This window comes from Fluctibacter halophilus (genome assembly GCF_020687825.1).
In the GTDB taxonomy this organism is placed as follows: domain Bacteria; phylum Pseudomonadota; class Gammaproteobacteria; order Enterobacterales; family Alteromonadaceae; genus Fluctibacter; species Fluctibacter halophilus.
On sequence record NZ_JAJEWP010000001.1, the window covers coordinates 1 to 115343 of the forward strand.

110 protein-coding genes and 3 tRNA genes (1 of these 113 running past the window's edge) are annotated in these 115343 nt (G+C 54.3%); 64 read left to right on the plus strand and 49 right to left on the minus strand.

The window, feature by feature from the left end; genetic code table 11:
- Positions 1–231 precede the first annotated feature (231 nt).
- Positions 232–795, minus strand: coding sequence for a DUF1415 domain-containing protein (locus tag LJ739_RS00005; protein ID WP_229156548.1), 564 nt, complete (start codon positions 793–795; stop codon positions 232–234).
- Entirely contained in the window at positions 792–1646 is an 855-nt protein-coding gene (gene folD, locus LJ739_RS00010; protein ID WP_229156549.1) for a bifunctional methylenetetrahydrofolate dehydrogenase/methenyltetrahydrofolate cyclohydrolase FolD, read from the minus strand. The genes LJ739_RS00005 and folD overlap by 4 nt, the downstream gene beginning before the upstream one ends.
- 152 nt (positions 1647–1798) lie before the next feature.
- Here folD and LJ739_RS00015 point away from each other — a divergent pair, with 152 nt between their 5' ends.
- The 10 genes from LJ739_RS00015 to LJ739_RS00060 all read left to right on the plus strand — a co-directional run bounded on the left by LJ739_RS00015 (position 1799) and on the right by LJ739_RS00060 (position 12029).
- The gene (locus LJ739_RS00015) at positions 1799–2452 is read left to right on the plus strand and encodes a hypothetical protein (RefSeq protein ID WP_229156550.1); all 654 of its coding nucleotides are present in this window, start codon (positions 1799–1801) and stop codon (positions 2450–2452) included.
- Positions 2453–2608: 156 nt separating this feature from the next.
- Positions 2609–2685: transfer RNA gene (locus LJ739_RS00020), tRNA-Pro, on the plus strand.
- Positions 2686–2710: 25 nt separating this feature from the next.
- Positions 2711–2787 (plus strand) — tRNA-Arg (locus LJ739_RS00025).
- Positions 2788–2922: 135 nt separating this feature from the next.
- Positions 2923–2998, plus strand: a tRNA-His gene (locus LJ739_RS00030).
- Between the two features lie 588 nt (positions 2999–3586).
- Entirely contained in the window at positions 3587–4897 is a 1311-nt protein-coding gene (tig, locus tag LJ739_RS00035; RefSeq protein WP_229156551.1) for a trigger factor, read from the plus strand.
- An 87-nt stretch (positions 4898–4984) separates the two neighbouring features.
- Positions 4985–5614 (plus strand): ATP-dependent Clp endopeptidase proteolytic subunit ClpP, encoded by a 630-nt coding sequence (gene clpP / locus LJ739_RS00040; protein ID WP_229156552.1) that lies wholly within the window; start codon positions 4985–4987, stop codon positions 5612–5614.
- 83 nt (positions 5615–5697) lie between these two features.
- Entirely contained in the window at positions 5698–6975 is a 1278-nt protein-coding gene (gene clpX / locus LJ739_RS00045; RefSeq protein ID WP_229156553.1) for an ATP-dependent protease ATP-binding subunit ClpX, read from the plus strand.
- Positions 6976–7078: 103 nt separating this feature from the next.
- Entirely contained in the window at positions 7079–9445 is a 2367-nt protein-coding gene (lon, locus tag LJ739_RS00050; RefSeq protein ID WP_229156554.1) for an endopeptidase La, read from the plus strand.
- A 238-nt stretch (positions 9446–9683) separates the two neighbouring features.
- A complete protein-coding gene (gene hupB / locus LJ739_RS00055; RefSeq protein WP_229156555.1) occupies positions 9684–9956 on the plus strand; it encodes a nucleoid-associated protein HU-beta in 273 nt (90 codons plus the stop codon).
- Positions 9957–10142: 186 nt separating this feature from the next.
- Positions 10143–12029 carry a SurA N-terminal domain-containing protein gene (locus LJ739_RS00060; RefSeq protein ID WP_229156556.1) on the plus strand — a complete coding sequence of 629 codons (1887 nt, stop codon included), beginning with the start codon at positions 10143–10145 and terminating at the stop codon, positions 12027–12029.
- Positions 12030–12095: 66 nt separating this feature from the next.
- Here LJ739_RS00060 and glpK read toward each other — a convergent pair whose 3' ends face one another.
- Both glpK and LJ739_RS00070 read right to left on the minus strand, forming a co-directional pair.
- On the minus strand, positions 12096–13586 hold the full coding sequence (gene glpK, locus LJ739_RS00065; protein WP_229156557.1) for a glycerol kinase GlpK: 1491 nt from the start codon (positions 13584–13586) through the stop codon (positions 12096–12098).
- Positions 13587–13616: 30 nt separating this feature from the next.
- A complete protein-coding gene (locus tag LJ739_RS00070; RefSeq protein WP_229156558.1) occupies positions 13617–13790 on the minus strand; it encodes a hypothetical protein in 174 nt (57 codons plus the stop codon).
- 169 nt (positions 13791–13959) lie between these two features.
- Between LJ739_RS00070 and dapE the strand changes: the two genes are divergently transcribed.
- Positions 13960–15171, plus strand: coding sequence for a succinyl-diaminopimelate desuccinylase (gene dapE, locus LJ739_RS00075; RefSeq protein WP_229156559.1), 1212 nt, complete (start codon positions 13960–13962; stop codon positions 15169–15171).
- 12 nt (positions 15172–15183) lie between these two features.
- Here dapE and LJ739_RS00080 read toward each other — a convergent pair whose 3' ends face one another.
- The 8 genes from LJ739_RS00080 to rpsT form a co-directional block, all read right to left on the minus strand.
- Positions 15184–17133: a hypothetical protein gene (locus LJ739_RS00080; RefSeq protein ID WP_229156560.1), complete on the minus strand. Its 1950-nt coding sequence runs from the start codon at positions 17131–17133 to the stop codon at positions 15184–15186.
- 95 nt (positions 17134–17228) lie between these two features.
- Positions 17229–17750, minus strand: coding sequence for a hypothetical protein (locus LJ739_RS00085; protein WP_229156561.1), 522 nt, complete (start codon positions 17748–17750; stop codon positions 17229–17231).
- 102 nt (positions 17751–17852) lie between these two features.
- Positions 17853–18275, minus strand: coding sequence for a thioredoxin TrxC (gene trxC, locus LJ739_RS00090; protein WP_229156562.1), 423 nt, complete (start codon positions 18273–18275; stop codon positions 17853–17855).
- Between the two features lie 214 nt (positions 18276–18489).
- Positions 18490–19143 carry a hypothetical protein gene (locus LJ739_RS00095; RefSeq protein ID WP_229156563.1) on the minus strand — a complete coding sequence of 218 codons (654 nt, stop codon included), beginning with the start codon at positions 19141–19143 and terminating at the stop codon, positions 18490–18492.
- Between the two features lie 341 nt (positions 19144–19484).
- On the minus strand, positions 19485–19940 hold the full coding sequence (locus LJ739_RS00100; RefSeq protein ID WP_229156564.1) for a hypothetical protein: 456 nt from the start codon (positions 19938–19940) through the stop codon (positions 19485–19487).
- Positions 19941–20022: 82 nt separating this feature from the next.
- Positions 20023–21753, minus strand: a complete 1731-nt coding sequence (locus LJ739_RS00105) for a GNAT family N-acyltransferase (protein ID WP_229156565.1) — start codon at positions 21751–21753, stop codon at positions 20023–20025.
- Positions 21754–21855: 102 nt separating this feature from the next.
- Positions 21856–22668 carry a UDP-2,3-diacylglucosamine diphosphatase gene (locus LJ739_RS00110; protein WP_267494108.1) on the minus strand — a complete coding sequence of 271 codons (813 nt, stop codon included), beginning with the start codon at positions 22666–22668 and terminating at the stop codon, positions 21856–21858.
- A 149-nt stretch (positions 22669–22817) separates the two neighbouring features.
- Positions 22818–23081, minus strand: coding sequence for a 30S ribosomal protein S20 (rpsT, locus tag LJ739_RS00115; protein ID WP_229156566.1), 264 nt, complete (start codon positions 23079–23081; stop codon positions 22818–22820).
- 243 nt (positions 23082–23324) lie between these two features.
- Here rpsT and LJ739_RS00120 point away from each other — a divergent pair, with 243 nt between their 5' ends.
- From LJ739_RS00120 to ispH, 7 genes are all read left to right on the plus strand, one after another.
- Positions 23325–23786 (plus strand): CBS domain-containing protein, encoded by a 462-nt coding sequence (locus LJ739_RS00120; RefSeq protein ID WP_229156567.1) that lies wholly within the window; start codon positions 23325–23327, stop codon positions 23784–23786.
- A gap of 82 nt (positions 23787–23868) precedes the next feature.
- Entirely contained in the window at positions 23869–25443 is a 1575-nt protein-coding gene (murJ, locus tag LJ739_RS00125) for a murein biosynthesis integral membrane protein MurJ (protein ID WP_229156568.1), read from the plus strand.
- Between the two features lie 108 nt (positions 25444–25551).
- Positions 25552–26478, plus strand: a complete 927-nt coding sequence (gene ribF / locus LJ739_RS00130) for a bifunctional riboflavin kinase/FAD synthetase (protein WP_229156569.1) — start codon at positions 25552–25554, stop codon at positions 26476–26478.
- Positions 26479–26515: 37 nt separating this feature from the next.
- Complete coding sequence (gene ileS / locus LJ739_RS00135; RefSeq protein ID WP_229156570.1) at positions 26516–29341, plus strand: isoleucine--tRNA ligase; 2826 nt, start codon at positions 26516–26518, stop codon at positions 29339–29341.
- Complete coding sequence (lspA, locus tag LJ739_RS00140; RefSeq protein WP_229156571.1) at positions 29334–29843, plus strand: signal peptidase II; 510 nt, start codon at positions 29334–29336, stop codon at positions 29841–29843. Before ileS ends, lspA begins: the two co-directional genes overlap by 8 nt.
- Positions 29836–30285 (plus strand): FKBP-type peptidyl-prolyl cis-trans isomerase, encoded by a 450-nt coding sequence (fkpB, locus tag LJ739_RS00145; RefSeq protein WP_229156572.1) that lies wholly within the window; start codon positions 29836–29838, stop codon positions 30283–30285. Before lspA ends, fkpB begins: the two co-directional genes overlap by 8 nt.
- Position 30286: 1 nt before the next feature.
- Entirely contained in the window at positions 30287–31231 is a 945-nt protein-coding gene (gene ispH, locus LJ739_RS00150) for a 4-hydroxy-3-methylbut-2-enyl diphosphate reductase (protein WP_229156573.1), read from the plus strand.
- Between the two features lie 12 nt (positions 31232–31243).
- Here the strand turns inward: ispH and LJ739_RS00155 are convergent, their stop codons facing one another.
- Positions 31244–31642: a type IV pilin protein gene (locus LJ739_RS00155; protein ID WP_229156574.1), complete on the minus strand. Its 399-nt coding sequence runs from the start codon at positions 31640–31642 to the stop codon at positions 31244–31246.
- Positions 31643–31727: 85 nt separating this feature from the next.
- Here LJ739_RS00155 and LJ739_RS00160 point away from each other — a divergent pair, with 85 nt between their 5' ends.
- The 9 genes from LJ739_RS00160 (at position 31728) to LJ739_RS00200 (ending at position 41260) form a co-directional block, all read left to right on the plus strand.
- Positions 31728–32249, plus strand: coding sequence for a GspH/FimT family pseudopilin (locus LJ739_RS00160; RefSeq protein WP_229156575.1), 522 nt, complete (start codon positions 31728–31730; stop codon positions 32247–32249).
- Positions 32243–32854, plus strand: coding sequence for a hypothetical protein (locus tag LJ739_RS00165; protein WP_229156576.1), 612 nt, complete (start codon positions 32243–32245; stop codon positions 32852–32854). The genes LJ739_RS00160 and LJ739_RS00165 overlap by 7 nt, the downstream gene beginning before the upstream one ends.
- The gene (locus LJ739_RS00170) at positions 32838–33902 is read left to right on the plus strand and encodes a hypothetical protein (protein ID WP_229156577.1); all 1065 of its coding nucleotides are present in this window, start codon (positions 32838–32840) and stop codon (positions 33900–33902) included. The genes LJ739_RS00165 and LJ739_RS00170 overlap by 17 nt, the downstream gene beginning before the upstream one ends.
- Positions 33892–34431 carry a hypothetical protein gene (locus LJ739_RS00175; protein WP_229156578.1) on the plus strand — a complete coding sequence of 180 codons (540 nt, stop codon included), beginning with the start codon at positions 33892–33894 and terminating at the stop codon, positions 34429–34431. Before LJ739_RS00170 ends, LJ739_RS00175 begins: the two co-directional genes overlap by 11 nt.
- A gap of 177 nt (positions 34432–34608) precedes the next feature.
- The gene (locus tag LJ739_RS00180; protein ID WP_229156579.1) at positions 34609–35241 is read left to right on the plus strand and encodes a prepilin-type N-terminal cleavage/methylation domain-containing protein; all 633 of its coding nucleotides are present in this window, start codon (positions 34609–34611) and stop codon (positions 35239–35241) included.
- A complete protein-coding gene (locus LJ739_RS00185; RefSeq protein WP_229156580.1) occupies positions 35238–36113 on the plus strand; it encodes a PilW family protein in 876 nt (291 codons plus the stop codon). Before LJ739_RS00180 ends, LJ739_RS00185 begins: the two co-directional genes overlap by 4 nt.
- Entirely contained in the window at positions 36110–36691 is a 582-nt protein-coding gene (locus LJ739_RS00190) for a PilX N-terminal domain-containing pilus assembly protein (protein WP_229156581.1), read from the plus strand. Before LJ739_RS00185 ends, LJ739_RS00190 begins: the two co-directional genes overlap by 4 nt.
- A gap of 14 nt (positions 36692–36705) precedes the next feature.
- The gene (locus LJ739_RS00195) at positions 36706–40788 is read left to right on the plus strand and encodes a PilC/PilY family type IV pilus protein (protein WP_229156582.1); all 4083 of its coding nucleotides are present in this window, start codon (positions 36706–36708) and stop codon (positions 40786–40788) included.
- Between the two features lie 4 nt (positions 40789–40792).
- The gene (locus LJ739_RS00200) at positions 40793–41260 is read left to right on the plus strand and encodes a type IV pilin protein (protein ID WP_229156583.1); all 468 of its coding nucleotides are present in this window, start codon (positions 40793–40795) and stop codon (positions 41258–41260) included.
- A 37-nt stretch (positions 41261–41297) separates the two neighbouring features.
- Here the strand turns inward: LJ739_RS00200 and LJ739_RS00205 are convergent, their stop codons facing one another.
- The 8 genes from LJ739_RS00205 to LJ739_RS00240 all read right to left on the minus strand — a co-directional run bounded on the left by LJ739_RS00205 (position 41298) and on the right by LJ739_RS00240 (position 47847).
- Positions 41298–42074, minus strand: coding sequence for a hypothetical protein (locus LJ739_RS00205; RefSeq protein ID WP_229156584.1), 777 nt, complete (start codon positions 42072–42074; stop codon positions 41298–41300).
- A 105-nt stretch (positions 42075–42179) separates the two neighbouring features.
- Positions 42180–42521, minus strand: coding sequence for a VOC family protein (locus LJ739_RS00210; protein ID WP_229156585.1), 342 nt, complete (start codon positions 42519–42521; stop codon positions 42180–42182).
- Between the two features lie 12 nt (positions 42522–42533).
- The gene (locus LJ739_RS00215) at positions 42534–43061 is read right to left on the minus strand and encodes a DUF4199 domain-containing protein (RefSeq protein WP_229156586.1); all 528 of its coding nucleotides are present in this window, start codon (positions 43059–43061) and stop codon (positions 42534–42536) included.
- Between the two features lie 127 nt (positions 43062–43188).
- Positions 43189–43914: a substrate-binding periplasmic protein gene (locus LJ739_RS00220; protein WP_229156587.1), complete on the minus strand. Its 726-nt coding sequence runs from the start codon at positions 43912–43914 to the stop codon at positions 43189–43191.
- A gap of 121 nt (positions 43915–44035) precedes the next feature.
- Positions 44036–44344, minus strand: coding sequence for a hypothetical protein (locus LJ739_RS00225; protein WP_229156588.1), 309 nt, complete (start codon positions 44342–44344; stop codon positions 44036–44038).
- Positions 44344–44892 (minus strand): YaeQ family protein, encoded by a 549-nt coding sequence (locus LJ739_RS00230; RefSeq protein WP_229156589.1) that lies wholly within the window; start codon positions 44890–44892, stop codon positions 44344–44346. Before LJ739_RS00230 ends, LJ739_RS00225 begins: the two co-directional genes overlap by 1 nt.
- 155 nt (positions 44893–45047) lie before the next feature.
- On the minus strand, positions 45048–46328 hold the full coding sequence (gene gabT / locus LJ739_RS00235; protein WP_229156590.1) for a 4-aminobutyrate--2-oxoglutarate transaminase: 1281 nt from the start codon (positions 46326–46328) through the stop codon (positions 45048–45050).
- Between the two features lie 37 nt (positions 46329–46365).
- A complete protein-coding gene (locus LJ739_RS00240; RefSeq protein ID WP_324254887.1) occupies positions 46366–47847 on the minus strand; it encodes an NAD-dependent succinate-semialdehyde dehydrogenase in 1482 nt (493 codons plus the stop codon).
- 88 nt (positions 47848–47935) lie between these two features.
- Here LJ739_RS00240 and LJ739_RS00245 point away from each other — a divergent pair, with 88 nt between their 5' ends.
- Positions 47936–48841: a LysR family transcriptional regulator gene (locus tag LJ739_RS00245; protein WP_229156591.1), complete on the plus strand. Its 906-nt coding sequence runs from the start codon at positions 47936–47938 to the stop codon at positions 48839–48841.
- 32 nt (positions 48842–48873) lie between these two features.
- Here the strand turns inward: LJ739_RS00245 and LJ739_RS00250 are convergent, their stop codons facing one another.
- The 6 genes from LJ739_RS00250 to pdxR all read right to left on the minus strand — a co-directional run bounded on the left by LJ739_RS00250 (position 48874) and on the right by pdxR (position 58438).
- Positions 48874–50193 carry an aminotransferase class III-fold pyridoxal phosphate-dependent enzyme gene (locus tag LJ739_RS00250; RefSeq protein WP_229156592.1) on the minus strand — a complete coding sequence of 440 codons (1320 nt, stop codon included), beginning with the start codon at positions 50191–50193 and terminating at the stop codon, positions 48874–48876.
- 9 nt (positions 50194–50202) lie between these two features.
- On the minus strand, positions 50203–51387 hold the full coding sequence (locus LJ739_RS00255) for an MFS transporter (protein ID WP_229156593.1): 1185 nt from the start codon (positions 51385–51387) through the stop codon (positions 50203–50205).
- 31 nt (positions 51388–51418) lie between these two features.
- The gene (locus LJ739_RS00260; RefSeq protein WP_229156594.1) at positions 51419–53023 is read right to left on the minus strand and encodes a tetratricopeptide repeat-containing sulfotransferase family protein; all 1605 of its coding nucleotides are present in this window, start codon (positions 53021–53023) and stop codon (positions 51419–51421) included.
- An 86-nt stretch (positions 53024–53109) separates the two neighbouring features.
- Positions 53110–55542 carry a TonB-dependent receptor gene (locus LJ739_RS00265; RefSeq protein WP_229156595.1) on the minus strand — a complete coding sequence of 811 codons (2433 nt, stop codon included), beginning with the start codon at positions 55540–55542 and terminating at the stop codon, positions 53110–53112.
- A 104-nt stretch (positions 55543–55646) separates the two neighbouring features.
- Positions 55647–56492: a carbon-nitrogen hydrolase family protein gene (locus tag LJ739_RS00270; RefSeq protein ID WP_229156596.1), complete on the minus strand. Its 846-nt coding sequence runs from the start codon at positions 56490–56492 to the stop codon at positions 55647–55649.
- A 128-nt stretch (positions 56493–56620) separates the two neighbouring features.
- Positions 56621–58438, minus strand: coding sequence for a MocR-like pyridoxine biosynthesis transcription factor PdxR (gene pdxR, locus LJ739_RS00275; RefSeq protein ID WP_229156597.1), 1818 nt, complete (start codon positions 58436–58438; stop codon positions 56621–56623).
- 235 nt (positions 58439–58673) lie between these two features.
- Here pdxR and LJ739_RS00280 point away from each other — a divergent pair, with 235 nt between their 5' ends.
- Entirely contained in the window at positions 58674–61178 is a 2505-nt protein-coding gene (locus tag LJ739_RS00280) for a choice-of-anchor D domain-containing protein (RefSeq protein ID WP_229156598.1), read from the plus strand.
- A gap of 286 nt (positions 61179–61464) precedes the next feature.
- On the opposite strand, the gene LJ739_RS00285 is transcribed toward LJ739_RS00280, so the two are convergent.
- A complete protein-coding gene (locus tag LJ739_RS00285) occupies positions 61465–61791 on the minus strand; it encodes a hypothetical protein (RefSeq protein ID WP_229156599.1) in 327 nt (108 codons plus the stop codon).
- A gap of 123 nt (positions 61792–61914) precedes the next feature.
- Positions 61915–62349, minus strand: coding sequence for a hypothetical protein (locus LJ739_RS00290; RefSeq protein WP_229156600.1), 435 nt, complete (start codon positions 62347–62349; stop codon positions 61915–61917).
- Between the two features lie 496 nt (positions 62350–62845).
- On the opposite strand from LJ739_RS00290, the gene LJ739_RS00295 reads away from it, so the two are divergent.
- Together LJ739_RS00295 and LJ739_RS00300 are read left to right on the plus strand one after the other, a co-directional pair.
- Positions 62846–63682, plus strand: coding sequence for an alpha/beta hydrolase (locus tag LJ739_RS00295; protein ID WP_229156601.1), 837 nt, complete (start codon positions 62846–62848; stop codon positions 63680–63682).
- A 147-nt stretch (positions 63683–63829) separates the two neighbouring features.
- Positions 63830–64711 (plus strand): TolB-like translocation protein, encoded by an 882-nt coding sequence (locus LJ739_RS00300; protein ID WP_229156602.1) that lies wholly within the window; start codon positions 63830–63832, stop codon positions 64709–64711.
- A gap of 22 nt (positions 64712–64733) precedes the next feature.
- Here LJ739_RS00300 and LJ739_RS00305 read toward each other — a convergent pair whose 3' ends face one another.
- Together LJ739_RS00305 and LJ739_RS00310 are read right to left on the minus strand one after the other, a co-directional pair.
- Entirely contained in the window at positions 64734–65165 is a 432-nt protein-coding gene (locus LJ739_RS00305; RefSeq protein WP_229156603.1) for a response regulator transcription factor, read from the minus strand.
- A gap of 60 nt (positions 65166–65225) precedes the next feature.
- Positions 65226–67472 carry an acyl-CoA dehydrogenase gene (locus tag LJ739_RS00310; RefSeq protein ID WP_229156604.1) on the minus strand — a complete coding sequence of 749 codons (2247 nt, stop codon included), beginning with the start codon at positions 67470–67472 and terminating at the stop codon, positions 65226–65228.
- A 280-nt stretch (positions 67473–67752) separates the two neighbouring features.
- Here LJ739_RS00310 and LJ739_RS00315 point away from each other — a divergent pair, with 280 nt between their 5' ends.
- From LJ739_RS00315 to LJ739_RS00325, 3 genes are read left to right on the plus strand one after another with little or no spacing between them, the layout of a single operon-like run.
- Positions 67753–70074 carry an efflux RND transporter permease subunit gene (locus tag LJ739_RS00315; protein WP_229156605.1) on the plus strand — a complete coding sequence of 774 codons (2322 nt, stop codon included), beginning with the start codon at positions 67753–67755 and terminating at the stop codon, positions 70072–70074.
- Complete coding sequence (locus LJ739_RS00320; protein ID WP_229156606.1) at positions 70064–70864, plus strand: outer membrane lipoprotein-sorting protein; 801 nt, start codon at positions 70064–70066, stop codon at positions 70862–70864. The genes LJ739_RS00315 and LJ739_RS00320 overlap by 11 nt, the downstream gene beginning before the upstream one ends.
- Before the next feature lie 15 nt (positions 70865–70879).
- Positions 70880–72061 (plus strand): hypothetical protein, encoded by a 1182-nt coding sequence (locus LJ739_RS00325; protein ID WP_324254888.1) that lies wholly within the window; start codon positions 70880–70882, stop codon positions 72059–72061.
- 49 nt (positions 72062–72110) lie between these two features.
- Here LJ739_RS00325 and fghA read toward each other — a convergent pair whose 3' ends face one another.
- Genes fghA through LJ739_RS00340 form a run of 3 tightly spaced genes read right to left on the minus strand, consistent with a single transcriptional unit; the run spans position 72111 to position 74515 of the window.
- Entirely contained in the window at positions 72111–72977 is an 867-nt protein-coding gene (fghA, locus tag LJ739_RS00330) for an S-formylglutathione hydrolase (protein WP_324254889.1), read from the minus strand.
- A complete protein-coding gene (locus LJ739_RS00335) occupies positions 72977–74095 on the minus strand; it encodes an S-(hydroxymethyl)glutathione dehydrogenase/class III alcohol dehydrogenase (RefSeq protein ID WP_267494110.1) in 1119 nt (372 codons plus the stop codon). The genes fghA and LJ739_RS00335 overlap by 1 nt, the downstream gene beginning before the upstream one ends.
- Before the next feature lie 9 nt (positions 74096–74104).
- Complete coding sequence (locus tag LJ739_RS00340; RefSeq protein WP_229156607.1) at positions 74105–74515, minus strand: hypothetical protein; 411 nt, start codon at positions 74513–74515, stop codon at positions 74105–74107.
- Positions 74516–74672: 157 nt separating this feature from the next.
- Here LJ739_RS00340 and LJ739_RS00345 point away from each other — a divergent pair, with 157 nt between their 5' ends.
- Together LJ739_RS00345 and LJ739_RS00350 are read left to right on the plus strand one after the other, a co-directional pair.
- Entirely contained in the window at positions 74673–75266 is a 594-nt protein-coding gene (locus tag LJ739_RS00345; protein WP_229156608.1) for an outer membrane beta-barrel protein, read from the plus strand.
- Positions 75267–75302: 36 nt separating this feature from the next.
- Positions 75303–75560: a DUF3081 domain-containing protein gene (locus tag LJ739_RS00350; protein ID WP_229156609.1), complete on the plus strand. Its 258-nt coding sequence runs from the start codon at positions 75303–75305 to the stop codon at positions 75558–75560.
- Here the strand turns inward: LJ739_RS00350 and LJ739_RS00355 are convergent.
- Positions 75557–76117, minus strand: a complete 561-nt coding sequence (locus LJ739_RS00355) for a GspH/FimT family pseudopilin (RefSeq protein ID WP_229156610.1) — start codon at positions 76115–76117, stop codon at positions 75557–75559. The genes LJ739_RS00350 and LJ739_RS00355 overlap by 4 nt on opposite strands.
- 220 nt (positions 76118–76337) lie before the next feature.
- Between LJ739_RS00355 and nadE the strand changes: the two genes are divergently transcribed.
- The gene (gene nadE, locus LJ739_RS00360) at positions 76338–77183 is read left to right on the plus strand and encodes an ammonia-dependent NAD(+) synthetase (protein WP_229156611.1); all 846 of its coding nucleotides are present in this window, start codon (positions 76338–76340) and stop codon (positions 77181–77183) included.
- Positions 77183–77521, plus strand: coding sequence for a nitrogen regulatory protein P-II (gene glnB, locus LJ739_RS00365; RefSeq protein WP_229156612.1), 339 nt, complete (start codon positions 77183–77185; stop codon positions 77519–77521). The genes nadE and glnB overlap by 1 nt, the downstream gene beginning before the upstream one ends.
- A gap of 51 nt (positions 77522–77572) precedes the next feature.
- On the opposite strand, the gene LJ739_RS00370 is transcribed toward glnB, so the two are convergent.
- Both LJ739_RS00370 and ygfZ read right to left on the minus strand, forming a co-directional pair.
- Positions 77573–78058, minus strand: coding sequence for an FKBP-type peptidyl-prolyl cis-trans isomerase (locus LJ739_RS00370; protein ID WP_229156613.1), 486 nt, complete (start codon positions 78056–78058; stop codon positions 77573–77575).
- Between the two features lie 67 nt (positions 78059–78125).
- Positions 78126–79070: a tRNA-modifying protein YgfZ gene (gene ygfZ / locus LJ739_RS00375; RefSeq protein ID WP_229156614.1), complete on the minus strand. Its 945-nt coding sequence runs from the start codon at positions 79068–79070 to the stop codon at positions 78126–78128.
- Between the two features lie 151 nt (positions 79071–79221).
- Between ygfZ and LJ739_RS00380 the strand changes: the two genes are divergently transcribed.
- Positions 79222–79485 (plus strand): FAD assembly factor SdhE, encoded by a 264-nt coding sequence (locus LJ739_RS00380; RefSeq protein WP_229156615.1) that lies wholly within the window; start codon positions 79222–79224, stop codon positions 79483–79485.
- Positions 79454–79882 (plus strand): protein YgfX, encoded by a 429-nt coding sequence (locus tag LJ739_RS00385; protein ID WP_229156616.1) that lies wholly within the window; start codon positions 79454–79456, stop codon positions 79880–79882. Before LJ739_RS00380 ends, LJ739_RS00385 begins: the two co-directional genes overlap by 32 nt.
- Here the strand turns inward: LJ739_RS00385 and nadB are convergent.
- The gene (nadB, locus tag LJ739_RS00390) at positions 79879–81486 is read right to left on the minus strand and encodes an L-aspartate oxidase (RefSeq protein ID WP_229156617.1); all 1608 of its coding nucleotides are present in this window, start codon (positions 81484–81486) and stop codon (positions 79879–79881) included. The two genes, LJ739_RS00385 and nadB, sit on opposite strands and share 4 nt — an antisense overlap.
- Positions 81487–81809: 323 nt before the next feature.
- Between nadB and rpoE the strand changes: the two genes are divergently transcribed.
- The 10 genes from rpoE (at position 81810) to LJ739_RS00440 (ending at position 90450) form a co-directional block, all read left to right on the plus strand.
- Positions 81810–82388: an RNA polymerase sigma factor RpoE gene (gene rpoE / locus LJ739_RS00395; protein ID WP_229156618.1), complete on the plus strand. Its 579-nt coding sequence runs from the start codon at positions 81810–81812 to the stop codon at positions 82386–82388.
- A gap of 47 nt (positions 82389–82435) precedes the next feature.
- Complete coding sequence (locus LJ739_RS00400) at positions 82436–83035, plus strand: sigma-E factor negative regulatory protein (RefSeq protein ID WP_229156619.1); 600 nt, start codon at positions 82436–82438, stop codon at positions 83033–83035.
- The gene (locus LJ739_RS00405; protein WP_229156620.1) at positions 82980–84044 is read left to right on the plus strand and encodes a MucB/RseB C-terminal domain-containing protein; all 1065 of its coding nucleotides are present in this window, start codon (positions 82980–82982) and stop codon (positions 84042–84044) included. The genes LJ739_RS00400 and LJ739_RS00405 overlap by 56 nt, the downstream gene beginning before the upstream one ends.
- Positions 84041–84532, plus strand: a complete 492-nt coding sequence (locus LJ739_RS00410; protein ID WP_229156621.1) for a SoxR reducing system RseC family protein — start codon at positions 84041–84043, stop codon at positions 84530–84532. The genes LJ739_RS00405 and LJ739_RS00410 overlap by 4 nt, the downstream gene beginning before the upstream one ends.
- A 152-nt stretch (positions 84533–84684) precedes the next feature.
- Entirely contained in the window at positions 84685–86481 is a 1797-nt protein-coding gene (gene lepA / locus LJ739_RS00415; protein WP_229156622.1) for a translation elongation factor 4, read from the plus strand.
- Positions 86481–87389: a signal peptidase I gene (gene lepB / locus LJ739_RS00420; RefSeq protein ID WP_229156623.1), complete on the plus strand. Its 909-nt coding sequence runs from the start codon at positions 86481–86483 to the stop codon at positions 87387–87389. Before lepA ends, lepB begins: the two co-directional genes overlap by 1 nt.
- Positions 87390–88076: a ribonuclease III gene (rnc, locus tag LJ739_RS00425; protein ID WP_229156624.1), complete on the plus strand. Its 687-nt coding sequence runs from the start codon at positions 87390–87392 to the stop codon at positions 88074–88076.
- On the plus strand, positions 88066–88968 hold the full coding sequence (era, locus tag LJ739_RS00430) for a GTPase Era (RefSeq protein ID WP_229156625.1): 903 nt from the start codon (positions 88066–88068) through the stop codon (positions 88966–88968). Before rnc ends, era begins: the two co-directional genes overlap by 11 nt.
- Before the next feature lie 40 nt (positions 88969–89008).
- Positions 89009–89647 (plus strand): pyridoxamine 5'-phosphate oxidase, encoded by a 639-nt coding sequence (pdxH, locus tag LJ739_RS00435; RefSeq protein WP_229156626.1) that lies wholly within the window; start codon positions 89009–89011, stop codon positions 89645–89647.
- On the plus strand, positions 89644–90450 hold the full coding sequence (locus LJ739_RS00440) for a TatD family hydrolase (protein ID WP_229156627.1): 807 nt from the start codon (positions 89644–89646) through the stop codon (positions 90448–90450). Before pdxH ends, LJ739_RS00440 begins: the two co-directional genes overlap by 4 nt.
- Here the strand turns inward: LJ739_RS00440 and LJ739_RS00445 are convergent.
- A complete protein-coding gene (locus tag LJ739_RS00445) occupies positions 90380–91003 on the minus strand; it encodes an AhpA/YtjB family protein (RefSeq protein WP_229156628.1) in 624 nt (207 codons plus the stop codon). The two genes, LJ739_RS00440 and LJ739_RS00445, sit on opposite strands and share 71 nt — an antisense overlap.
- 126 nt (positions 91004–91129) lie before the next feature.
- Here LJ739_RS00445 and serB point away from each other — a divergent pair, with 126 nt between their 5' ends.
- Positions 91130–92164 carry a phosphoserine phosphatase SerB gene (serB, locus tag LJ739_RS00450; protein WP_229156629.1) on the plus strand — a complete coding sequence of 345 codons (1035 nt, stop codon included), beginning with the start codon at positions 91130–91132 and terminating at the stop codon, positions 92162–92164.
- Here the strand turns inward: serB and LJ739_RS00455 are convergent.
- From LJ739_RS00455 to LJ739_RS00465, 3 genes are all read right to left on the minus strand, one after another.
- Entirely contained in the window at positions 92147–94393 is a 2247-nt protein-coding gene (locus LJ739_RS00455; RefSeq protein WP_229156630.1) for an ATP-binding protein, read from the minus strand. The two genes, serB and LJ739_RS00455, sit on opposite strands and share 18 nt — an antisense overlap.
- 1 nt (position 94394) lies before the next feature.
- Positions 94395–95573, minus strand: a complete 1179-nt coding sequence (locus LJ739_RS00460) for a sugar ABC transporter substrate-binding protein (RefSeq protein ID WP_229156631.1) — start codon at positions 95571–95573, stop codon at positions 94395–94397.
- A gap of 78 nt (positions 95574–95651) precedes the next feature.
- A complete protein-coding gene (locus tag LJ739_RS00465) occupies positions 95652–98180 on the minus strand; it encodes a PilZ domain-containing protein (RefSeq protein WP_229156632.1) in 2529 nt (842 codons plus the stop codon).
- Positions 98181–98326: 146 nt separating this feature from the next.
- Between LJ739_RS00465 and radA the strand changes: the two genes are divergently transcribed.
- From radA to LJ739_RS00480, 3 genes are all read left to right on the plus strand, one after another.
- Complete coding sequence (gene radA, locus LJ739_RS00470) at positions 98327–99691, plus strand: DNA repair protein RadA (protein ID WP_229156633.1); 1365 nt, start codon at positions 98327–98329, stop codon at positions 99689–99691.
- A 225-nt stretch (positions 99692–99916) separates the two neighbouring features.
- On the plus strand, positions 99917–100696 hold the full coding sequence (locus tag LJ739_RS00475; RefSeq protein WP_229156634.1) for a substrate-binding periplasmic protein: 780 nt from the start codon (positions 99917–99919) through the stop codon (positions 100694–100696).
- 32 nt (positions 100697–100728) lie between these two features.
- The gene (locus LJ739_RS00480) at positions 100729–101550 is read left to right on the plus strand and encodes a substrate-binding periplasmic protein (RefSeq protein WP_229156635.1); all 822 of its coding nucleotides are present in this window, start codon (positions 100729–100731) and stop codon (positions 101548–101550) included.
- On the opposite strand, the gene LJ739_RS00485 is transcribed toward LJ739_RS00480, so the two are convergent.
- Together LJ739_RS00485 and ettA are read right to left on the minus strand one after the other, a co-directional pair.
- The gene (locus LJ739_RS00485) at positions 101534–101893 is read right to left on the minus strand and encodes a PilZ domain-containing protein (protein ID WP_229156636.1); all 360 of its coding nucleotides are present in this window, start codon (positions 101891–101893) and stop codon (positions 101534–101536) included. The genes LJ739_RS00480 and LJ739_RS00485 overlap by 17 nt on opposite strands.
- Before the next feature lie 72 nt (positions 101894–101965).
- Positions 101966–103636, minus strand: coding sequence for an energy-dependent translational throttle protein EttA (ettA, locus tag LJ739_RS00490; protein ID WP_229156637.1), 1671 nt, complete (start codon positions 103634–103636; stop codon positions 101966–101968).
- 229 nt (positions 103637–103865) lie between these two features.
- Here ettA and glyA point away from each other — a divergent pair, with 229 nt between their 5' ends.
- Positions 103866–105122, plus strand: a complete 1257-nt coding sequence (gene glyA, locus LJ739_RS00495; protein WP_229156638.1) for a serine hydroxymethyltransferase — start codon at positions 103866–103868, stop codon at positions 105120–105122.
- A gap of 58 nt (positions 105123–105180) precedes the next feature.
- Here glyA and LJ739_RS00500 read toward each other — a convergent pair whose 3' ends face one another.
- Positions 105181–105642, minus strand: coding sequence for a DUF6265 family protein (locus LJ739_RS00500; protein WP_229156639.1), 462 nt, complete (start codon positions 105640–105642; stop codon positions 105181–105183).
- Between the two features lie 68 nt (positions 105643–105710).
- Here LJ739_RS00500 and nrdR point away from each other — a divergent pair, with 68 nt between their 5' ends.
- From nrdR to LJ739_RS00540, 8 genes are all read left to right on the plus strand, one after another.
- The gene (gene nrdR / locus LJ739_RS00505; RefSeq protein WP_229156640.1) at positions 105711–106160 is read left to right on the plus strand and encodes a transcriptional regulator NrdR; all 450 of its coding nucleotides are present in this window, start codon (positions 105711–105713) and stop codon (positions 106158–106160) included.
- A gap of 4 nt (positions 106161–106164) precedes the next feature.
- Entirely contained in the window at positions 106165–107259 is a 1095-nt protein-coding gene (gene ribD / locus LJ739_RS00510) for a bifunctional diaminohydroxyphosphoribosylaminopyrimidine deaminase/5-amino-6-(5-phosphoribosylamino)uracil reductase RibD (RefSeq protein WP_229156641.1), read from the plus strand.
- A gap of 19 nt (positions 107260–107278) precedes the next feature.
- Complete coding sequence (locus LJ739_RS00515; RefSeq protein ID WP_229156642.1) at positions 107279–107941, plus strand: riboflavin synthase; 663 nt, start codon at positions 107279–107281, stop codon at positions 107939–107941.
- A 64-nt stretch (positions 107942–108005) separates the two neighbouring features.
- Entirely contained in the window at positions 108006–109112 is a 1107-nt protein-coding gene (gene ribBA, locus LJ739_RS00520; RefSeq protein ID WP_229156643.1) for a bifunctional 3,4-dihydroxy-2-butanone-4-phosphate synthase/GTP cyclohydrolase II, read from the plus strand.
- A 90-nt stretch (positions 109113–109202) separates the two neighbouring features.
- Entirely contained in the window at positions 109203–109676 is a 474-nt protein-coding gene (gene ribH, locus LJ739_RS00525; protein WP_229156644.1) for a 6,7-dimethyl-8-ribityllumazine synthase, read from the plus strand.
- Positions 109677–109678: 2 nt separating this feature from the next.
- On the plus strand, positions 109679–110098 hold the full coding sequence (nusB, locus tag LJ739_RS00530) for a transcription antitermination factor NusB (protein WP_229156645.1): 420 nt from the start codon (positions 109679–109681) through the stop codon (positions 110096–110098).
- Positions 110099–110115: 17 nt separating this feature from the next.
- A complete protein-coding gene (gene thiL / locus LJ739_RS00535; protein WP_229156646.1) occupies positions 110116–111078 on the plus strand; it encodes a thiamine-phosphate kinase in 963 nt (320 codons plus the stop codon).
- Positions 111078–111563, plus strand: coding sequence for a phosphatidylglycerophosphatase A family protein (locus LJ739_RS00540; RefSeq protein WP_229156647.1), 486 nt, complete (start codon positions 111078–111080; stop codon positions 111561–111563). The genes thiL and LJ739_RS00540 overlap by 1 nt, the downstream gene beginning before the upstream one ends.
- Here the strand turns inward: LJ739_RS00540 and LJ739_RS00545 are convergent.
- The 4 genes from LJ739_RS00545 to xseB all read right to left on the minus strand — a co-directional run bounded on the left by LJ739_RS00545 (position 111560) and on the right by xseB (position 114921).
- Positions 111560–111751, minus strand: a complete 192-nt coding sequence (locus LJ739_RS00545; RefSeq protein WP_229156648.1) for a hypothetical protein — start codon at positions 111749–111751, stop codon at positions 111560–111562. The genes LJ739_RS00540 and LJ739_RS00545 overlap by 4 nt on opposite strands.
- A gap of 125 nt (positions 111752–111876) precedes the next feature.
- The gene (gene dxs, locus LJ739_RS00550) at positions 111877–113751 is read right to left on the minus strand and encodes a 1-deoxy-D-xylulose-5-phosphate synthase (RefSeq protein ID WP_229156649.1); all 1875 of its coding nucleotides are present in this window, start codon (positions 113749–113751) and stop codon (positions 111877–111879) included.
- A gap of 34 nt (positions 113752–113785) precedes the next feature.
- Positions 113786–114679 (minus strand): (2E,6E)-farnesyl diphosphate synthase, encoded by an 894-nt coding sequence (ispA, locus tag LJ739_RS00555; protein ID WP_229156650.1) that lies wholly within the window; start codon positions 114677–114679, stop codon positions 113786–113788.
- Positions 114676–114921: an exodeoxyribonuclease VII small subunit gene (gene xseB, locus LJ739_RS00560; RefSeq protein WP_229156651.1), complete on the minus strand. Its 246-nt coding sequence runs from the start codon at positions 114919–114921 to the stop codon at positions 114676–114678. Before xseB ends, ispA begins: the two co-directional genes overlap by 4 nt.
- A 307-nt stretch (positions 114922–115228) precedes the next feature.
- On the opposite strand from xseB, the gene pomA reads away from it, so the two are divergent.
- Positions 115229–115343, plus strand: the 5' end (the start) of a protein-coding gene (gene pomA / locus LJ739_RS00565; protein ID WP_229156652.1) for a flagellar motor protein PomA. The gene runs 650 nt beyond the window's last position; the window shows 115 of its 765 coding nt (coding positions 1–115); the start codon lies at positions 115229–115231; its stop codon lies beyond the right edge, outside the window.

Consider the following 115343-nt stretch of genomic DNA (forward strand, 5'->3'; position numbering starts at 1 on the left):
TAAAAGACCCCAAATGGAAAGTTGTTATGGTAGCAGCTCAAGAAGCACTAGCAAAAATTGGGTAAAGTCACCTAACAAGGCCATTAAAACGCGGACACACTACAGCAGGCTTGTGCTCCTTCGTCGCTAATTTTAGCCAAGAATTTTTGCGCCAATTAGTAAGGCGTTGAGTGTCTACTCATTGTCTTTAGAAGACCGCCGAAACCGAACAAATCAATGTCCACTACTCGCTCATTGCGCCCGGTTCGGATGGCAGGCATCAATGAGCGCCTGCATGGCCTGGTTGCCACGTTCGCGGGTCAGGGTGACGTTGTTGTGTGGAATGCTGTCCGGGTCCGGATAGCGGGCCAGGACCCGTTCGATGCTGGCTTCCCGGATGAGGTGTAAGACCGGATAGGGCGAACGGTTGGTGTAGTTGGACGGGTCATCCGGCGAAGTCTCTGCGAAGCAGTAGTCCGGGTGGAAACTGGCCAACTGGTAGATCCCCCGGTAACCGCCGTAGTCGAGCATGTGATCGGCCATTGCCAGCAGGTCCAGGTAATCATCAAAATCGCCGAAATCGGTCGGGAAGATCAGCAGTGTGGTTTCGATACTGCTGTCGTTATCAAGCTGCTGACAGGCGTTCAGTAATGCTTCAAGAGCCGCCTGAGAGTCACCGTGCACCACCTGATAGGCGATGGTGTCCCGTTGCACTTCGCGCTTGGCAAACGGGCACAGATTAAGCCCAACCACCACCTCGACAACCCAGTGGCGGGTTGCTTCAATGGCGTTCTGGTCAGTTGCGTGTCCGGTCACGAATGGAATTTAACGTACGCTTCGAGGGTGTTTTCAATCAGGCTGGCCACCGTCATCGGGCCTACGCCACCGGGCACCGGCGTGATCCAGCCGGCTCGCTCACTGGCACTGTCGAACGACACGTCGCCCACCAGACGACCGTCGTTCATGCGGTTAATGCCCACATCGATAACAATGGCGCCGGGCTTGATCCATTCACCGGGAATGAACTCCGCTTTACCCACCGCCACGACCAGCAGGTCGGCCTGTTGTACATGGTGGCGCAAATCACGGGTGAATTTATGGCAGGTGGTCACCGTACATCCGGCCAACAGCAATTCCAGGCCCATCGGGCGACCGACGATGTTCGACGCACCGACAATCACCGCATCCATCCCTTTGATGTGTTTTTTGGTCGATTCGATCAGGGTCATGATCCCTTTCGGCGTACACGGACGAAGGGCAGGGATACGCTGGGCCAGACGGCCAATGTTGTATGGATGGAATCCGTCTACGTCTTTGTGTGGATGGATACGTTCCAGCACCTGTTCGGCATTCAGGCCGGCGGGCAGGGGAAGCTGCACTAAAATACCATCGACTTCATTGTCAGCATTCAGGGTGTCGACCAAATCGAGCAATTCTTGCTGGCTGGTGGTGGGCGGCAAATCGTAAGACTTGGACACGAAACCCACTTCATCACAGGCTTTACGTTTGTTGGCGACATAGACCTGTGATGCGGCATCGCTACCGACCATGATCACGGCCAGACCCGGCGCCCGGCGCCCGGAGCTGACGATGGCTTCAACCTGTGAAGCAACGTGTTGGCGAACATGTTTGGCGATGCGTTTTCCGTCGATGTGTTGTGCTGGCATGTGTATTCGGGGACCCTTGCTGAACTGAGCGCGCATTTTCCCACAGAGTCTCGGGTCGGGCAAACCCCAATCATCGCCAAAGGTGCAAGGCACCGCGTTTCCCGCTACTATTCCGGTTCATTTCCTGTTTTCTAATCCTGAGGAGTCGCCTGGTGACATTGTCATTGGTTGAAGTGTTCGGCTATTGTGCGTCCGCACTGATTGCATATTCACTAACCCGCAGTTCAATCCTCAAACTGCGATGGTTCAACCTGTTCGGTTCATCGTCGTTCTGCATCTACGGCATCATCATCGGCGCGTTTCCGGTGGCGTTGCTGAACGGCTTTATTGCCATGACCAACGTGTTTTTCCTGCGCCGTATTCTGTTGCATGTGGAAGACAATTTTGCCGTGTTGTCGGTCAGACGGCCGTCCAACTATGTGGACTTTTTTCTCGACTACCATCAAAAAGAAATCAATGAGCTGTTTCCGCGTTTTCTGCGTCGTTCCCACGACCAGCACCGTGAATATTTCTTTCTGACCGAAGGCACCGACGTAGTTGGTGTAGTGTCTGGCTACCGGACTGCGGATGAAGGGTTTATTATCGATTTTGATTTTGTGGTGCCGGCCTATCGGGATTTCCGTCTGGGGCGTTTTGTGATTGGCGAAGGCCGTGAAATGGTCAACAAGTTCCATTTTGCTTACCTTGGTGCCAAGGCCGACAGTGTGGAACACGAACGCTATTTGCAAACTCTCGGGTTTGTACCCGGTCCTCGCGGGATCTGGGCATTACCGTCTGACAGTGACGCCGCCAACAAAGGGGCATAACTGGCTTGTGGCGCCGCTCGGCGACGGTTTTTTGCGCGACTTGGTGGAATAATCAGCATTCAAACATTTGCCTGAAAAAAGTGTTTGACGAGGGTAGGGCAAGTGGGTAATATGCGCCCCCCGTAGCGGCAGAGAAGTTAGCCACTACGACAGCGTCGGTGAGTAGCGCAGCTTGGTAGCGCACTTGGTTTGGGTCCAAGGGGTCGCAGGTTCAAATCCTGTCTCACCGACCACTTTTTATCCTAGCAGATTCGTAGAGCGCCCGTAGCTCAGCTGGATAGAGCAACGGCCTTCTAAGCCGTGGGTCGCAGGTTCGAGTCCTGCCGGGCGTGCCATTCGCAGTGCCGGCGGAACAGAATCCGATTCAGCAGTTACGCCAACGTCACTGCAGACTGCGAAGATAAAAAGATCAGCTATACTGGCATCCTGTCAGGTTAGCCAAGACACACCAAAGCCGTCAGGCACCTATGGTGGGCGTAGCTCAGTTGGTAGAGCCCCGGATTGTGATTCCGGTTGTCGTGGGTTCAAATCCCATCGTCCACCCCATTTTCTTCCCCTGATACATATTTCACTACTGCTTTAATTATCAGACTATCCGCAGATCTGGGCGTTGAACCGTGGGTTCACAATATCGTACGGACAATGTCAAGAACGATATTGAACAGCCGCAGGCTGGCCCGAAGGGCGAGGTACAGGACGTACTGAGTAAATCCCATCGTCCACCCCATTTTCTCTTCAAAGTGCATTTTTCAAATACTCAATGACTGTCAGGTTGTCAGATGATCTGGGCGTTGAGTCGTGGGTTCACAATATCGTTCGGCGGTGTTTTTTCCTTTCAGAAGGGATTTTTTGACGCCAAATCCAACAGTTAACCGAACCTGTGGTGAAAATTGCAGGGGCTTTATCCACAAATCCCGCTGAAACGCACATTTTTTGTCGCTTTGTGTCTCGACTCGCCGGTTCGGTTCCACTATAATGCTGCGTCTTTTTAACCGGTGCTGGTGACAGAAGTTGGACGTTGAAGGTCAACTTGGTTACGAACGGGATGGCGCTGCTATCGTATTTCATCCCGCAAGAACATAGCCCGTTGAGTAACATAAGAAACGCGCCGTGAGCGCAAGTTGAGGTAGAAGAATGCAAGTTTCAGTAGAGACGACTCAAGGTTTAGAACGCCGTCTTACTATCACCGTTCCAGCAGATTCCATCGATTCTGCAGTTAAATCCCGTTTGCAGCAATTGGCCAAGACCCAGCGCATCAACGGTTTCCGTCCTGGTAAAGTGCCTGTTTCTGTACTGCAGAAGCGTTACGGTCAAGCCGTTCGCCAGGAAGTTGCTGGTGAAGCGATGCAACGCAATTTCTATGAAGCCGTGATGCAGGAAAAACTGAACCCTGCCGGTATGCCGACGTTCGAACTGAAAAACGACAAGCACGGTGAAGATCTGGAATTCGTGGCTTCTTTCGAAGTTTACCCGGAGCCAGAAGTAAAAGATCTGGACAAGATCAAGATTGAAAAGCCAGTGGTAGAAATCCAGGACAAAGATCTGGATGCCATGATGGAAACGTTGCAGAAGCAACACGCCACCTGGAAAGAAGTGAAGCGTAAAGCCAAGAAAGATGACCGCGTAACCATCAGTTTCGTGGGTTCTATCGACGGTGAAGAGTTTGATGGCGGTAAAGCCGATGACTTCCCGCTGGAGCTGGGCAAAGGCCGCATGATCCCTGGTTTTGAAAAGCCGCTGGTAGGCGCTAAAGCCGGTGAAGAAGTGGTTGCTGAAGTGACTTTCCCTGAAGACTATCACGCTGAAGCCCTGAAAGGTAAAGACGCCAAATTCGACATCAAAGTGACCAAGGTTGAAGGCCTGAGCCTGCCGAAGGTTGATGAAGAGTTCGCGAAGCTGTTTGGTATCGAAGACGGCAACGTTGACGCACTGAAAGACGAAGTGCGTAAGAACATGCAGCGCGAATTGGATCAGACCCTGAAAGCCAAGCTGAAAGAAGACGTGATTGCAGGTCTGCTTGAAAAGAATGAGGTTGATCTGCCTCAAGCGCTGATCGACCAGGAAATTGAAGCCCTGCGTCAGCAAGCGAAACAGCGTTTCAGCCAGCAAGCCGGTGGTAACACTGCCAACATGCCTGAGCTGCCGAACGAACTGTTTGCTGATAATGCTAAGCGTCGCGTTTCCGTTGGCGTATTGCTGGGCGAAGTGATCAAGAAGAACGATCTGAAAGTGGAAGACGAGCGTGTAGAAGCCCTGATTGAAAGCATGGCTTCTGCTTACGAAGATCCACAAGAAGTGATCGAGTACTACAAATCCAATGAAGAACTGATGCAACAAATGCGCAATGTAGCGCTGGAAGAGCAGGCGGTTGATTGGATTGCTTCTCAGGCGAAAGTCAAAGAAGTGAAGAAAGCCTTTGATGAGATCATGAACAAACAGGCGTAATTTGCCGACTATGAATTGACTTATCAGGTCATAGACTGATTAAATGCTCGGTACTTACCGAGCATTTTTTTTTGTGGTATCCCGAATATGATGAATTCCGCTTTTTCCCCTCAGAACGCATTGGTCCCCATGGTGGTTGAGCAAACCGCCAAAGGCGAGCGCTCTTATGACATTTATTCCCGCCTGCTGAAAGAAAACGTGATTTTCCTGGTTGGCCAGGTTGAAGATCACATGGCCAACTTGATCGTGGCACAAATGTTGTTTCTTGAGGCTGAGAACCCGGAAAAAGACATCTTCCTGTACATCAACTCGCCGGGTGGCTCGGTGACGGCGGGTATGGCGATCTATGACACCATGCAGTTCATTAAGCCCGATGTCAGCACTGTTTGTGTAGGGCAGGCGGCCAGTATGGGCGCGTTCCTGCTGTCTGGTGGCGCCAAAGGCAAGCGCTATTGCCTGCCGAACTCCCGTGTGATGATCCATCAGCCGTTGGGCGGCTTCCAGGGACAGGCATCCGATTTTGAAATCCATGCCCGTGAAATCCTGTCTATTAAGGAAAAGCTCAACCGTATGTTGGCCGAACACACTGGCCAACCTTATGAAAAAGTCGCCCAAGATACCGACAGAGATAACTTTCTGAGTGCAACAGAAGCCAAAGAATATGGTCTAATCGATCAGGTTCTTGCCAACCGCGCGGATGCTTTGGCGACGAATTAATTTGAGAAGTTGGCCTTTTGGGTTAAAACTGATAATGACCACGGGAACAAAGCCGTGGTCCGGGTTTGAAAGAGGCAAGTTAAATGAGTGATAAGCAAGGCGGCGAAGGCGACAACAAATTACTGTATTGCTCTTTTTGCGGCAAGAGCCAGCATGAAGTGCGTAAGTTGATCGCGGGACCGTCCGTATTTATCTGCGATGAGTGCGTTGACCTGTGTAACGACATCATTCGCGAAGAAGTGAAAGAAATCGCCCCGAAGAAGAAACAGGATGCCCTGCCCAAGCCGCAGGAAATCCATCAGCACCTCGACGATTATGTGATCGGCCAGGAGCATGCCAAGAAAGTTTTGTCGGTGGCGGTGTATAACCACTACAAACGGTTACGCAACGGCGACGTGCACGACGGCGTTGAGCTGGGCAAGAGTAACATCCTGCTGATCGGTCCTACCGGTAGCGGTAAAACCCTGCTGGCCGAAACCCTGGCCCGTTTGCTCGATGTCCCGTTCACCATGGCCGATGCGACCACCCTGACCGAAGCCGGTTATGTGGGTGAAGACGTCGAAAACATCATCCAGAAATTGCTGCAAAAATGCGATTACGATGTTGAGAAGGCCCAGCGTGGTATCGTCTACATTGATGAAATTGACAAGATTTCCCGTAAGTCAGACAACCCATCAATAACCCGTGACGTCTCCGGTGAGGGTGTTCAGCAAGCGTTGCTGAAACTGATTGAAGGAACCATCGCGTCAGTTCCACCACAAGGTGGGCGTAAGCATCCGCAACAGGAATTCCTGCAGGTCGATACCTCCAAGATCCTGTTTATCTGTGGCGGTGCATTTGCCGGTCTCGACAAGGTCATTGAGCAACGCGCACAAACCGGTACCGGTATTGGTTTCGGTGCGCAGGTTAAAGACACCAAGGACAAGCAGGCGATCAGCTCGCTGTTCAAAAAAGTCGAGCCTGAGGATCTGGTCAAATACGGTCTTATCCCTGAGTTTATTGGCCGCTTGCCAGTGGTCACCAGTCTCGAGGAACTGAACGAAGATGCGTTGATCCAAATCCTGCGTGAACCGAAGAACGCGTTAACCAAACAATATGGGGCGTTGTTCGCGATGGAAGATACGGAACTGGAGTTCCGTGATGATGCCCTTCACGCGATCGCTAAAAAGGCCATGGAGCGCAAAACCGGTGCCCGTGGACTGCGCTCGATTGTCGAAGCAGTACTGCTCGACACCATGTATGAGCTGCCTTCATTGACCGATGTCAGCAAAGTGGTGATTGACGAGACTGTGATCAAAGGGGAGTCCAACCCCATTCTGATCTACGACAACAGCACCGATAAAAAAGCAGCATCTGAGTAACACAATGAAAAGGCCCGTCTCGGGCCTTTTTCATTTTTTGTTTGAACTTTGGCTGCCTATCCCCATATACATTATCTATTACACATTGCAGTAGAGAGATAGCATGACAACACAGCATGCCGAGCGCATAGAAATGCCGGTTTTGGCTTTACGGGATGTCGTGGTTTATCCCCACATGGTGATCCCTTTGTTCGTGGGCCGCGAGAAATCCATTCGCTGCCTGGAAGCCGCCATGGAAAAAGACAAACAGATTTTCCTGGTTGCCCAGAAAGATGCGGGGGTGGATGAGCCGGATACCGAAGACATGTATACCGTCGGTACCATAGCCACCATCCTGCAATTGCTAAAGCTGCCAGACGGTACGGTCAAAGTACTGGTTGAAGGTAGCGTCCGTGGCCAGATCCAAACCTACTTGCAAAAAGACGAATTCTTCGTTGCCGAAGTGCTGCGCCAGGAAGACGAGCCGTTGGGTGAAGCGGAGCAGGAAGTCTTGGTACGTTCTGCCATTTCCCAGTTCGAAGGCTACGTCAAACTGAACAAGAAGATCCCGCCGGAAGTACTGACGTCGCTGAACGGTATTGAAGACGCCGCGCGTCTGGCAGACACCATGGCTGCCCACATGCCGTTGAAACTGGCTGAAAAGCAGAAAGTGCTTGAAATGGCCAGTATCAATGAGCGGCTGGAATACCTGATGGCGCTGATGGAAAGCGAAATCGATTTGCTGCAGGTGGAAAAGAAAATCCGTACCCGCGTGAAAAAGCAGATGGAAAAGAGCCAGCGCGAGTACTACCTGAATGAGCAAATGAAAGCGATTCAGAAAGAGCTCGGCGAACTGGACGACGCGCCCGATGAGTTCGAGGCGCTGAGCAAGAAGATCGACGACGCAAAAATGCCGCAGGAAGCCAAGGATAAAGCCACCGCTGAATTGCAGAAGCTGAAGATGATGTCACCGATGTCGGCAGAAGCCACGGTGGTGCGCAGTTACATCGACTGGCTGACCAATGTGCCCTGGCATAAACGCAGCGCGGTGAAAAAAGACCTGGCCAAAGCCGAAGACATTCTGAATGCCGATCATTACGGGCTTGAGAAAGTCAAAGAACGCATTGTTGAATACCTGGCCGTGCAGCAGCGGGTCAGAAAACTCAAAGGCCCGATTTTGTGCCTGGTAGGGCCGCCTGGGGTGGGTAAAACATCCCTGGGTCAGTCCATCGCCAAGGCCACCGGGCGTAAGTATGTCCGTATGGCACTGGGTGGCGTGCGTGATGAAGCTGAGATCCGTGGTCATCGCCGTACCTACATTGGCTCGATGCCCGGTAAGCTGGTGCAGAACATGGCCAAGGTCGGGGTGCGAAACCCACTGTTCCTGCTGGATGAAATCGACAAAATGTCCTCTGATATGCGCGGTGATCCGGCGTCTGCCTTGCTGGAAGTACTGGACCCGGAGCAGAACAGCAGTTTCAGTGACCACTACCTTGAAGTGGACTACGACTTGTCAGATGTGATGTTTGTGGCAACGTCCAACAGCATGAACATTCCCGGACCTTTGCTGGATCGGATGGAAGTGATCCGTCTGTCGGGTTACACCGAAGATGAAAAACTCAACATTGCCACCCGTCACTTGATCAGCAAGCAGATGTCCCGCAATGGTCTCAAAGACGGCGAACTGGTGATTGAAGAGTCTGCCATCATCGGCATTATCCGTTACTACACCCGCGAGGCGGGCGTTCGGAGTCTGGAGCGTGAAATCTCCAAGATTTGTCGTAAAGCGGTTAAAAATATTCTGCTGAGCCCTGATACCAAAAAAGTCACCGTGAATCAGGACAACCTGAAAGATTATCTCGGTGTTCAACGGTTTGATTACGGCAAGGCCGACAAGGACAACCAGATTGGCCAGGTGACCGGTTTGGCATGGACGCAGGTTGGCGGAGACTTGCTGACCATCGAAACCACAGCGGTGGTGGGTAAAGGCAAGACCACCTTTACCGGCTCTCTTGGCGATGTGATGCAGGAGTCGATTCAGACCGCGATGACCGTGGTGCGTAGTCGGGCTGAAAAACTGCGCATCAATGCGGATTTTTATGAGAAGCGCGACATCCACGTGCACGTACCGGAAGGGGCAACCCCGAAAGACGGTCCGAGCGCCGGTATCGCCATGTGTACCGCGCTGGTATCAACCCTGACCGGCAACCCGGTGAAATGTGATGTTGCCATGACCGGTGAAATTACCTTGCGCGGTGAAGTGCTGGCGATTGGCGGACTGAAAGAGAAGTTGCTCGCGGCCCACCGTGGCGGGATCAAAACCGTGGTGATCCCGAAAGACAATGAACGGGACCTGGAAGAGATCCCGGACAATGTTAAACAGGATCTGGCCATCCATCCGGTACAGTGGATTGATGAGGTGCTGGAGATCGCGTTACAGGAAAATCCTGAGGGTTTCGAACCTGTTAGCGTCAAGAAGAAGAAAAAATAGCCGGAAACGGCTATTTTTTTGCGTTTTTTTGGTCGTAGAGGCTTCCCAACGGGAAAAGTTGTGGTAGCCTGTTACACAGATTCGCTTCAGGCCTTGTCACAAAAGGGATGGAGGCGATTCACCAAAGGTTAAATAATTGTAAATAATGGCTTGAAGTTACAATTCAGGCTTGTTATAACGTTTCCGCAACGCAGATTTTGCGGAACTACATATAATAACAATTGAAGGGGATCTTATTGTGAACAAGTCTCAACTCATCGATACCATTGCTGCAGGTGCAGACATTTCTAAAGCGGCTGCAGGCCGTGCACTTGACGCTTTCACCGATGCAGTGACTGATGCACTGAAAAAGGGTGATCAAGTAGCACTGGTTGGTTTCGGTACTTTCGCTGTTCGTGAGCGTTCAGCTCGCAGCGGTCGTAACCCTCAAACCGGTGAGACTATCCAAATCGCAGCGGCTAAAGTGCCTTCATTCAAAGCTGGTAAAGCTCTGAAAGACGCTTGCAACTAAGCAACACCAAGTTTGCAAAAAAAAGGCGATGAGAAATCATCGCCTTTTTGTTATCTGGCGTTAGCGAAACGACGCCGCCGACCGTATCTCAACTGGTATTGTCTTGGGTAACTGGGCTATAATCGCGCCTCTCAAGACACATACTCTGTGTTGTTTTGAACGGTTCTACGGAGTGTAAAGACAAAGATGTTGGAAAGAATTAGAGAAGGGTCCCAGGGCGTTTGGGCCATGGTGATCCTGGGTCTGGTGATCCTGAGCTTCGTGTTCGCAGGGATTGGTGGCTATATCAGTTCGTCTACCGATGCACCGGCGGCAGAAGTCAACGGCGACACTATCAGCAAAGCAACGCTGGAACGTGCCTATGAAAACGAGCGCGCGCGCATGGAAAGCCAATACGGTGAAGCCTTTGTGGCAATGCTGTCTGATGCCGCCTACCTGCGCGATTTTCGGCAGAACATTCTGAATCGTCTGATTGGCGAAAAGCTGATTGATCAGGCCGCGGCAGACATGGGCTTACGTGTCAGCGATGTGCAATTGAAGGATGCCATCCGTAACATGCAGGAATTCCAGGTCGGTGGTCAGTTCAACAATGATCGCTATCAGGCATTGTTGCGTCAGGCCGGCTATCAGCCCAATACCTTCCGCGATTACATGCGCACCCAGATGACCCGCCAGCAATTGACTGCAGCCATGTTTGGCAGTGCGTTCAGCTTGCCGGTTGAAGCGGAACAGATTTTTGCCCTGCAGCAGCAAACCCGTGACGCCCGTTACGCGGTTGTTCCTTCTGCGCAATTTGAAGCCGGTGTGGCATTGAGTGATGAAGACATCAATACCTACTACCAGGCGAACCTGGCTCAATACGATACCGAAGAACAGGTAAAAGTGGCCTACGTGACCCTGGACGCGAAAGATCTGGAAGCAGATATTGCACCGACAGAAGAAGAATTGCAGGCCTATTATCAGCGCACCATCAGCGAGTACCGTACGCCGGAAGAGCGTCGTGCATCGCACATTCTGATTGAGTTCGGTGATGACCAGGATGCGGCCAAAGCTAAAGCAGACGCCCTGTTGGTTCAACTTAACGAAGGTGCTGATTTTGCCGAGCTGGCAGCGGCGGAATCGACCGATGCGTTCTCGGCTGAGAATGGTGGAGATCTGGATTGGTTTGGTCGCGGCATTATGGATCCTGCGTTTGAGGACGCGGCATTCGGTCTGGCCAATGTTGGCGACATGAGCGGTGTGGTGGAAAGCGAGTTTGGTTACCACATCATTCTGTTGACTGACGTCAAACCTGAGCAAACGGAAGCATTTGAGAACGTGCGTGAGGACCTGGTCGTTAAGCTGACGGAAGAGCAGGCGCTGGATAAATTCTACGAAGTTCAGGAGCGCATGGCGCAACTGGCCTTTGAGGTACCAGACACCTTGGTTGACATGGAGTCAGAGCTGGGCCTGACCGTGCAGCAGACCGAACTGTTTACCCGCAATACCGCCCCTGCGCCACTGGATAGTCCGCAGGCGCTGGCAACCGCGTTCAGTGCGGATACCATCGACAGCGGCATGAATACTGATCTGGTGGAATTCGGTGAGCATCAGGTGATGGTAATGCGTGTGGTTGAACATGAGCCTGCCCGCACCCAGTCACTGGACGAAGTGAAACAGGACATCGTTGCTGCCCTGACCCAGCAAAAGGCCCAACAAGCGGCCAAAGACTGGGCCATGAGCGTGTTGGCTGATGTGGTTGCAGGAACTGACGTGACCGCTACCCTGGCTGAGAAAGATGCCGCCTGGGAAGAGAAAGCGGCAGTGCAACGTTTTGATGCGACCCTGGCCCGCAACATTATCGACAAGCTGTTCGCATTGGCGCCTGAAGGCGAAGATAAAGCGGGCGTTGTCAGTCTGGATAATGGTGATGTTGCACTGGTAGAGCTGACCGGTGTGAATCACGGCGAGGCTGCAGAACCCGCAGCGCTGGCTTCCATTCAGGAGCGTATGGCGACGAATGCAGGTCAGCAACAATATGCGGCACTGATTGAAGCATTGCGCAGTGAAGCAGACATCAAGCTGTTTCAATAACTGATCAGTACGAAATAAAAAAGGAGCCTGAGGGCTCCTTTTTTTATGCGCTACATTCATCGGCTGCTAGTCGCTGCCGACCTTGATCCGGTCGATGGCCTGTCGCCAGCCATCATAGGCTTTTTCCCGCGCTTGCTCAGACAGACGGGGTTCAAAGGTTTGTCCTTGTTGCCAGCGCTCAGCAATTTCCTCGAGGGTGTTAAACACACCGGCCTGTAAGGCTGCCAGGTAGGCCACACCCAACGCGGTGGTTTCACTGGTCTGGCTACGCTGTACCTGGATACCCAGTGTATCGGCCAGGTAGGCCATTACCCATTGATTGTTGCTCATGCCGCCATCGACCCGCAGGCAACTGGCCAGCAGGCCGTCAGCGTTCATGGCTTCGAGTAAATCACGGGTTTGATAGCACACCGATTGTAACCCGGCGGCGACGATTTCATTGATGCCGGTATCCCGGGTCAGTCCCAGCAGTGCGCCACGGGCGTCGGGATCCCAGTAAGGCGCACCAAGCCCGGTAAAAGCCGGCACCAGATACACGTTGCTTTCGGTATTGGCCGCTTTGGCCAATGCTTCGCTTTGTTCCGCCGAGGCGATCAGCTTCAGGCCATCACGCAGCCATTGCACTGTCGCACCCGCCATAAAGATACTGCCTTCCAGCGCGTAGGTGGGCTTGCCGTTCAGACGGTATCCCAACGTGGTGAGCAGACGGTGCTGGGACTGCACCGGTTGATCGCCGGTGTTGGCAATCATAAAGCAGCCTGTGCCGTAGGTGCTCTTGACCATGCCGGGAGAAAAACATGCCTGGCCGACCAGTGCTGCTTGTTGATCACCGGCCATTGCCTGTACCGGAATGGCCGCACCGAACCAGTGCGGCGCAATCTGTCCAAATTCGGCGGCGTTGTCGAGGACGTCAGGCAGCAGGCTGGCGGGAATATCAAATTCAGACAGAATGCGTGGATCCCAGCATTGTTGGTGCAGGTTAAACAACATGGTCCGGGAGGCATTGGTGGCATCTGTGGCGTGGCGTTTGCCGTCGGTCAGGCGCCACAACAGGTAGGTATCCACCGTACCAAAGGCCAGTTCACCCCGTTCGGCGCGAGTCCGTGCGCCGTCGACATTGTCCAGGATCCAGCGAATTTTGGTGGCTGAAAAGTAAGGGTCCAACAACAGACCGGTGGCCTGTTGTACATAGTGAACAAATTCCTCATCGGTGCTGTAGGCATGACACATGTCACTGGTGCGTCGGTCCTGCCACACGATGGCGGGATAAACAGCCTCGCCGGTGGCGCGGTCCCAGATCAGGGTGGTTTCCCGCTGATTGGTGATGCCTGTACTGATGATGCGGGTTGCATCAATGCCGGTTTGCTCAATGACCTGTTTGACCGTGTTGTACACACTGTCCCAAATCTGCTCAGGCTGATGTTCTACCCAGCCATCATGGGGAAAGTGTTGGGGGAATTCCTGCTGGGCTGAACCCAGGCACTCTCCGGTGGTTGAAAACAGGATGGCACGGGAACTGGTGGTGCCCTGGTCAATGGCGAGGATACAATCAGACACGCTGCGCTCCCGTGTTTAATGCGTGATGGTTCATAGTCGGGTCAGCCACAGCATGATTGTGTAAAACGCGGCAATCACCGCCGAAAAAATCAGAATATAGGTGTAGCCTTGTTTGCCCTGGGACAGGGAATATCCATTGGCTTTCAGATAGCCGGTCCACAGCAGACACAAGGCCAGTGGCAACATGAACAGCAGTTTAATCATGGCCGTTGGCACTCCTTGGTATTTTTCTTTAGGCTAGCCAATTTTACCCCATATGTCATGACGTTCCGTATCAAAATAAGTGCACGATGTCTTTGATTTGTCGTTGTTTTGACATTGTTTTGTCATTCTCGGTGTGTGCAATAGCACAAACCACCGCTGGGGATAAATCATGACCACAACCCTTGCTTCGCACCACGGAATCCTTTATTCACCCAACCCTGCAGGGCAGCATATCCCGATCCACGGGCGCAGTGTGGCCTATACCCAGGCGTTGATCCGCAAGCCGTCGGTGACGCCCGAGGATGGAGGCTGTCAGGTCTGGCTGGCGGAAAAGCTGTCTGCGCTGGGGTTTGAGTGTCACGCCTTCGTTGACAATGGCGTACGAAACCTGATTGCCAGTATTGGTCAGGGCGGTCGGGCATTCGGGTTTGCCGGACATACGGACGTGGTTCCCCCTGGCCCTGAGAACCGCTGGATGGCACCGCCGTTTGCGGCAACGATGATCAATGATGAGATTATCGGACGGGGCGCGTCGGACATGAAATCCGGGCTGGCCTGCATGCTGGCAGCCACCGAGCGGTTTATTCAACAGCACGGCGTACCCAAGCAGCGCTTCCTGTGGCTGGTAACCAGTGATGAAGAGGGGGAAGCAGAGTACGGTAGTCAGTCTATCGTCCGTTACCTGCAACAACAGGGGATCAGGTTGGACAGTTGTCTGGTCGGGGAGCCCACCGCCAGCTCAGAAACCGGTGACACCATTAAAGTGGGTCGCCGAGGTGCCCTGACCGGGCGTATTCAGTTGCGCGGCAAAGCCGGTCATGTGGCGTATCCGAAGCAAACCGTGAATGCGATTCACCGCGCCTCGGCGGTGATTGACGGGATCCTCGCCTTACCCTGGGACGAGGGCAGTGATGATTTTCCCGGTACTACCGTGCAGATCACCCATGTAGATTCTGGCAGCTATACCGACAATATCGTTCCCGCCGGCTGCGACGTCGCATTCAACGTGCGCTACAGTGACCGCTTCAGTGGCGAACAGGTGGTCGCCATGATTGAAACCGTGATTGCGCACGTCGCGCCCGACAGTACCCTGCACTGGGAACGCCCTTGTGAGCCATACATCAACAACGACAACAGCGCCGGGGGCCTGATCAGCGCGGTTGAGCGGGCGGTTCACGCCAACACCGGACGCTATCCGCTGCTGTCGACATCCGGTGGCACGTCTGACGGACGTTTCTTTGCCGGGATGGGGGCCAAAGTGGTGGAACTGGGCGTGCCCAACGCCACCATTCATCAGCTCAATGAGCGGGTGCACGTATCGGATTTGGTCACGCTGGAAAATATCTATACCGATCTGTTGTGTGAGCAGTTGGGCAGTTAATTCTTATTGTTTTTATTGTGGTAGGCCAAACAAGACATCCGTCGGTTTACGACGCTTTTCTTGCGGGTCTGGTTCAAGGTGAATTGGCCGCTCTACCACCGGCGCGCAATGCTGGATGCTCGCCGGATCAGGGTGTTGGTTTTTATCATCGGAAATCTGCCAGGTGACCGGTAACCAGTAGTTCAACGCGCCAAAATCGCCGTGCTTTCTCGGCAGTGACGGCTCAACTCCGTTTGGCCATTGTTCGATGTCATGAAAGGCTTTCAGAGTGACATTGCCATTAACGCCGTCGAAGGCCTGCAAAATGGCAGGCAATGAAGATTGAACATTGATTTCTGCACCGAACGTACGCTTAAGGTGGTGTTCGGGTTCGTCATGGTATTTGTCAATCGACACCAGCAGCGAACCTGACGGCGCAAGGCCAAACGCGTAAAACTCTGCCACTTCGGACACCCGGTTCAGGGTCAGGTTGTAGAAGTTGATGCGGTGTTTGGCACGCAGGATATCCGGGACTATGGCCAGGGTTTCCTGGGTACTGGCTGCGGCGGCCATAAACACAATGTCTTTGAGCATGTCGGACTGACGCCATTGCTGTTGGTATTTTTCCAGCAGATTGTTGATGGCGATAGTGCCCATACTGTGACCCACCAGGGTGATTTGCAAATCCAGTTCTGGCATGGCCTGCTTGAGGGCAAACAGGCTTTCAAAGAATGAGCCGAGTGAACTGCCGATACCGTCTTTGTAGCCTTTTCCGAACCGTTCTTCCAGGCGTGTGTCGGAATCACCGGTCGGGTCGAACATGTTTCTGGCCCGTCGCTTCATCACCTTCCAGGCGTTGCCGGCAATGGTGCCGTTCCACAAACTGCCAATCACATACCGCAGCGGCGAGACCACGGTAAACACCGAGGTTTTGGCATAATGTCCCAAAGAGCCGTAACGATAGACCGAACGGTTGATGTCGATGTGGGCCGGGGGCTTATCGGTGCTATCACCTTTCAGGTCAATACGCTTGTACGCGAACCTGTTTGGGAGGGCTTCTGTATGATCCTCAGTATTGTCACGATGGCATTGCAGGCTGTCGAACTGGTTGTAGGCCTCTGTCCACGAGCTCGATAACAGCAGCCCGCCTCGGGAGGCAAAGCGATCTTTGTCATTGGTGAACTGGTAGTAAACATTGGAGGGAAACTCGCCAATGGATGTGATCAAATCTTCCAGCAGTACTACCGGCGAAGACAGCCAGCCAAATACCGGGCGGGGGCGGCGCCCTTCGCGCAACCCGGTCAGGTGCTCCCAGTAAGTGCCGGATGGATTTGACGGCCAGGATACGTAGACGGGGTATTGCCAGTCGTCTGTGACGGCGTGCTGTTCGAGGAGCGGTGAACCAAGGGGCAGCCCTGCTTTGATGTATTCCAGTTGGGTTTCCATGCGCTGATCGGTGGCGGCATAGGTGTTCAGTCCGCCGTGGAAGTAAATCATAAACTTGACCGGTCGCTTGCCGTCAATAAAGGCGGTTTTCATCGCCTCGTGAGCCTGTTCTAAACCGTTGTTGGTCGAGGTATTGCCCTGCGCGTCTGGCGTTTTTACAACGGCATCCATGTACATCTGGGCCGCGGTCATGCATTGCTGTGTCGATGTTTCGTCGTGTGCATCATCGGCAGCGCTGCTGTCACCCTTGCTCTCCGTGTTTTTGCAGGACAGCTTAAAGGCTTGCAAAAAGATGGTTTTGTAGCGCGCTTGCACCTCTTCTAGTGTCAGGTGCTTGTGTATGTCTCTGAACAGCGGTGACTCTCTGACAATCTCATTCTCGACCAGATAACCGTGGCGGGATACCCGTAATATGTGCTGTCTGGATTTTTCAGCGTAGTTGTCGTAGTGGGGAGATTGACCTTTAACCGGGGTATAAGCGCAGCCGCTGAGCCAGGCTGTCGTCGCCAGTAGCACGAACATGATCCCTGTTTTCACTGCGAACATCCTGTTTTGTGGTTTTAGTAACCATAGAGCAGGATGTTCGCCTTGGCAAACCGGCACCGTCCGGGACAAACCGGTGCCGAATGTGTTTACTCGTCGTCGACCATTTCGCTGCGAGGGATCACGATCCAGCCGTCGATAAACAGGGTTTTTGGACGTCGGGCGTTGTAGATGATGCCACTGTCAAAGTGTTCGCGCACAGCCTGGTGGGTCAGGAACAGGGGATCTTTGCGGTAATAGTTGCGCAGGGTGATGGCCTTGTCGAATTTGGCATGTTCGCGCGGCGACACCGCCGTGGAGTGGGCAATATTGCCGACTTTCAGCCATACGCCAGCGTCAGTGACCTTAGTGACCTTCATCGGGATAAAGCGATGTTTGGCATCAGAGTCAGGGTTGAGGGCAAAGTAATCGGCGTAGAAAAAGTCACTTTGGCGTGGATTATCGATGATATTCGCCACCATGGCGTCTTCCCGCTGGGCATAAAACGGGTAGGCGATCAGGAAGGTCAGTAACAGGATGACTTCAATGTGTTCCCACAGCACCGTGCGTACCTGATCAAAAGAAACAAACCCGGCATTCTGGCCCGGAAACGAAGCATGTGCGATGGTCATTGAAGTTCCTTTATTTTATCCAGTTCAACATGATTCACCCTAGTGTCCGCCGATCAACCACGCAACCGTACAGGTGCGAACGGCGGGTGTCATGGGGTGGTTTTACAGGTGCTGCGATAGCCACTGCTGAAACTGAGCGCCCGGCAGAGCGCCTGCCACACGGTCGACTTCCCGACCTTGTTTAAACACCATCAGCGTGGGGATGGAGCGGATCCCAAACCGGGCCGCAGTCTGCTGGCACGCTTCGGTGTCGACCTTGAGAAACCGAGCGCGGGTATGCATGGCCCGGGCAGTGGCTTCATAGGTTGGCGCAAACTGCACACAGGGACCACACCAGGACGCCCAGAAATCCACCACCACCGGCAAGTCGGAACGCTCAATGTGGCGGGCAAAGCTGTCATCACTGGCACTGATGGGCGCTGCGGGCAACAGTGCCTGTTTGCATTTACCACACACCGGCGCGTCATTCAGACGTTGCTCTGGCACACGGTTGGTGGCTAGGCATTGGGGGCAGACAATGTTCATGGCGATTCCTTATTGAAGGCCTATTGCCACTATCCTAGGGGGAATTGTGGGTGGAGGCAATGTGCCAGTAGTGGACGCTGATTGGCTCAGTATCGAACGGTTGCCTTGATTGAACAGCTGGTTTTTAATGCCGCAATGAGCGACAAGAATGTCCAACGGAGGCACCGAAAGAGCCGGAGTGATGCACGATTGCCTTGTTATGCGATTTCAATTGTTAAGCTTGCTCATCGAATCTAATAGTTTCTAAGATGCTTTTATCTTTGGCAATGTAGTTCAAAACATTACTCGATTCCCACCGAATTCGACCGATTCTACCATTAAAAAAGAATTCATCTGGCTCTTCAGAAAGAACTGTATTTTTATAGATTTCTTTGCCTGACTTATCAGTGACGATGATGTCTAGTCTAAATGCTTCCGCAGTATGCTCTGCATTTAGGCTTGCAACCATACTGCGGTTTGGATTGTTTTTCCGACTTACTTCATATGAGTTTAAAAACCTTTCTTCTATGACACTAGATCTTGCCTTTTCAAATGGCTCTTTCGCCCAGCCATTAGCCTCACACAAACTCAATAGGGAGTTATAAAGCTTAGATAATAGCAGCTCCTTTTTTTCAATGGGATTGAGTTTCCTGAAGGAGTCAAAATCAAATGACTGGTAGTATTTAAGGACAGAGCTACTTGTTTCGAGCGTCCCATCTCTAGGGTCTCCTTCACTCAGCTTAACAACTACCCTATAAACACTTTCCGTTTCTAAGCCTTTAAAATGCCTTTCAAAATGTGCGCAAACACACCTACTTTCGAGTGTGAAAGCTCTCGAATCATCTAACTCTAACTTATATGCCCAAAGATCAAATTCTTTAAGTTTCAAGATTTCCTCTCAATAGCACAATGCATGATTTCGCATAACAATTTAATAGTGCGCAATTTGCGCGTTTTTCTACCACAAGCTTGCGCGTATATGTCCTCTGACCATTGATATCAGGTCTCTGGAAAGCTTGTCAGTGCAGCGATGCAACAAGCAGTACAGATGACGCCCTGAACGAAAACGACCTGTTTGCTCGTTTTCCTGAATATGGGAGCAATGTCCGTTTCAACGCAAGACAAATGGCCAGGTTGATAACGGTTTAAGGTCCACTAATCGCTCTAAGCCCCCCTAACACCTGGGAGTGGAAATCAGGCGTAAAAAAAAGCGGCGTAGGGCCGCTTTTTCTATTTTTCGTCATCGTCGTCTTTTTTGTCTTTACGCTTGTCTTTGTCTTTATTTTTATCTTTATATTTGTGTTTGTCTTTCTTGTGCTCTGCCTTGCGAGCTTCACGGTTCATTTCCCGCTCGGCTTTATCCCGTTCCCGATCTGCTTTGCGGGCTTCGCGGTTCATTTCCCGTTCGGCTTTGTCCCGTTCCTGGTCGGCTTTACGGGCTTCGCGGTCCATTTCCCGTTCGGCTTTGTCCCGTTCCTGGTCCGCCTTGCGGGCTTCGCGGTTCATTTCCCGCTCGGCTTTGTCCCGTTCCAGATCCACTTTACGGGCTTCACGGGCCATTTCCCGCTCTTTTTTGAGCGCTTCCCGTTCTGCTTCGGTGCGTTCTTCATTGGTGACCTGCGCCTGTGCAGTGAAGACGGCACTGATCAGCAGGCCCAGTAACATCGTTCGGCGTGTATTTTTCATTATGTGTCCCTTTGTGTTTACCGATTAACGTTTACTAGCATAGCAGGCAATCTGGAAAATTCGGTAAATCAATCGGGGCGCGTCAGGCGCGCTGGCGCTGTTGGTTGTCTGTCGGCTCTGGCATGTAACGGGCTCGCTTCTTGGCTTTGAGGCGCGTCACGTCTGCCAGGATCAGGCCATCCACACAATGGCTGAAATCCGGGTCAATGTTAAAACTCAGGAATTGCACCCCATCGGGTTCGAGGGTTTCGGTGTACTGCTTGTACAGCGTCGGTACCGCCACACCCATGTTGGCAAGCAAGTGTTTGAGCTTGCTGAAATCGGCTTTGTAATCGTCGCCACAGAAGGCGTCGGCCAGACCGGCAGGGAGATCGTAGGGAAGCTTGGCCTTGACCCACTGTTCATCGTTGCCAAAGTAGGTGCTGTAGAACAGCACCAGCAAATCTTTGGCCGCCTTGGGGTAGGCATCACTGAGACTGACGGCGCCGAACAAATAACGGTAGTGGGGGTGGCGTTGTAAGAAGGCACCAATCCCATACCACAGGTAATCCAGGCTGCGTTTGCCCCAATAGCGGGGTTGCACAAAACTGCGTCCCAATTCGAGGCCCTGCGACAGGTATTCATCCATCTCAGGGCCATAGTCAAACAGGGTGGCGGAATACAGGCCATCCAGCCCCTTGGTTTTGATCAACTGATCGGCCGCACCGAACCGGTAGGCGCCGGCAATTTCCAGGTCGTCCCGATCCCACAGGATCAGGTGGATATAATCATTGTCGTATTTATCGATATCGCGGCGCTGGTTGCTGCCTTCGCCCACCGCCCGGAAGGCCACTTCACGCAGACGGCCAATCTCTCGCATGATCGGCGAGCTGCCCCGGTGGTGATACAAATAAATCTGTTTACCGTCGCCGGTTTCACCGAGCAATTCGCAATGTTGTTTGATGGCACGGGACAGTTCTTTGCGATCTTCGGGCAGGGCAATGGCGCTCTGGGTTTTGAAGATGCCGGTTTTGCCCGCACCGACCATGTACAAATGGCGTTTGAATAACTTCAGTAGCTGCTTGGGCGCCACTTTGGTTTGGTTATAGGCGGTAAAAGGGATCAACTCACCGATGCGCATCGGCAGATGCTTGCGTCGTTGTTTGAACATTTCCTTGACCAGCAACAGGGTCGCCAGGGGTTTGTACAGCATCGACACGCCGTAGAACAGCGGCGAGTTTTTGGCATCGATAAACACCGGCAAAATCGGTGCCTGGCTTTGCCGGGCAATGCGCAGAAAGCCACTGCGCCAGGCGGTATCGCGTACACCCTGAGGACGCAACCGGGACACTTCGCCGGCGGGGAAAATCAGTACCGCTCCTTCGTTGTCGAGGTGCTTCTGAATGTTCAGCAGGTGTTCTTTGGGGGTGCCACCCTGCATGTTATTCACCGGTAACAACAACTCGTGCAGCGGCGTCAGGGTCATCAGCATCTGATTGGCCACTACCTTGATGTCATGACGCACTTCACTGACCAGCTTTATCAGGGCCAGCGCATCCAGTGAACCAATCGGATGGTTGGCAATGATCACCACCCGACCTTCGCTGGGAATGCGTTCCTTCTCGACGTCCCGTACCGAATAACTGATGTTGAAGTAGGCAAGGACCTGCTCAATAAAATCCAACCCGGTGTGGTGGGGGTAGTTCTCGCCGAATTCGACAATCTCCCGCTCATGCAACAGGTGCCTGAGAACAAAACTTAAAGGACGGTGCAGCCAGGGATGGGTTTCGATGTGCGGGTAATGCTTCGCGAGGACGTCATTCACGGTAAACATAGGCGCTCTTTTTATCGTTGCTGTTATCCCCGTCAGGTTAGGTGGAGTATGTGACACTTTGGTGTGGGCGGGATGTCACTTTCATGACACCCGCACGGGTTATCAGGCCGCCTGAGGTTTTCCGACGTTGCACCCTGAAGACGGTTCGGTATGCAGATCAATCACTTCACCGCGGCCCTGCTGGGAGGTCCAGCGCAACAATTGCAGGTTGCCCTGATGGTCTTCGGTTAATGCCGAGCAATTCTCAATCCAGTCGCCATCGTTGAAATAGGTCAGGCCATCGATGTGGAGGATTTCCGGGTGGTGTATGTGACCACACACTACGCCGTCAAGCCCCAGTGTACGTGCTCTGTCAATGCAAGCCTGGCGGTAACGGGCAATCGCCTTCGCGGCCCCTTTGATATGTCCCTTAATGTAGCCAGCCAATGACCAGTAGGGGCGGCCGCGGGCCGTTTGCAGGCGATTGTACCAGCGGTTCAGGAACAGCAGCAGGTCATAGCCCTTGTCGCCAATCCAGGCGTGTATCCGGCCAAAGCACACTTCCTCATCAAACTGATCACCGTGCAGCACCAGCAGGCGTTTGCCCTGGGCCGTGACGTGAATGTGTTCGCGCTTGACGGTTACGTTGCTGAAGGCCATGCCGTCGTATTTCTGCAGCGGCGCGTCGTGGTTGCCCGGCAGGTAAACGATTCGGGTGCCCTGTTGCGACAGGGTCATCAATCGGTGCAATACCTGATTGTGGCTGTCTGGCCAATGCATGCGGTTCTGCATCGCCCACATATCGATGATGTCACCGACCAAATACAGGGTGTCGATATGGGTATGGCTGAGGAAGTTGAGCAGGTAATCGGCTTTGCAGTCTTTATTGCCCAGATGGATGTCCGACAACCAGACGGTTTTGTAGTGTGTGCCCATAATGTGTCCATTGCATTGTTGCTGGCTTATGGGCTTACAAGGTTAGGTTGTCAGTTTGACGAGGAGATGACGGTCCATTGACCGTGAGATGACAAATCGCAGGCACAAAAAAAGCGCCAGCGGCGCTTTTCTTTTAAAGCAAGCAGCGATTAAGCGATTGCTTTAATTTGAGCTGACAGGCGGCTCTTATGGCGTGCTGCTTTGTTCTTGTGGATCAGGCCACGAGTAGCCATACGATCCAGAACAGGAGTAGCAACGCTAAACGCTTCCTGAGCTGCTTCTTTGTCGCCAGCCTTGATCGCAGCGTTTACCTTTTTCAGGTAAGTACGCATCATCGAACGACGGCTCGCATTGTGCTGACGGCGCTTTTCAGCCTGGATAGCACGTTTCTTAGCAGACTTAATGTTAGCCAAGGTAAACTCCCAAAAAAATTTACGTCAAAATTCAAGGGTGCGGATTGTGCCTAGTTACAGGCCAATTGTCAAACAGTTTTGGGCGATAATTACCCGTTTTTTGAAAATAAACCCTGCACGCGGAATCAGGCTTTGCAGTGGATCAAAGCCGGGTCGTTTATCCTTTGCGTGTCGGCGGCCTGGGGTTAAAGTATATACTGAATAGGCTATGCTTAGCGATGTAAACGAAGGGAGAGATTGTGTATGGCGCAAGCGCGGACTGACGTACCGACCCAGGTGTCGGACATCATGACTCGACGATTGGTAAAACTGACCGCTCAGGCCAGCCTGGCGGATGCGCACCAGATTACCCGAGAGAAAGGCATTCGCCATTTGCCGGTGGTGGACCCGCTGACCGGCAAGGTGTTGGCCATCGTCACCCAGAAAAGCCTGGTGGCGAAAGTGATCAGCCTGTTGTCCTTATACGGCAGCGAAGCGCTGGCCGAGCATGAACAGGACACCAGTATCCTGGAAGTGGCGGTGAAAGACTTCGACACTGCCCAGGCCGATGATCCGCTGATTGAAGTGGCGCCGTTTTTTCTGCGCAACAAGCACGGCTGTCTGCCGGTGGTCGATGACAAAGGCAGTTTGATTGGGATGGTGACGTCGTCAGACTTTGTCAAATTGTCAGCCCAGTTACTGGAGCATATCGGCGACCAGAATTAGCGCCTATTTTTACCCTCAGGCGTAGACGCCGACCAGAGGCGTCGCGCATAATGGAACCCTTTGTGGTTAAAGGGTCTTTAGGGTGTCAGGGAAACTCCTAAAATCAGGCATCATTGTCAGCACCATGACATTGTTGTCGCGTGTGCTGGGCTTGCTGCGTGATGTGGTGGTGGCCAATTTGATGGGCGCCGGTGCGGCGGCCGATGTGTTCTTTTTTGCCAACAAGATCCCCAATTTTCTGCGCCGCCTGTTTGCCGAGGGCGCGTTCGCCCAGGCGTTTATTCCTGTTTTAAGTGAAGTCAAACACCAGGGCGAGTTCAGTGATTTGCGCCTGTTTATCGCCCGCGTGGCGGGTAGCCTTGGGGTAATTGTCACACTGGTGACCCTGGTCGGCGTGATTGGCTCGCCGTTGCTGGCGGCCTTGTTCGGTACCGGTTGGTTTGTGGAATATCTCAACGACGGACCAGGGGCGGACAAATACCTGCTGGCCAGCAGCATGCTCAAAATCACTTTTCCGTACCTGTTGTTTGTATCCCTGACCGGCTTGTCCGGCGCTATCCTCAATACCTTAAACCGCTTCGCCGTCGCGGCATTCACGCCGGTATTGCTGAACGTGGCCATTATCGGCTGCGCCATCTGGCTGGCACCGCAGTTCGAGCAGCCTGCCTTTGCACTGGCGTGGGGCGTGTTTCTGGGCGGCGTGCTGCAGTTGGTGTTCCAGTTACCGTTTCTGTACCGGGCAGGTGTGCTGGTTAAGCCCCAGTGGGGCTGGCGCGACCCGCAGGTGCAAAAAGTTCGCAAGCTGATGATCCCGGCGCTGTTCGGTGTCTCCGTTGGTCAGCTTAACCTGCTGTTTGACACCCTGATCGCAAGCTTTCTGATGACCGGCTCAATCAGCTGGTTGTATTATTCTGACCGCCTGCTGGAGTTTCCGCTGGGATTGTTCGGCATTGCCATCGCCACGGTGATCCTGCCCACCTTGTCCAGCAACCATGTGACCAAGGACGACGCCGCGTTTGCCGGCAATATGGATTGGGCGGTTAAAATGGTCTGCATCTTAGGCATTCCTGCCGCCACCGGGTTGGCGGTGTTGGCCGAACCCATGCTGTTAACCATTTTCCAGCGTGGTGCATTCACACCACAGGATGCAACGATGGCTTCTTACAGCCTGATTGCGTATTCCACCGGTTTGCTCAGCTTCATGCTGGTGAAAGTGTTGGCGCCGGGCTTTTTCTCACGTCAGGACACCAAAACGCCGGTCAAATTTGGGATCTGGTGTATGGCCGCCAATATGGTGTTTAACCTGGTACTGGCGATCCCGTTTGGTTACGTGGGGCTGGCCACTGCAACGGCGATGTCTTCCAGCCTCAATGCCTTATTGCTGTACATTACCCTGCATCGCCAGGGCGTCTACCGGGTGTCGAATCACACCCTGAGTCTGGTACTTCGTATCGTGCTGGCCAGCGTTGCCATGGCGGCGACGCTGTTGTATCTGACCCCGCCCATTGCCGATTGGCTGAGCCGCTCGCTGGCGGACAAAGCGCTGCTGTTGGGCGGGCTGATTGGCGTTGGTGGACTCACCTTTTTTGTTGTACTGCTGATCCTGGGTGTCAGGCCTCGCGACTATCGGGGTCATGTAGACGTGCGCGGGGCTTAAAAATCGGGGCATTGAAGGGGGGGCGTCCCTTTCTTTCAGCCGCCAATTGGTTATAATCCCCGCTTTTGGATCTGTCCAATAATCTGTTCGGCCATTTCGGGGAAAGCAGTGGAGTTAGTTCGCGGCCTGCACAACATCCGTGAAAGACATCGCGGTTGCGTGTTGACCATTGGAAAATTTGATGGTGTGCATCTTGGTCACCAGGCGGTGCTGGGCAATCTGGTCAAGCAGGCCAGGGCGATGGGATTGCCGGCAACGGTGATGGTGTTTGAACCCCAGCCCGAAGAAGTGTTTTCCCCGGCGCAGGCGCCTGCGCGGTTGAGTCGCCTGCGTGACAAGTATGAGTTACTGCGGGCGCAGGGGGTCGATCGATTATTGTGTATCCGCTTTGATCAGGCGTTTGCCGGGCAAAGCGCGGACTTTTTTATCCAGGACCTGCTGGTCAAGCAACTGGGTGTACGGTTTCTGGTCGTTGGCGATGACTTTCGCTTCGGCAAAGGCCGTCAGGGCGATTTTGCGATGCTGGAAGCGGCTGGTCGTCAGAGTGATTTTACCGTGGTCAGTACCGACAGCTTTCGCCTCGCCGATTGTCGCATCAGCTCAACAGCCATCCGCGGCGCGTTGGCCCGGGATCAATTCAGCGTGGCGGAAGACATGCTGGGACGCCCGTTTTCAATCAATGGCAAAGTGGTACATGGCGATAAGAAGGGACGAACCATCGGTTTTCCCACAGCCAATGTGTTGCTGAAACGGTGTAAAACCCCGGTGCATGGGGTGTTTGCCGTCAATGTCCATTTGGATGGACAGCGCTGGCCGGGCGTGGCCAATATAGGCACCCGACCGACTGTGCATGGGCAACGGGCACAGCTAGAGGTCCATGTGTTTGGGTATCAAGGCGATTTGTACGGCCGCCGAATAGCCGTCACGTTCAGCGCAAAGTTGCGCGATGAACAATCCTTTGCCTCGTTTGAGGCACTGCGTGAGCAAATTGAGAAGGATGCCACGCAAGCCCGTCAGATTTTGGGCATAGCATAATTTTTTACGAATAAGTCAACGTTGGATTTTACCGTCAATGAGCGATTACAAACACACGTTAAACCTGCCGGAAACCGCATTTCCTATGCGTGGAAATCTGGCACAGCGCGAACCGGACATGCTGCAAGCCTGGACTGATGCCGATTTGTATCATCAGATCCGCCAGGCCAAAGCGGGCAAAACGCCCTTTGTCCTGCATGATGGCCCTCCTTACGCCAATGGTGATATTCACATTGGTCACGCGGTGAACAAAATCCTCAAAGACGTGATTGTTAAGGCCAAGACCCTGTCTGATTACGACGCGCCTTATGTGCCAGGCTGGGACTGTCATGGTCTGCCGATCGAATTACAGGTGGAAAAGAAGGTCGGCAAGCCGGGCAAGAAAGTGACGGCGGCCGAGTTCCGTCAGAAGTGTCGCGAGTATGCGGAAAAGCAGATCGCCGGTCAGAAAAAAGATTTCATTCGCCTGGGTGTGTTGGGCGAATGGGACAAGCCATACAAAACCATGGACTTCAGCTCCGAGGCCGACATCATTCGCGCCCTGGGCGGCATCATTCGTGCGGGTCACCTGGAGAAGGGCTTCAAGCCTGTGCACTGGTGTACCGATTGCGGCTCTGCGCTGGCTGAAGCGGAAGTGGAATATAAAGACAAGCAATCGCCGTCAATTGATGTGCGCTTTGCGGCTGTGGATGCCGATGCCATGGTCGAGGCGTTTAAACACCCTGAAGGCCATGTGGGCGAGGGACCGGTATCCGTTGTGATCTGGACCACCACGCCATGGACCCTGCCGGCCAACCAGGCGGTGTGTGTCAGCCCGAAGCTGGAGTACACCCTGGTACAGGCCGAGACTGAAAGTGGTAAACAACGCCTGATCCTGGCCTCTGAGCTGGTCACCGAATGTATGGATCGGTTCGGCATCGAACATTACCACGCATTGGGTTATTGCCACGGTGACGCACTGGACAAGATGTTGCTACAGCACCCGTTTTACGACCGTCAGGTACCTGTCGTGTTGGGCGACCATGTGACGACCGATTCCGGTACCGGTTGTGTGCACACCGCACCCGGTCACGGTGTTGACGATTTTAACGTTGGTCGTCGTTACGATCTGCCGGTGGTAAATCCGGTGGGTGCCAACGGTGTGTATCTGGATGACACTCCGTTGTTTGCCGGTCAGCATGTGTTCAAAGCCAATGACAGCATCGTTGAATTGCTGAAAGAAAAACATGCCCTGGTGCATCATCATGCGTACGAGCACAGCTATCCCCATTGCTGGCGCCACAAAACACCGATCATCTTCCGTGCCACGCCGCAGTGGTTTATCAGCATGGACAAGAACGGTCTGCGTAAAGCTTCCATCGAAGAAATTCATAAGACGCAGTGGATCCCTGAGTGGGGTGAAAGCCGCATTGAAAGCATGGTGGAAGGCCGTCCGGATTGGTGTATCAGCCGTCAGCGCACCTGGGGTGTGCCGATCGCATTGTTTGTGCACAAAGACACCGGCGATCTGCACCCCAATACCGATGTGTTGATTGAACGTGTAGCCTGCGAAGTCGAAAAACAGGGCATTCAGGCGTGGTGGGATATCGACTCGGAAGCGTTTTTGGGCAGCGATGCCGACAGTTACGTGAAGGTCATGGACACCCTGGATGTGTGGTTTGATTCGGGGGTAACCCACCACTTTGTGGTTGACTCACGGGATGATATTCCAGCGTCCGCAGACCTGTATCTGGAAGGTTCAGACCAGCATCGTGGTTGGTTCATGTCGTCCCTGATGACCAGCGTGGCAGAGAAAGGCCATGCGCCGTATAAGCAGGTGTTGACCCACGGCTTCACTGTCGACGGTGAAGGACGCAAGATGTCCAAATCCATCGGTAATACGGTTGCGCCGCAACAGGTGATCAACAAGCTGGGCGCAGATATCCTGCGTCTGTGGGTAGCGTCAACCGACTACCGCAGTGAAATCGCTGTGTCGGATGAAATTCTCAAGCGTAGCGCCGATGCTTATCGCCGTATCCGTAACACTGCACGTTTCCTGCTGGCTAACCTGAACGGTTTTGATCCGGCGACTGATGTGGTGCCACACGATCAGATGGTCGAACTGGACCGCTGGGTGGTGTCCCGTGCTGCTGCACTGCAGCAGGAAATCATCGATGCCTACGACCGTTATGATTTGCTGGTGGTAACCCAGAAACTGATGCACTTCTGCTCTATCGAGCTGGGCAGTTTCTATCTGGACGTGATCAAAGATCGCCAGTACACCGCCAAAGCAGACAGCCACGCCCGACGTTCCTGTCAGTCTGCGCTCTATCACATCGCTGAAGCGCTGGTGCGCTGGATGGCACCGGTGACCAGTTTCACCGCGCAGGAAATCTGGCAGGAAATGCCCGGTAAGCGCGACCCATATGTGTTTACCCAAACCTGGTACACTGGCTTTGAAGGTGCAGGGGAAGGGGCGATGGACCACGCTTTCTGGCAACAGGTCCTGACGGTAAAAGATGCGGTTAACCATGCCATTGAACAAGCCCGTAAGCAGGGCACGATCGGTGGTTCGTTGCAAGCCGAAGTGACGCTGTATGCGACACCGGCGTTGGCTGAGACATTGTCCCGCCTTGAAGACGAGTTGCGTTTCGTACTGATCACGTCTGCCGCTACGGTGCAAGCCGTAGATGCAGCACCGACCGACGCCAGTGAGACCGATGTTGACGGCCTATGGCTGTCGATTGCCACCTCAGATGGCGAGAAATGTGTGCGCTGCTGGCACTACCGCAAAGACGTCGGCGCCAATCCGGCCCATCCTGAACTGTGCGGCCGTTGTGTCGACAACGTTGATGGCGAGGGAGAGCAAAGAGCTTATGCGTAGCGCGTTTACCCAGACTGGATTACGCTTTTTGTGGATCAGCGTGCTGGTGGTGCTGCTGGATCAGTGGACCAAGCAACTGGTACTTGCCAACATCGATTTGTATCAGGCGATTGAAATCACCGGTTTTTTCAACCTGACCTACGTGCGTAATTACGGCGCTGCATTTAGCTTTTTGCATGATGCCGGTGGCTGGCAACGGTGGTTCTTTACCGCCATTGCCGCGGTAGTCAGTGTGTTGATCCTGCGCTGGTTAAAGCAATCGCCCCGCGAGCATGTGTTGTTGCCGGTATCCTTTTCGCTGATCCTCGGTGGCGCACTGGGCAATGTATACGATCGCCTTATCCACGGTTTTGTGGTCGACTTCATTGATGTCTACTATCAGCAGTGGCACTGGCCTGCGTTTAATTTGGCCGACAGCGCCATTTGTGTCGGTGCGGTATTGTTGGTGTGGGATATGTTCCGTCCCGAGGCGCAGCAAAATCAGGAGAAGGCCCATGACTGATTGCATCAATCAGCACAGCGAAGTGGTGCTGCATTTTGACCTGAAACTGCCTGATGGTTCTGCCGCAGACAGTACCCGGGTGCACAACAAACCTGCCAAGCTGGTAATGGGCGATGGCAGCCTGACGGCAAATTTTGAAGCCTGCTTGCTGGGTCTGCACGAAGGGCAGAAAAAGTCGTTCGAGCTCGCCCCTGAAGATGCTTTTGGTATGCCCAACCCAGACAATATCCACCACATGGATCGGAGCCGGTTTGGCCCCGATACGCCGGTTGAAGTGGGCGCGATCATCGCTTTTTCAGGCCCTGACGGGAACCAGGTTCCCGGCATCATCCGCGATGTGCAGGGTGATTCGGTGACGGTTGACTTCAACCACCCGCTGGCAGGACAAACCGTAATTTTTGACGTGGAAATCGTCCAGATCACTCAACGAGACGAGGCGTAATATGCAGATCCATCTGGCCAACCCCCGTGGTTTTTGTGCCGGCGTAGACCGGGCCATCACCATTGTTGAACGTGCGCTGGAGATGTTTGCGCCGCCGATTTATGTGCGTCACGAAGTGGTGCACAACAAGTTTGTGGTCGACGGGTTGCGCGAGCGTGGCGCCGTGTTTGTTGACGAACTGCACGAAGTGCCGGACGACAGTATTGTTATTTTTTCTGCCCATGGCGTGTCCCAGGCAGTGCGCAATGAAGCCTCGTCACGGGGATTAAAGGTGTTTGACGCAACGTGCCCGCTGGTTACCAAAGTGCACATGGAAGTCATGCGTGCGAGCAAAAAGGGTACCGAGTGTATTCTCATCGGCCACCAGGGGCACCCTGAGGTTGAAGGTACAATGGGCCAGTATGACAACCCCAACGGTGGCATCTATCTGGTGGAATCGGTGCAGGACGTTGACTCGCTGACCGTTAAAAACCCTGAGAGCCTGTATTATTGCAGCCAAACCACATTGTCGGTGGATGACACTGCCGATGTGATTGACGCGCTGCGGTTAAAGTTTCCCGCCATAGAAGGCCCCCGTAAAGACGATATCTGCTATGCCACCCAAAACCGTCAGGATGCGGTACGCGGCCTGGCCAGTGAATGTGATGTGCTGTTGGTGGTGGGGGCTCAGAACAGCTCCAACTCCAACCGTTTGCGCGAATTGGCCGAAAAAATCGGCGCCCGAGCCTACCTGATTGCCAGCGCGGATTGCATCCAGAAAGACTGGCTGGACGGTGTACAGCATGTAGGTATCACCGCTGGTGCTTCCGCACCCGAAGTGTTGGTGAAAGGCTGTATTGAACGGCTCAAAGCCTGGGGAGCAACCGACGCGGTGGAGCGTCCCGGACGGGAAGAAAGCATCGAGTTCGCCGTGCCCAAAGAGCTTCGTATTAAGCAGGTCAGTTAGTCATACACCCGCTTACCAACAATCGGCCGGTGTTTTGTTGAGCGACTGATCCATACTCAGTCGCTGACACGCCCGGTCTTCCTGCTGTTGACCGACAGCCGTCGCAATCAAACGGTAGGTGCCGTTCCCCACATTCTCAGCACTGAAGTCATAGTGCTCGTTTGGTTCAACCTCCAGATCACCCAATTCACCATAGGTTCCATGTTGCAGGTGGTAAGCCTCCTGTCGCAGTCCCAGCACCTGCATGTGCAAGAGTGTCGCCTGTCGTCGGGCTTTGAGCACTTGTTGCTGATAGCTCGGAACGGCAATGGAAAGCAGTATGGCGACAATCGCCATGGTCAACAGCACATCCATGATCTGAAAGCCCGTCTGTCGGGGATTGGGTACTAGGATAGTCCTGTTTTGTGCCATTTCTGTCTCTCCGTGCAGGGCGAAATGCGTTCCTGGCGCTTAGTCTTTTCAGTGTAGAAAGCAGGCATACAGGGAACGTACAGAAATGCTTAAAACTGGACGTGGGCTCACACTGATTGAGTTATTGATGGTCATTGCCGTGACAGTGCTGCTGGCGGTCCTGGGAGCAGCTCCCATCGGTCATCTGGTTTCCCATTGGCAGGTACGCAGTACATTGGACAAGAGTCAGACCTTGGTTCGCTACGCCCGTGAACAGGCGCTGGCCAGTGGGCAACCTGTGTGGGTGGCTTTTCGTCCGGGGCGGCCGTGGTGTCTTGCTGTCACCCAACAGTGGCCCTGTGATTGCCTGCAGGCCAACGATTGTCAATTTAATCAACGCAGCGTCAATCTGCTGGGGCAAGCAAACGGCGCGGTCAGCCTGTCAGCACATACCTTCGCCCCCGGTCAGGCCTTGCGTTTTGATGGCTTACGTGGCTTCAGCGTTGGCCACGCAGGACGTTGGCAGTTCAGTCGGGACGGCGTAGCAGGGGAGCTGGTTATCAGCAATCATGGCCGTGTACGGCGCTGTGGTGTCGATGGTGCAATCATTGGACTGGCATCATGCTGACGCCGCACCAAGTTCAGGGACTGACCTGGTTGGGCATGCTGCTGGGATTGGCCTTGTCCTCGGTGGTGATCCTGTGCGCGGGCGTGCTGGCGCGTCAGGTCATGATGGTGTACCAGTTGCAGCGTGAACACATCAATGTATTGCGTACCGCGCAGTTGTGGATGTTCGTTATGCAACGGGAAGTCCAGCGAGCCGGAGGGGGTCAGTATTCACTGCAGGCGTTAACCGGGCAGGTGCCCGATGTCGATACGGGCAACATTGCGTTGACAATCGGACAGGACCAGGCGTGTGTGTTGTTCGCCTATGATCGCAACCACAATGGGCGGATCGATGCCGTAGAAGACGATGAAAGCTATGGCTATCGCTTGCATGATGGCGCGTTGGAAGTGCGGGTTGGTGGTGGTGATTGTCAGGCGTCTGGCTGGCATGATGTCACCCATGTGCAGGATGTGCTTGTCACCGAGCTACGTTTTGTGCCGGTCCCGCTTGGCTCGTCGGATAGCACCGCAATTCAGGTCTCACTGGCACTGCGGTCAGCCGCAAATTCGTCCCAGCAGGTGACCCTGCAACAAACCTGGATGCTGGACAATGTCCGGGTCCGGTAGTCGCTTTATGGCCGTGCAGGGCGGGATGATTGTCAGCGGCGTGGCCCTGACATTGGTTGTGATTAGCCTGTTGTTGTTGGCAAGTGCCATGTTTACTGCAAACCGGAATGTACAGGCATTCTCTGAATATTGGCAAGGGCGACAAGCCTGGTATCACACCAGAACGGCGCTGCAATACAGTGTGTCGGGTCTTCGCATTCCTCAGCCAGCAATGGCGCAATTGCCCGCCCAGATTGCCGCTATGCCGGTCGAATCGCAGACGGCGTTTGTGCCGGTTTCCGGGGGAATCATTGACGGGTTGTGGACATTGTCGGCTTCCCATCAGCAGCGTCACATGCGTCACGGTGCGCAACTGGCGTTGTTTGCATTGCTGAAACGGCTTCCGGAGGCGGGGTTAACCCTGGCGGCCATACCGGGAGAGCAATTGCAGATAGCGCTTGCAACTGATGTCGCCATGCCGCTGGTATGGCTGCCGCAAAATCCGTCCCACGTCGTGAATGTGCAGCGCTGCGCTGCAGTGACGTTCTGGCAGCAGGGGTGTGCATCATTGCAGCCGTTGTCAGCGCAGGAGCGGGTTGCTCAGGCAATGCCGGATTCGTTGCTGGCACACCACTTTGCCCCCTTCGTGGCGACCCCAATCGCACTGCGCAACACCGCAAATGCCATTCTGGCCAACTGTGATAACTGGTCTGCTTCTCTCTCGGGGTTGGTGTGGGTGGACGGCGATTGCTCCCTATCATACCACCAACACATTGGCTCTGAGGAACACCCGCTGTTACTGATTGTGCGGGGCGACGTGCGGTTTGCTGCGGACGCCCGCCTGGTGGGCATGTTGATCAGTCTACACGACCCGTTGGCCGAGCGATTACCCCGAATTGAGGTGGCCGACACGTCAGGCATTGTAGGGGCTGCGGTGTTTTCCCACAGTGCTGATGGGTTGCCTGGAAGGGTTCGGGTGCAGTTTGCCCCCGCCATATTGGCTACCTTGTCGCGCCTGGCCGTATTGCAGCGTAGCGCCGTTATCGAGGGGAGCTTGATTGAACAATAGACCGGTTGCCGGTGGCTTTGTTATCTATGAAGCCCTTTGTCTGACGGTGCTGCTCGGCATTGTCAGCGCTGCCGTGTTGTCGGCAGTGGCCGCGTTACATCACCATCATCGTGTGCTTAAGCAGCACTACATCGCCAGCAATGTGTTGCAAAACACTGCGGCGCAAGCACGACTCGGCACTGCTCAGCATTCCCAAGGCGCACTGGCCGGTTTTATGTACTTGCAAGACGACCAAGCCCTCGGTATTGCTGCGGGGGACATCATGGCTGGTACCGAACAGGGAGCGCCTGCTCTGGCGCTGACGCTACATTGGCAGGTGACGGACTGGTTCCGGGCGGACAGGGACGGTGATGGTGTGGGCGACGTGTGGCAGTCTTCATCACCTTATCGGGGGGCCGTTGCCGATGTAAAGTACCTGCAATTGCGGATCCACTGGTGGTATCGCGGTGAACGCTATGAACTTTTCCTAAACCAAGCCCTTTCACGGCCCTTGCCGAGTATCGCGCCAGAGGACATTTCTGGCCCCTGACGCTGTGGCTGAAATTCGCAAACAACTTAATTAACAACCACTTGAGTACTGCCGATACTCAGTAATGGGCGGATATACCCAACCCTTGCGAAAAAACACGTACACTGCTTAGTAGGCAAGTCTCACTGACTGTGTCCTACACTAGATAAGTGAATTGATAGACGGTAACAGAAACCTATGCGAATTCAACGTTCAAATACGCTGCAACAGCGACAAACCGGGGTCGGCATGATTGAAGTGCTGGTGACCCTGTTCATTTTGTCAGTTGGCCTGCTCGGCGTCGCGTCACTGCAATTTATCAGTTCGCTGAGTAACTCGGATGCTCTGAGCCGCTCCCAGTCGGTGATGGTTGCTCAGCAACTGAGTGAGCGACTGCGTGCCAGCGCCGTGATGTCCCAGGTGGGTGACGGCATGGTGGTCGACAATGCCTATTTCAATGCGGATATCTATAACTTCAATGGTTTGTCCTGTTCCGGTGGCGGTTTACCGTTTGCCTGTTTTTGTTTGCAAATCCCTGCGGGTGTGCCCGATTGTCGCGGCAACAGTTGTTCAGCGGCTGAGTTGGCTGCCTTTGATGCCTATGAGGCCAGTTGCGCCGCCGTTGCGGTGAATCCGGGCATCGAGGTGGTGCTGACCTGTGATGACAATGACGGCGGCGATACCGATTTGTGCAGCGCCGGTTCCCGGCACAGGGTGATGTTGGCCTGGCCAGTAGAGAGCTGGCAGGACAATGAGCGGGTGCTGAATGCCGAATGCAATGAGGGGCGCTCAACGCCCCATGACTGTGTGGTGGTGGAAATTACATTATGAGTATGTCGAACCATCGCAACAGCGGCTTCAGTCTTATCGAAATCATGATCGCTCTGACACTGGGGCTGGTCATTTCAGGTGCCATTATTCAGGTGATGGTCAGTAACAGTGTCACTGAACGGCTGAACCGGGCAATGGCATCTGCCCAGGAAGGCGGACGGTTCATCATGTCGCGGATGCGCCAGGAACTGCTGATGACCGGACGCTATGATCTGCTGTCAGCGGATCTCAATCGCGATGTCGATGTGGTTGATGAAGCGAATTTTGTCTGGAATCACCCGATCCCCTTGCCGGGGGATTTTGATGCCGCCGCGGCCATTGGTGCGACACAAGGTGCCGGCGGGGGCAATGACACTCTGGTGGTCAGCTTATTGACCAACGCCGATTGCCGTGGCGTCACCCATGGTTACGATGCGGCAGCAGGCGAAGAGTTTTATGTGGTTAATCAATATTTTGTTGAAGGTACTGAATTGAAGTGCCGGGGTTACGATGGACGCGTACTCAGAGGCCAGAAGGCGCCCGAAGGGAATGATGGCGATGCGGCCTATACCTTGTTGGACGAAGTGCACAGTTTTCAGGTGCTGTATGGGATCACCAACAGCGCTGTGACCAATGATAACTCTGCCCGTCCGGTGCAGTTTGTCAGGGCCGATCAACTGGCCGCGGAACTGGCGGTTAACAGTCAGGTCGTCGCGATCCGGATTGCGCTACTGATCAAGGGTGAGGGGAACGTAGAAATTGCCCCGCTGCCGCAGTTTAAGTTGCTCAATGAAGATGCGATGAATGCACCCAGCAATCACCTGTACAAGCAGTTTGAAACGACCGTCACACTGCGCAACGTGAAGAATTTTATGCGGAATCGAAAAGTATGATGCAGTCTAATCTTACCCAACAACGTGGCCTGGTCATGGTCTTTGCATTACTGGTGCTGATGAGCCTAACGATTCTTGGTGTGGCGTCGGTGTCGAGCAGTTTGATGCAGAGCAAGATGGCCCAGTCGATGGAAAAAAGCTCCCTGGCGTTTGACGCTGCAGAGGCGGCGATAGCCGGGGTCGTTTTTGAATCCGAAGATGAAACACTGCTGGCGGCGCCGGCTTTGGTTGACCCATTGTCAGAGGCTCGTCAGTTACCGGCACTGGACCCTGCGGTGCAGGACATCAGTTGCTTTGACAATGCCAACTGGGCTAACCGGACATTAACGGTCGGTGGCCTTACCACCGGCACCGAACATACCACCGACGGTTATTATGACACTGCGCCTGCGCTGCGCAGTTGGTCGCGTACCGCATTTCTACAAGAGAGGGCGTGCCTGGGATCCAGCAATGTCATCGGTGGCAGTAATATAAGTTGCCACGTGTTCATGATACGTGGTTGCGGTCAACTGGAAGGCAGTGGCTTTGCGGTGGCTAATACCCTGAATGCATCGGTGTTCGCACCGGCAGGGAACTAAAGAGGTAGTTTGTTATGAAACGTTTTAATCCTTTTGTGTCGTTCGGCTCATTGTTGCTCAGCAGCATGATCAGTGCGACGGCGATGGGGGATGACCTCGAAATCTATCTTGGCACCTCCGACTCCGCACAAACTTACTACCCAAACGTGCTTTTCATCATGGATACGTCAGGCAGTATGGGCGCGTTTGACGGTACCGATCAGTCGCGCATGCTGCGGGTGCAGAATGCACTCAAAGATACCCTGCGTTCGGTCACCAACGTCAATGCCGGCCTGATGCGTTTCTCGGATTATGGCGGCCCAATCCTGTATCCGGTCAAAGGGATCACCGAATCTGTGGTGCCGGAAATTGTGTTACCGGTTGTAGATGGCGATGACGACGCGTTCGAAGTTGGCGGGACCATGAACACCTCTGGTGACTTTATCAAGCTGTCACAAAGTACCAGCACGGTGTATACCGGTTTGCGCTATCAGCGGGTCAATATTCCGCAGGGCGCTACCATCACCAATGCGTTCATCCGGTTTACCTCGCACATTGCCAACACATCGCCAACCAATCTGAGTTTCCGGGCTGAACTGACCGGCAACGCGACCCCGTTTACCAACGCGAATAACGACATCTCCAATCGCACCACCACCTCAACACGGGTGACCTGGAATACGGACAATGATTTTCCGGTTTCCGGTGAGACGGTTACGTCACCTTCCTTGATCCCGGTGATCCAGGAAGTGGTTGACCAAGCCGACTGGTGTGGTGGTAATGCGCTGAACATGATCATTGAAGCCACCAGCGCCAGTACCAGTAGTGCCCGGCAGGTGGAGTCCTATGAAGACGGTAACGGCTTGTCGCCACAACTGGTCATCAGTTACGATGACACCACCGCCACAGGCTGTGTACAAGGGTCACAGACCTACCAGATTTCACACAACAGTGACAATGCCGAAGAACAGCATGACGGTTATCAGTCCACCGGTTCAGAGCTGACCTTTAAAGACAGCAATAATGCCTATGTGGGTATCCGTTTTCGCGAAATCGCGTTGCCACAGGGTGCAACCATTTCGAATGCCTATTTGCTGTTTACTGCGTATCAACACGGCATCTACACCAGTGCGTCAATGAAAATTCAGGGCGTGGACGAAGCCGATCCAGACCGTTTCCGCTCACGGGATCGTTACGCCTTACGTGATTTGCCGAAAACCTCGTCGGTCATGTGGTCGAACATTCCGCCCTGGTACAAGAACAGTACCTATCAGAGCCCGGCAGTAACCAGCATTGTGCAGCACATTGTCAATCGTGGTGACTGGCAGCAGGGCAACGACATGATGTTTATCCTGTCGGAGTTTAGCGGTGAACGGGGCGGGTATTCGTATCGTGGTAAGCCTTCCGGCGCGCCTCAACTGGTGATTGAATATGAAGCCAATGCCACGCCTGGACAGACGGCAACGGTGCGAGATCACCTGATCTCCAAGGTAGACGAGCTCGCCGCCAGCGGCTATACGCCGATTGTCGATACCCTGTATGAAGCAGTGAATTACTTTGGTGGCCTCGATGTGGATTATGGCCTGCGCCGGGGTACCAGCTCGGTAAGCTCTACCGTGCGCAGAAACACCCGGGTGTCGCACCGCCAGTCCTACGTGGGGGCTAATTCGGTGTTACCGGTGGGTTGTACCACCGACAACCTCAGTGCCAATGAATGTATCAACGAGTACATCCCGGATGGTGCAACCTACATTTCGCCGATCACTGACCGCCAGTGTCAGACCAACAACCACATTGTGTTGTTGTCTGACGGTGAGGCAAACAGCAACCACAGTGTCAGCAAAATAGAAGCACTGCTGGGGCAAAGCTGCTCGGGCAGTGGTGGTGAGCAGTGCGGTCTGGATTTGATCAGGAATGTTGGTGATACCGGTGATTCGGTGATCGATGCGCGCATCGTGACCCATACCATCGGCTTTGCCGCCAATGCGACGGCGAATAACTTCCTGAACCAGCTGGCCTTGCAAGGGGGTGGTGGTTTCTACACCGCCAGCAACAGTGAAGAGTTGGTAACCGCCTTCCAGTCGATCCTGAAAACGGTCAAAGACGTTAATGCCACCTTTGTGTCACCCGGTGTGGCGGTGAACCAGTTGAACCGTCTGACCCACAATGATGAATTGTACTTCGCCCTGTTTAAGCCGGCAGAAGGTACAATCTGGCCGGGTAACCTGAAGAAATACAAAATCAGTGGCGATCAGATCCTGGACAAGAACGGCCTCAATGCCGTGGATGATGGGACCGGGTTCTTCTCCGAGAACTCACACAGCTACTGGTCAACATTGGCGGACGGTAATGACGTGCGCGATGGTGGTGCGGCGAGCCGCATGACCCTGACCCGAAACATCTACACCTTCAGTGGTGCGGGCGCGATTGCGACGACCAGTAACCGCTTCCACGAGTCCAATACCGACATTTCCTCGGCTGACCTGGCGCTGTCAGCGTTGCCTGACCCGGAAGTGGTGCGGGAGCTGGTGCTCAAGTGGGCCCGTGGCGTGGATGTGCGCGATGACGATGCGGATGGCGACAACACGGATGTGCGCCTGCAAATGGGCGACCCGATCCACTCACAGCCGGTGATTGTGAATTACTCAACCACCGACAGTGCGATTCTGGTCGCGACTAACCAGGGCTTCCTGCACAGCTTCGATCCGAATACCGGTGATGAAAACTTCGCCGTTATCCCGAAAGAATTGTTGGTCAACCTGTATGACTTTTATCAGGACGGCACCACACTGTCACACATCTACGGCCTCGATGGCGATATGGTGCTGCGCGACATGGGCGATACCAAATACTTGTATGTGGGCATGCGTCGTGGCGGCAACAACTACTACGTGTTTGACATTTCCAACAAGACGTCACCGAGCCTGGTGTTCAAAATCGACGGTGGCAGCGGCGATTACGCCAACCTGGGGCAAACCTGGTCCCGTCCTACGATCACCAAAATGCGCTTGGGCGGCACCGTTCGTGACGTGATGATCTTTGGTGGTGGTTACGATGTGGATCAAGATCAGAAGACCGTTCGCACCCCGGATACTGTTGGCAATTCGGTGTTTATCGCGGATGCCAATACCGGTGAATTGCTGTGGTCTGCCAGTAACGCAAATGCGACCCTGGTCGTTGACGAGATGGATTACAGCATCCCGGCGCGGATCTCGGTCATCGACCGTGAGGGGGACGGTGTGGCCGAACACTTGTACGTGGCTGACATGGGTGGCCAGTTGTTCCGCTTTGATGTGAACCCGTCAGGCACGGGTGACCCGATTACCGGCGGCTTGCTGGGCAACTTTGCCGGTGACACCGCTGCCGATGCCCGTCGTTTCTTCTATGGCCCTGACGTGTCCGAAATCAGTCTGGGTGACGAGCATTATTATGCCGTAGCCATTGGCAGTGGATTCCGTGCTCATCCCTTGGACAGCGTGATCAACGATCATTTCTACATGGTGAAAGACTATGGCGTGTTCCAGCTGGATGACAATGGACTGTACAGTCTGCCGACGATCCCTCACAGTCTGACTGACCTGTACGATGCGACCGATCATTTGCTGACTTCCAATGACGCAAGTGAGCGCGAGTTGGCGCAGGAAACCTTTGCCGGGAAAGCGGGTTGGTATATCAGACTGGGCCTGGGCGGTGAAAAAGTGCTGGCATCACCGCTAATCATCGACTATAAGCTGTTCTTTACCACTTATCTGCCTGCGTCGGCCAGTGCCAGTACCTGTGCGCCGCCGACCGGTAACAGTCGGGCGTATCTGGTGGAGCTGATCACGGGCAATGCCGTGGACGATCTCAACCATAACGGTGAAGAAGAGCACGTAGACCGCTATGCGCAGTTACGCCAGACCGGCATTGCACCGGATACCAAGATCCTGATCGAGGATATCATCAAGCCGGTGGTGTGTCTGGGTACCGAGTGTACTGCGGCAGTAATTGACGTGGATGAAGACGGCAACGAAGTGGCCTGCGGTACCGAGTTTGAATGCTTGGCGCAGAACATTTACGGCCGCTTTGAACGGGTTCAGAAGAGCAGTTGGAAAACGGAAGTAGAACGGCAGGAATAACCCTATGCAAAATACCAGACCCAACGGGTTTAGTTTGATAGAACTGATGATTGTCGTGGCCATTGTCGGCATCATTGTCACAGTGGCCTACCCCAGCTATCAGGGGTTTGTGGTCAGCAGTAATCGCAGTGTGGCCCAAGCCGACCTGATGGCCCTGGCATCTGCATTGGAGCGTCACAAAGCGGCCAATTTTACCTATCAGGGAGCGGCTGCAGGTGGCGCTGATACCGGCACACCGGCGATTTTTCAGGGCCATTCACCGGCTGCTGAGCCGGCCGCCAATAAGTTGTATGATCTGACCATTGAGTCGGTCTCTGCCACTGGCTCCAGTTATCGGATCATGGCCGCACCGGTCAGCGGTAAGCCCAACGCTGATGATGGCAAGATTTACTACTACAGCGACGGGCGCAAGGCCTGGGACAAAGACGGTAGTGGCGGATTGGCTGCCTCAGAGTTCTGTTGGGGCTGTTGATTGCAGTACAAAAAACGCAGGCTTAGCCTGCGTTTTTTTATGGGTTGGCGGCACCGACGGTCAGCGGTGGCTTGGTCGTCGTTGGCTGGGTGCGCTGCCATTTTTCCAGCTCATTGAGGCGATTGCCCAGACCACGGGTCTGTTTACTGATTTCCGCCAGTTCATTGTTGAGGCGCACCAGTTGTTCACCCAGTGAGGCAATGTCTTTGGCTTGCAGGGTATTGGCTTTGTTGGCCTGGGAAATGTCATTGGCATTTCCGTTCAACTGTTCCTGCAACAATGCCAGGTTGGTGCCCGCCAGGCTCAGGTCGGTTTCCAGTACAGACAATTGTTTCTTCAACGTATTGTTGAGCTGGGATTGATCACCCAACTGGGTGCGCAATTCGGCAATTTCAGACTGATTGCGTCGCCATGCAGACGCCCACAGTTTGTCCATCTGCTCCCACAGTTCACCGGTTTTATCCACCAACTCTTTTACTTTTACCTGCAACGCAACCGCCGATTGGTCGAGCTCTTCACCGGTGGCCGACAGACGTTGCTCCAAATCCTCGATGCGCTGCTCTGCGGCTTTGGCCGCGGCCAGCTGCTGTTGGTTCTGGTGAAACAGATAACCACTGGCCCCGCAGGCGCCCAGTGCGACCAGTAAACTGAACACTGCCAGGCCCTTGCCGCCACTGCTTTTGGGTTCCGGCGCATCACTGGTTGGCGGGGGAGCCTTTCGATTTCCCGGTTGTTGTTTACGTTGGTACGCTTCCCGATCTTCCTGATCCAGAACGATTTTGGGAATATCGCTTTCGAAGGGTTCGTTTGACATGGCTGCTCTGCTAGAAAACTGTGCAATGATGGCCAAACCGGCCGGGTTATGCAGTGATGTTAGCGACTTTCTCCCACTTGGTCTAGGGGATGTACCCCTTTACGCCTACCATTGGTCAAACATCAGGGTGTTGCCATCGGGGTCCTTAACGAAAAAGTGCGCCGGTCCTTCGCTGTTTTGCGGGTCGATGGGCGTATCAATGGTATAGCCTTGCTGTTGCAGGTGCGCCTGCACGGCCCGTGCATCGCCAGGGTTGAAGGTCAGCAGATTGCTGTCGAGCATGTCCTGGAATAAGCCAATGATGGTTTCCCCGCGGCGCATGATCAGCCATTTATCCTCAATCGAGCCGCACCCCTGCTCGGTTTCAAACCCCAGCGCAGTATAAAAGCGTTGTGACGCCGCGATATCAGCGACCTTTAGACTAACTGAAAATTGACCCAGTTCCATGATAAAGACTCCTTAGTGTGATTTGCGCTGACACAGCACCAGCGCTGCAATCAGAGTGATAATGGTGCCGATAAACCAGACCGTCGCCGCCATTACCAACGACTGCAAAGGCTTGCTTTGCATCATACCGGCATAAGCATCCAGTTCCTCCAGACGTTGTTGCTTCTCAGTCATACTGAGGACGGCAGATTGCTCAATGGTGTCGATTTGCCAGGCAATGTAGGTATCGGTAAATTCCGGGTTGATCCATACCAGGTATGCCCAATTATAGGCACCGAAGAACAGACCGCCGATAAAACTGATCCCCACACCGATGCTCAGCGCCGATGCCCAACCCAACATGCCTTGGGGTTGTTGCGAACGCCAGGCCAGCATCCCCATCACGATGGCCAGTCCGCTGACCAGCATCACACCGTAACCGGTAATTTCAGCCTGACTGAAGTTGTCCGGTGAGGTACCGAAAATCAGGTGTGAGACAAAAAAGCCCAGCAACAGTGCCAAGCCGTAAAGGGTGCCGAAGGTTGCGATCAGCCGTAACATGTTGTGCTCCGTTTTTATGTCACTGTAGAGGGCGATGGCCTACGTTGGCAAGGGGGATAGCGGGTGAAAAACGGGTGAAATCGTACCGAGAGGCCAAGGCTCAGGCGTCGGTGAGAGGCTCCGGGTATCAGAACTCGTTGCGGATCTGCTGATAGCGACCGCTTTGCTTCAAAACCGATAACTGTTTGTCAAACGCATCCCTGAGGGCTGCATCACCAAAGCCGACATAAAACCAAAGCGGGTTGTTTTGAACCGGCAACAGGGTCTTGCCAAACCGATTGACGTTAACATCCTCAAAAGACGAGCGGGCATTCAGCTGCCTGATGTGCCATTCGAGCAAGGTGTCATCGATCAACAAGACGTCACAGCGTTTATTCAACCAATCGGCGACTTGCAATTTTTGGTCTGGGTATTCCCGGTACTTGCTGTTGCTTTCAGTCCATTGCCGAATACCGAGGTGTTGGCTGGCATTTTGCCATGCGCAGATACTGAAAAACTGCAACTGGTCAATGGTTGTCAGGGCAAGATCCCTGTCGGTGTGATGCAGCGCGTAGTTTGAGTAGGCAATAAAGGGTTGTGAATAATGCAGTTGGGTGTTCTGGCGCTGGACTTCTACCGCGATATCCACTTGGCCTTGTGCAAGCAGTTTCTCCATCCTTCTGTTGGAGACAAAAAGCGGCTTGTACTGCCAACCAAGTTGTTTGGCCACTGTATCGAATAGCCGAAAACTGATGCCGTCGCCTTGGACCTCGTCGATGAAAGGCGGTCTGCTTTGTCCGAATGCCACGATGAGCTCAGCGGAAACGGCCCAGGCAGAATGGATGATCAACAATAACGCACTAGCCCATCGCATCAGTGTTCCTGATTGTCCGTGTTGCTTAATCATTGAATCACTATAGCTGACAGGGGGAGGCTCTGAAAATAAAACTTGCGGGGTTGCCTATCCGGTGAGACAGAGATGGCCTTCGATTCACTCAGGCCTCAGGCCCTTGCAGCGTAAACACCAGGTGTCTGCGCATGTCCTTTAGCACCACGCCTTTTTTAAGTAACGCAGCACTTAAGCGCCTTTGCCATTTATTTAATTCAGGCTCTGCGGCAGCGAGTGCGTGTTCGTTTTCAAACTGAAAGCGCAACAGCAGTGAGCCGGGAAACTGGTGATACTTCACGTCAAACCAGCACTGCACCATGCCCTGAAGTTCTTCCCGGCCCTGTGCTTCAATTGTGTTGGCAACGTCAAAAACCAGTGCCTGTTGCTTGAGTTGTACGCTGGAGAGTTTTTTCATTACATGTGCTTCTGTATTGCCACTTCGACACTTTCGGTTTTATCCGCGCCATCAATGGTCAGCCACATCTGGCCATCCTGAATCGTTACCTGTATTTGCATAGAGCGCTGCACGGCGTTTGCCAACGTGGTAGCGAGTGCTTCGGGTAGGGTGAAGACCGACAAGTTCTTTCTGAGCTGTAGCTTGGAGTGCTCTTTTTGCCACCAGGCGTCGAAGCTGTTGTTGGCGTAGGCATAAATCATCATCTGCTGGCTTTGATTGCAGCCCTTTTTGATGCGCTGTTCAGAGGGCTGACCTAATTCAATCCACAGTTCTATTTCATCACTGAAGCTTTTTTGCCACAGATCGGGCTCGTCATCGTCAGACAAGCCTTTGGTGAACTGCAATCGCTCGTGGGCATTGGCGATAAACGCGATGATCCGAAGCATCATACGTTCGTCGGTTTCCGACGGGTGGCGGGCGATGGTCAGGTTGTGGTCGTTGTAGTAGTTGCGGTCCATATCGCTGATGGATATGTCGGCTTTAAATATGGTCGCTTTGAGTGCCATGGTGATCCTGAATAATAGACGGGGCCAACAACGTAAGACATTGGCAAACAATGTCGTCTGGCCGCTTTGCCGGCTATAGTATCAGGGTTTGTTGCCCTTCGTCCGCAACTTGATCAAAAGGCCGATATATATCGGCCTTTTCTGAGGATTCAGTATCACAGCAGGTCGCTAAAAATTGCCTCCAGCTTGGTCAGCCCTTCGTTGATCAACGCATCGGAGATAGTCAGGGCGGGCAAAAAGCGGATCACGTTGCCGTAGTATCCGCAGGCCAGCAGGATAAGGCCGTGTTGCGCCGCTTTGCCAATGATGGCCTGGGTCAGCGTGGTATTCGGTTTGTTGGCCTGACCGTCCTCGACCAGCTCCATCGCGATCATGGCGCCAACGCTGCGGATCTCGCCAATCACCTCAGGGTAGCGCTGCTGAAGGCGTGTCAGTGATTCAGTGAAGATGGCACCGATGCGTCTGGCGCTGAGACACAATTGTTCCTGCTCAATCACCTCCAGCACCGCCAGAGCGGCGGCGCAGCCGACCGGGGAGCCGCCATAGGTGCCACCCAGCCCGCCGGGCAGCGGGGCATCCATAATGGCCTTTTTGCCCACGACCGCGGCGATAGGGAATCCACCGGCGATGCCTTTTGCCATGGTGATCAGATCCGGTTCGATAGCGGATTGTTCACTGCAAAACAGCGTGCCGGTGCGGGCAAAGCCGGTCTGAATTTCGTCGCAAATGAGGACAATGCCCAGCGCATCACAGCGCTGTCTCAACCAGCGCATGAAAGGCGCCGGAGCCGGGTAAAATCCCCCTTCGCCTTGCACCGGCTCAATGATGATGGCGGCAACATCCTGCGGGGCAATATCCACTTTAAACAGGGTTTCCAGACCATGCATGGCGTCCTCCACCGAGACGTTGTGTGCCTCATTGGGGAAGGGGGCATGGTAAACATCACTGGGAAAGGGGCCAAAGCCGACTTTATACGGGGCCACTTTGCCGGTCAGTGCCAGCGCCATGTTGGTGCGGCCGTGAAAGCCGCCGTTGAAGGCAATGATACCGCGGCGACCGGTGTAAGCGCGGGCGATTTTAATGCAGTTTTCCACCGCTTCTGCGCCGGTGGTGACAAAAATGGCCTTCTTCTCTGAGGCGCCAGGGGCGAGGGTGGTCAGTTTTTCGGCCAGCTCAACCGCTTCTTCATAGGGATTGATCATCAGACAGGTATGGGAAAAATCATCCAGTTGGGCCTTGACCGCTTGTGTCACCTTGGGGTGGTTGTGGCCGGTATTGCACACTGCAATACCGGTGGCAAAGTCGATGTAGCGATTGCCATCCACATCCCACACTTCAGCATTGTCGGCGCGTTCAATGTACACCGGGTAGACATTGCCCTGACCGCGGGCGATGACCTTGTCTTTTCGGGTTTGCAGGCTCTGATTTGTGGACATGGGGTACCTCGTTGTTGTTATGGGTAGTGGGAGAGCGTTACAAACCGCCCAGGCAGAGATATTTGATTTCGGTGTATTCATCCAGGCCATAGCGGGAACCTTCGCGACCCATCCCCGACTGCTTCACGCCACCGAAAGGGGCGGCAGCATTGGAGATGATGCCGTCATTGATGCCCACCATGCCGAACGCCAGTTGCTCAGCAACGTGTTGGGCGCGCTTAATGTTCTGGGTATAGAAGTAGGCCGCCAGCCCGTATTCGGTGGCGTTGGCCAGGGCAACCGCTTCTTGATCAGAGGAAAAGCGGATGACAGGCGCCACCGGACCGAAGATTTCCTGTCTGGCGATGTCCATGGTGTTGGTGACCTGGGTCAGGACTGTCGGCTGATAGAAAGCGTCACCGGCGCTGTGGTAGTCGCCACCCACAATTGGCTCTGCTCCCTCGCGGATTGCCTGCTGCACCCAGGTATGGATCCGTTGCGCGGCGGATGTATCAATCATCGGGCCGATTTGGCTATCCGGTGCCATGCCCTGGGCCACGTGCAACTGCTTGACCCGACGGGCGAACTTTTCCACAAAGGCGTCATGCACCTTGTCGTGCACCAGAAAACGGTTGGCGCACACACACGTCTGCCCGGCATTGCGAAATTTAGACGCGATAGCGCCCTCTACTGCGGCATCAAGGTCAGCGTCTTCAAACACGATAAATGGCGCATTGCCGCCCAATTCCATCGACACTTTCTTGACCGTTGAGGCGCATTGGGCGATCAGGCTTCTGCCCACCCGGGTGGAGCCGGTGAAGGAGAACTTGGCCACATCCGGGTGGCTTGTCAGTACCTCACCGATGCCAATGGCATCCGCGCCGACAATGACGTTGAACACACCTGGCGGAACACCAGCGCGCTCCGCTAATTCGGCCAGTGCCAGGGCGGACAGGGGCGTTTCATTGGCCGGGCGTAACACAATCGTGCACCCGGCAGCGAGTGCGGGGGCAACCTTGCGGGTGATCATCGAGTTGGGGAAGTTCCACGGCGTGATGGCCGCCACCACGCCGATGGGTTGTCTGATGGTGCTGATACGTTTGTCGGCCGAAGGCCCGGGGATGGTGTCGCCATAAACCCGCTTGGCTTCTTCAGCAAACCACTCAATAAACGACGCGCCGTAGGCGATTTCACCTTTGGCTTCGCTAAAAGGCTTGCCTTGCTCTGCAGTCATGATCCGCGCAAGGTCGTCCTGGTGTTGCATGACCAGCTCAAACCATCGACGCAGAATGAACGAGCGCTCAGCGGCGCTGGTAGCCGCCCATGCAGGGTAGGCGGCGCTGGCCGTTTCCACGGCACTGATCGCCAGGGTTGCATCCCCCTGAGCGACGCGGGCAATACAGGCATTGCTGGCCGGATTGATCACGGCAAGGCTTTCGCCCTCCTGTACCCACTGGCCATTGATATACGACGCGGTTTTCAACAAATTGGGATCGGCGAGTTGCATGGCTAAACGTTCTCCGGGTGATTTTTCCGACATTTAGCCTGCAAAACATGCTTTAATAAATATCAAACATTTAACGTTTACGTTTAATTGGTTAAACCTATATATGCATACCTCATCGCTCATGCCAAAGCCTGTCTCCGAATATGACTTGCGCCTGTTACGGGTGTTTCGCACGGTTGTGCAGTGCGGCGGGTTTTCGGCCGCCGAGTCGACCTTGAACGTGTCCCGTTCCACCATCAGCGTGCACATGCTGAACCTGGAGCAGCGTATGGGGTTGAAACTGTGTAACCGTGGCCGAAGCGGCTTTTCTCTCACCGAACAGGGACAGCAGGTCTATGAAGCCGCCAACCAGCTGTTCGCATCAATGGATGATTTTTCCAGAGCCGTGGCCACCGTTGCCGGAGAGATCAGTGGCGAGCTGGTGATCACCTGCAGTGACGAAGTGGCTCTGTCGGAACAGGTCAATCTGCCCGGTATCCTGGCGCTGCTGCATGAGCAACAGCCCAAGTTGCAGGTGGTGCTGGACGTCAACCGCATTCCGGAGATTGAGCAGATGCTGCTCAAAGAGCAGGCGCATATCGGCATCATGCCGACCTATCGCACCATCGAGGGGCTTCACTATCAATGTCTTTATCAGCAGCCTTTGTACCTGTATTGCGGCGAAAAGCATCCGCTTTTCCACCTATCGGACGCCGACATCAGCGAACAACAGATCAACCGCTGTGCAACCGTGTATCCCGGGGTTGAAGTGAGCCCGGCTGGCCGGGCCCAGTTGCAGGACATGAATCTGGTCGCCAGGGCTTATCACTACAACAGCAGAATGGCGCTGGTGCAGTCAGGGTGTTATCTGGGGTTCTTTCCCGAAGATTACGTGCAACCCTGGTTGGACAAAAAGCAGATCCGGGCCATCCATCCGCAGACGCGGTTTTACAATGTTGAACACAGTCTGGTTACCCGGGCGTCGAGTAAAGAACAAAACAAAATCGACCTGTTCATGCAGGCCTGGCAGGCGGCGCAGCAACCCTGACATTCCGGGTCCCTGTGCCGCTGCTAAACTGACTAGTTCAGGGTCTTTCTGACCGCATCAATAAAGGTTGCCGCGAACACATCGATTTCCTGTGTGGTGATGGTCAGGGGTGGCGACATCACCATGTGGTTGCCAATGCCCCGGCACAGTAATCCCCGATCGAAACAGGTGTTATGCACCGCGCCACCGGCATTGCCCGGGAAACGGGGTTGCTGGGCAAAGGTAATGCCGCCGAGCAACCCATAGTTACGGATATCCACCAACTGGGGCAGTGCTTCTCTGAGGCTGTGTAAGGTGTCCTGCCAATGTTGTATCAGGGCTGAACCGGATTGCTCAAACAGCTTTTCACGCTCGTAGATATCCAGGCAGGCATTGGCCGCGGCGCAGCTCACCGGATGGCCTGCGTAGGTTGTGCCATGGAAAAACTCGGGTCCATTGTCGGGCGCATTGTCGACGATGGTCTGGTAGATGTGGTCTTTGACAAACACGGCACCCAAGGGCACAAAGCCGCCGGTGATCCCTTTGGCGGAGGTCATGATATCCGGGGTGACGCCAAACTCATTGGCCGCGAAGGCTGCGCCGGTGCGGCCAAAACCGGTGACCACCTCATCAAAGATCAGCACAATACCGTGCTCATCACATATCTGTCGTATTTTTTGCAGATACCCTTTGGGCGGCGGCACCATGCCGCCGGCACCGATGATCGGCTCGATGATCACCGCAGCAATGTTTTCAGCACCGCGAAAGGCGATGATGTCGTTCAGTGCATCGGCTTTGTCGGCGCCATGGTCAGGTAAGCCTTTGGTAAAAGCATTGTGTTCAATGTCCAGCAGGTGGGGCAAAAAGTCGACACAATCCAGTACCGGAAAGCCTTTACGGTTGTTCGCCAGGCCCTGCATGGAGGTACCACCGATATTGATGCCATGATAACCACCCATGCGGGACACAAAGCGCTGACGTGTTCCCTGACCCTTGGCCTGGTGCCAGGCGTAGGCCATCTTCAGTGCAGTGTCCACTGCACTGGAGCCGTCATTGGTGTAAAACACTTTGTTGATCTCGTCGGGGGTGTGCTGACAAATCCGCTTGGCATAGCGCATGGCCTGTGGATTGGCAAACTGAAAGCCCGGTGCGAAATCCAGCTGCATCAGTTGCTGACTCACCGCATCGGCCACTTCCTGTCGGCCGTGACCGAGGTTCATACACCACAGTCCAGCGGTGATGTCCAACACCTGACGGTGATCATCGGTGGTCAGAAAGCTTCCTTTGGCAGCGGTGAAAATTCTTGGCTTGTGCTGGAACTGGCGGTGGTCGGTAAACGGCATCCACCAGTTGGACGGGTCGTGTTGGGGCATGGTCGTTCCTTATTGTGCCCGGTCCAGCCGTGCGGTGGGCACAAAGGCCACCAGCGCGCACAACACCAGACCGAAAACGGCGATATTGATCACCACATCGTAATGGTTGTCACCGATCACCAGCGCGGCGATGGCGGGGCCGCTGGCCAGTCCCATCTTGGACGCAAAACCACCCAGTGCCGCGGTTTGTCCGGTTTTATCAAAGGCCGCATTGAGGCCCAACAGATAGGAGATGGCAAACGCCCAGGTCATGCCGACCAGGCAATTGGCGACGATAAACAACCACTTAACCTGGGCGTAATGCAACAGTGCGGTGGCGATGGCGGTCAGGGCGATGGAAATCAGCAGGGGTTTCAGGCGCCCGAAGCGGGTCGACAGCAGGATCACGCCGATGGATCCCAAAATGCCAATCCAGGCCGCAGCGCCCAGGGTGGGGCTGATGAAATCAATGCTCAGCCCGGCCTCTTTGCCCAGCCCGATGACATACGCATACAAGCCCATATTGGCGGCCTGAAACAGGAAGGTGGCCAGCAGTGCCAGTGACAACATTTTCCAGTTCACTGCCGCGGGGATCGCCAGTTCATCGGGCACTTTAATAGGGTAGTCGGCCAGAAACGGCACCATTAAGAGGGTCACCACACTGAAGGCCACCAGGGACAAATACAATGCAGCAATCCCAAAGGTGGGCACCAACTGGGGCAATAACATGACGCCAAAGCCGCCCAGCCCGAACTGGACCAGCAGCAGGTAACCAAACGCCCGATCCGGATAGTCTGTGCGGGCCATGACCGCAAAGCCAATGCCGACCAGTACGCCACCAACCAGGCCATGCACGAAACGCACGATCATCAGCGATTCCGGGGTAGTAAGGAAGATGCTGACCACATCGATGCTGATCAGCGTTGCCAACAGCACATAGGCAGCCTTGCGCCAGTGCAGGCGTTTAACCAGGAACACCGCCGAAAAAGCGCCGACCGCAGCGCCATACACATTGGCGGAGTTGACCAGTCCGGCTTCCTTATTGCTGAAGTTCAATCCCTGGATCAGGCCGTCCACCAGGGCCGGCATGATATTGACGTAAAACAACCCGGCGGTGGCCAGAAAAGCCAGAAAAACCCGCGCGATATCGCTGTTGGGGGCAACCTGGTAGTGGGAGAGCGTCTGGCCCTCGGTGTTTTGGGTAATACTGTTCATGTTAGCTCCCATACGGGTTAATTCGGGGCACTCACGGTGCGTGTTCATCACAGCGAATACCGGCCTCTGTCAGCGCTCGTCGCAGTGGTGCAAGTTGTTCAGCGTAGGCTTTCCACTTGCCTACCGAGCCGCTGTACACCGGCTGTCTGACCTGGGTGGCACTGGCGGTTTTGGCGGCAGTATCCTGCTGATAAAACGCCAGGCAGGCGTCCTGCCACGGCAACCCGCAATAGTCGAGCAATCGCTCAACTTCGGGCTGCAGGTGGGCAACCAACCCTTCGTAATTCACCGTCAGTAATCGATCCCCCAGTGCCTGTTGCCAGTGCTGCATGAGCTGATGGTGGGCGATGTAGTAGTTGGCCAGTTCGGTTAGATCGTAGGAAAACGGGTAACCCTGGGTGAATAACTGCTTGTAGATGGCGTAGCAGGTATCCATCGGGTGGCGCTTCACATAGATCAGTTTTGCCTTGGGCAGCGCCTGACTGATCAGGCCCAGGTTCAGCGAATTGAGCGGCAATTTGTCGATAAAGTGCTTTGTATGCCCGGTGTCAGGGCGGGTACTGTCAATGTATGCCCGCCCCAGTTGTTGCATATCCAGCTGCGCGGTGCGCTCGACCAAGTCCAGTTTCGAGGCCGGTGGCGTCGGGTTCGCTGCTTTGCATTGGGCCATCATGACCAGCGAGAAATTGTTCAGCTCACCGGCACTGTGTACATCCGAATGGGCTGACAGAATGCGCTCGACCAGGGTGGAGCCGGTGCGCGGCAGACCAAGGATGAATATCGGCTCTTCACTGGGCTCCCCGCAGGGCGGCTGTTGTAGCCAGTCACGGTTAAACACCTCACCCAGTTTGTGCAATGTAGCGATATCGTTCTCAGGTTGGTACTGCATGTTTTGCCGTTTGAGTGTCGCCCCTTGTCGAAGGGCGTCAAAACTGGCCGGGTACTGTTGGGTGTCTTCCAGTTCCTTGGCCAGTGCGTAATGCAGTTGTGAACGGGCAAGAAGTGGTAAGTTGTCAGCGTGTTGTTGCAGGGTGCGCTGCAGGCGCTCGATGTGATTCGATGCCGCCGTTTGTTTGTCCAGGCTGCTCAGCAGCAGGTGGGCTTCAGCGTCTGTCGGGTTCAGAGCAATCGCCTTTTCAAGGTGTTCCTCTGCGTCAGCGAGTTTACCCAGATAGCGTTGCACCGATGCCAGGTTAAAGTGTATGCCGGCGTTATCCGGAGCCAGTGACAGCGCTTGTTGGTAGTGCTGTGCTGAAGACTGGGTGCGACCGACCAAATTCTCGATAAGCGCCAGCTCCGCCCACAGATGCGCCTCTGTGATCTGATTGACCGGGAGGTTATCCAGGATTTGGTTTACGGCCTGGTGATCCCCTTTCTGGTAGCGCAGTTTTGCCTCAAACAGGCGATAGCCGATGTTGTCCGGTGCGTGGGTCAGTGCTCTGTGGATACAGGTCAGGGCTGCATTGACATTGTTGATGGAAGAAGCCACCTGTGCAGACAGAAACCAGCCCGGGGCATAGTCGGTAAAGCGGCGATTGAGTTGTTCACACACCGTGATGGCGCTTTTCATGTCAGCGGCCTGCAGGTAACGGATTGCCTGTTGTTCCAACGATTGTGCTGTGTCGCTTGTGATCAAACCCAATACCGCCCGGTTATGATGAAAAGGCAGGTCCCCGTTGCCGGGGACGCGTGCCGTTTTTCGTTGCGTGGTTCATTACCCTATCAGAATCGGTATGTGGCAGACAGACCGAAGGTGCGAGGCAGGGTGATATAGTCCTTGGACGAGTTACCGTAAAAGCTTTCCGCCGGATCCGTGCCCATGTACGCTTCCGGTAACAGCCCGGTAACACCGTCATCATTGAAGACGTTTTTCACGTAAAAGACCACATCCCAGTCATCGGCACTCAGGCGCACGCTGGCATTCCACAGGCTGAATCCATCGATCTCCGTCTGTAATTTCTCGTTGTTACCCAGGAAATTCAGAGAGTCTGACTGATAGTAAGCGTTAACTTGCGAAATCAGGTACCAGCCGTTGTCGAGATCATGGGTATGATCCAGTGACAGGCTGAGCATGTTTTCCGGCGTCGAGGGCAGCTTGTCACCGTCCTCGGCAGTCAGGCGGGTAGGGGATTCGGCAGTGACGGCTGAGGGAACATAAAAGTCATCGGTTAGCTCGGCACTCACATGGGCATAACCGAACACATAGCGCACGCTCTCGGTCAGATAACCCTTCAGTTCAAACTCCAGCCCCTGGGTTCTGGCAGACTCGCCGTTGGCCACGGTGAAGAAGCCCCAGTAGGAAGCCGCGTTCAGCTGCGGGTTGTCCCAATCAATCCGGTAGGCGGTCAGTGAGTAGGAGTGGTCGCGATCACCCAGGTAACCTTTGATACCGACTTCATAGTTGACGGCGCTGTCTGATTCATAGGTTTGCCATTCCGGGCGCTCAGCCAGACTGCCTTCCAGCGGCACGGCGTTGGCACCGCCACGTCGATAGCCTTCCGATACGGTCAGGTAGGCCATCATGTCTTTGTTGACATCATAGGCAAGGTTGAATTTGAACAGGGTGTCGCTTTCGTCGGTCTTAAATTCCGGTTCTGCGCCGAGGAATGGCCAGATGGGCAGTGACAACTCGGTATCGTTGACAAACTCGTTGTCGAATCGACGGATACCGACGGTGGTTCTGAGATCGTCAGACATGTGGTAGGTCAGTTCGGCAAACAGCGCTTTGTCTTTAAAGTTCTGGTTACGGCGATAACGGAAGTCGTTATCGGTGTACACCATGCCATAGTCTGCCATGCTTGGCCACCAGCTGAACGCGGCACCTGCCCACTCCTGATAGCCGGGCATCAGGCTGTCCTGGGTCGAAAAGGTGTCCTGATCCATGTAGTACGCACCGACAATCCAATCCATGTTGGCTTTGGTTTCATTCGACACCAGGCGAATTTCCTGCACCAAGGCTTCTTCTTTGTAACCCCGTCGCGCTTGTGCCATCGGACGTGGTGAGCCGTAATACAAGTCGGCAAACCAGTTCTGTTTGGCGTAGAAACCGGTGTTATCGCTGATGGAGCTGCCTTCGTGGCTGTAATCGGAGGTGCTTGAGGTCAGGGTGGCAAAACCCAGATCCCATTCCATCTCCAGCGACAGCAGATCGACGTCGCGCTCGGAAGGTTCCAGTTGTACTGCGCCGTTTTCATACTCACCGTAAGGATGCTCGGTACCGTCCACCCAATTGGTGCCACGGGTTACCTGACGTCGTCCGCCGATGTCATCTTCCTGCCATTGGTAGGCCAGCAACAGTTTGAAGTTTTCACCGTTCTCATAGCCCAGGGATACCCGACCGTAGGTAATGTCTACGGTGTCGGCGTCTTCCACCGACGTGAACAGTGGGCCACCGGCGGCGATGTCACCGTCCTGTGCGACCGGCGCATAGTTGTTGGCATCCAGTTGATAAATATTGACGTAGTCGACAATGCCATCGTTATCGATTTTGCCGATATTGGCGCGCACCGCCAGGTTGTCAGACAGAGGAATGTTGACCATCACATCGGCATTGATGTTGTTGCCTTCAGAGCCCTTGGTCTGGCCCACGTTGAGACTGGCACTGCCGTAAAAGTCGCGGGTATCCGGGCGATTCATGCGATAGCGCACGGTGCCTGCCAGGGAGCCAGATCCGTACAGTGTGCCCTGTGGACCACGCAGCACTTCCACGGCTTCAATGTCCTTGAGGATAAAGTTGGCGTACAGCGGTGTATCGTTGATGTAGGACGCGACGGTGGGAACCGCAGACAGGGCAATGTCGCCGTTCGTGGCGCCGTCCACGTTGACACCGCGGATCACCACACCATTGACGGTACCGGAATTGCGGTAGCCACGGTCAACCACGTTGATACCAGGAATGTTTCGCATCATCTCACTGGCATCAATAATGTTCTCTTTTTCCAGCTCGGCGCCGGAAATGGCGGAAATGTTGTAGGGCACTTCCTGAATGGACTGGGTTCTGCGGTTGGCGGTCACGCTAATGACTTCAAAATCGCTGTCGATGTTTTTTTCCTGCGTCGCCTCAGCATCATTGGCGTAGCCGGAAACCGGAGCCATCAGCAAGGCAACCGAAATGGCGCATGCCAGCTTTTTTTGAGGAAAGTTATTATTTTGCATAGTGTACTCCGAGGGTCGGGTTGTTTCTTTTTTAGTCATTTCGAGACTAAAACAACCAATCCAAGCTCCGTAGCACCAGATTGGCATTTGCTATGGGGCCAGTTTTACTCACTGGGGAATTTAAGTTCGCCTAGCTGCTTCAACCCCGGTAAATCGGCCTTTCCCTCGCCGTATTGGGGGTATGAAATGGTACTGTCACGGAAGCTTTTGAGGGGCTGTCCGAGCTTGTCGAGGCCATTTTCACGGCTTCTTCTGACCAGATTGAGATCCAGTTCGTAGGGGATAATTTCTTCCGTTTCCCCCGCCTGATGGATACAGCGACCATCTGGACCTACGATGATGGAGCGGCCGTTACCAAAGTTGCCGCAGGGGTTCACCGCAATCACATAACACTGGAACATGGCCGCGGTGGCTTTGGCCATATCCAACTCCACGGCCCGGTCGATGGTGCCGGTCATGGTCGGATATAACAGTACCTCTGCGCCCATGCACACCAGGGTTCTGGCCACTTCGGGAAACCAAAGGTCGTAGCAGATCGCCAGGCCAATCCTGGCCTGCGGGGTGTCAAACACGGTGAACTCGGTGCCGGGGCTGACGTCCTGCTCGTAGGGCTTAAACGGAAAGATCTTGCGGTAGCGGGTGACCCGTTCGCCGTGATTGTTAAATACGCTGCTGGTATTGAAGATCTTGTCCTGGTCTTTTTCGAACTGGGAGCCGGACACAATCCACAGGTCCAGTTCTTCGGACAGCCCGGCAAAGGTGTGTTCCGCCTCGCTGGGAAAAGGCACCGCATGTTTGGTGGCTGGGCCGGTGGTACAAAGCTCGCTTAACACCACCATGTTCAACCAGGGGAAGCGCTGTTTGGCCTGCCGGATCCGCTCGGTGATGAGAGCCAGATTGTTGCCCTCTGGTAAGTCTAATTGCATTGCTGCAATTGAAAAGTAGCTCATAGGTAAGCGCCTTTGTTTGAGTTATTTGTTTCAATGACGTCAATGTAGGTTGAACTGGCGCCATGGGATAGAGCCAGATTTGCCTGTTCGATAGGGCCAGTTTGGCAGGCTGGAATGGCGTGGAATGCTCAGTCGCCGGGCTGGGAAACGATGGTCAAGGTGCGCACGAAACGGTAGTTTTCATCGAACCACTTCATCTCGTCGCCGTCTTTGATCACGTAATAGTTGTTCCGTTCGCCATAGCCCCACAGGTTCCATTGTCGGCAATACATGCCTTTTTCTATCCACCATCGGCCCACATCGTACTCCATGTCGTAGCCACCGGTTTCGCCTTCCATCTGGCCATCTTCGAGCAGCCGGATCTCACAGGGCACGCCGTACACCATCTCACAGCTCAGCACCATGCCGGGCAGCAGCGTGTGCAGTTCCGTTTCACTGAGCAGACGTCCTTTGGCGGTGGACAGGTTCTCTTCGTAGTCCGCCACCAGTTCGTGAATAAGCTGGGCCAGTTTCTTCACCCCTTGCTGGATTTTGTCGGCCGTGATGCTGGTCACGCCCATGCGGAAACAGTTTTTCGGCGCTTCGCTGGCGGCAAAATACTTTTTCACCGGCTCCAGCAGGATGCCGTGTTCTGCTGCGGTATCCAGCAGGTTGCTGTCGTCGAGCTGCTCCGGCCCGGTGATCCAGTAGGCGCTGCCGCCGATGATCGGCCCGGTATTGATGCAGTTGGGCAGGTAAATGTTGAGTGCCTCGCGCAGGGTGATCCAGCGCTCATAAATGGTTTTGTGGGTATGCATCATAAAGGCGTCGTAATAGCCCAGCGACAGGAAGTATGCCGCGGTCCGCTGGTTGTTCAGCGACGGCGAGCGGGCCACGAATTTACGCAGTTTACGCAACTCGGAAATGATCTGGGCATCTGCCACGATAAAGCTGATCTGCAGGCCTGCGGCGAGTATCTTCGACAGGCAGGACAGGTAAATCACGTTGCCGCCGGTATCCAGGCTTCTCAGCGCCGGGTGAGGCTGGCCCAGGAAATTACTTTCAAACTCAAAGTCGTCTTCGATGACCAGTTGATCGTTGGAATTGACGCATTTGAGCAGTTCATAACGCCGCTCAATCGACATGGTCACGCTGGTGGGCGTCTGGTGGCTGGGGGTGGTGTAGATCACGTCGGCCTCATGCAACTGTTCGTCCACCACCATGCCCTGCAGATCCAGGCGCTGGTGGATCAGCTGTCCCTGCTGACGCTGGATGAGTTCGCGCACTTCCGGGAAGCCCGGCTCTTCCACCGCCACCCTGGTTTGCTGATTGACCAGCAGATTGACCACAAGGTACAGGGATTGCTGGGATCCGGCGGTGATCAGGATTTCGCTGGGTTTGGCGGTAATGCCCCGGCGCGGCAGGATTTTGGTCTGGATTTCCTCGATTAGCTTAGGATCATCATTGTCGCTGCACAGTTGTGACCATTTAGAGATCTCATTACTGGCGTTGGCTCTGGCATTGGCGTCTTTGAGTTCCCTGACCGGGTACAGCGACACATCAAACATGCCATCGATAAACGGAAACGGGTATTCCCGCCAGTTGGGCGGGAAGGAATTCTGATTGGTGCTGGCGATGGCGCCGGGTAAGGGGCGCTGACGGGTGTTGCTGGCTGGCTTGCGTTCCGGCTCCCGGGAACTCAGGTGCCGCCCCTTGCGCACTTGCTCGTTGACGAAAATGCCGCTGCGCTCACGGCTGATCAGAAAACCTTCTTCCAGCAAGGTGTTGTACACCATCACCACGGTATTGCGTGACACGCTCAGCTGTTGGGCCAGTTTGCGTGACGAGGGCAGTTTCTTACCGGCCGGAAACGAGCCGGACAAAATGTTTTCCACGAACTGGCGGCGGATCTGGCTTTGCAGACTTTCTTTCTGGTCTGGGTCCAGATGAATTAACAACTGGTTCATTGCAGCGGATCCTCGCCATCGGTTCAGGTACCCCTTTAATCTATGGCGGTCGGTCGGGGGATTGCAAGGGAAATTCACCGTTATCTGGCCCCATACAAGGTCAGTAACTGGCTCTATTGGCAGGCAGCGGGCTTTGCTAGTTTTTTAACCAATCTTGGCAAACGAAGGCACTCGATAAGAACGTCACCGCACCACAGGGAGGTAGTAACCGTCTTACAATAACAGAGAGATAACTATGAAAATTGCCCTACGACATGCACTTGGCATCAGCCTCTTGCTGACATCTTCAACGGCGCTGGCCGATATCACCGAGGACTTTGAAGATGCCAACCTCGACGGCTGGACGACCTCCGGTCAGGTCGAAATCAACACCATCAAAACCCTTGGCAACTATTCCATGCGCCTCAAAGGCGGCGCCACCGCCGAGCGTGCCTTTGCCGCCGATGGGGATGTGACCGTCGCCCTGGCCGCCACCAGCCTGGAGTCGAACGATTTCTGCGAAGTGTACGTCTCAGAAGACGGCCAGAACTGGGGTGGTGCACTGATCACCCTCAACAGCGTGCAGGATAACGGCGCGTTCAGCACCGCCACCACGACCACCAACGGCGGCGTCACCCACATCCGCTATGTGCAGACCGGTACATCGGCGGATTATTGCTATGCCGATGGTATCCAGATTGTTGGCGCGGGGATCCCTCAGCCGGTGGCCGAATTGTCCGGTAGCGGCGCGTTTGGCAGCGTACTGGTGGGTTCAAGTGCGAGCAGCAGCTTTTCTCTGGCCAACACCGGTAACGCCGATTTGACCGTAACAACGATTTCAGGCGTATCGGCGCCCTTCAGTCTGGCCAACGATGGTTGTTCAAATACCACTGTGCTTGCGGGCCAGGCCTGTACCTTTGATGTGGTGTATGCACCCACCGCGGTGGGCAGCGACAACGCCAGTATGACGGTGGCCAACAGTGATCAGAACAGGTCGGCGGCGCTGTCCGGCAGCGGCACCGACAACAGCACGCCACCACCGAGCGTTGATCTGCATGTGTTTACCGGCGCCGGCAATGTGGCCCGCACCGCGCTGACCCTGGCCCAGCTCAATGGCACCAGCCTGAACCTGACCGACTATGGGGCGTTCAGCCACGGTCAGCCGGAAATCAATGCCGATGCGTCAAACGCGGCGCAGCCGAGCAATGTGTTTGAGGGCCGACTGGTGCTCAACGGCGGCAACGCCACACCGCTTAACTTTGACGAAACCACGTCCGGGCGCGCCCAGGCCGGTAACTATGTGGCACCAGGTACACTGCCGGCGTTTGATTTTGAATTTGTGCAGTCGGGTTCTCACATCATTCCCAAAACCCGCGGGCTGATCGTCACCGCCCACGGCGACTGGAATTACATTCTGGAGCCGGGCCGGGTGTGGAACGAGAACAATGATCAGGGCTACAGCCGGGTGGCCATTCCCTTTGCATTGCAGGAGAAACAGGCCAACTGTACCCACAACGGGATGATGACCTTCGCCTTTAAAGACGACGGCTCGGTGACCAACGTGGCGGTGCAGGTCGGTGCAGAAACCTGCCTGTATTTCCAATACAACCTGTGGGGCATGGTGGATGCCCAGTACGTGCAGGGCGCGGTCACCGACGCCAACGGCATCATCACAGCTTACCAGGCGGAAGTGGCCAATCGTTACCCCACCAAGCCGCTGACAGACATTGCCGTGGATTTCCCCGGCGTGGTGGCGGCTAACTTTGCAGCCGAACAATCCGCCGGCGCGACCACCCACGGGGTGTTGTACAACGGCGTGCACTACGCGGCGCCCTGCAGCACCCGGTTTGGCGACTACCCCTATTGTGAGGTCATGAGCCTGCCGTCTTATTCGACCGCCAAAACGGCCACCGCCAACTTCGCCCATGCGCTGCTCACCCAGCAATACGGTGACACCGCCCGCTACATGAGCGTGTCCCAGAACGTGGCCGAATGTCAGGACGGCATTAACGGCACCGACTCAATCTGGAGTGATGTGACGGTGGAAAATGCCCTCGATATGGCGACCGGCAACTACCGTTTGTCATCCTATGAAGGGGATGAAGGCAGCAGCAACGTGCTGAACAACTTCTTTCTGGTCTACACCCACGACCAGAAAATCCAGCACGCCTGTGAGCGCTATATTCGTAAGTCAGCGCCGGATACCCACTTCTCCTATCACTCCTCGGATACCTACATTGCCGGTGTGGCGATGGACAATTTCTACACCGCCGGTGACCTGTTCGACAAGCTGGTGGATGAGGTGTACAAGCCGCTGAACCTGAGCCCGGTGACTTACACCAGTGTCAGAACCGACGATGCGGTGGCGGACCCGTTCTGGAGTCACGGTATGACCTGGCACAAAGACGACATGATCAAGCTGGGTCAGGTGATCAACGATCGCGGTGTGATCAACGGTCAGCAGGTGATGAGCGCTGCGATCATGGACGACATGTTGCTCAAAGGCGGTGATCTGGGCCTTGAAACCTACGGCGCCGAGTCCACCTACCTCAACGGTGTGTGGACCTACGACATGGGGCAACGCAGCACGCCACTGTGCCCGACCGGTTCCTGGGTCAGCTACATGTCCGGCTACGGCGGCATCGGCATTGTGATGTTCCCCAACGGCGCGGTGTACTACTTCGTCAGCGACAGCAACAGTTTTGCGTTCGGTGGTGCGGAAGCCGAGCTTCACAAGATCAGCAATATCTGCGGTCAGTGAAAGGGTAAAGGGGCGGGGGCACCGCCATCTGGCGACTAACGCCAGGCCCCCCATCCTGCGCTTCCTCACCCATTTACGTATCCCCCGCGCCTGTACGGGGGATTTTTTTGTTTGTTTTGAAGGGGAGGTTTGTGCCAGTAGTGGACTGTGATTAGCTCAAAAGTGAATGGGGGCTTTGGGTGAATAGCAGACTGCTAACGCCCTGTTAATGGGCTTTTTACCTGTTTGCCAAAATGTGAAGCGCAGCGAAACCGGCAAACTAAAAAAAGTCTATTTAAACAGCTTGTTATGTTGATTTATAAACGTTTCCAGCATCTTCCTCTTGATTCCAAAATTCATCAAGTAAATCGCCAGAGCTTAAAATAGATTCATCAAATTCGCTATCAATAGAAGCGAGGACTGATGCTGTTGAATTTTGAGCTCCTAGCCGAATAAATTCTTTGAGAAGTTTCTTCTCAACCTCAGAGGAGTTTTTCCAATAAGATGCCAATCCTTTCATTCCTGAGTCAGAAAAGTCCTCCAAATCGCAACTTTCAAACATATTTGCATATTCTTCACAGAGGCTTTCAATAGACTCGTTTCGAATTTTATTTATATATTCTTCCGTACTCATCGATAGCTCTCAGAAGCAACATAACGCACCGCTAATGGGCAAATTGACTGGAGCACACTTGCGCGAAGCGTCAGCCCGCGAAAATTTGTCCCACCAGCGAAGCTGGCTAACTTGAGCGGCTTGTTAGCTGCCATTTACACCAAACTCTGAGCAATATTCAATTAGCTTTTGAGCTTCGCTTTTTACTCTTTCATTTTTATGGTTACAGAACGCCAGATAGCAAGTGCGCCCTTTCAAAATTTCTGACCGCAATGACTCCATCGTCTTGGCGTTGTAAGTGCACGCATAAATGAAGCTTAAAATATTGAACAAGGCATCTTCATCTTCAAATGTATAGTTGGTCAGAATATAGATAACGCACCTTACAGTTGGAGGTGTACACGAGTAAGTAGTGTATTGATGACACGCCTGACTATGAAGGAATTCATTTATAGCCTCGTCCCTAATATCTTCATCTGGACTAGTCAAATCAGAAATCCAAGATGGCGCATGTTCAGCAGTACCATAAGCCTGCTGCAGTTCATTCCAATTGTATTCGTCAATAAATGGTATGTTCATTATTCAGATGGCAGCTAACAGCGTATTACTGCGAATTCGCAGTATGCCCGTTTCAGAGCCACTTCAAAGTCCACAGTTTTCCATTGATTAACCCAATAGTAGCAATGGGTTAGCATGCATTGCTACTCTCGTGTTGCCGTCGAGATTTTGTGGAAAATGAGAAGAAGAATAGCAGAGTCCAAAACGGCGTAATTGAATGTCTGCTCTTTGCTTAAGAAGCGGTCTGCCAGAGATGAACCAACCAACGTCCACTACTCGCTCTAAGCGCTCATATATAGCTACGAAGAATCGTCATCCCGGCGAAGGCCGGGACCTCCCACATTAACTGACTCACTCGCATCAACGCTGTTTTGGTGAGTCATCAACCCAATGGAGATTGCGGCCTTCGTCGCAATGACGGTAACTTTTCACAACGCTTTGCCAGTATGGTGGGAATCGCATAGGATGGCGCGAGTGATTGTTTAGGTAGCCTATTAAACCTGTCAGGGAAGCGTCGATGAAAAGTGTGGTTTGTAGTCTTGTTGTGTTGTTGTGCGTGTTCCGTGTGGGCGCGTCTGAGGTTGTCAGTATTGGCACATCGACCTCCCTTACGTCTGAGCTCCTGCAGGAAGACAGGGCCCTGATGGTGTACTTGCCGCCGTCATACTCAGGCACGGACAAGGCCTTTCCGGTGATTTACTTGCTCGATGGGGATGTGCACCGCTTTACCGGCTTTGTGGGCGTTCTGGAGTCCCTGAGTACCGATACCCTGGGCAATCAGGTTCAGCAGGCCATCGTGGTGGCGATCCCCAATACCCACCGCTCCAGGGATCTGACCCCCTCAACCGTGCCAGAATGGACATTCAAAGACCGTGTGCTGGATACCTTTGCCCAATCTGGCCAAGCGAGCCGGTTTCTGACATTTCTGCAACAAGAGCTGTTTCCGTTCATTGAGGCCAATTACCGCGCCTCTAATCGTCGGCTGCTGGTGGGCGAGTCCTTTGGTGGGCTGTTTGCCGCCGATGTCGTGTTGCAGGCGCCGACCACCTTTGATGACTACCTGATCATCGACCCTACCGCCCTGTGGGACAACAACTACTTAAACCGCACCTTGGCCGGAGCAGGCGAGCGGCCGGCACTGGACGCCAATGTCTTTTTTGCCTTTGCCAACAATGCCCACCTGGGAGAAATTGGGCTGACCAACTATCAGTGGGGCACGACCTTTGCGACGGCCATTATCCGGCAGGCAACCGGAACGGCCGAACAACACTATTTTGAGCATGAGACCCACGGCACGGTAGCCTTTCTGGCCTGGTACAACGGCCTCAGGGCATTGCTATCGGCACAGAACTGAATCTGCGCAGCCCACTGTGAATAACAGCCACAGCGGTTACCTGTCCTGATATCTGCAAGCTCTGTCGCACGGTGGTGGTGCGACAGCCGTGAACCCTTATAGTCGATGGCAGCTTTGATTCTGTTTAAACCATCCGAGAGGGACATCATGAAAACCGTGCTCACATCGCTATTATTGATCGGGGCAATTCTGCCTATGGGTGCTCATAGCCACGAAAAACCCCAACTCCCCGCCGGGCCTTACCTGGGCCAGACACCCCCAGGACTGACGCCTGAAGTGTTCGCACCGGGCGTGGTGTCGACCCCCGACTGGGGTGATGCCGGGCGCTTTTCGCCCGACATGAAGGCGTTTTACGTGCAGCGCTGGCGCAGCAAAGACGGCGAACGGCAAAAACAGGCCCTGACCTTTACCCAAACACCCGAGGGGTGGCAGCGCATCGAGGTCCCTGGTCGGCCGCGCATTCCGTTCGTTGCCCCTGACGGCCAGACCCGCCATTTTGCCAATCAGTATCAGCGTCGTACCGAGGACGGCTGGTCTGAGATGCAAAGCATCGGCAGCGCGTTTGAGGGGTTTCGCATCATGAGCCTGACGGTCTCGGCGCAAGGCACCTATGTGTTTGATGAGATAGGCACCAATGGCAATGGTTTACTGCGCTATTCCCGCTGGGTGGACGGCAAGCGCCACGATCCAAAACCGTTCGGCAAAGCCATCAACACTGGCACCTGGAATGCACACCCGTACATCGCCCCGGATGAGTCGTACATCATGTGGGACGGAGAGCGGGACAGCGGCTTCGGCAGCTCAGATTTGTACATCAGTTTCCGTCAGGCCGACGGCGCCTGGGGCGAGGCAATCAATCTGGGGGAACGGGTAAACACAGCCGCCGAGGAAGGCGGGCCGATGATCACGCCGGATGGCAAGTACCTGTTTTTCAACCGCATGGTCAAACCGGCATCCGGTGATGGCGAGGCCCAGTCAGACTTGTTCTGGGTAGATGCGCGATTCATTGACGCCCTGCGGCCACAGTGATCTCCCAGCGGTAATCGGGCGCTCAGGGGTGATTGTGGCGTTGCCACACTGCCACCGCTTCATGGCGTTTGCCCACCGACAGTTTCTTGTACAGGGTTTTCAGGTGTGACTTGACCGTGTTGACCGAAATGCAGTGCTTGTCTGCCAATTGCTGGTTGGTCAGGCCTTGGCTTAAGTCCTCCAGTAACTGGCGCTCCCGGTGGGTCAGGGCAGGCAGTTGCGGTGTCGCGACGCGCTGTTTGCGCCATTGCCAGCCGGCGTAGACTCCCGCGATTAAACCGCCCACCCCCATCAGCCACAGATAGTCTGGGGTGGCCATGGCCCGATGCCACCAGGACAACTCAATCGCCAACACCAGCAACAAGGCCAGCGACAGGGCGAGTCCGTAGCGAAGGATCAGGGTTATCTGGGAACGGGGCACAGGTGAAAGCGTCGGTTCAGTTGGCGATGGCAACAGCCTACCACAGACAAAAAAGCCGGGCATAGCCCGGCTTTTGCGTTAGGTGTTACGGCGTTATGCGGCGCTTTGCTGCTCAACGCTGTTGGTGCTCTGATCTTCTGACAACAACTCCAGGTCGAAGGTGTATTCGTCAACACGAACCGCACGCTTGCGCTTGTCGTTGTAATCGTGAGCCAGCGCTGCTTCTTCGGCGCTCAGGTGACCCTGGGCCAGCAGGGTGTCAACCACGTGCTCAAACGACACTTGTGGTACCACCGGGTTAGCACGCAAGGCCTTCTGAATTTTCTTCAGCAGTGGCAATGCAGCATGCTTGGCTTTGAATGCCTGCTCGTTGATGTCATTACCGTCACCGGGGATTGCACGCACCAGGTGGGTCAATTGCGCCTTGGTGGCGTTATCCTGCATCGCGGCTTCAGACAGTTCGCGCTTCAGATCATCACTGATGCTGGCGCTGGCCGTGGTGTAGGTGTTGGTCAACAGACGCATCAGGCCACGCACTGGAGTGTTCGGGAAGTTAGCGATGAACTCGTTCATCGCTTGTTCCGCCTTTTGCAGGGTCCACTGAATGGCATACTCGAAGTACGCGCGGGCTTCCTGACGGTTTTCGATGCGTTGCTCGTAGAAACGAATCACCGCCATCGCTGCGTACAGGTAGCTCATCACGTCACCCAGACGGGCCGACAGCATTTCTGCTTTCTTCAGATCGCCGCCCAATACCAGCAGTGACAAGTCGGCCAACGGTGCCAGCTTGGCTGACAGGGCGTTAACACGCTTCTCGTAAGGCTTCACTTCCGGCAATGCTGACTTGGCTCCGCGCACAAACGGCAGGTAGCTCTGGGTGAAGCTGCGCAGGGCATTCTTCACACTGAAACCAACGGTTTTACGCAGCACGCTGTTAAACTTGCTATCAGCACCGGCGTCTTCGCTGTGGATCAGGTCAACCATGTCTTTCAGGTATGGGTGACAGCGCATCGCGCCCTGGCCAAAGATCATCAGGCTGCGGGTCAGGATGTTTGCACCTTCCACGGTGATGGCGATGGGCAGTGCCGCATAGCCACCGGCCAGGGTGTTCTGAGGACCACGTTGGATGGCTTTACCAGCCTGTACGTCCATGGCGGCATTGATCACATCACGGCCCAGTTCGGTCATGTGGTACTTGGCCATGGCGGTAATAACACCTGGCTTCAGACCCATGCCCAGACCTTCAGTGGTCAGTACACGCATGGCTTCAAGGATGAAGGTTTTACCGGCGATGTCAGCCAGTTGCTCCTGGATACCCTCAAAGCGACCGATTGGCAGACCAAACTGCTCACGGATAAAGGAATATTCGGCAGTCGACTTCAGTGCACTGTGTGCAGACGCCGTGCCCATGGCCGGCAGCGAGATTCCGCGCCCGGCACCCAGACAGGCAACCAGCATCTGCCAGCCGCGACCGATGTTCTTCTGACCACCAATGATGAAGTCCATTGGGATGAACACGTCTTTACCACGGGTGGTACCGTTGTAGAAACGGACGCCCATGGGGTCATGACGGTTACCCAGCTCAACGCCCGGATGTGACTTCGGCAGCAGGGCACAGGTAATGCCCAGCTCAACGGTGTCACCCAACAGGCCGTCGGTGTCATACACTTTGAACGCCAGACCCAATACGGTGGCGATCGGCGCCAGGGTAATGTAACGCTTGTCCCAGCTGACTTTCAGGCCGAGTACTTCTTTGCCTTCCCACATGCCTTTGGTGACGATAGCGGCATCCGGGATACCACCGGCGTCAGAACCGGCTTCAGGAGAGGTCAGGGCAAAACAGGGAATATCCTGGCCCACAGACAGGCGTGGCAGCCAGTAATTTTGTTGCTCTTCCGTACCGTAGTGCATCAGCAGCTCGCCCGGGCCTAACGAGTTAGGCACCATCACGGTCACTGCCAGCGCGCCACTTTTCGCCGCCAGGGTGGCAACGATGGTGGAGTTGGCGTACGGGGTGAATTCCAGACCACCGAATTTCTTCGGAATGATCATGGCGAAGAATTTGTTTTCCTTCAGGAAATTCAGGATGTTATCCGGAATGTGGTTGCTGTTTTGCAGCTCAAAATCATCCACCATTTCCAGAACCTGCTGCACAGGACCATCCAGGAACGCCTGCTCTTCAGCAGACAGGGTTGCCTTGGGTACGTTGCGCAGGGCGTCCATATCGGGCACGCCACGGTAAATGGATGATTCAATCCACACGTCACCCGCATCGAGCGCTTCTTGCTCGGTTACAGAAATAGGGGGCAGAACTTTTTTAAGACTCGTTCTAATGCTCATAATTAACTCATCCGCTCATCTGACCAGTTGTGATTGATATACTACTCAAATTTCGCCAGAGATCAAAAAATTAAACAAAAATGTTAAAAAAGTGTTGGTTAAAAGTGCGTCAAGAAGTGACTGTTTTTCTTTAATAACAAAGAGATAGTAAGTTTTTTCAGGGTATGAAAAAATATTCTCATGTAGTGTAATGCATACCTTTTAGGCTACCCTCAAGGCGGGAATTGCGGTTTTGCCGCACGGCAAAGGCCAGCACAACAACACAGAGCAGGGAATCGACATGCAACAATCGTGGAGTGAACACAGTCTTCGCGCACCGTGGCGGACCATCATCATATGGTTGCTGATCATCGCCGGCGCCGCGGCAGGGGCGCAGCAGCTGTATTTTCGGGGTGACTACAAAGTCTATTTCGAGGATGACAACCCCCAGCGACTGGCCTACGAGAACATGCAGGCCCAGTTCAGTAAAAATGACACTGCCAACATCATCATCGCCCCGCCCACGGACAACGTGTTTACCCAGCGTACCCTGACCCTTGTGCATGAAATGACCGAGGCGGCCTGGCAGACCCCTTATTCCAGCCGTGTCGATGCCATTACCAACTACCAGCACACCTATGCCGAGGAGGATGATCTGGTGGTTGAAGATCTGGTCTACCGACCGGACATGCTTGATGATGACGCCATTCGTGAGGTCAGGCGGGTGGCGCTGAGCGAACCCAGTCTGGTCAATCGGCTGGTGTCTGACGAGGGCAACGTGGCCATGATTGCCATCACGGTCAACATGCCGGATGGTGAAAACATTCACAAACTCGGTGCGGCGGTCAACGAGGTGTCCAACCATGTACTGGCACTGAGTAAAACCTTTCAGGAAAAATACCCCGACCACCGTTTCTACCAGACCGGTGTGGTGTTTATGAACCATGCCTTCGATGTGGAGGCGCAGGGCGATGCCAGGACACTGGTGCCCGGCATGTTCCTGGCCATCATTGTGATCCTGTGGATATTGCTGCGTTCGATACTGGCCACTCTGGCGACCCTGCTGGTGATCGTGACCACCATCGCGTCAACGTTAGGGCTAGCCGGCTGGATGGGCTACTTTATGTCCACCGCCACGGTCAATGTGCCAACCCTAGTGATGACCCTGGCGGTGGCCGACTGCGTGCACCTTATCGCATCAATGCTGTTTTACATGCGCGAGGGGAACAGTAAACAGCAGGCCTTGTCTCAGGCTATCGCGGTTAATCGCATGCCTGTCTTCATTACCAGTGCCACCACCGCCATCGGCTTTCTGACCCTGAATTTTTCCGATGTGCCGGTATTGGTGGATTTGGGCAATCTGACTGCACTCGGGGTGATGATTGCCTGTGCGTTGTCCCTGTCCCTGTTGCCGGCCATGTTGCGCGTATTGCCGATCACGGTCCGTCCCCGCCAACAAGACGCCAACGCCGATTGGACAGAGCGCCTGGGCGATTGGGTCATCGCCCGGCATAAACGCATTTTGCCGCTGTCTGTGCTGGTGGTCGGCGTGGCGGTCTGGGCATCGCTGCAAAACCAGGTCAATGACATTCCGACCGATTATTTTGATGCCCGCACCGCGTTTCGCCAGTCGACCGATTTTCAGTCTGAACACTTAAGTGGCATGTCGACCATGGACTTTGCCCTCTATACCGGAGAAGAGTCGGGCATTAACCACCCTGACGTACTGGCCAGGGTTGAGGCCTTTGGTGACTGGCTACAAAGCCAGCCGGAAGTGGACCACGTGGTGTCGATCACCGATGTGTTCAAGCGCCTGAACAAGAACATGCATGGTGACGATCCGGCGTACTACCGCTTACCCGAAGAGCAGGAGCTGGCGGCCCAGTATCTGCTGTTGTATGAAATGTCGTTGCCCTACGGCCTGGATATCAACAACCAGGTCAACCTGGACAAATCCGCCACCCGCGTGATGGTCACGTTGCAAAACCTCGGCTCACGGGAGTTCACCGCGTTTGAGCAACGGGCGCTGGACTGGGTGGCAGACAATGCCCCGGGGCTGCGGGTCACCAGCGGCAGTCCCAGCGTGATGTTTGCCCATATCGGCGAAACCAACATGCGCAGTATGCTACGGGGCACCCTGCTGGCACTGGTACTGATCTCCCTGTTGCTGGTGGTGGCGCTGCGCTCGTGGCGACTCGGGCTTATCAGTTTGTTACCCAATCTGCTGCCGGCAGCGCTGGGCTTCGGCCTGTGGGCGCTGTGGTCCGGGCAAATCAACATGGGCCTGTCGGTGGTGCTGAGCATGTCGCTGGGTATCATCGTCGACGATACGGTGCACTTTCTGAGTAAATATGCCCATGCCAAACGGGATGGCAAAGACACCGCCCAGTCCGTGCATTATGCGTTTCGAAGCGTGGGTCGGGCGCTGTGGATCACCACACTGGTACTGACCGTTGGCTTTGGCGTCCTGTCTTTGTCATCATTTGCACTAAACTCTGACATGGGCATGTTGACCGCCACGATCATGGTGTGTGCGTTGATCGTTGATTTTATCTTCCTGCCCACATTTTTATTGCGTTTTGACCGTGCTGAACAGCAAAAAGGATCCCTGCATGAAACCTAACCGACTGACATTACGTTCGCTATTGCTACCGGTGCTGCTGAGCCTGGTATTTTCCAACGTTCAGGCCCAGACCGCTGAAGAAAAAGGGCTTGCCATCGCCAAGGAGCGCAAAGCCCGCGACCGTGGATGGGGCGATACCCAAGCTGACATGAGCATGATCCTGCGCACGGCCCACGGCCAGGAAACCGAGCGCAAGATGCGGGTCAAATCCCTCGAAGTGATGGAAGACGGTGACAAGGGCCTGACCATTTTTGATCAGCCAAGAGATGTCAAAGGCACCGCGTTTCTGAATTTTTCCCATCCCCTTGAGCCGGATGATCAGTGGATGTACCTGCCTGCTTTAAAGCGGGTGAAGCGTATTGCATCACGTAACAAATCCGGCCCTTTCATGGGCAGTGAGTTTGCGTTTGAGGACATGAGCTCGTTTGAAGTGGAAAAATACCGCTATCGGTACCTGCGCGACGAAACCCTCGACGGCCAGACCATGTTTGTGGTCGAGCATGTACCGGTCGATAAATACTCAGGTTACAGCAAGATGGTGGCCTGGGTGGATCAGGCCCATTATCGCCCGTTCAAAATCGAGTACTATGACCGTAAAGGCGATTTGCTCAAGGTGCTGACCATGTATGACTACCGTCAGTACCTGGACAAATATTGGCGCCCGCAGCGCGCCGAGATGTACAATGAGCAGACGGGAAAAAGCACCGAGATGATCACCCACAACATGACCTTCAGAACCGGTCTGAGTGACAGTGATTTTGATAAAAACAGCCTCAAACGGGCACGCTAAGAGAACGAATTGCTGGTGAAATATTACGTATTGGGACTGGGCCTGCTGGCGAGCCAGGCAGGCGCCACGATGGAAGTGACCGGCAGTGCCGGATTGGAACAGCGCTACTTTCTGCAGGATGCCCTGTATGACGGGCAGGAACGTGGGCAGCTGTCCATGTTTGTCGCCCCGGAATTGTACACCGAGTTTAACGAAGGGTACGACAGCCTGCTGTTTAAAGGGTATGCAAGAATAGATCAGCGTGATAGTGAGCGCTCACATGTGGATATTCGTGAGTTGCTGTGGCTGCACGTGGGCGACGACTGGGAATTGCGTACCGGGATCAGCAAAGTGTTCTGGGGTCAAACCGAGTCTTTGCACCTGGTGGATGTGATCAACCAGACCGATGCGGTCGAAGCGGTGGATTTGGAAGACAAGCTGGGTCAACCGATGGTCAACCTGTCGTTGATCCGTGACTGGGGCACCACGTCGTTTTTTGTCCTGCCGTATTTCCGCGAGCGCACCTTTGCCGGCATGGATGGCCGTTTGCGTCCGGCGCTGACGGTGGATACCGATAATCCGCTGTACGAGTCCAGTGACGAAGAGAAGCACGTTGACTGGGCGGTACGCTGGCAGCACACCCTGGGTGACTGGGACGTGGGCCTGTCGTACTTCGATGGCACCGCCCGGGAACCCGAACTGGTATTGCAGGACAACGACGGCCAACCGGTATTGCGGCCTTACTATGGCCAGATGCAGCAGACCGGGCTGGACGTATTGGCAGTGATGGGGTCCTGGTTGCTCAAGTTCGAGGGGATCCACCGTAACACCCGTGACGGCGACTATATGGCTGCGGTGGGCGGTTTTGAATACACCCAGGTGGGGGTGTTTGATTCGGTGTATGACCTGGGCTTCCTGATGGAGTACCAGTACGACGAGCGTGATGAGTTGGCCCCGGTGCCCTCGCAGAACGATCTGATGGTCGGTACCCGGATTGCGTTTAACGACATTGATGGCACCACGGTGCTGATTGGCTATGTGCAGGACCTTGATCACAGCGACAGCTACACCGGCTTTGTCGAAGCGTCGAGCCGCATCAGCGACAACGTCAAATGGCGTCTGGATGCGTGGTTGTTTTCCGGCGATACCGCCACCGACCCGCTGTACGGCATCCGTCGCGATGACTTCGTGCAGCTGAGTCTGGAATACTTCTTCTGATCGAAACCACCGGACATGGCCGTTGCGGCGATGTCCGGTGCCGTTTTCGTTAAGGTGCGTCTGTCAGGCCCAGATGATGGGCATGGAAGCGCAGATGATCATCAATCTTACTGGCAATGAAAAAGTAGCTGTGATCATAGTCCGGGTGATAGTGAAATTCGGCCGGGTAATCCAGTTCCACCGACACTGCTTCCAGCGGACGGGTCAGCTGCTGACTGTCGAGGAAGTCATCGGCCATGCCCTGATCAACACGGATCGGCAGGGATAAAAACGCCCCTTGCTGGCGAAGCAGATGACAGGCATCGTAATCCTGCCAGGCGGTTTTATCATCGCCGAGATAAGCACCCAGCGCTTTCTGGCCCCACGGGCATTCCATCGGATTCACAATCGGCGCAAAGGCAGACACGGAACTGAACCGCGACGCATTCGACAGGGCAATCACCAGCGCACCATGGCCGCCCATCGAATGGCCGGCAATGGCGGCTTTGGAAGACACATTGAAGTTCGCCTGCAGCAAGGTCGGCAATTCGTTGACGATGTAATCGTACATGCGATAGTGCTGTGCCCACGGGGCTTGGGTGGCGTTGACGTAAAAGCCCGCGCCAAGGCCCAGATCATAGGCACCGTCCGGCGCATCGGGGACCCCGTCGCCTCGGGGGCTGGTGTCTGGCGCGACGATGATCATGCCAAGCTCGGCAGCCAATCGCTGTGCTCCTGCCTTGATGACAAAGTTCTCATCGGTGCAGGTCAGCCCGCTCAACCAGTACAACACCGGCAACGCCGAACTGCCCTCAGCCTGAGGGGGAAAGTACACGCTGAAATGCATGTCACAGCCGAGCACACTGGACGGGTGGTGGTAACGCTTCTGCCAACCGCCAAAGCAGCGGTTGGCACCGACCTGTTCCAGCGCCGCCATCAGTAGTGCACCACACTGCGAATGGACTTGCCTTCGTGCATCAGATCAAAGGCGTCATTGATATCCTCAAGGCCCATGGTGTGGGTGATGAAGGTGTCGAGTTCAAACTCGCCGTCCATGTAGGCCTGCACATAATCCGGCAACTGGCTGCGGCCTTTGACGCCGCCGAACGCGGTGCCCCGCCACACGCGACCGGTGACCAGTTGGAACGGACGGGTTGAAATTTCCTGTCCTGCTCCGGCAACCCCGATGATCACGGACTCTCCCCAACCTTTATGGCAGCACTCCAGCGCCGAGCGCATCACATTAACGTTGCCGATACACTCGAAGGAATAGTCAACACCGCCATCGGTCATTTCGACAATCACGTCCTGAATGGGCTTGTCATGGTCTTTCGGGTTAACGGTGTCGGTCGCGCCCAGTTGTCGGGCGATGTCGAATTTGTCTTCATTGATGTCAATGGCAATGATACGGCCGGCGTTGGCCATTTTGGCGCCGATCAAAACTGACAGACCGATTCCGCCAAGGCCAAACACCGCAACGGTATCGCCGGGTTGTACGTTGGCGGCGTTGGTTACCGCGCCCATGCCGGTAGTGACACCACAGCCGAGCAGGCAGACCTTTTCCAGGGGGGCGTCTTTGGGGATTTTGGCCAGGGCAATTTCCGGCACAACGGTGTGTTCGGCAAAAGTAGACGTGCCCATGTAGTGATAAATCGGCTGACCGTCTTTGGAAAAACGTGTGGTGCCATCTGGCATCAGGCCTTTGCCCTGGGTGGCACGAATGGCTTGGCAAAGGTTGGTTTTACCGGATAAACAGAATTTACACTGACCACATTCCGGAGTGTACAGCGGGATCACATGATCGCCCACTGCCACAGAGGTGACGCCTTCGCCTACGGCTTCGACGACACCGGCTCCTTCATGGCCGAGAATGGCCGGAAAGATCCCTTCCGGATCGTCGCCGGACAGGGTGTACGCATCGGTATGGCAAACACCGGTCGCCACAATACGCACCAACACTTCGCCCCGTTGGGGAGGCATCAGGTCGACGGTTTCGATGGACAGGGGCTTACCGGCTTCCCATGCGACGGCAGCTCGGGTTTTAATGGTTTCCATTCAGGGCTCCTATGGTTGTTCGGGAGGACGCGCGTTGCAGCGTCCGCGTAATTCGATTGAGCGCTCAAACCAGCGTGTAGTGGTTATTTCGTAGCCATGCGGGCAGGCGTCCTGGTCACGCAGGGCATCGCGCAGCTGCGACACTGTATACTCTTCAAGTTGCAGTTTAGTTTGATTATCGATGGAATGCCGAAGGGACAGGTTTGTTTGCAGTGCATCCCAGCGGTACCAAGGCACGTTACCCTGGCGGGCGGCAAAATCCTGCAAGGGAATAAACCAGCGCAGGGTGAAGATAAACGCCGGTGTGTCGGGGCTGTCGTGCAGCATGATCAAATCATCCTGGGTTTCCAGGCTGCGTTTGGAAGAGCTTGAGCAGGCACTGAGCAGCATAACGAGGCAGCCAAGCAGTCTCACTGTCACCATTTTCTCCCTTCAGGTTGCACCTGGTAGCTAGCATACGCAACTTCGTTTTGGTTGCATAGCCTATTGATAGACAACATAAATTTTTAAAAAATTACTGCAATCAGCAGCACTTCAACGTATATTTTCCTGCACAGTATAAGCACGGAGAATGCGAGTGAAAACGTCCCTTTTAGCCTTGGCCACAGTGCTGTCAGTCAGCAGCCTGTCGGTATCCGCCACGGAACGCATGTACGGCTTATTTGCGCCGGGATACGCACAGACATCGATGCTCGACACAGATGCCGATGATGCGGGTTATACCTTTGCTCTGGGCTATGAGTTTGCGCCACAGTGGTATGTGGAAATGGGCTATCAGTCGCTGAGCGACAGTGACCCGTCCGGCGATCCGGCCAGTGATGATTTCTCGCCCGGCTTGCAAGCCCAGGGTTTGTACTTGTCGGTGCTGGGCAAAGCCGGAAGCCAAAGCGGCGAGCTGTTTTATCGTCTGGGACTGATGAATGTTGACGCCAAAGGCCAGTCGCTAGCGATTGACGGTGTGTGTGAAGTCGGTCAGCCCATTGAACCACCTCAGGATGCCGGTGTGCGCGCCTGTACGTTCGATGAAGGCTTGATCGCTGGTGTCATCGGGCTTGGGTTCGATTATTACCTGGGCCCCCGAACCATGCTCAGGGGCGAAGTACAGCGGGTGCAGGGGGAGCATGACTTTTCCAGCAATGTTGCAACGATTGGATTACGCTACAATTTCTGAACCACTGTCAGTGGCTGAATGGCCAAAGGAGGTTGTATGCAGAACGAACTCGATAGTCGCTTCATTCTCGGTGTGTTTGAGAAAATTCGCCAACACGGCGAGGCCCAGGACAATGGTTACTTTCTGGATGGTGTGAAAGCCTACACTGATATGGATGGGTATACCGTTTTTCTGGAAGATGCCAAAGTCAGTTTACGGTTCGGTTTTCATAACCAATACCATTATGACTACCAGCACGCTGACCATCTTGAACAGTTTGAGAAAAAACTGCACGCCATCGATAAGCAGTATTAAGTACAGGTCAGAGCGGTTCCACCGAGGTCTTCATACACCCCGTCGTTGTTGCTGTCCTGACTGCTTCTGACCCTACCTTGCAGGGTCAGGAACAGAGCTCGGGCATAAGATGCCTCAAGACTGTCATGGCAAAACAGAACGGTGCCGGCTGCCACAGCGGAGCCGTTCGGTAAGAAGCGCAGTAATGCGCCAGGACCGGTGACAACATTCTGGTCGGAAACACGGCCGGTGGCAGCGAGGATTTCTTCGTTGTCATCCCTGACGCCGTCGGCATCGAGGTCGGCAAATACCATCTTTGGCTGATTCCAGTCGGTGACACACTGCTGGAAATCCTGTGACGGGCAGAATACGGTCTGGACCTGTTCATCAATGGCATGGTTGCGGGCAAACTGCATCACCGCACTGGTTTCATTCACTTCCGCCACAATCCGATTCTGGGTGATGATGGTCTGCGCACTGGGGATCACGAAAATGGCCACGATGGCGACTATCGCCAGCGCGATCATCATTTCCAGTAATGTCATGCCACGTTGAGTGGATTTGCAATAGCTCGTCAAGGGCCGGTCTCCGGGTGACGCTGCGATTCGCAGTGATGCAACGACTACCTTTGATACTGATACAGGGTTAAGCATACGCTGTTTTTGTCACTTTTGGGTATCTCTGACGGCGCTTGGTTTGCCGATACGATACCTGAATGCGCTTGGCTAAAGAAAAAGCGGCATTGTGACGGAATTTTTTTTATCATACGGGACACTATCCAAACATAAGCGAGGGAGCATGAACAAGCAACACGTCATCGACGAAATGCGCGTATTGCCGGAAATTGATGTTGAGTACGAAGTGGCTCGACGGGTCAGTTTTATTAAATCACAGTTGAAACGCTCAGGGCTCAATACACTGGTGCTGGGGATCAGTGGTGGTATCGATTCGTGCACCCTGGGACGTTTGGCGCAATTGGCGGTCGAAGAGTTAAACCAGGAGCACCATGAGCGCTATCAGTTTGTTGCTGTTCGTTTACCCTATCAGGTTCAGGCTGATGAAGCGGATGCTCAGTTGGCAGTTGATTTTATCGCCCCAAGCCAGTCGATCACGGTGAATGTGCAACCGGGTGCCGATGCGATCCACAATGAAACCACCCGCGCGCTGGCCGGTGCAGGCTTGTTGCCTGACGATGCCGGTAAACAGGATTTCGTTAAAGGTAACGTTAAAGCCCGTACCCGGATGGTGATCCAATATGAAATCGCCGGGATGCTCGACGGCTTGGTGCTGGGTACCGATCACAGTGCCGAGAACATCACCGGTTTTTACACCAAGTACGGTGATGGCGCCTGTGACCTGGCGCCACTGTTCGGCTTGAGCAAGCGTCAGGTGCGGCAGATAGCCACCCATCTCGGTGCGCCTCAGCAACTGGTGCACAAGGCGCCAACCGCTGATCTGGAATCCCTGTCGCCGCAAAAAGAAGATGAGCAGGCGTTGGGCATGACCTATGATCAGATTGATGATTTTCTGGAAGGTAAGCCGGTTGAAGCGGATGTGGTGGAGCGTTTGTTGTACATCTACAACATCACGCAGCACAAACGTGTACCAATTCCAACTTTATACGATGACGAGGATGCCCAGTGATGAAAAAAATTGAAGCAATCATCAAACCGTTCAAAATGGATGACGTTCGCGAAGCGTTGGCCGAGGTCGGTGTGGCTGGCATGACGGTGACCGAAGTGAAAGGGTTTGGCCGCCAGAAGGGGCACACTGAATTGTACCGCGGTGCCGAGTATCAGGTCGACTTTCTGCCCAAAATGAAGCTTGAGATCGTGTTGCCAACGGATCAGGCGGAACTGGCCATTGAGGCCATCATGAAAACCGCCCAGACTGGTAAAATCGGTGACGGTAAGATCTTTGTGTATGACGTGGAACGCGTTATCCGAATCCGCACGGGCGAGGAAAACGAAGAGGCGGTTTAAACAACAAAGGACGCGAACACCGGTGAGGCGTTCGCGCTCCGTTTTATGGGGTTAGTGGGCGTGCCCGCAACCCTGGGGACCATGGGGGTGACCGTGGGCAATTTCTTCTTCGGTGGCATCGCGCACATCGAGAATTTCTACCTCAAAGTGCAACGCAACGCCCGCCAGTGGGTGATTGCCATCAATCACCACTTCGTCATCGGTTTCATCGATCACCATGACTGACTGTTCACCTTCGTCGGTGGTCGCTCTGAAGGTCATACCGACTTCAACCTCCATGCCTTCAAACATGCTTTTCGGCACCATTTGCACCAGTTCATCATAGCGCAGGCCATAGGCGTCCTCTGGCTCAACATCCAGTTCAAACTTATCGCCGGTTTGTTTGCCGTTGAGGGCATCTTCCAGGCCTTTGATCAGATAGCGGCTGCCTTGCAGGTGAACCATCGGGTCGCCGTCCCGAGAGGTGTCAATCTGGGTGCCATCGGTGGTGCTGACGGTAAAGTGGAGGGTGACGACAGTGTTGTCGGTTATGGTCATTGTAAATCCTGTTGCTGGTTTGCGAAATAAAGCGGATGAGCCTGCTGGCTCATCCATCAAGTGTGACTCATTCGAGCGAATAGGGCAAAGGCTGAACCGTGAAAACCGCTTCAGGCTGTTCTTTGCTGCGTAACAGTGCCCCTTGCTCAAGATCGTTGGGCAGTACCGCCAGGCACCAGGTTTGTTGGCCCAGCGTTGCGACCCGCAGTGCAGTACCGGCCCGGCGCCAGTTATCACCGGCTTGCATTTCAAGATTGTCACCCGGGGCGAGGTCGCTGGCCTGTTCACCACAAAGAACAAACGCTGCGCGCTTGTTCTTGCCGAGGTACTTGGTTCGAGCGACCACTTCCTGGCCCATATAACAGCCTTTGTCAAAATCGATGCCGTCAATGGCTTGCACGTTGAGCATCTGCGGCACAAAGGCATTGCTGGTGGCCTGTTGGATGTTGGCAATGCCGGATTGAATGTCCATCATTTCCCACACCGCGCGCAGTTGTGGCTGTGGCACCGCGAATCCGGAGTGTCCGGCCGGCAGCAGGACCAACGCCCGTTGCTGTGGGGATTGCAGGGTCACGGCAATGCCGTTGTCCTGGCGGCAAACACCCAGATGCTGTTCCGACAGTGTACCGAATTGCTCGGCGGCAGCGTGTAAAGGCCCTTCGCCAAACAGCCCCAGCACTTGCCATTGATCACTGGCATCTTCAATCTCTACCTGACTGAAAACGCCGTACTTTTTCAGTTCAGCCAGCGACCCGTCAAGGCCGCTGCGCGGCGTCATCAGCAGGAACCCCTCGCCGTGTGTCAGACACAGGAATACCGCCCAGCTCTTGCCTTTGAAATCACAATGGGCGCCGAAACGGGCGCTGTTAAGGTCGAGGCGGTTGACGTCAATGGTGAGCTGACCCTGAAGGTATTTGCTGGCATCAGGGCCTGTTACTGCGATGATGCCGATGTCCTGCAAGGGAACGGTGCCGTCTTGTGGGCATTGTGCTGCGCTGGCGGGGAGTTCCATAAACTGTCCTTTTGATCGGTTTGCTCAAGGATATGGGGGCAAGGCCAGTAGAAACAAGTCTTCAGACAATGATACTATTGCCCGCGGTGATATGGTGTCATCGATGTCCCTGCAGTGTGTGTAACGGGGGCGTAAAACACAGAGGTAATGCATGTTTACAAAACAACGCCTGGCGCGACTGAAGTGGGCCTGCCGACGGGGAATGCTGGAGCTGGACGTCCTGTTTATGCCGTTCGTGGAAGAGGCATTTGACCAACTGGATGAGCCACAAAAAGAGCTGTTTGAGCGCCTGTTGACCTGTGATGATCCGGATTTGTTTGCCTGGTTTATGGGTCATCAGCAATGCGACGATCCTGAGCTGGCGTCGATGGTGGCGCTGATCCGTGACCGTGTCAAAGTATATCCTGAGGATTGAACCCACCTCATCTCCCTATGCCCTGGCCGGAGTGTTCAGCGTCCTGGCCACCCTTTCGCCGTTGACCTGGCAGCCCGGATGGCAGCACTACAGTGCGCCCGCCATGCTGGTGATTGGGTTGATCAGCGGGCTTTGGACCGTGTTTTTTTATTCACCGCAACGACATCGTCGTCACATCACGCTGGGTGAAAATGGCGATTGGCTGGAAGGGGTCCCGCACCAGCAGGTATGGCACATCGGTTGTGCCAGCCTGCGACTGAAAGGGTGTGTCTGGTTGCACTTGCGCCGGGGCCAGCAACGCCGCTGGTGTTTTATCCGTCAAACGCAATGCAGTGATACCGATTGGCGCCGTTTGTCCAGAGTGATATTGCACCGCCAGTGGCAATCCAGGGACTAACGGGACGGGGTATTTTTACCCGGCAAAACGGAAGGGGTGGCAGTGTCCAGTGTGTCCGGATAGTCCAGATTGTAGTGCAGGCCACGGCTTTCTTTTCGTTGCATCGCGCAGCGCACGATCAACTCCGCCACCGTGACCAGATTACGCAGTTCCAGCAGGTTATTACTGACCCGGAAGTTGGCATAGTATTCGTGGATTTCCTGTTGCAACAGGTCTATTCGCCGCATGGCCCTTTCCAGGCGCTTGTTGGTGCGCACGATGCCGACATAGTCCCACATAAACAGGCGCAGCTCGTGCCAGTTATGCTGAATGATGACTTCCTCATCCGAGTTGATAACCTGGCTTTCATCCCAGGCCGGGATGGCTTCATCCAACAGCGCGTCCTCTCGCCGGCCAAGGATGTGCTCGGCCGCGGCGTGGGCAAACACCACGCATTCCAACAGCGAATTACTGGCCATACGGTTGGCGCCGTGCAAGCCGGTATAGGCAACCTCGCCAACGGCGTACAGATTGTCCAAATCGGTGCGGGCATCAAAATCGGTGACCACGCCGCCGCAGGAATAGTGTGCGGCCGGCACCACCGGGATGGGTTGGCGGGTGATATCGATACCTAACGAACGGCACTTGCGGTAAATATTGGGGAAATGCTTCACGATGAAGTCAGCCGGTTTGTGACTGATGTCGAGGTACATACAGTCCGCCCCCAGGCGTTTCATTTCAAAGTCGATGGCGCGGGCGACAATATCCCGGGGCGCCAGATCGCCACGCTCGTCAAACTTGTGCATGAAGCGTGTTCCGTCGGCATGGCACAGGAATGCACCTTCACCGCGCAACGCCTCGGTGATGAGGAAGTTGCGGGCTTCCGGGTGGAACAGGCAGGTGGGATGGAATTGATTGAATTCCATATTGGCCACCGAGCAACCTGCCCGCCACGCCATGGCAATGCCGTCACCACTGGAGACATCCGGATTCGACGTGTATTGATACACCTTGCTGGCACCACCACTGGCCAGCGCAGTAAAGCGACTGCGAATGACTTCTACGTGTTCTTTATTGCGGTTCCAGACGTAAGCGCCGAGACATTGGTTGGGTTGATGCTTGGCTTTGATCAGGTCAATGGCGTTATAACGTTCAAACAAATGGATGTTCGGGTGTTGTCGCACCGCTTCACACAAGGTGGTTTGCACCGCAGCGCCGGTGGCATCCGCAGCGTGCAGAATACGACGATGGCTGTGGCCACCTTCGCGGGTCAGGTGATAGCGGCTGTTGCCCTGCTCATCCTGTTCTTTGTCAAACGGTACCCCGAAGTTGATCAACCACTGCATGCATTCTTTGGCTTTGGCTGCCGTATAGGCTACGGTTTGCGGATCGCACAGACCCGCCCCAGCGGCCAGGGTGTCCTGCACATGGGCTTCAATCGAGTCATCTTCATCGAACACCGCCGCAATACCGCCCTGGGCATAACGGGTTGAGCCTTCGGACACATCACTTTTGCTCAGCACAATGACCTGATAGTGATCGGCCAGCTTTAGTGCGAGGCTTAATCCGGCAGCACCACTGCCTATCACCAGGACATCACAACGGTGTTCAACGTGTGCACTCATAGGGAACGTTCATTAACTCACAAGCGGGGATGGGCGCCATACTAAACCCTGAAGCAGTGAAAACACAATAAATCGCCGCAACAGGGTGGAAAAAAACGTCATTAGCACTATTTTTAGCGCCAATGGTGCGTATTCATCGATTAAAAACCACCGCGAAGCCAGGGGTTGTGGTGACGTACAACCGCCCACACATCAGGATTTATCGCCGTTGGAAGATTATTTTCAATAAAAATTGGCGTATCATCGAACTTTTGCCACAGGGTAAAGTCTACTAAGGAGCTTGCATGAGCCAAAGTAGATGTAGATAAGGAGTATTGGCTCGAATGAGCGAGCAGTTGACTGATCAACAGATCGTGGAAAAAGTCCAACAGGGGGACAAAAATGCGTTTAACCTGTTGGTCACCAAATACCAGCATAAAGTCGGGCATTTGGTTTCACGGTATGTAAAGAATTCTGGTGACGTGGCAGATGTTACCCAGGAAGCGTTTATCAAGGCATACAGGGCATTGCCCAATTTCCGTGGTGAAAGCGCTTTTTATACGTGGCTGTACCGCATTGCGGTCAACAGCGCGAAGAATTACCTGGTGTCACAGGGGCGTAAGCCGCCCGCCAATGATGTAGACGCGGAAGAAGCCGAATATTATGACGGCAGTGATGCGTTGAAGGAACAAAACTCGCCGGAACAGAGTCTGATGTCCAAACAGCTTGAAAAAGTGTTGTTTGACACCGTAGAGCAGTTACCGGAAGATTTGCGTATGGCGATAACATTGCGTGAAATCGAAGGGTTGAGTTACGAAGAAATCGCGAACGTGATGGATTGCCCTGTGGGTACCGTACGTTCAAGGATTTTCAGGGCGCGGGAAGCCATTGATAAAGTGGTGCAACCCCTGCTACAACGTTAAGGCGTTGTATCACCAAAAACGAGACAGTGTGAATTCAGGAACCTTGTATGTCGCAACAGCATGAAAATTTATCAGCGCTCATTGATGGCGAACAGCATGACGATGGTTTGATCGATGCCGTAAGCCAGGACGCTGAGTTGGCCGCAAAATGGCAGCGTTACCACTTGATCCGTCAGGGGTTACGCAAGGAACTGCCACCTAACGGTCAATTTGATATCAGCGCGCAGGTTGCTGCCGCACTGAATGAAGAAGCGACGGTATTAGCGCCGAAACAACGCCGTTGGCAGGACCTGCCAGTGGTTGCCCAGGTCTTACCGCTGGCCCGTCAGGGTGGGCAGTTTGCGATTGCAGCATCGGTTGCCGTGGCGATGGTACTTGGGGTGCAGCAAATCAACACCCAGGATCCGACCGAACCCTTCAATACGACCCAGCCTCAGTTGCCAGGTGTACAGGGCGGAATGTCGCCGGTCAGCCTGGAGCAAACCCGTCCGTTGCAACAGACGGATATGCTGGAGCAGCGTCGTCGCATCAATGCCTTTTTGAATGATCATCGTCAGCAGATGCAGTTGCGTACTATTGAGCCGGTTGCTGATGAGCAGCAAGCACAGGAGCAACCAGCGCAAGCCAGTGAAGATCAACCTGAATAAATCGTTACGTGTTTGGACTGCCGTTTGTTGTCTCAGCGGCGGTCTCGTTGCATCCTTTGCAACGTTGGCGCAGTCCCAAACACCCGACACCGACATCGCGGTGTCTTCTTATCCCTCCGATAGTCCGGAAGCCTGGTTGGCCAAAATGGCCAATGCCTTCACGTCGTTGAATTATCAGATGTCCTTTGTGCTACTGAAGCCTGGCATGAATGCCCAGCCCTATCTGTGGCGTCACGGCATCGCCCCGGACGGTACCAGCATGGAGCAGCTCAACCTGCTCAATGGACCGGGACGGGAAGTGCTGCGTGTGGGCAATGAAGTGAGTTACTTCGAGCCCAATGTGCCACCGTACACCTTGCGTTCAACCATCATCAACGGGCCGTTACCGATGGCCTTCTTCCGGGATCCGTTGCAACTCAGTGGCAGCTACGAATTTATGTTGGTCGGCCGTAGCCGGGTATCAGGCCGAGCCGCCCAGCAATTACGTGTCGTCAGTCGCGACAAAAGCCGTTTTGGCCTGAATTTGTGGCTGGATCAGGAAACCGGCTTGCCATTGAAAATGAACCGGGTTGATCTGCAAGGGCAGTTGCTGGAACAGATCCAGGTCACTGCACTGGACGTTACGGCTGAAGCTGATGATTATTTTTCCCGTATTGAACTGGCCAAATTACCCGAAGTGGTGACCTTCCCACCCTCGCCACGGAGCAGCCATCAATGGCAAATCGATTTCATGCCGACCGGCATGCAACTGGTTAAATGGGATGTGCACCGTCTGCCGATCACCGGCGATGTGGTGGAATATGTGATGTTGAGTGATGGCATCGTGGATATTTCCATTTACCTGCAACCGGCCAGTGCGTCGAGGGTAACCGAAGACGTTCTGTTGCGTCATGAATCAGATACTTTTTTGTCCCGTCGTCAGGGTGATGCCCATGTGACGGTGATTGGCAAATTGCCGGCACAGACGGCCAATGCCATTGCGGCGTCGGTGAAACTGGTGACGCCATGATAGAAGAGATTGGACAGATATCCCGGGTCGACAACGACCATATCTGGGTTGAAACCGAAATTAAAACCACCTGCGGGAGTTGTGAAGCACAAAGCTCCTGTGGCACAGGCGCTGTCGCAAAAGCGTTTGCGCCGAAGAAGGACACCCTCATTTTACGCTGTCGCGAGCCTGCTGAAGTGGGTCAGAAAGTGAAGTTGGGGATCCCGGAACAGCAGTTGGTCAAAGCGTCGGCACTGATGTACCTGATACCCTTGGCGGTGCTCATTGCCACCGCGCTGACCGGCCAATGGCTGATGACATCGATGGGGATTGAAAATGAACTGTGGTTGGTTGGAGCCTGTTTGTTAACCGGCCTGGCCAGTTTTGTCACCTTACGGCGCATGTTCGAGAAGCCCGGCGAGGACGCTTATCATCCCCGTTTGCTGGCCATTCTGCCGAGCGATGGGTCGTCAATTCCCATCCGTCACCTTCCTGATGGCCCCGGTTAACGGTGGAAACCGTAAGGATTTACGCAAAGTCAGTCGCAAAACCGTCTACAAACCTGTAAAATCCCGCCAATTTTTCAGCAATTGCACGTTCAGTATCAGGCTGCCAAGAGCGCCACTGAAATGCCCAAGCACCAGGTAGATTTTAAATCACTATGCAACACAAGCACATACGTAACTTTTCGATCATCGCCCACATCGATCACGGCAAATCCACATTGTCCGATCGCCTGATTCAGCATTGTGGTGGTTTGACCGATCGCGAGATGGCTGCACAGGTGCTCGACTCGATGGATTTGGAGCGGGAACGTGGTATTACCATCAAGGCCCAGAGCGTGACCTTGCAATACACGGCCAAAGACGGTGAAACCTATCAGTTGAATTTCATCGATACCCCCGGACACGTTGACTTTACCTATGAAGTTTCCCGGTCCCTGGCTGCCTGTGAGGGTGCGCTGCTGGTGGTGGATGCCGGACAGGGCGTAGAAGCACAGACGCTGGCCAACTGTTACACCGCCATTGATATGGACATGGAAGTGGTTCCCATTCTGAACAAGATTGATTTGCCCCAGGCTGAGCCTGAACGTGTGGCGGAAGAAATCGAAGACATCGTGGGCATTGATGCCATCGACGCGGTGCGCTGCTCGGCGAAAACCGGTGTGGGTATCGAAGATGTGCTGGAAGTTATCGTCAATCGCATTCCGCCGCCGGAAGGGGATGTTGATGCGCCGCTGAAAGCGTTGATTGTGGATTCGTGGTTCGACAATTACCAAGGCGTTGTGTCACTAGTGCGGGTCATGCAGGGGCAGTTGTCCGACAAAGACAAAATCAAGATCATGTCCAATGGTCAGGTTCACCAGGTCGACAATGTTGGCATCTTTACGCCCAAACAAACCAATACCGGCACGCTGAAAGCCGGCGAGGTGGGTTACATCATTGCGGGGATCAAAGACATTCACGGGGCGCCGGTAGGGGATACCATCACCCTGGCGAAAAACCCCGCCGATGCACAGCTCCCCGGCTTTAAAAAAGTAAAACCGCAGGTTTATGCCGGCCTGTTCCCGGTCAGCTCGGATGACTATGAAGATTTCCGTGACGCCTTGTCCAAGTTGAGCCTGAATGACGCCTCGTTGTTTTATGAGCCTGAAAGCTCAGCAGCGTTGGGCTTTGGCTTTCGGATTGGTTTCCTGGGCATGTTGCACATGGAGATCATTCAGGAACGTCTGGAGCGGGAATATGACCTGGATTTGATCACCACGGCACCCACGGTAGTCTACGAAGTGGTAACCACCAAAGGGGAAACCGTCACGGTTGATAACCCGTCAAACCTGCCGCCGGTGAATGATATTGAGCAGATCCGTGAGCCAATCGTTGAAGCCCATATTCTGGTGCCACAGGACTACCTGGGCAATGTCATCACCTTGTGTGTTGAGAAGCGCGGGATGCAGACCAACATGCAATACCACGGTAAACAGGTTGCGGTAACCTATGAGATCCCGATGGCAGAAGTGGTGTTGGACTTTTTCGACCGTCTGAAATCCACCAGTCGGGGATTTGCGTCGCTGGACTATAATTTCAAGAAGTTCCAGGCCGCTGACATGGTGCGTCTGGACATTCTGATCAACGGTGAGCGGGTGGATGCGCTGGCAGTCATCACCCACCGGGACAACGCCCAGGGCCGTGGCCGTGAACTGGTCGAAAAACTGCGCGAACTGATCCCGCGCCAGATGTTTGATATCGCGATTCAGGCTGCGATTGGCAACCACGTTATTGCCCGTAGCACGGTCAAACAATTGCGTAAAAACGTTATCGCCAAATGTTATGGTGGTGATGTCAGTCGTAAGAAAAAGCTTTTGCAAAAACAAAAAGAAGGTAAAAAACGTATGAAGCAGGTCGGCAACGTGGAACTGCCGCAGGACGCGTTTTTAGCCATACTCAAGGTAGGAAAGTAATGGCCAATTATTTCTCGATTTTTCTGGTTCTGTTAACCGTAGGCAGTGGCCTTATCTGGTTGGCAGACGCATTGTGGTTTGCACCAAAGCGTAAGGCTCGATTTGCCCACATCCAGAGTGAGAATGATGTTCAGGCGGCGGCAGTGGGTGAGCCACCCTTGCCTTACGTGGTCGATACGGCACAGCAGATCTTTCCGGTTATTGCTTTTGTACTGGTGTTACGCTCGTTTTTATATGAGCCCTTCCAGATCCCTTCCGGCAGCATGATGCCCACATTGCTGGTGGGCGACTTTATTCTGGTGGAAAAATTTTCCTACGGTCTGAAAGACCCGGTGGCACGGCACAAATTTATCGAAACCGGTACGCCACAGCGGGGCGACATCGTGGTGTTCAAATACCCCAAGCAGCCCAACCTCGATTACATCAAGCGGGTCGTAGGCTTGCCGGGTGACACGGTGGTGTACAAGAATAAACAGATATTCATCAAACCCGCCTGTGATGGCCAGACCAACTGCCCACCGTTGGCACCGGTCAGCCAGCAGTTTGTGCAGCGCGGGGAATGGATCCAAAACGGTGTACCCCTGATGCGTTTCAGTGAACAACTGGGCGAGGTCAATCACGACCTGTTGCGAAATCCTGACCGTATCAGTAATGCGGCACTGTATTTCCCGCAGCGAGGCACCCAAAGTAACGAATGGATTGTGCCCGAAGGCGAATACTTTGTGATGGGAGACAACCGTGACAACAGTGAAGACAGTCGCTACTGGGGTTTTGTGCCCGATGACAATCTGGTCGGTAAGGCGGTTGCCATTTGGATCAGTTTTGAGTTTGAACGGGGCGCAGACAGCTGGTTACCAAGCTGGGTACCCACCGGCGTGCGCTTCAACCGCATTGGTGGCATTGAATAGATGACCGGAGCAACTGATTACCGGGCGCTGTACAACAAGATCGGCTATACCTTTGATAACGAGGCCATGCTTGAACGTGCCCTCACGCACCGCAGCGCCAGCAAAAAGCACAATGAACGACTGGAGTTTCTCGGCGATGCCGTATTGGGCATGGTCATTGCCCGCGCGTTGTTCGAGCGCTTCCCCAAGCAGCCCGAAGGCAACCTGACACGCATGCGCGCCAGTCTGGTGAAAGGGGAAACCCTGGCCAAGCTGGGCAAAGAATTCAAGCTGGGCGATTTATTGCGCCTTGGGCCGGGTGAATTAAAAAGCGGCGGCTTCCGACGCAGCTCGATTCTCGCCGATGCGGTAGAGGCGATTATCGGTGCCATTTACCTCGAAGCAGGCCTGGAGGTGTGCGAGCCTCTGGTGCTGGACTGGTTCGCTTCGCGCATCAGCCAGTTGGATCCCGACCGCCAGCTAAAAGATGATAAAACCCGTTTGCAAGAGTATTTGCAGGCGCGTAAGTTGCCGCTGCCAGACTATCAGGTAGTCAATATCAGTGGCAAAGATCATGATCAAACCTTTGACATCGCTTGTCACGTAACGGGCCTTGAGGGGCCGGTAAACGGACGTGGAAGTTCTCGCCGCAAAGCCGAACAGGTTGCTGCGCGCCAAGCACTGGAGCAGCTACAACATGGAAACTAAACAACATTGCGGCATGGTGGCCATCGTCGGTCGCCCGAACGTGGGCAAATCCACGTTGTTAAACCGTTTGCTCGGTCAGAAGGTCAGTATCACTTCCCGTAAGCCGCAAACAACGCGCCACCGGATCATGGGTATTGATACCGAAGGGGATTACCAGGCCATTTATGTGGATACCCCCGGTTTGCACGCGGAAGAAAAGCGCGCCATCAACAAGCTAATGAACCGTGCCGCCTCAAGCTCGCTGGCCGAGGTTGGTCTGGTGTTGATGGTGGTTGAGGGTACCCGCTGGACGGACGACGACCAGATGGTTCTGGACAAAGTGAAAGGCGCCGGATTGCCCTGTTGGATTGTGGTCAATAAAACCGATCATGTGAAAGATCAGGAGCAACTGCTTACCCACTTGCAATGGTTAAACCAGCAACACAATTTTGAACACATTGTGCCGATTTGCGCCAAGACCGGCAAAGGTGTTGAACCGTTGCGTGAGCTGGTTCGTAATGGTTTGCCGGAGAGTGAATTTTACTTTCCCGAAGATTACATCACCGATCGATCCAGCCGTTTCATGGCATCGGAAATCATCCGTGAAAAGTTGATGCGCTACACTGGCGATGAATTGCCTTACTCGGTAACCGTTGAGATAGAGCAATTTGTGCTGGCTGATAATGGGGTGTACCGCATTAACGGCCTGATCCTGGTGGAGCGAGAGACGCAAAAGCGGATGATCATCGGCAAAGGTGGCTCACGACTCAAAACCATCGGCGCCGAAGCCCGCAAGGACATGGAAAACCTGTTCGACAACAAGGTGTTCCTGGAATTATGGGTGAAAGTGAAGCAAGGTTGGGCCGATGATGAGCGTGCCTTGCGCAGTCTTGGCTACGGTGAAAACGATTAAGCAGTAGAAACCGACAATGTGGTTTGCAGGAGGTGTTTGAATGACGCGCATTCAGGATATCCGTCGAGAGTACCGTCAGGGAGAGTTGCGACGGGAGGATTTGCACCCCGATCCGTTTATTCAGTTCGATCAATGGCTGAAAACCGTCATCGATACCGGCATTCCCGATCCCACTGCCATGACCATTGCCACGGTGGATACAACCGGTCAGCCGTCGCAACGCATTGTGTTGCTTAAAGATGTGTCCAAAGGCGGGTTTGTGTTCTACACCAACCTTGAGAGTCGCAAGGCACAGGAACTTGTCGCGAACCCGAAGATATCCCTGCATTTTCCATGGCACTTCATGGAACGCCAGGTCAAGGTCTGTGGCACGGCCCATGCGCTGTCGCTGGCTGAAGTGACCAGCTATTTTCTGTCCCGACCACGGGAGAGTCAATTGGCAGCGTGGGCTTCTCAGCAAAGCCGCCCCATATCGACCCGGCAGTTATTGCTGAGCAAATTCCAGGAAGTTAAACAACGTTTTGCCGATGGTGACGTGCCATTGCCCAAGTTTTGGGGCGGTTTCCGCGTTATTCCTCACGAGATTGAATTCTGGCAAGGGGGGGAGCATCGCCTGCACAACCGCTTTGTGTATAGCCGCACAGCTTCAGACTGGCAGATTGAACGATTAATGCCGTGATTGACAGCCACTGTCATCTGGATTTTGCCGTTTTTGCCGATGGCCTTGACCAGGAGCTCCAAGCCTGTCAGCGTCTCGGTGTTTCCCATGTGTTTATCCCTGGTACGGTGCCAGACGGTTGGCAACGGCAATTAACGCTGACCAAGACCCATGAAGCGATTGGCATTGGTCTGGGCTGCCATCCGTACTTTCTCACTCCCCAAAGCCCGTCTGCGTTGCCGCAACTGGCATCTTTGCTCGACCAGCACCCTGAGATCCTGGCCGTGGGTGAAATTGGCCTGGACAGGCACATCGATGTGGACTGGGCGCTACAGGTGGCGATGTTTGAGCAGCAATGTGAACTGGCCAACCAATACCAACGACCGGTCATTGTGCATCACCGTCGCTCACACAACGACCTGATCCGCCAGCTAAAGCAGCGGCCGGTGCATTGTGGCGGAATCATTCACGGTTTCTCCGGCAGTTTGCAGGACGCTGAAACGTATCTGGATTTGGGTTTTCTACTTGGGGTCGGTGGAACCATTACCTACCCTCGGGCGCACAAAACACGGCAGACGATTTGTGCGCTACCCTTGTCGGCACTGGTATTGGAAACAGATGCACCGGACATGCCGCTGAATGGCAAGCAAGGACAGATTAACCGTCCACGCTATCTGCCCGAGGTTGCAACCTGTCTGGCAGCGTTGCGCACAGAGTCGCTGGCAGACATCGCTGACGCCACCACGAAAAACCTTAGCCGGCTTTTGCGCTGGCCTTTGCCCGACGCAAGTCACGATAACGCCACTTGTAAAACATCCGCGTGACCAGCATGCCCGCTGTGCCTGCCAGCAGCATAAACACCAGCAATTGTTCAGCCAGTTGACGTTGATACGCCTGGTGGTGGGCCATCACGTGGTCTTCATCCAACAGGATCCGCAGATAACCCAGGATTTGGTTGTCGCGACGAACGGGCTCGACAAACACCAGAGGTACTTGCTGACGCAGTTTGTAGTTGGTCAGCAATGACACACCTTTGTCGGTGCTGTGCAGTAATCTACCCTGATGATTGTACAGACTGGCGCCCAGCACATGGCGATCGCTGTTGAGGTTATTGAGGACAAATTGCAGGGCGTCAGTGTTTTTGTCGGCCAGCGGCTGCACCAACTGACGGGCGCCCATTTGCACCAATGAACGGCCCAATTGATTGGCTTGCTTGTCGTGCCATTGCAGCGCCTGGTCGGTACTCAACAGCCACAGGTTGATGCATAGAATGCCCGCAACCACCACCAGCACCAGATTGACCAGGCGCTTATAGATGGAGTAGGACGAATGTCGGGGACGCAGGTTGGCGTCCTGGCTGTATTGGGTCGTTTGCATGGCAACGACAATAGGTGATTTACCGTCGTTTGCCAAGAGGCAACTCGATTATGCCATATAGCCAAATCCTTATTGGTCTCGGATATTGATTTGGTTACACTGTGCGCTGACCCCCGATAATCCGCGATGAGTATTGACGTTCCTATGCATTCTGAACAGGTTTATTCCAGTGCTGAATTGTTGTCACTGTGTGCAGCAAAACCCGTCTATGGTGTGGTAGATGCCACATTGTCGTTACCGCTGTTTAACATGCAGCCGCTGCCACCCGAACAGGCATACCCCAGCGGATGGCACCTGCGTGTGTTTGCAGAAAGCCTTAATGGTGAAAAGCTGCAGAGCGTTGTCAATGCGCTGGGGCGAAAGCTGGGGATTGAACGGCTGCATCTGGTGCAACCGGACATTGCACCCGGACAGGTTTTGGCAATGTTTCCCTGCCAGCCTCCGAGTGAGGATATTGCCGCGCAGCTGGAACAACTGGCTGTCCAGCAACAGGTTGAACTGGCGCTGCTGAAGTCTCCGCCCAGTTTGTCACGTCCGGGTTTGCTACTGATGGACATGGACAGCACCGTCATTGGGGTCGAATGCATCGATGAAATCGCTACCCTGGCAGGCGTCGGGGAACAGGTCTCGGCGGTCACCGAGCAAGCCATGCAGGGCAACCTGGCGTTCTCGGACTCTCTGCGTCAACGGTTGGCATGTATGCAAGGGGCGTCAGCCAGTATTCTGCACACTGTGCGTGACGGCTTGCCACTGATGCCGGGGATCACCCATTTGCTGCAAACGTTAAAGAGCCGGGGTTGGAAGCTGGCGATTGCTTCCGGAGGCTTCACCTACTTTGCGGATTATCTGTTGCTTCGCCTCGGGCTGGATGCTGCCGTGGCCAACACACTGGAGATTGAAAATGATCGCCTCACCGGAAATGTGGTGGGTGACATTGTCGATGCGACGGTAAAGGCAGAAACCCTGACTTCACTGGCTGCGTCCTATGGTATTGAATCCCAGCAGACGGTCGCATTGGGCGATGGTGCGAATGATTTGCAAATGATGGAGCGGGCCGGCTTAGGGGTTGCCTATCATGCCAAGCCCGTGGTGCGTCAGCGCGCGGATGCGGGGATCCGTTTCGCCAATACCGCAGCGTTACTGTTATTGTTCAATCCCTGATCCTGGCGTTGCTGGTTTTGCCGCCGGTCTGTCGGGCAGGAAGCGTAGCAGGATATCGAACAGCACGTTCTGCAGGATGGGTTTGGGCAGATACCCGTCTGCGCCAGCGTCAATGTAGGCACTGATGTCTTCAGCCATCACGTTGGCCGTTTGCATGATGATAGGCATTGCCAGACCAGCCGCACGCAACTGTCGCGTTGCGGTGATGCCGTCCATTTCCGGCATCTGCACATCCATCAGCACAATATCCGGTTGTATTTTCCGGCATGCTTCAACGGCTTGAACACCATCACCCACAAACAGGCAGGTAATACCCGTCAGGTCCAACATGTGTTGTAACACGTGCTGATTGATGGTGTTATCCTCCGCGACGAGCACTTTGTAGCCGGATAAATCGGGTATTTCATCGGATGGCTGGCTCGGCGTGGTGGTCGTTGTCACGTTTTCTGTATCAACCGGTTGCGCCTGGATGAGCACCCTGATGGTACTGCCCGAGCCCACATGACTTACCACCTGCATGTCGCCACCCATCAGTTCGGTCAGCTTCTTGCAGATAGCCAGGCCCAGACCGGTACCGCCGAACCGACGTGTCGTGCTGGCATCTCCCTGTTCAAAACGCTGAAATAAGCGACTGACCTGCTCCTGTGTCATGCCCATGCCAGTGTCCTGTACGTGAAAACACAGCATTGGAACGCCACTTTCCATCCGTTGGGATGCGCGCACTGTGATGGCGCCCTGATCGGTGAACTTCACCGCATTTGAGATCAGGTTGCCAATCACCTGACGAAGTCGTAGCGGATCCGCATGCCAGAATACCGGCAGGTTTTCGGGGATGTCGACGTCGATGGTTAAGGCTTTTTTATCAGCCAGTAGTTGGAAAGGCTGAACGATATCATGCAGGAGTTTGGGTAAGTCAAAGTCCTCTGTTTGAATGTGTAGCTTTCCGGCTTCAATTTTTGACAAGTCGAGGATGTCGTTGACGATGGTTAACAACAGGTCCGCCGATTCGTGCAGTTTTGTAACCAGCCCCTTCAGTTCTGGCTCATCCAAACGATTGTCCAATACCTGGATTAGGCCGATGATACCGTTCATCGGCGTGCGGATTTCGTGGCTCATGTTGGCCAGAAACTGGCTTTTCAACTGCTCAGACTGTTCGGCCTGCTCCTTGGCTTTGCGCAGCCCGATGAGTTGCTCGCGGATTGTCGTGGCCATGCGGTCAAGTGCACTGGCGACTTGCGCAAACTCGCTGTAAGGGACGGGATCTTTAGCCGCTTGGTAGTCACCGCGCTTAACCCGTTGACTGATGGAAATCAGCTGCCGTAACGGGGCCTGCAATCGACGCATCAACAGCAACAGAATGAACCACAACAGAACGACACTCAACACGCCGAACACCAGACTGTATTGCAGGTTTTGATAAAAGCGATCAAAGTACTGGGCTGTTGGCTGCGACAAGGTCAGGGTTAATGCGTCCTGTTGGTAAAAGTGCAGCTCTTCATCGCTGATGGTGTAGTCGCTGCTCAACCATTCGCCTTGCTCTGGCAACTGCGGGGTATTGAGCGGATAGTCGCCCAACTGAATGGCGACATTGTGTAACCCTTGGACCTGACCATCGAGGAGCTGGGGCAGGTTGACTTTGGCCAGCAGTATACCGGTGGTTTTATACGGGGTAATGATGCTGGGCATGACTTTACGCAGGGGTAAGGCAAAATACAGCTCGTAATGCGCCGTGTTGCTGGCCTGGTCGGTGAGGGCATATTCCGGCAATGCCAGCAAACGGGGCAATGCCATCCGTTCACGGGACATCAGTTGGTTGGCCAAATTGGCCAGCGGTAACAGGTTATACCGGTACGTACTGCTGGGATAGCCCTCAATGACATAGGGGGAGCCATCGCCGATAAAGACTTCGGCAATGGCAGGGGTGTTTTCAACAAAATCCTGCAATGCTGAGTGACTGGCCTGGCTGAACAGGATGTTTTCCGACACTTCACCGAGGGCTTTTTTGCGGGACAACTCTGCCAGCAGATATCGTACGCCGTACAACGCATTGCGGATGTGGGCGGCGGTATTCTCGGTGTCCTTTTGCACTGACCAGCGCGCCTGTTCGGCAGTGGTTCGGTAGGAATCGAAAAGCAAATAGCCGACCCCGGCCAGCAACGGCAACAGCACAAAAATGCTGGTATACAGGACCAGTGTGCGGCTGAAGGAGCGTTCTTTCGCTGCGGCCATATCAGGGCGTTTCCGGTAAGGATTTTATCGCGATGTATTGCATGTAGCGGGTTGCCTCATCAGCGGTCATGGCACCACCATGATAACGGTTAAAGCCCTGCAACAGGGCTTCCCATACGATCGCCATGTTGGCGGTTGTCGGGATGGGAACCGCCTGACTGAGTTGTTCGAGCATGGCATTGACATTGACGTCGTCGGTCTGGATTTGCTGCAGTGCAGCGCTGTGGGTGGGTAATGCATTGGAGCGTTGCCACAACGTCAGCTGGGTTTCTGGCAATTGCATGAAGGTGGCCAACTTGCGCAGTGCGTCGCCATTCGGACCGTTCAACGATTGGTTGGGAAAAACCAACACATGCGCTGAGTAGTAGGGTTTCATGGGGTTGCCATTGATATCGGGCAACAGGGCAACGCCGAGGTTGTCCTGCAGGCTCAACGCGTAATCGGAAAATGCCCAACTGCCATTGATCATATAAGCCTGTTTACCCTGGCGGAATAAACTGGTTGCACATTGATAACTACAACTGTCATCGACGATGCCCGTTTCACTCAGTCCGTGGTAATAGCGTATGGCTTCGCGGGTGCCCTGTTGATTCAGCAGTATGCGATCACCATCTGTGGGCATTGCGTCGAAGGCGCCAAGAAAGGGAATTAACCAGTACATTTCCGAGTACGCCCAGCCAATCAGTTTGGTGTCTGGCGGTAAGACGGTCGCCTGACGTTGCAGGCTGACCCAGTCAGTCGCAGGCTGTTCAATCAGCGCCCGGTTGAAATACAACATCAGATGATTGCCGGCAATCAGTGGGATGCCATACTGCTGGTTTTGTTGCCTTACCAGGGTGAGGTAGCGGGATGCCAGTTGTGGATTGATCAGGCTGTCATCGATAGTGCTGAAATTGACCTGTTTGAGACCAATAAAATCGGCTGGCACAATGGCAGCATCCGGCAGTGTGTTGGTGTCCGAACGGGTTAGCAATTCGGTTTTCATATCGCCGGACAGCAAGCGGGAAGAAGCAATCTCAATGCCGGTTTGTTCGGTAAAGCGATTAAACACGCTGTTAAAATCGTAGTTTTCCTGACTGTAGACCAACGTCAGACGTGTTTTGGCATGGAGGGTTTGACAGCACAGGCCACAGGTCAGAAACCAAAGTGTCCATAGGGTTGCCGATAGTGCCTTATTCAACGTGGATCCTGGCAGGTCAGAGTGTATGCAATGACTATAGCAAAGATACGTGTTGGTTCGTCAATCTAAAGGAGGTGATCAGACCCGCAATAATTCTTCAATGTGGGTCGATTCTACCGAGTGCGCGGCGGGCGTTTGTCGATTGGCCTGTATGTGCTGGCGTGAAAAGCGGTAACGCAACAATACTTCGTCAGTGACATCGACCAAATCACCCACTCCCACGATGCCCCATAATTGTTCTTCCAATTCCTTGGCGCGGTGTATTGCGTAGGTACCGATATAGTTTAGCTCTGACTGAAGTCGCTCCATATCCGGCCGACCGGTGCGGGCAAGAAACACTTTAATGGCGATGAATTGGCCGCTACCAATGGCCTGATTGATGAACTCGAGCCGTTCTTCGTCATCGTGAAACTGGTCGGTAAAGCAACTGCGTATGGCACTTTTTGCACTGCTTTGACGTGGGTCAAAAGCGACAAACAACTCACGCATCACCGGCATTTTGTGGGTTTTGATGTTTTTCAGTGTGTACTGGATGAAATCCAGTGCAATGCCATTGGAACTGTATAAGCAATGCAGATTGAGCTGGCCGGGTTCCGCGTCATGGGACAACAGCCGTAACAGTCGGGTTTTTCGTTGGCTACTGACCAGCGCATCAGGACTGAAGTTCACGCCATCCTTTTTGATAAAGAAACCGACATTTTGCACATTGCGGGCATACAGGTTGCGCAGTGCGGCACCGATGCCGGGAACGTCTTCTTCCTCTTTATACGCTTTGAGGCGTGATCGGTTGTTGCGGATCAGTTCATCGAAAAAGCGCTGTGCCGTTGAGTTATGCTCGTCACTGACGGCTTGCAGATGCAACACGTTGCCTTCGCCGGTGATGTTGCGGATCCGATATGGCAGGTCCTGTAAGTTGTATTTTTGGGTCAGTGATTGCAGGTTGGGAAAGCTGAGCAGCACGGGGGTGTTTTCGCTTCCATGGAAGGTTTTGTGCAATTCAATTTTCAGGCCGCGCACCGAAATGTCTTCGCTGCTGCCTTCGATGTCCAGCCCCATACTTTCCTCGCCATCCACCGTCAGAATGACTTTAGTCCGCAGTTGGTAGCGTGTTTCTTTGCGCTGGTTGTGATACTTGAACCGAAACATGTCGATACTTGCAGGTGGGCGATTGCGAGGGTGTCCGAACACTTTCAATCGACTGACCTCATCACGACGGATCGGCAATGCGGAGTAATTGTCTGTTCCCACGTCGTCGGTGACATCGGTGACCAGCGCTATGTGGGTCAGGTTTTTAAGGCGAGCCAACAGACGCGGCGTTGGTGGCTGATTCTGGCGCTTGACTGTATCGCTTACCGCGTCAGGCAGCGATGTCGGCATATGTGCTTGTTGCAAGGTCATGTCACACAGCTGCACTTTGTACACACGCCAACTGGCTTTACGGGACGCATAGCCCAGGAAAACCTGCATTAACTGGGGTTCTTCAAACAGCTCTTCACGGCTTGCAGAGTAAAAGTAAACCCGCTCATTTTTGATATGGTTAAACACAAACACGAAGGTCTCGCGCTGTTCCGGGGGCATCTCTATCAGGCGGGCCAGGCGCTCATGGCTGAACATATAGCCCAGGCGTAATTCGAATTGCTCGTCACTCCAGTAGTGCATCAGATCGCGGTTGCAGTCATTGGCCAGCACAAAGCGCGGACGATATTGACCTTTCACGGTTTCGATATACACTGGCGCGGATGGAAAATTGGGCGTGAAATACTGCTCATAGGTCTTGTTATGGATGGCCTCGAGGGTGTTCTCCATGTTGACCTTGTAGCGACGTTTGTTGCCGTGAATAAAACGTTCCAGAAACGCATCAAAGCCAGGCGCAGGCTGGTCATACAACCGTTGCAGGTGCAGGCGCTGTTCTTTGCGACTGCGGTCGATGCCCACCACCGAGTATGGGATACCGTTTTTCTTGTCCAGCGTGTATTCGCCTTCCAGGCCACGAAACTGGATCACCAGCCGCTCCTGGGGTTTGAACATGTGATCTTTACCCACTTTGACTTTCAGGCCACTGACCGAAATATCGATGGTGGTCGCCTGAATGCTTTTGTTCAGTTCGGTAAACATCTCAATGGTCACCGCATAATTCATGCGCTCTTCGCGACGAGATGGGTAACTGCCAAACTGGATCAATGCTGCTGTATGTGGCTTTTCCGGCGCACTTTCCTGGTCCGACTCGGCACTGTCCTGGGTTTGCTGTTGCTTCTTGTGCATCACCCGATAGTTGTTTTCGGTGTTCTTTACCGCTTCGTAGACACCGATGGTGTATTGACCGAATAGCCGGGTCTGTCGTTCGAATTCTTCAATCGCCGTGTCATCCAGGTAGTGGACCCGTCCTTCATGCTCGTATTCACGGCACTCGCCGGTCACCTGACCGCGTAAGTCGATCAGACGAATACAGGGACGCGCCAAGCGCTTTAATTCCATCTTGATCAGGAAACGCTTTTGGCGTGGCAGGTGAGCGGCAACCTGAGACAACACCTGATTAAACTCAGGCTCGTTGATCATCGGTTTCAGTTGCTCAATGATGTCGTGGTATTGTTCTAAATCTTGGCTCATTGACTGTGTTCAAAGTGGCCATCAGGGCTGCTTATAAAGAGGGTATCGGCCAACAAGCTGGAACCATTGAGCCTTTCCCTTTAGTATCCTTGTGTTCGCCACCGGCAACCATCAATAACAACCACTATACCCCAGTTTGAGAATTTATGGCAAAACGCAAAACCGCCTATGTTTGCGCCGATTGTGGCGCTGAGTATCCCCGATGGCAGGGACAATGCAACGAATGTGGCGCCTGGAACACCGTTTCTGAAGTGGTGCTCAGTACCGCCGGGCATAAGGCCGATCGCCATCGCAGTGGCTATGCCGGCCAGACCGCAGCCAAAGTGGAAACCCTGGGCGATATCGACTTACAGGCGTTGCCACGTTTTACCAGTAGCTTCAAGGAGTTGGACAGAGTGCTGGGCGGGGGGATTGTACCGGGCAGCGCACTATTGATTGGTGGCTCACCGGGGGCCGGTAAAAGCACGTTGTTATTACAGGTTATGTGTCATCTGGCCGAGCAGCGCAGCGCCTTGTACGTGACGGGCGAAGAATCGTTGCAACAGGTGGCGATGCGCGCCCAGCGTCTTGCGTTGCCGACCGACAAGGTCAAGATGCTGGCAGAAACCAATGTGGAGTCCATTTGCGATCTGGCATTGGCACACAAACCCGCCATCATGGTGATCGATTCCATTCAGGTCATGCATGTGGCAGACGTGCAATCAGCGCCGGGCAGTGTGTCACAAGTACGGGAGAGTGCCGCTTACCTGACCCGGTTTGCCAAACAGCACCATATCGCCATGCTGATTGTTGGCCATGTGACCAAAGACGGAAATCTGGCAGGCCCCAAAGTGCTGGAGCATTGCATTGATTGTTCGATGATGCTGGAAGGGGAGTCTGACTCGCGTTTTCGCACCTTGCGGGGCAATAAAAACCGCTTTGGTGCAGTGAACGAACTGGGTGTGTTTGCGATGACCGAAAAAGGCCTGCGCGAGGTCAGCAATCCATCGGCGATTTTCCTGAGCCGCGACGAGCAACAATCGCCGGGCAGTATTGTCACGGTTATCTGGGAGGGGACCCGACCCTTGTTGGTGGAAATACAGGCGCTGGTGGATTATTCGCAGATGGCCAATCCTCGCCGCATTGCTGTCGGTTTGGAGCAGAACCGGCTGGCGATGCTGCTGGCTGTGATGCATCGTCATGGCAATCTGCAGATGAGTGATCAGGATGTGTTTGCCAACGTGGTGGGCGGCGTAAAGGTGGCTGAAACCAGCGTCGATCTGGCGCTGCTACTGGCGATGGTATCAAGCTTTAAAAACAACGCCTTGCCCCGGGAACTGATCGCCTTTGGTGAAGTTGGTCTGGCGGGCGAAATACGTCCGGTGCCTAACGGTTCAGAGCGGTTGTCCGAGGCGGCCAAGCATGGCTTCAAAAAAGCCATTGTTCCCAAGGCCAATGTGCCCAAGCAACCGATTGAAGGGATTACCGTGATTGGGGTCAGCCGTTTGTCAGAAGCCCTGGACGCCGTTTGAGTATTAAAATGTTGAAGACGTGCTAGAGTTAATGCGGGGGATCTGACAAGGAGTAGTGCGTGAAACCATTGGACGACAGGCCGTTACCGGGCGAAAAATGCCTGCTCAATTTCTGTAACCCATCAACTAACGCCAGCCGTATGGTTGTGCAGGCTGTGCCACGTTTTTACCCTGCCAGTGATGTTACCCGCGTGGGCATCTGCTGTTATGGAAATGGGGGTTAGCGTGTTGCGCTTCCTTCTTATCATCGCGCTATTGGCAGCAGCGACACCCTGGCGCGCCGCAGCGAATGACAGTGGCCTGCTGATCTACACCGAACAGTTCCCACCGTACAATTTCCGACAGGGGGATGCGTTGGTTGGCATCAATCTCGAGTTGGTAAAACGTGCCTGCAACGATGCCAGCCTGCACTGTCAGTTTTTAATGACCCATTGGAACCGGGCTTTTCGGGAGGCGCAGGGGGAAGGAAACTATGGCATTGTTTCGATCTCGCGGCATGCCGCCCGGGAGCCGTTTTTCCAGTGGGTGGGGCCGCTGGTGAAAGGGGAGTCAGGTTTGTATCGAATGGCCCATCGCGACGACATTGTGGTATCTGACGACAGACCGGTGACGTCCTACACGGTGGGGATCCCGCGTAACGATGTGTATCATCGGGTTCTGACCAACATGGGATTTGAGGATGAAAAGACCCTGTTGACCTTTTCCAGTCGCCAGCAAGCCATCCGCCTGTTTGTGATGGGTAAGCTGGATTTGATGGTCGGGTCGAATCTGACCTTGCCCTATCAGTTAGCCGAGCAGGGCACACCGCTGGAGGTAACCCAGGTGGAAAGGTTCGCCAGCACCTATTTGCAGGGCAACTACCTGGGTTTGAGCCACAGCGTCGATGGTCAGTGGGTGGAAGCGTTGCAAGCGGCGATTGATCGGTTGCGGGCGCGCGGCGAATTTGAAAGACTACAGCACAAGTATCTGCAAAACGCGACTCGGATGCCGCCACCACAACAGTGACGCAGGGAACGTCTTCGAGGACAGTGACATCAATGAGTCTTAGGGTATTTCGCGGGGTTGTGTTGTGCTGGGCATTGCAGCAAAGCGTGTCGGCGATGGCGACGCCCGCGTTGACCATCTACACAGAGCACTTCCCGCCCTATAATTTCGCTAATCACGCCGGCGTTATCGGCATCAACGTGGACATTGTTCGACTGGCCTGTCAGGGAGCGAAAATCACCTGCACTTTTGAAATGTTGCCCTGGAACCGCGCCTACCGTAATGCGCTGGACACGCCCCACGCAGGGTTAGTCTCCGTATCCCGGACCCCACAACGGGAAGGGGTATTTGTGTGGGTTGGTCCGTTGGCCTACTCACAAACGTATCTGTACCGCTTGGTCGCCCGCAGCGATCTCGCCGGGATGAACCGGGAACGTTTGTTGAACTACAGCATTGGTTTGCCCAGAAACGATGTGTATGAAGCCATATTTACCGAATGGGGGTTTGTGGCAGGTAGAAACCTGATGTTGTTCAGTCGTAAGCAGGAGAGTTTACATTTGTTTCTGCGTGGCAAGCTGGACTTTATCGTCGGTTCCGAGCTGACCTTACCCTACGCATTGGCAGAAGCCGGATTGACGACCCAAAGCGTTGTCGCAGCGATGGCCGTCAACGATCCCAAGTTGCAGGGTAATTTCCTCGCCCTGAACCCACAGGTGCCGGTGGAATGGGTCGATGGGCTCCGGTTATCCCTTGAGCGGTTGCGCAAAAACGGCCAACTGAAATCCATTGTTGAACACTATCAGGTGTGTGTCACTCAGCCGGAGTCGACCTGCCGTCCAGACTATTCATCACTGAACATCAATGTTGTGCAATAAGGGCGGCCAGATCCCGTTGCAACAAAGTTTCATCGCCGAGGTTGTGGGCCACTACCTGCTTGACGGTGGTAGCCGTGGAAATGTCCATCTGATTGATTTGCAGGCCAAACAGGTTGCCTTGCTGGTGACATAACGTGCCCTCCAGCCACAACGGCGCTGCCATACCGTCTAACGGGATGGACAGGCGTATCGGTTGGTTGAGGATCGGCAAGTCGTCCGCGTCACAACGGAACAATGCGCCATTCAGTGAAATGTCTTCAACGGCGATGGGCCATTGTTGTGATTGCTGATGGGCGGTACCGTTTACAGAGAAAGAAACCCGGTGAAAGCGTCGACGTTCCATAGCCTTATCCTATGTTCAACCTGAGCATAGTAAAGCACAAAAAAAAGGCGCTCATGCGCCTTTTTTGTCGGTTTAGGATTTGCTCATCTTTTTGTACTTGAGACGATGAGGCTCGACCACGTCCTGTCCGTAGGTGTCTTTCAGCCAGGCTTCATAGTCGCTGTAGTTACCTTCGTAGAAGTTGATTTTGCCCTCATCCCGGTAATCCATGATGTGGGTGGCGACACGGTCGAGGAACCAGCGGTCGTGGGAAATGACCATGGCGCAGCCGGGGAATTCCAGCAGGGCATTTTCCAGCGCGCGCAGGGTTTCAACGTCCAAATCGTTGGTCGGTTCATCGAGCAGCAACACGTTGCCGCCGGACTTGAGCAGTTTGGCAAGGTGCACCCGGTTGCGTTCACCGCCGGACAGATCTTTGATGAACTTCTGCTGGTCGGTGCCCCTGAAATTAAAGCGGCTGCAATAGGCTCGGCTGTTCAGTTCAAAATTACCGATGCGGATGACTTCCGAATCATCGGAAATTTCTTTGTACACCGTGTTGTTCTCGTTCATGTGATCGCGGAACTGATCGACACTGGCAATTTGCACGGTATCACCGACACTGATTTCACCGCTATCGGCCTGTTCCTGACCGGTCAACATCCGGAACAGGGTCGACTTACCGGCACCGTTGGGACCGATGATGCCAACAATGGCACCTTTTGGAACACTGAAACTCAAATCGTCGATAAGGACCCTATCACCATAGCTCTTACGCAAGTGTTCGACATCAATGACCTTGTCGCCCAGGCGTTCGCCCGGCGGAATAAACAGTTCGTTGGTTTCATTACGTTTCTGATAGTCACCGGTGTTGAGTTCCTCAAACCGTGCCATCCGCGCTTTACTTTTGGCCTGACGCCCTTTTGGATTGGTACGTACCCATTCGAGTTCCTGTTTGATGGACTTCTGACGGGCACTCTCAGCACGTTCTTCCTGCTCCAGACGTTTTTCTTTCTGTTCCAGCCAGGACGAATAGTTACCTTCCCACGGGATCCCTTCACCACGGTCAAGCTCGAGGATCCAGCCTGCAACGTTGTCGAGGAAATAACGGTCGTGGGTGATGGCCACAACGGTGCCTTCATAGTCGTGCAGGAAGCGCTCCAGCCAGGCAACGGATTCAGCATCCAGGTGGTTGGTTGGTTCGTCGAGCAGCAACATGTCGGGTTTTTCCAGCAACAAGCGGCACAAGGCCACACGGCGACGCTCACCACCGGACAATTTGTTCACATCGGCATCCCAGGGGGGCAGACGCAGGGCATCCGCAGCGCGCTCCAGGGCATTGTCCAGGTTATGGCCGTCTTTGGCCTGAATAATGGCTTCAAGCTCTGCCTGTTCCTTTGCCAGCGCATCAAAATCCGCGTCTTCTTCGGCATAAGCGGCATAGACCTCTTCGATGCGTGACAGCGCGTGCACCACATCGGCGACCGCTTCTTCGATATTGCCCCGCACATCTTTGTTCGGATCTAACTGGGGTTCCTGTGGCAGGTAGCCGATGTTAATGCCCGGCTGGGGACGGGCCTCACCTTCGATGTCGGTATCCACACCGGCCATGATGCGCAGCAGCGTGGATTTACCGGCGCCGTTGAGACCCAATACGCCGATTTTGGCGCCCGGGAAAAAACTCAGCGAAATGTTTTTCAGAATGTGTTTGTTAGGGGGAACAATTTTGCCCACCCGATGCATACTATATACGTATTGTGCCATGTTACTTCTGAGTAATCGTCAAACAGGCGCACATTGTAGAACACCCGCCGCTTGCGGGGAAGGGGGCGACGCAAACAGGGAGGATACGACGGGGTGACTGGTCTGAACTGTGGGCAAACGACAGAAGCGGGCAAAGAAAGGCGTTGAATCGGGGGTTTTTACTATGTACATGGCGGTTAAAATGACTAGAATATGCGCTTCATTTTCACGCCCGTCCACAGGAGAGCCCATGCTGACCCGCGATATGACCATTGCCGATTTTGATCCCGAATTGGCGGACGCCATTGCCAAAGAAACCCAACGCCAGGAGCACCACATCGAACTGATCGCTTCTGAAAACTATTGCAGTCCCCGGGTACTGGAAGCGCAGGGCTCTCAACTGACCAACAAATATGCCGAAGGTTACCCGCACAAGCGCTATTACGGCGGTTGTGAATATGTGGACATCGCTGAAGACCTGGCCATCGAGCGTGCCAAACAGCTGTTTGGTGCCGAGTATGCCAACGTACAACCTCATTCAGGTTCTCAGGCGAACTCTGCGGCGTTCATGGCCATGCTGGATGCTGGTGACACCGTACTGGGCATGAGCCTGGCTGATGGTGGTCACCTGACTCACGGTTCTCACGTAAACTTCTCCGGTAAAACCTATCACGCGGTGCAGTATGGATTGCATCCTGAAACCGGCGAAATCGATATGGCCCAGGTTGAAGCGTTGGCCAAAGAACATAAGCCGAAGATGATCATCGGTGGTTTCTCGGCCTACTCTGGCATCGTTGATTGGCAAAAATTCCGTGAAATCGCTGACAGCGTGGGTGCTTATCTGTTGGTCGACATGGCCCACGTTGCCGGCTTGGTCGCGGCGGGTCTGTACCCCAATCCACTGCCTCACGCCCACGTTGTGACAACCACCACACACAAAACCCTGGCGGGTCCCCGTGGTGGTCTGATCCTGTCTTCCTGTGGCGACGAAACCCTGTACAAGAAGCTTAACAGTGCGGTCTTCCCGGGTAACCAGGGTGGCCCGTTGTGTCACGTGATTGCGGCCAAAGCCGTGGCGTTCAAAGAAGCGTTGCAGCCAGAATTCAAAGTCTATCAGCAAGGCGTTGTTGCCAATGCCAAGGCAATGGTTGAGGTCATGCAGCAGCGTGGCTACAAAATCGTCTCCAATGGCACTGACAATCACCTGTTCCTGCTGGATTTGATTGACAAAGACATCACCGGTAAAGACGCCGATGCTGCATTGGGTCGTGCCAACATCACGGTGAATAAGAACTCCGTACCAAACGACCCACGTTCACCGTTTGTGACCAGCGGTTTGCGTATCGGTTCTCCGGCCATTACCCGTCGTGGCTTCAAGGAAGAGCAAGCCAAGCAAGTGGCGACCTGGATTTGCGACGTGCTGGATAACATCAATGATGAAAGCACCATTGAGCGCGTTAAAGGCGAAGTGGTTGCGCTGTGTGAAGCTTACCCCGTCTACGGTTAAGTTTGCTCAGAAAGATAAAAAAACGGCGCATCAAGCGCCGTTTTTTGTGTCTGTTGGTTTATGGCTGACGCTTAAAGGTCCATTTGAGGGTGTTGTGGCCATCCAGGGTTTCAATGCGCACATGCAGCGCGCCATCCTCGCTGCGGTAGTGAATACGCTGGGGGAAATCGTGGGCCGGATTTTCAAAAACGGCTTCCTGAGTGTCACAGCGCTCCGCCCGGAAGGGAATGGGCATCGGATGGGCCGAAACCTTGGCCAGATAGAACACCCTGTCCTGCTGTGTTACCAAACGCAGGCTTTCCTGCTCCCGCACCGTACCGGTTTCGGTCAGTGTGGTACCGAGTCCTTCAAAGGTTTGTGTGCTGACCGCCTGCCAGGATTCGGTCAGAAAGCCACTGGCGGTCTCGGTTTGCCAATTCCCCAGCAGCCATTGCAGGTTGTCCAGGCTGGTGCAACTGGGTGATGTCTGGGCCTGGCCGGCGCTGCAGATCAGCAATAGAGCGCAAATGTGCGGTCGCATGTGTCAATTTCCCCCGTTTTTTGCTAGTTTAGCCTGCAATTCGAACCTTACCAGCAGTCGTAGTCAGCATGTTTTGTCCATTTTGTGTGGCCCAGGAAACCAAAGTCATTGATTCCCGCCTGGTGGCGGAAGGCCATCAGGTACGTCGACGCCGTGAATGCACCCAGTGTCATGAACGCTTCACGACCTTTGAAGTGGCAGAATTGGTGATGCCCAGGGTGGTCAAGCGCGACGGATCCCGGGAGCCGTTCAATGAAGATAAGCTGCGTGCAGGTTTACAGCGGGCGTTGGAAAAGCGACCGGTGGATACCGAAAAGGTCGAGCACTGCATCAGTAAACTGAAGTCCACCCTGCGTGCCACCGGTGAGCGGGAAATCAGCAGTGAGTTCCTGGGAAATCTGATCATGGACGCGCTCAAAGATCTCGACAAAGTAGCCTATGTGCGATTTGCGTCGGTGTATCGCTCGTTTGAAGACATCCGGGAGTTTGGTGAAGAAATCGCGCGTTTGGGAGACTGATGCCATGCACGCCGATCTTCACTGGATGTCTGTTGCGCTGCGTCAGGCCGAAAAAGGCTTGTACACAACCTCCCCCAATCCGAGGGTTGGTTGCGTTGTGGTTGACCCGGACGGACAGTGTGTAGGGCAGGGCTATCATCATCAGGCCGGACAGGGCCACGCTGAAGTCATGGCGCTGGCGCAAGCGGGCGAACGGGCCAAAGGGGCAACGGTTTACGTGACCCTCGAACCCTGCAGTCACACCGGTCGCACGCCACCCTGTGCCGATGCGCTTATCCAGGCCGGTGTTGCCAGGGTTGTGGCGGCGATGGAAGATCCCAACCCACAGGTCAGTGGCGCCGGTCTGACCCGACTCGCTAACGCTGGTATCGACGTACTCAGTGGGGTGCTGGAAGCACAAGCCCGGGCATTGAATCCTGGTTTTATCAAGCGCATGACCCAGGGGCTGCCCTGGGTGCGGGTAAAGCTGGCCGCGGGTCTTGATGGGCGCACGGCGATGGCCAACGGCCACAGCCAATGGATCACCGGCAATGCGGCCCGAGAGGATGTGCAACGTTACCGGGCGCGCTCCTGTGCGATCCTGACCGGCTCAGGCACGGTGTTGGATGATAACCCCAGTTTAAATGTGCGTCTGGATGGCTTGCCTACCCTGACGTCAGGTCAGCTGCGGCAACCGTTACGGGCGGTGATTGATCGCCGTCAACGTCTCAGTGCGCAGATCCCGTTTTTTTCTCTACCGGGAAACACGCTGAGGTTTCACTGTGGAGAGTTGCACACACCATGGCCGACTGGGGTTGGCCAGCATCGCCTTACGCACAACGATGAAAATGGCTTGTTCGAGGCGCTTCAGCATCTGGCAGGTCAGGGCATGAATGAAGTGTGGATTGAAGCAGGTGCTCAGCTCAGTGGGTGTGCGTTGAAAAATCAATGGGCTGATGAGTTGATTTTGTACATCGCGCCCAAATTAATGGGGGACGATGGTCGCGGCTTGATGGGGCCAATGGGCCTTGAACACATGGATAACGCTTTCCAGTATCAGTGGCAGGATGTTCGCCAGGTAGGTGATGATCTGCGGCTGACCCTGCGACCACAGGCATAAAGGCAAAGAGGTCTCTGTTATGTTTACCGGAATTATTGAAGCCGTCGGCACCATCGGCGCGATGCAACCTTTTGGCGAGGACATCCGCCTGCGCATCGATGTCGGCACGCTGGACATGTCGGATGTCAAGCTGGGGGACAGCATTGCCGCCAACGGTGTGTGTCTGACCGTGGTTGAATTCTCTGACCAGCACTACAGTGTGGATGTGTCGCCGGAAACCCTCAAACGCTCGGGTTTCGCGGACTATCAGGTCGGTATGCCGGTGAACCTTGAAAAAGCCATGCTGGCGTCGTCCCGGTTCGGCGGACACATTGTCAGCGGACACGTTGATGGCGTGGGCGAAGTTCTGTCTCTGCATCCGGGCGATAAATGGCTCGAGATCTGGGTTAAGGCGCCGGACAACCTGGCCCGGTATCTGGCTGAAAAGGGGTCGATTACCGTGGACGGTGTCAGCCTGACGGTTAACCGTATCGACGGTGCCCGGTTTATGCTGACCCTGATCCCCCACACCCTGCAGGAGACCATCATCGGTACTTACAAGGTGGGCACCAAGGTCAACCTCGAAGTGGATGTGGTGGCCCGCTATCTGGAACGCCTGATGCTGGGCGACAAAGCCGCTCAACCGAGTGCCGGCCAGGGCATTGATGAAGCTTTTCTGGCCAAGCATGGCTACATGAAATAATGACGCCAGACGTCGTTACGACAACGTCTACACTTACTACCCTACAACATTAAAAAAGACGCACATGGCATTAAACACAACCCAAGAGATCATTGACGACATTCGCGCCGGCAAGATGGTCATTCTGATGGATGACGAAGACCGGGAAAACGAAGGGGACCTGATCATGGCCGCCCAGTTTGTTACTCCGGAGGCGATCAATTTCATGGTCACCCATGCCCGCGGGCTGGTGTGTCTGCCAATGACCGCAGAGCGCTGTCAACGGCTTAATCTGCCATTGATGGTCGACAACAACGGTGCCCAGTTCTCCACCAACTTTACGGTATCCATTGAGGCCGCGACCGGCGTTACCACCGGTATTTCGGCGGCGGATCGTGCCCGTACCATCCAGGTCGCTGTGGCCGCCAATGCCAAAGCTGACGACATTGTTCAGCCGGGGCACATCTTTCCGCTGATCGCCAAAGAAGGCGGCGTGTTGAACCGAGCGGGTCATACCGAAGCGGGTGTTGATTTGGCCCGTTTGGCTGGCGCAGAGCCGGCCGCCGTGATTGTCGAAATTCTGAATGACGATGGCACCATGGCCCGTCGACCGGAACTGGAAGCCTTTGCTGCCAAACACAACCTCAAAATTGGCACCATCGCGGATTTGATTGAGTACCGCAATCTGAATGAGACCACCATCGAGAAAGTGGCGGAGTGCCGTTTGCCCACCGAGCATGGTGAGTTTGACCTGATCACCTTTAAAGACGTGATCGATAACCAGGTTCATTTCGCCCTGCGTAAAGGGGAGGTCAACAGCACAGAACCGACCTTGGTGCGGGTTCACCTGCACAATACGTTCAGTGATTTACTCGGCTCTGATCGCAACATTGACCGCAGCATGAGCCTGCCCGAGGCCATGGCGCGTATTGCCCAGGATGGCGGGGTGCTGGTGCTGTTGGGCAAACAGGAAGATCTGCTGGGGCAGGTACGTCAGTTCGAAGCGGAAGACAAAGGTGAGCAACCTGCCGCGCAGAAATGGCAGGGCACGTCCCGCACGGTCGGTGTCGGCAGCCAGATTTTGGCTACACTTGGGGTCAAGCAGATGCGCCTGCTCAGCCGTCCGAAAAAGTATCACGCCTTGTCAGGCTACGGCCTTGAAGTGGTGGAATACATTTACGACGACGAGTGAGCCATTGCTGTAAAAAGAACATTACCGCGATTGACGGTCTGTGCTACAATGCGCGCCGTTTTTTCGTTCAATGACAGGACATAGGCAGACATGAACATTATTGAAGGCAATTTGCGCGCAACAGGAAAGTCCTTTGCGTTGGTTGTTTCCCGCTTTAACAGCTTTGTGGTTGAAAGCCTGGTAGACGGTGCGCTGGATGCGTTGGAGCGCGTCGGTGAGGTCAACGAACAGGACATCACCCTGGTACGTGTTCCTGGTGCTTATGAATTGCCTGTGGTGGCTAAAAAACTGGCTGAACAGAAAAAATACGATGCGATCATCGCACTGGGTGCCGTGATCCGCGGCGGAACACCGCACTTTGACTTTGTTGCCGGTGAATGTAACAAAGGCCTGGCCCAGGTATCCCTGGAATACGGTATTCCGGTGGCGTTTGGCGTGATCACCACTGACAGCATCGAACAGGCGATTGAGCGCTCTGGCACCAAGGCCGGTAATAAAGGCGCTGAAGCCGCAATGGGCGCGCTGGAAATGGTGAATGTCATGTCATTGATTGAAGAGGCCTGAGCGTGAAACCAGCCACCCGTCGTAAAGCCAGAGAGCTGGCGCTGCAGGGCATTTATTCCTGGCAGATGACTCAAAACGCCGTGCAACAAATTGAACTGCACCTGGCGACCTCGAACAACATGGAAAACGTCGATATGGCGTATTTTCAGGAGTTGTTGCGTGCGGTGATCAAAACCACCGACACCCTGGACGCGGCGATCAAACCCTATCTGGGACGTCTGCCGGAAGAACTCGATCCGGTGGAAAAAGCGATCCTGCGTCTCGCGACCTATGAACTCACCCAGCGCATTGACGTGCCCTACAAGGTTGTCATTAACGAAGCCATCGAATTGGCGAAATCCTTTGGCGCTGAAGAAAGTCACAAGTTTGTCAACGGTGTGCTGGATAAAGCCGTCAAAACCTTGCGCAAAGACGAGCTGTAAGTACTCGCAGAGGACCTGTGAAAGAATTTGAATTGATCGATACCTTCTTCAAGGCCGGAAGTTATCAACGTAAAGATGTGGTACTCGGCATCGGCGATGATTGCGCCATTGCCGATGTCCCGTCAGGCCAGTCCCTGGTGGTTACGACTGACACCTTGGTCAGCGGTGTGCACTTTTTTGCCGATGCACCGCCAGAAGCCATCGCCCACAAAGCAGTGGCGGTGAACCTCAGTGATCTCGCCTCGATGGGTGCGGAGCCCGCGTGGCTCAGTTTATCCCTGTCATTGCCTGATGCCGATGAGGCGTGGGTTGCGGCGTTCTCAAAAGCGTTGCATGCCCTTAGCGAATATTACTCCATCCAGTTGATTGGTGGCGACACGGTTCGCGGCCCATTGTCCGTTACCATCACCGCACACGGCTTCGTGCCACAGGGGCAGGCGTTGTGTCGACACAATGCCAAGCCGGGCGACTTAATTTATGTGACCGGTAGCCTGGGCGATGCTGCAGCAGGCCTGGCAATCTTGCGTGGACAATTAAAAACCACCCAAAACAGTGAAGACTTTCTGGTCAATCGACTCCATTACCCGACACCACGCCTGCTGGCAGGTACGGCGGTGCGACGTATTGCCACCGCGGGCATCGATATTTCGGACGGCTTGCTGGCCGATTTGCAACATGTCTTAAGCAGTTCCGGTTGTGGCGCTCAACTGCACCTGGAACAGTTACCGCTGTCTGTGGCAATGCGTGAGTCAGTGCCGGCCAACAAAGCCTATGACTTTGCCCTCGCTGGTGGTGACGACTATGAGCTGCTGTTTACCGTCAGTGCAGACAAGCGCACTAATCTGGAAATCAATCTGGCCAACTTTAACGTTGAGGCGACCTGCATCGGGCAGATGACCGGAAAAGACGGCAAAATTGAATTGCGCCTCGGGGATGAGCCTTATTCCCTGGACGTGAAAGGTTACGAGCACTTCAGCTGATGGAATCGTTGCTGCGCGAGCGGGTGTCACTGCGCCGACCTACACATTTGCTGGCGTTGGGCTTTGGTTCTGGTCTGAGCCGCAATATGCCCGGCACCATGGGCACTCTGGCGGCATTGCCGCTGGTTGTCGCACTGGCGTTCTGGTTACCACTGTGGGCGTATATCCTGGTGTGCGTGATTGGGTCACTGGGGGGCATCTATGTGTGTGGAAAAACCGCAGATGACATGGGTATCCATGACCATCCTTCGATTGTGTGGGACGAGTTTGCCGGCATCGCGATCACGCTGATTGCGGTACCACTGAACCCCTGGACCGTTGTGGCTGGCTTTATCGCGTTCAGGGTGCTGGATATCCTCAAACCCTGGCCAATCAAACATTTTGACCAACACTTACACGGCGGTCTGGGCATTATGCTGGACGATGTGTTGGCCGGTTTGGCCGCATGTGGGCTGTTGCACGCCGGTTTGGCGCTAGTGTCTTAAACCTTGCCGTTATGTGGGGTCTGGCGTGGTTTTTCAAACACGCTGGTCAACGCGGAATAGATCAACACTGTCACAACACCAACAACCACCGGCGCGAGCCAGTCGATTCCCTGTAATCCATAACGAATAAATTGGTGCACCAAGGCCCCGAATGCGGCGCTGAAGGCGAGTAGCAAAGGGTTAGTCATGTTGACGTCCTTGTTCGATTGAACATTGATCCAGTCATAAATGTAACTGATTCTGACCAATTTGCTAGTCAATATGGCTATTTTTTTAACCGTTTTAACTGTTTCGGGACGTCAACGACTGAACACTACTGGGGCTGCTGGTTGAGGAAATCGTTAACCTGACGGACGATGCCCGCGCCGTCAATGCCAAGTTCAGCGTACATCTCTTGCTGGGTACCCTGCATAATAAACTGATCCGGCAAACCTAACTGCAGCAACTTGCAGCCTGATTGTCGGCGTAGCAGGTACTCACCCACTGCGCTTCCTGCACCGCCCATAATGGCGCCGTCTTCCAGGGTCACCACGGTATGATGGCTGGCAAAGGCGCTATCCAGTGCGTCGGTATCCAGAGGCTTGACAAACCGCATGTCGATGACGGTGGCATTCAGGGTGTCGGCAGCGCGCAGCGCTTCGGGCAACAACGTACCAAAGTTCAGCACAGCGATGCCTTCGCCATCCCGCAGTGTGCGACTTTTGCCAATCTCCAGTGCGGTCATGGTTTTGTCAGGCTCGGTACCGTTGCCGCTGCCTCTTGGGTAGCGTACTGCGGCTGGCTGGTTGAGCTTGTGTCCGGTGTAAAGCATCTGGCGGCATTCGTTTTCGTCAGCCGGGGTCATGATCACCATGTTGGGAATGCAACGCAAAAAGCTGATGTCAAACGCGCCTTGGTGGGTAGGACCGTCTGCACCGACTACGCCAGCACGGTCAATAGCGAACAACACCGGTAGGTTTTGCAGCGCGACGTCGTGGATCAACTGATCATACGCCCGTTGCAAAAACGTCGAGTAAATCGCAACAACGGCATTCAGTCCCTCTTTGGCCAGACCGGCCGCGAAGGTCACTGCGTGTTGTTCGGCAATGGCAACGTCAAAGTACTGCTCTGGAAACTGCTGTGAAAAGCGCACCATGCCAGATCCTTCGCGCATTGCAGGTGTGATGGCCATCAGGCGCTCGTCTTCGGCTGCCATATCGCACAACCAATCACCGAACACCTGTGAGAAGGTCGGGGATGAGGGTTTGCTGGCCGGCAATTTGTCATCCGCAGGATTGAACTTCGGCACGGCGTGGAATTTGATCGGATCTTTTTCCGCCAGCTCGTAGCCTTTGCCTTTCTTGGTCACTACATGCAGGATTTGCGGGCCTTTGATATTGCGCATGTTGCGCAGGGTATCGACCATGCCGTTGACATCGTGTCCGTCGATGGGGCCGATGTAGTTGAAGCCGAGTTCTTCGAAAATGGTGCCCGGTACGACCATGCCCTTGATGTGTTCCTCTGCACGGGACGCAAATTCCTTGATCGGCGGGACGTTGCTGAGCAGCTTTTTACCGCCATCGCGAATGGAGTTGAAAAAGTTACCGGTCAGCAGTCGCGCCAGATGGCTGTTCAGGGCGCCGACATTTTCGGAGATCGACATTTCGTTGTCGTTCAGCACCACCAACAGATCTTTATCAATGTCACCGCCATGATTCATGGCTTCGAAGGCCATGCCTGCGGTCATTGCGCCGTCGCCGATGACGGCGACTATCTTGCGATCTTTACCTTCCTTTTCTGCGGCCACTGCCATGCCCAGGGCGGCGCTGATGGAGGTGGATGAATGGCCAACGGCGAAGGTGTCGTAGTCACTTTCCGGCGGCCATGGAAACGGATGCAGGCCACCCTTTTTGCGGATGGTTGGCATACGATCCCGGCGTCCGGTGAGTATTTTATGCGGGTAAGCCTGATGACCAACATCCCATAGCAAACGATCGAACGGTGTGTTGTACACATAGTGGAGTGCCACCGTCAGTTCAACAGTGCCCAGGCCTGAGGCGAAATGGCCACTGCTTTGGGCCACACAGTTGAGCAGGTATTGGCGCAGTTCGTCCGCGCATTGGCGCAACTTGTCTTTGGGGAGGTTGCGCAATGCGTCCGGCGTATCGGCCAGAGCCAAAACAGGGTAGTTGGCGAGATCCAGGGTCATGAGGTGCCTAATTGCTTTCGTGTTTTTCTAGGTATCAGTGTTTGCGATGGATCAGATAGTCTGCAATCCCGCGCAGAATCTCGGTATTGTAGGGCAAACTGGCCAAGGCGTGAAGCGCTTGCTGATGTAATTCATGCAGATAAGCGGTCGCACCGTCCAATCCCATCAGTGCGGGGTAGGTACTTTTGTTGTGTGCCTGGTCTGAACCTTGTGGTTTACCAAGGGTTTGTGAGTCACTGATGATGTCGAGAATGTCGTCCTGGACCTGAAACGCCAGGCCAACATGACGGGCAAAATTTTCCAGCGCCAGGCTGTGTTCAGTTGGAATATCCAGCAACTGGCTGGGCATCAGGATCGCCGCCCGTAGCAAGGCCCCGGTTTTTTTCTGGTGCAATAGTTCCAGTTGATGTTGTTCGATGGCGTTATCGGTCGCTGCCAGATCCATCGCCTGTCCGCCACACATACCGGCATAACCGGATGCCTGCACCAGTGATTGCAGCAGTGTGATGCGTCGCTGCGATGCAGAGGCGGATAACGGGGCATTGGCGAGTACATCAAACGCCATGGTTTGCAGCGCATCGCCGGCCAGGATGGCGGTCGCTTCATCAAATTGAATGTGGCAGGTGGGCTTGCCACGGCGCAGATCATCATCATCCATCGCCGGTAAGTCGTCGTGGATCAGCGAGTAGCCATGAATACATTCGATGGCCAGTGCTATGGGATCCAGATCGCTCAACGCCAGCCCCAGCATGTTTCCCACACTGTAAACCAGCAAGGGCCGCATGCGTTTTCCACCGTTAAGCAGTGCATATTCCATCGCGGCCTTGAGGCGTGGCGCGTGATCGTCCAGTTGACGAAAATGGTCTTTTATCGCGTGTTCAATGCGCTGTTGAACGGCTTGTTGTTGCTGCGCGAGGGCGGTATTCATGCGTCGTTTTCGTCGTCCGTCAGCGGTGACAGCTGCTCCTGTCCCTGTTGCTGCATCAATACCTGTACTTTCTGCTCTGCTTCCTGCAATTTTTTCTGGCTAACGCGCACCAGTTGAATACCGCGTTCAAACTGGCTTAGCGCCTCTTCCAAGGGCAGGTTGCCCATTTCCATTTGCTTAACGATGGTTTCCAGTTCCTGCATGGCAGATTCGAAATTGGGGGTATCATCGGGTTGATTCATGGCTGTGCAGACCTTCTCGGTGGTGCTGGGATCTTGGTGCAATATACGCTGCGCACCTTACCTGACGGCTGCTACAGGGTCAAACATTTGTCGTGATTGAAAGGTTGGCGTTGATAAACGGGTCTTATTCGGGCAACACAGGCTAAACAATGCTATAGAAATCTGTACCTTGGACGATAAAATGATCATTGCGATACACGCGTTTTGAACATCCTGTGGTCGCCATGAAAAAACATCGGTATGCTGATAATACTAAGATTGGCTAGCAAAGCGGCACCTTAACACGCCGAATTTCGGGGAGGAGACAGTGGATTTAGCAACCCTCATAGGTATGCTCGGTGCGATGGGATTCGTCCTTATGGCGATGGTGTTGGGCGGCGACATCGGTATGTTTATCAACGTGCCATCGGTGTTGATCGTAT

Excerpts from the sequence above, each read along its gene's own strand:
- folD (WP_229156549.1), bottom strand. The coding sequence starts at position 1,646 with ATGCCAGCACAACACATCGACGGAAAACGCATCGCCAAACATGTTCGC.
- tig (WP_229156551.1), top strand. The coding sequence starts at position 3,587 with ATGCAAGTTTCAGTAGAGACGACTCAAGGTTTAGAACGCCGTCTTACT.
- clpP (WP_229156552.1), top strand. The coding sequence starts at position 4,985 with ATGATGAATTCCGCTTTTTCCCCTCAGAACGCATTGGTCCCCATGGTG.
- clpX (WP_229156553.1), top strand. The coding sequence starts at position 5,698 with ATGAGTGATAAGCAAGGCGGCGAAGGCGACAACAAATTACTGTATTGC.
- lon (WP_229156554.1), top strand. The coding sequence starts at position 7,079 with ATGACAACACAGCATGCCGAGCGCATAGAAATGCCGGTTTTGGCTTTA.
- LJ739_RS00060 (WP_229156556.1), top strand. The coding sequence starts at position 10,143 with ATGTTGGAAAGAATTAGAGAAGGGTCCCAGGGCGTTTGGGCCATGGTG.
- LJ739_RS00070 (WP_229156558.1), bottom strand. The coding sequence starts at position 13,790 with ATGATTAAACTGCTGTTCATGTTGCCACTGGCCTTGTGTCTGCTGTGG.
- dapE (WP_229156559.1), top strand. The coding sequence starts at position 13,960 with ATGACCACAACCCTTGCTTCGCACCACGGAATCCTTTATTCACCCAAC.
- LJ739_RS00085 (WP_229156561.1), bottom strand. The coding sequence starts at position 17,750 with ATGACCATCGCACATGCTTCGTTTCCGGGCCAGAATGCCGGGTTTGTT.
- trxC (WP_229156562.1), bottom strand. The coding sequence starts at position 18,275 with ATGAACATTGTCTGCCCCCAATGCCTAGCCACCAACCGTGTGCCAGAG.
- LJ739_RS00100 (WP_229156564.1), bottom strand. The coding sequence starts at position 19,940 with ATGAAAAATACACGCCGAACGATGTTACTGGGCCTGCTGATCAGTGCC.
- LJ739_RS00105 (WP_229156565.1), bottom strand. The coding sequence starts at position 21,753 with ATGTTTACCGTGAATGACGTCCTCGCGAAGCATTACCCGCACATCGAA.
- LJ739_RS00110 (WP_267494108.1), bottom strand. The coding sequence starts at position 22,668 with ATGGGCACACACTACAAAACCGTCTGGTTGTCGGACATCCATCTGGGC.
- LJ739_RS00120 (WP_229156567.1), top strand. The coding sequence starts at position 23,325 with ATGGCGCAAGCGCGGACTGACGTACCGACCCAGGTGTCGGACATCATG.
- ileS (WP_229156570.1), top strand. The coding sequence starts at position 26,516 with ATGAGCGATTACAAACACACGTTAAACCTGCCGGAAACCGCATTTCCT.
- lspA (WP_229156571.1), top strand. The coding sequence starts at position 29,334 with ATGCGTAGCGCGTTTACCCAGACTGGATTACGCTTTTTGTGGATCAGC.
- fkpB (WP_229156572.1), top strand. The coding sequence starts at position 29,836 with ATGACTGATTGCATCAATCAGCACAGCGAAGTGGTGCTGCATTTTGAC.
- ispH (WP_229156573.1), top strand. The coding sequence starts at position 30,287 with ATGCAGATCCATCTGGCCAACCCCCGTGGTTTTTGTGCCGGCGTAGAC.
- LJ739_RS00155 (WP_229156574.1), bottom strand. The coding sequence starts at position 31,642 with ATGGCACAAAACAGGACTATCCTAGTACCCAATCCCCGACAGACGGGC.
- LJ739_RS00160 (WP_229156575.1), top strand. The coding sequence starts at position 31,728 with ATGCTTAAAACTGGACGTGGGCTCACACTGATTGAGTTATTGATGGTC.
- LJ739_RS00165 (WP_229156576.1), top strand. The coding sequence starts at position 32,243 with ATGCTGACGCCGCACCAAGTTCAGGGACTGACCTGGTTGGGCATGCTG.
- LJ739_RS00170 (WP_229156577.1), top strand. The coding sequence starts at position 32,838 with ATGTCCGGGTCCGGTAGTCGCTTTATGGCCGTGCAGGGCGGGATGATT.
- LJ739_RS00180 (WP_229156579.1), top strand. The coding sequence starts at position 34,609 with ATGCGAATTCAACGTTCAAATACGCTGCAACAGCGACAAACCGGGGTC.
- LJ739_RS00185 (WP_229156580.1), top strand. The coding sequence starts at position 35,238 with ATGAGTATGTCGAACCATCGCAACAGCGGCTTCAGTCTTATCGAAATC.
- LJ739_RS00190 (WP_229156581.1), top strand. The coding sequence starts at position 36,110 with ATGATGCAGTCTAATCTTACCCAACAACGTGGCCTGGTCATGGTCTTT.
- LJ739_RS00195 (WP_229156582.1), top strand. The coding sequence starts at position 36,706 with ATGAAACGTTTTAATCCTTTTGTGTCGTTCGGCTCATTGTTGCTCAGC.
- LJ739_RS00200 (WP_229156583.1), top strand. The coding sequence starts at position 40,793 with ATGCAAAATACCAGACCCAACGGGTTTAGTTTGATAGAACTGATGATT.
- LJ739_RS00205 (WP_229156584.1), bottom strand. The coding sequence starts at position 42,074 with ATGTCAAACGAACCCTTCGAAAGCGATATTCCCAAAATCGTTCTGGAT.
- LJ739_RS00210 (WP_229156585.1), bottom strand. The coding sequence starts at position 42,521 with ATGGAACTGGGTCAATTTTCAGTTAGTCTAAAGGTCGCTGATATCGCG.
- LJ739_RS00215 (WP_229156586.1), bottom strand. The coding sequence starts at position 43,061 with ATGTTACGGCTGATCGCAACCTTCGGCACCCTTTACGGCTTGGCACTG.
- LJ739_RS00220 (WP_229156587.1), bottom strand. The coding sequence starts at position 43,914 with ATGCGATGGGCTAGTGCGTTATTGTTGATCATCCATTCTGCCTGGGCC.
- LJ739_RS00225 (WP_229156588.1), bottom strand. The coding sequence starts at position 44,344 with ATGAAAAAACTCTCCAGCGTACAACTCAAGCAACAGGCACTGGTTTTT.
- LJ739_RS00230 (WP_229156589.1), bottom strand. The coding sequence starts at position 44,892 with ATGGCACTCAAAGCGACCATATTTAAAGCCGACATATCCATCAGCGAT.
- gabT (WP_229156590.1), bottom strand. The coding sequence starts at position 46,328 with ATGTCCACAAATCAGAGCCTGCAAACCCGAAAAGACAAGGTCATCGCC.
- LJ739_RS00240 (WP_324254887.1), bottom strand. The coding sequence starts at position 47,847 with ATGTCGGAAAAATCACCCGGAGAACGTTTAGCCATGCAACTCGCCGAT.
- LJ739_RS00245 (WP_229156591.1), top strand. The coding sequence starts at position 47,936 with ATGCCAAAGCCTGTCTCCGAATATGACTTGCGCCTGTTACGGGTGTTT.
- LJ739_RS00250 (WP_229156592.1), bottom strand. The coding sequence starts at position 50,193 with ATGCCCCAACACGACCCGTCCAACTGGTGGATGCCGTTTACCGACCAC.
- LJ739_RS00255 (WP_229156593.1), bottom strand. The coding sequence starts at position 51,387 with ATGAACAGTATTACCCAAAACACCGAGGGCCAGACGCTCTCCCACTAC.
- LJ739_RS00265 (WP_229156595.1), bottom strand. The coding sequence starts at position 55,542 with ATGCAAAATAATAACTTTCCTCAAAAAAAGCTGGCATGCGCCATTTCG.
- LJ739_RS00270 (WP_229156596.1), bottom strand. The coding sequence starts at position 56,492 with ATGAGCTACTTTTCAATTGCAGCAATGCAATTAGACTTACCAGAGGGC.
- pdxR (WP_229156597.1), bottom strand. The coding sequence starts at position 58,438 with ATGAACCAGTTGTTAATTCATCTGGACCCAGACCAGAAAGAAAGTCTG.
- LJ739_RS00280 (WP_229156598.1), top strand. The coding sequence starts at position 58,674 with ATGAAAATTGCCCTACGACATGCACTTGGCATCAGCCTCTTGCTGACA.
- LJ739_RS00285 (WP_229156599.1), bottom strand. The coding sequence starts at position 61,791 with ATGAGTACGGAAGAATATATAAATAAAATTCGAAACGAGTCTATTGAA.
- LJ739_RS00290 (WP_229156600.1), bottom strand. The coding sequence starts at position 62,349 with ATGAACATACCATTTATTGACGAATACAATTGGAATGAACTGCAGCAG.
- LJ739_RS00295 (WP_229156601.1), top strand. The coding sequence starts at position 62,846 with ATGAAAAGTGTGGTTTGTAGTCTTGTTGTGTTGTTGTGCGTGTTCCGT.
- LJ739_RS00300 (WP_229156602.1), top strand. The coding sequence starts at position 63,830 with ATGAAAACCGTGCTCACATCGCTATTATTGATCGGGGCAATTCTGCCT.
- LJ739_RS00310 (WP_229156604.1), bottom strand. The coding sequence starts at position 67,472 with ATGAGCATTAGAACGAGTCTTAAAAAAGTTCTGCCCCCTATTTCTGTA.
- LJ739_RS00315 (WP_229156605.1), top strand. The coding sequence starts at position 67,753 with ATGCAACAATCGTGGAGTGAACACAGTCTTCGCGCACCGTGGCGGACC.
- LJ739_RS00320 (WP_229156606.1), top strand. The coding sequence starts at position 70,064 with ATGAAACCTAACCGACTGACATTACGTTCGCTATTGCTACCGGTGCTG.
- fghA (WP_324254889.1), bottom strand. The coding sequence starts at position 72,977 with ATGGCGGCGCTGGAACAGGTCGGTGCCAACCGCTGCTTTGGCGGTTGG.
- LJ739_RS00335 (WP_267494110.1), bottom strand. The coding sequence starts at position 74,095 with ATGGAAACCATTAAAACCCGAGCTGCCGTCGCATGGGAAGCCGGTAAG.
- LJ739_RS00350 (WP_229156609.1), top strand. The coding sequence starts at position 75,303 with ATGCAGAACGAACTCGATAGTCGCTTCATTCTCGGTGTGTTTGAGAAA.
- nadE (WP_229156611.1), top strand. The coding sequence starts at position 76,338 with ATGAACAAGCAACACGTCATCGACGAAATGCGCGTATTGCCGGAAATT.
- glnB (WP_229156612.1), top strand. The coding sequence starts at position 77,183 with ATGAAAAAAATTGAAGCAATCATCAAACCGTTCAAAATGGATGACGTT.
- LJ739_RS00370 (WP_229156613.1), bottom strand. The coding sequence starts at position 78,058 with ATGACCATAACCGACAACACTGTCGTCACCCTCCACTTTACCGTCAGC.
- ygfZ (WP_229156614.1), bottom strand. The coding sequence starts at position 79,070 with ATGGAACTCCCCGCCAGCGCAGCACAATGCCCACAAGACGGCACCGTT.
- LJ739_RS00380 (WP_229156615.1), top strand. The coding sequence starts at position 79,222 with ATGTTTACAAAACAACGCCTGGCGCGACTGAAGTGGGCCTGCCGACGG.
- nadB (WP_229156617.1), bottom strand. The coding sequence starts at position 81,486 with ATGAGTGCACACGTTGAACACCGTTGTGATGTCCTGGTGATAGGCAGT.
- rpoE (WP_229156618.1), top strand. The coding sequence starts at position 81,810 with ATGAGCGAGCAGTTGACTGATCAACAGATCGTGGAAAAAGTCCAACAG.
- LJ739_RS00400 (WP_229156619.1), top strand. The coding sequence starts at position 82,436 with ATGTCGCAACAGCATGAAAATTTATCAGCGCTCATTGATGGCGAACAG.
- LJ739_RS00405 (WP_229156620.1), top strand. The coding sequence starts at position 82,980 with ATGAGCAGCAAGCACAGGAGCAACCAGCGCAAGCCAGTGAAGATCAAC.
- LJ739_RS00410 (WP_229156621.1), top strand. The coding sequence starts at position 84,041 with ATGATAGAAGAGATTGGACAGATATCCCGGGTCGACAACGACCATATC.
- lepA (WP_229156622.1), top strand. The coding sequence starts at position 84,685 with ATGCAACACAAGCACATACGTAACTTTTCGATCATCGCCCACATCGAT.
- lepB (WP_229156623.1), top strand. The coding sequence starts at position 86,481 with ATGGCCAATTATTTCTCGATTTTTCTGGTTCTGTTAACCGTAGGCAGT.
- rnc (WP_229156624.1), top strand. The coding sequence starts at position 87,390 with ATGACCGGAGCAACTGATTACCGGGCGCTGTACAACAAGATCGGCTAT.
- era (WP_229156625.1), top strand. The coding sequence starts at position 88,066 with ATGGAAACTAAACAACATTGCGGCATGGTGGCCATCGTCGGTCGCCCG.
- pdxH (WP_229156626.1), top strand. The coding sequence starts at position 89,009 with ATGACGCGCATTCAGGATATCCGTCGAGAGTACCGTCAGGGAGAGTTG.
- LJ739_RS00445 (WP_229156628.1), bottom strand. The coding sequence starts at position 91,003 with ATGCAAACGACCCAATACAGCCAGGACGCCAACCTGCGTCCCCGACAT.
- serB (WP_229156629.1), top strand. The coding sequence starts at position 91,130 with ATGAGTATTGACGTTCCTATGCATTCTGAACAGGTTTATTCCAGTGCT.
- LJ739_RS00455 (WP_229156630.1), bottom strand. The coding sequence starts at position 94,393 with ATGGCCGCAGCGAAAGAACGCTCCTTCAGCCGCACACTGGTCCTGTAT.
- LJ739_RS00465 (WP_229156632.1), bottom strand. The coding sequence starts at position 98,180 with ATGAGCCAAGATTTAGAACAATACCACGACATCATTGAGCAACTGAAA.
- radA (WP_229156633.1), top strand. The coding sequence starts at position 98,327 with ATGGCAAAACGCAAAACCGCCTATGTTTGCGCCGATTGTGGCGCTGAG.
- LJ739_RS00480 (WP_229156635.1), top strand. The coding sequence starts at position 100,729 with ATGAGTCTTAGGGTATTTCGCGGGGTTGTGTTGTGCTGGGCATTGCAG.
- LJ739_RS00485 (WP_229156636.1), bottom strand. The coding sequence starts at position 101,893 with ATGGAACGTCGACGCTTTCACCGGGTTTCTTTCTCTGTAAACGGTACC.
- ettA (WP_229156637.1), bottom strand. The coding sequence starts at position 103,636 with ATGGCACAATACGTATATAGTATGCATCGGGTGGGCAAAATTGTTCCC.
- glyA (WP_229156638.1), top strand. The coding sequence starts at position 103,866 with ATGCTGACCCGCGATATGACCATTGCCGATTTTGATCCCGAATTGGCG.
- LJ739_RS00500 (WP_229156639.1), bottom strand. The coding sequence starts at position 105,642 with ATGCGACCGCACATTTGCGCTCTATTGCTGATCTGCAGCGCCGGCCAG.
- nrdR (WP_229156640.1), top strand. The coding sequence starts at position 105,711 with ATGTTTTGTCCATTTTGTGTGGCCCAGGAAACCAAAGTCATTGATTCC.
- ribD (WP_229156641.1), top strand. The coding sequence starts at position 106,165 with ATGCACGCCGATCTTCACTGGATGTCTGTTGCGCTGCGTCAGGCCGAA.
- LJ739_RS00515 (WP_229156642.1), top strand. The coding sequence starts at position 107,279 with ATGTTTACCGGAATTATTGAAGCCGTCGGCACCATCGGCGCGATGCAA.
- ribBA (WP_229156643.1), top strand. The coding sequence starts at position 108,006 with ATGGCATTAAACACAACCCAAGAGATCATTGACGACATTCGCGCCGGC.
- ribH (WP_229156644.1), top strand. The coding sequence starts at position 109,203 with ATGAACATTATTGAAGGCAATTTGCGCGCAACAGGAAAGTCCTTTGCG.
- LJ739_RS00540 (WP_229156647.1), top strand. The coding sequence starts at position 111,078 with ATGGAATCGTTGCTGCGCGAGCGGGTGTCACTGCGCCGACCTACACAT.
- LJ739_RS00545 (WP_229156648.1), bottom strand. The coding sequence starts at position 111,751 with ATGACTAACCCTTTGCTACTCGCCTTCAGCGCCGCATTCGGGGCCTTG.
- dxs (WP_229156649.1), bottom strand. The coding sequence starts at position 113,751 with ATGACCCTGGATCTCGCCAACTACCCTGTTTTGGCTCTGGCCGATACG.
- ispA (WP_229156650.1), bottom strand. The coding sequence starts at position 114,679 with ATGAATACCGCCCTCGCGCAGCAACAACAAGCCGTTCAACAGCGCATT.
- xseB (WP_229156651.1), bottom strand. The coding sequence starts at position 114,921 with ATGAATCAACCCGATGATACCCCCAATTTCGAATCTGCCATGCAGGAA.